The 113,559-nt window shown below is 71.5% G+C and carries 114 protein-coding genes and 1 tRNA gene (2 of these 115 cut by a window edge); 97 read left to right on the forward strand and 18 right to left on the reverse strand.

The features are described 5' to 3' along the window. Together J2X46_RS14180 and J2X46_RS14185 are read right to left on the reverse strand one after the other, a co-directional pair. A protein-coding gene (locus J2X46_RS14180; protein ID WP_310251600.1) for a DUF58 domain-containing protein crosses the window boundary here: on the reverse strand, nt 1–562 show its 5' end (the start). It extends 707 nt beyond the left edge of the window; only the first 562 of its 1,269 coding nucleotides appear in the window; it begins with the start codon at nt 560–562; its stop codon lies beyond the left edge, outside the window. 10 nt (nt 563–572) lie between these two features. Continuing rightward, a complete protein-coding gene (locus J2X46_RS14185; RefSeq protein ID WP_310251601.1) occupies nt 573–1,508 on the reverse strand; it encodes a MoxR family ATPase in 936 nt (311 codons plus the stop codon). A gap of 464 nt (nt 1,509–1,972) precedes the next feature. Between J2X46_RS14185 and mraZ the strand changes: the two genes are divergently transcribed. From mraZ to J2X46_RS14325, 28 genes are all read left to right on the forward strand, one after another. Further along, nucleotides 1,973–2,401 (forward strand): division/cell wall cluster transcriptional repressor MraZ, encoded by a 429-nt coding sequence (mraZ, locus tag J2X46_RS14190; protein ID WP_310251603.1) that lies wholly within the window; start codon nt 1,973–1,975, stop codon nt 2,399–2,401. A gap of 238 nt (nt 2,402–2,639) precedes the next feature. Further along, nucleotides 2,640–2,801 (forward strand): hypothetical protein, encoded by a 162-nt coding sequence (locus J2X46_RS14195; RefSeq protein WP_310251604.1) that lies wholly within the window; start codon nt 2,640–2,642, stop codon nt 2,799–2,801. Between the two features lie 2 nt (nt 2,802–2,803). After that, nucleotides 2,804–3,793: a 16S rRNA (cytosine(1402)-N(4))-methyltransferase RsmH gene (gene rsmH, locus J2X46_RS14200; protein WP_310251606.1), complete on the forward strand. Its 990-nt coding sequence runs from the start codon at nt 2,804–2,806 to the stop codon at nt 3,791–3,793. Further along, a complete protein-coding gene (locus J2X46_RS14205) occupies nt 3,790–4,374 on the forward strand; it encodes a hypothetical protein (protein ID WP_310251607.1) in 585 nt (194 codons plus the stop codon). Before rsmH ends, J2X46_RS14205 begins: the two co-directional genes overlap by 4 nt. A 90-nt stretch (nt 4,375–4,464) precedes the next feature. Beyond that, nucleotides 4,465–6,237: a penicillin-binding protein 2 gene (locus J2X46_RS14210; RefSeq protein WP_310251609.1), complete on the forward strand. Its 1,773-nt coding sequence runs from the start codon at nt 4,465–4,467 to the stop codon at nt 6,235–6,237. A gap of 89 nt (nt 6,238–6,326) precedes the next feature. Further along, nucleotides 6,327–7,784, forward strand: a complete 1,458-nt coding sequence (locus J2X46_RS14215) for a UDP-N-acetylmuramoyl-L-alanyl-D-glutamate--2,6-diaminopimelate ligase (protein ID WP_310252072.1) — start codon at nt 6,327–6,329, stop codon at nt 7,782–7,784. Next, nucleotides 7,781–9,172: a UDP-N-acetylmuramoyl-tripeptide--D-alanyl-D-alanine ligase gene (gene murF, locus J2X46_RS14220; RefSeq protein ID WP_310251610.1), complete on the forward strand. Its 1,392-nt coding sequence runs from the start codon at nt 7,781–7,783 to the stop codon at nt 9,170–9,172. The genes J2X46_RS14215 and murF overlap by 4 nt, the downstream gene beginning before the upstream one ends. Beyond that, nucleotides 9,169–10,281, forward strand: coding sequence for a phospho-N-acetylmuramoyl-pentapeptide-transferase (gene mraY / locus J2X46_RS14225; protein WP_310251612.1), 1,113 nt, complete (start codon nt 9,169–9,171; stop codon nt 10,279–10,281). Before murF ends, mraY begins: the two co-directional genes overlap by 4 nt. Before the next feature lie 90 nt (nt 10,282–10,371). Then, nucleotides 10,372–11,814, forward strand: coding sequence for a UDP-N-acetylmuramoyl-L-alanine--D-glutamate ligase (murD, locus tag J2X46_RS14230; RefSeq protein WP_310251614.1), 1,443 nt, complete (start codon nt 10,372–10,374; stop codon nt 11,812–11,814). A gap of 22 nt (nt 11,815–11,836) precedes the next feature. After that, entirely contained in the window at nt 11,837–13,108 is a 1,272-nt protein-coding gene (gene ftsW, locus J2X46_RS14235) for a putative lipid II flippase FtsW (protein ID WP_310251615.1), read from the forward strand. A gap of 10 nt (nt 13,109–13,118) precedes the next feature. Continuing rightward, on the forward strand, nt 13,119–14,201 hold the full coding sequence (locus tag J2X46_RS14240; RefSeq protein ID WP_310251616.1) for a UDP-N-acetylglucosamine--N-acetylmuramyl-(pentapeptide) pyrophosphoryl-undecaprenol N-acetylglucosamine transferase: 1,083 nt from the start codon (nt 13,119–13,121) through the stop codon (nt 14,199–14,201). Continuing rightward, on the forward strand, nt 14,198–15,610 hold the full coding sequence (gene murC, locus J2X46_RS14245) for a UDP-N-acetylmuramate--L-alanine ligase (protein ID WP_310251617.1): 1,413 nt from the start codon (nt 14,198–14,200) through the stop codon (nt 15,608–15,610). Before J2X46_RS14240 ends, murC begins: the two co-directional genes overlap by 4 nt. Then, on the forward strand, nt 15,611–16,345 hold the full coding sequence (locus J2X46_RS14250) for an FtsQ-type POTRA domain-containing protein (protein ID WP_310251618.1): 735 nt from the start codon (nt 15,611–15,613) through the stop codon (nt 16,343–16,345). A 233-nt stretch (nt 16,346–16,578) separates the two neighbouring features. Next, nucleotides 16,579–17,787 carry a cell division protein FtsZ gene (gene ftsZ, locus J2X46_RS14255; RefSeq protein WP_310251619.1) on the forward strand — a complete coding sequence of 403 codons (1,209 nt, stop codon included), beginning with the start codon at nt 16,579–16,581 and terminating at the stop codon, nt 17,785–17,787. Further along, a complete protein-coding gene (locus tag J2X46_RS14260) occupies nt 17,784–18,536 on the forward strand; it encodes a polyphenol oxidase family protein (protein WP_310251620.1) in 753 nt (250 codons plus the stop codon). The genes ftsZ and J2X46_RS14260 overlap by 4 nt, the downstream gene beginning before the upstream one ends. After that, nucleotides 18,533–19,234 carry a YggS family pyridoxal phosphate-dependent enzyme gene (locus J2X46_RS14265; protein ID WP_310251622.1) on the forward strand — a complete coding sequence of 234 codons (702 nt, stop codon included), beginning with the start codon at nt 18,533–18,535 and terminating at the stop codon, nt 19,232–19,234. Before J2X46_RS14260 ends, J2X46_RS14265 begins: the two co-directional genes overlap by 4 nt. Before the next feature lie 62 nt (nt 19,235–19,296). Continuing rightward, nucleotides 19,297–19,782, forward strand: a complete 486-nt coding sequence (locus J2X46_RS14270; protein ID WP_310251624.1) for a cell division protein SepF — start codon at nt 19,297–19,299, stop codon at nt 19,780–19,782. Between the two features lie 14 nt (nt 19,783–19,796). Next, nucleotides 19,797–20,087: a YggT family protein gene (locus J2X46_RS14275; protein WP_310251625.1), complete on the forward strand. Its 291-nt coding sequence runs from the start codon at nt 19,797–19,799 to the stop codon at nt 20,085–20,087. Between the two features lie 105 nt (nt 20,088–20,192). Then, nucleotides 20,193–20,951: a DivIVA domain-containing protein gene (locus tag J2X46_RS14280; protein WP_310251627.1), complete on the forward strand. Its 759-nt coding sequence runs from the start codon at nt 20,193–20,195 to the stop codon at nt 20,949–20,951. Between the two features lie 160 nt (nt 20,952–21,111). Then, a complete protein-coding gene (locus J2X46_RS14285; RefSeq protein ID WP_310251629.1) occupies nt 21,112–22,104 on the forward strand; it encodes a TraR/DksA C4-type zinc finger protein in 993 nt (330 codons plus the stop codon). Then, complete coding sequence (gene lspA, locus J2X46_RS14290) at nt 22,077–22,664, forward strand: signal peptidase II (RefSeq protein ID WP_310251631.1); 588 nt, start codon at nt 22,077–22,079, stop codon at nt 22,662–22,664. Before J2X46_RS14285 ends, lspA begins: the two co-directional genes overlap by 28 nt. 10 nt (nt 22,665–22,674) lie before the next feature. Then, complete coding sequence (locus J2X46_RS14295; RefSeq protein ID WP_310251632.1) at nt 22,675–23,613, forward strand: RluA family pseudouridine synthase; 939 nt, start codon at nt 22,675–22,677, stop codon at nt 23,611–23,613. 7 nt (nt 23,614–23,620) lie between these two features. Continuing rightward, nucleotides 23,621–24,328, forward strand: a complete 708-nt coding sequence (locus tag J2X46_RS14300; RefSeq protein WP_310251634.1) for a GNAT family N-acetyltransferase — start codon at nt 23,621–23,623, stop codon at nt 24,326–24,328. Between the two features lies 1 nt (nt 24,329). Further along, complete coding sequence (locus J2X46_RS14305; protein WP_397214462.1) at nt 24,330–24,842, forward strand: DUF6886 family protein; 513 nt, start codon at nt 24,330–24,332, stop codon at nt 24,840–24,842. A gap of 121 nt (nt 24,843–24,963) precedes the next feature. Continuing rightward, entirely contained in the window at nt 24,964–25,926 is a 963-nt protein-coding gene (locus tag J2X46_RS14310; RefSeq protein WP_310251638.1) for a DUF2332 domain-containing protein, read from the forward strand. A gap of 138 nt (nt 25,927–26,064) precedes the next feature. Next, nucleotides 26,065–29,613 (forward strand): DNA polymerase III subunit alpha, encoded by a 3,549-nt coding sequence (gene dnaE / locus J2X46_RS14315; RefSeq protein WP_310251639.1) that lies wholly within the window; start codon nt 26,065–26,067, stop codon nt 29,611–29,613. Continuing rightward, nucleotides 29,610–30,173 (forward strand): hypothetical protein, encoded by a 564-nt coding sequence (locus tag J2X46_RS14320; protein WP_310251640.1) that lies wholly within the window; start codon nt 29,610–29,612, stop codon nt 30,171–30,173. The genes dnaE and J2X46_RS14320 overlap by 4 nt, the downstream gene beginning before the upstream one ends. A 69-nt stretch (nt 30,174–30,242) precedes the next feature. Beyond that, entirely contained in the window at nt 30,243–31,859 is a 1,617-nt protein-coding gene (locus J2X46_RS14325; protein WP_310251642.1) for a DUF3352 domain-containing protein, read from the forward strand. Nucleotides 31,860–31,870: 11 nt separating this feature from the next. On the opposite strand, the gene ybaK is transcribed toward J2X46_RS14325, so the two are convergent. Together ybaK and J2X46_RS14335 are read right to left on the reverse strand one after the other, a co-directional pair. Beyond that, entirely contained in the window at nt 31,871–32,362 is a 492-nt protein-coding gene (gene ybaK / locus J2X46_RS14330; RefSeq protein ID WP_310251644.1) for a Cys-tRNA(Pro) deacylase, read from the reverse strand. A gap of 2 nt (nt 32,363–32,364) precedes the next feature. After that, nucleotides 32,365–33,030: an LON peptidase substrate-binding domain-containing protein gene (locus J2X46_RS14335; protein ID WP_310251646.1), complete on the reverse strand. Its 666-nt coding sequence runs from the start codon at nt 33,028–33,030 to the stop codon at nt 32,365–32,367. Between the two features lie 94 nt (nt 33,031–33,124). Between J2X46_RS14335 and hisD the strand changes: the two genes are divergently transcribed. From hisD to J2X46_RS14360, 5 genes are all read left to right on the forward strand, one after another. Next, nucleotides 33,125–34,432 (forward strand): histidinol dehydrogenase, encoded by a 1,308-nt coding sequence (gene hisD / locus J2X46_RS14340; RefSeq protein ID WP_310252074.1) that lies wholly within the window; start codon nt 33,125–33,127, stop codon nt 34,430–34,432. After that, nucleotides 34,429–35,568: a histidinol-phosphate transaminase gene (locus J2X46_RS14345; RefSeq protein ID WP_310251648.1), complete on the forward strand. Its 1,140-nt coding sequence runs from the start codon at nt 34,429–34,431 to the stop codon at nt 35,566–35,568. The genes hisD and J2X46_RS14345 overlap by 4 nt, the downstream gene beginning before the upstream one ends. Then, nucleotides 35,565–36,173: an imidazoleglycerol-phosphate dehydratase HisB gene (gene hisB, locus J2X46_RS14350; RefSeq protein WP_310251649.1), complete on the forward strand. Its 609-nt coding sequence runs from the start codon at nt 35,565–35,567 to the stop codon at nt 36,171–36,173. The genes J2X46_RS14345 and hisB overlap by 4 nt, the downstream gene beginning before the upstream one ends. Continuing rightward, the gene (gene hisH, locus J2X46_RS14355) at nt 36,170–36,808 is read left to right on the forward strand and encodes an imidazole glycerol phosphate synthase subunit HisH (protein ID WP_310251651.1); all 639 of its coding nucleotides are present in this window, start codon (nt 36,170–36,172) and stop codon (nt 36,806–36,808) included. The genes hisB and hisH overlap by 4 nt, the downstream gene beginning before the upstream one ends. 61 nt (nt 36,809–36,869) lie before the next feature. Beyond that, nucleotides 36,870–37,499, forward strand: a complete 630-nt coding sequence (locus J2X46_RS14360; RefSeq protein WP_310251653.1) for a hemerythrin domain-containing protein — start codon at nt 36,870–36,872, stop codon at nt 37,497–37,499. On the opposite strand, the gene J2X46_RS14365 is transcribed toward J2X46_RS14360, so the two are convergent. Further along, nucleotides 37,496–38,002: a hypothetical protein gene (locus J2X46_RS14365; protein WP_310251654.1), complete on the reverse strand. Its 507-nt coding sequence runs from the start codon at nt 38,000–38,002 to the stop codon at nt 37,496–37,498. The genes J2X46_RS14360 and J2X46_RS14365 overlap by 4 nt on opposite strands. Nucleotides 38,003–38,116: 114 nt before the next feature. On the opposite strand from J2X46_RS14365, the gene J2X46_RS14370 reads away from it, so the two are divergent. Then, nucleotides 38,117–39,814: an alkaline phosphatase family protein gene (locus tag J2X46_RS14370; RefSeq protein ID WP_310251656.1), complete on the forward strand. Its 1,698-nt coding sequence runs from the start codon at nt 38,117–38,119 to the stop codon at nt 39,812–39,814. Nucleotides 39,815–39,893: 79 nt separating this feature from the next. Here the strand turns inward: J2X46_RS14370 and J2X46_RS14375 are convergent, their stop codons facing one another. Next, nucleotides 39,894–40,886 carry an NAD-dependent epimerase/dehydratase family protein gene (locus J2X46_RS14375; protein WP_310251658.1) on the reverse strand — a complete coding sequence of 331 codons (993 nt, stop codon included), beginning with the start codon at nt 40,884–40,886 and terminating at the stop codon, nt 39,894–39,896. A gap of 122 nt (nt 40,887–41,008) precedes the next feature. On the opposite strand from J2X46_RS14375, the gene priA reads away from it, so the two are divergent. The 8 genes from priA (at nt 41,009) to J2X46_RS14415 (ending at nt 49,293) form a co-directional block, all read left to right on the forward strand. Continuing rightward, the gene (gene priA / locus J2X46_RS14380) at nt 41,009–41,755 is read left to right on the forward strand and encodes a bifunctional 1-(5-phosphoribosyl)-5-((5-phosphoribosylamino)methylideneamino)imidazole-4-carboxamide isomerase/phosphoribosylanthranilate isomerase PriA (protein ID WP_310251660.1); all 747 of its coding nucleotides are present in this window, start codon (nt 41,009–41,011) and stop codon (nt 41,753–41,755) included. Then, complete coding sequence (locus J2X46_RS14385; protein ID WP_310251662.1) at nt 41,752–42,195, forward strand: NUDIX hydrolase; 444 nt, start codon at nt 41,752–41,754, stop codon at nt 42,193–42,195. Before priA ends, J2X46_RS14385 begins: the two co-directional genes overlap by 4 nt. Next, nucleotides 42,192–42,953, forward strand: a complete 762-nt coding sequence (gene hisF / locus J2X46_RS14390; RefSeq protein WP_310251664.1) for an imidazole glycerol phosphate synthase subunit HisF — start codon at nt 42,192–42,194, stop codon at nt 42,951–42,953. Before J2X46_RS14385 ends, hisF begins: the two co-directional genes overlap by 4 nt. Before the next feature lie 27 nt (nt 42,954–42,980). Continuing rightward, nucleotides 42,981–43,871 (forward strand): ABC transporter substrate-binding protein, encoded by an 891-nt coding sequence (locus J2X46_RS14395; RefSeq protein ID WP_310251667.1) that lies wholly within the window; start codon nt 42,981–42,983, stop codon nt 43,869–43,871. Nucleotides 43,872–43,877: 6 nt separating this feature from the next. Then, the gene (locus tag J2X46_RS14400) at nt 43,878–44,753 is read left to right on the forward strand and encodes an amino acid ABC transporter permease (protein WP_310251669.1); all 876 of its coding nucleotides are present in this window, start codon (nt 43,878–43,880) and stop codon (nt 44,751–44,753) included. A 74-nt stretch (nt 44,754–44,827) separates the two neighbouring features. Beyond that, complete coding sequence (locus J2X46_RS14405) at nt 44,828–45,553, forward strand: amino acid ABC transporter ATP-binding protein (RefSeq protein ID WP_310252076.1); 726 nt, start codon at nt 44,828–44,830, stop codon at nt 45,551–45,553. Between the two features lie 132 nt (nt 45,554–45,685). Beyond that, nucleotides 45,686–47,488 (forward strand): ABC transporter ATP-binding protein, encoded by a 1,803-nt coding sequence (locus J2X46_RS14410; protein WP_310251671.1) that lies wholly within the window; start codon nt 45,686–45,688, stop codon nt 47,486–47,488. After that, the gene (locus J2X46_RS14415) at nt 47,485–49,293 is read left to right on the forward strand and encodes an ABC transporter ATP-binding protein (protein WP_310251672.1); all 1,809 of its coding nucleotides are present in this window, start codon (nt 47,485–47,487) and stop codon (nt 49,291–49,293) included. Before J2X46_RS14410 ends, J2X46_RS14415 begins: the two co-directional genes overlap by 4 nt. Nucleotides 49,294–49,336: 43 nt before the next feature. On the opposite strand, the gene J2X46_RS14420 is transcribed toward J2X46_RS14415, so the two are convergent. Next, nucleotides 49,337–49,771, reverse strand: a complete 435-nt coding sequence (locus J2X46_RS14420; RefSeq protein WP_310251674.1) for an SsgA family sporulation/cell division regulator — start codon at nt 49,769–49,771, stop codon at nt 49,337–49,339. Nucleotides 49,772–49,939: 168 nt separating this feature from the next. Between J2X46_RS14420 and J2X46_RS14425 the strand changes: the two genes are divergently transcribed. The 5 genes from J2X46_RS14425 (at nt 49,940) to J2X46_RS14445 (ending at nt 54,075) form a co-directional block, all read left to right on the forward strand. After that, a complete protein-coding gene (locus J2X46_RS14425) occupies nt 49,940–50,428 on the forward strand; it encodes a PGPGW domain-containing protein (RefSeq protein ID WP_310251676.1) in 489 nt (162 codons plus the stop codon). A 49-nt stretch (nt 50,429–50,477) separates the two neighbouring features. Then, nucleotides 50,478–50,549 (forward strand) — tRNA-Val (locus J2X46_RS14430). Nucleotides 50,550–50,639: 90 nt separating this feature from the next. Beyond that, entirely contained in the window at nt 50,640–51,119 is a 480-nt protein-coding gene (locus J2X46_RS14435) for a hypothetical protein (RefSeq protein WP_310251678.1), read from the forward strand. An 84-nt stretch (nt 51,120–51,203) separates the two neighbouring features. Continuing rightward, nucleotides 51,204–52,226: a hypothetical protein gene (locus J2X46_RS14440; protein ID WP_310251679.1), complete on the forward strand. Its 1,023-nt coding sequence runs from the start codon at nt 51,204–51,206 to the stop codon at nt 52,224–52,226. 52 nt (nt 52,227–52,278) lie between these two features. After that, on the forward strand, nt 52,279–54,075 hold the full coding sequence (locus J2X46_RS14445; protein WP_310251681.1) for an ABC transporter ATP-binding protein: 1,797 nt from the start codon (nt 52,279–52,281) through the stop codon (nt 54,073–54,075). 39 nt (nt 54,076–54,114) lie between these two features. Here J2X46_RS14445 and J2X46_RS14450 read toward each other — a convergent pair whose 3' ends face one another. Further along, nucleotides 54,115–54,708, reverse strand: a complete 594-nt coding sequence (locus tag J2X46_RS14450; protein WP_310251683.1) for a hypothetical protein — start codon at nt 54,706–54,708, stop codon at nt 54,115–54,117. A 149-nt stretch (nt 54,709–54,857) separates the two neighbouring features. Here J2X46_RS14450 and J2X46_RS14455 point away from each other — a divergent pair, with 149 nt between their 5' ends. The 3 genes from J2X46_RS14455 (at nt 54,858) to J2X46_RS14465 (ending at nt 58,908) form a co-directional block, all read left to right on the forward strand. Next, the gene (locus J2X46_RS14455; protein WP_310251685.1) at nt 54,858–55,466 is read left to right on the forward strand and encodes an HAD-IA family hydrolase; all 609 of its coding nucleotides are present in this window, start codon (nt 54,858–54,860) and stop codon (nt 55,464–55,466) included. 92 nt (nt 55,467–55,558) lie between these two features. Beyond that, a complete protein-coding gene (thrS, locus tag J2X46_RS14460) occupies nt 55,559–57,550 on the forward strand; it encodes a threonine--tRNA ligase (RefSeq protein WP_397214483.1) in 1,992 nt (663 codons plus the stop codon). 203 nt (nt 57,551–57,753) lie between these two features. Continuing rightward, nucleotides 57,754–58,908 (forward strand): aminotransferase class I/II-fold pyridoxal phosphate-dependent enzyme, encoded by a 1,155-nt coding sequence (locus J2X46_RS14465; protein ID WP_310251687.1) that lies wholly within the window; start codon nt 57,754–57,756, stop codon nt 58,906–58,908. Between the two features lie 11 nt (nt 58,909–58,919). Here J2X46_RS14465 and J2X46_RS14470 read toward each other — a convergent pair whose 3' ends face one another. Together J2X46_RS14470 and J2X46_RS14475 are read right to left on the reverse strand one after the other, a co-directional pair. Beyond that, a complete protein-coding gene (locus J2X46_RS14470) occupies nt 58,920–59,723 on the reverse strand; it encodes a transglycosylase family protein (RefSeq protein WP_310251689.1) in 804 nt (267 codons plus the stop codon). A 227-nt stretch (nt 59,724–59,950) separates the two neighbouring features. Further along, complete coding sequence (locus tag J2X46_RS14475; protein ID WP_310251691.1) at nt 59,951–60,427, reverse strand: GNAT family N-acetyltransferase; 477 nt, start codon at nt 60,425–60,427, stop codon at nt 59,951–59,953. A 23-nt stretch (nt 60,428–60,450) separates the two neighbouring features. On the opposite strand from J2X46_RS14475, the gene J2X46_RS14480 reads away from it, so the two are divergent. From J2X46_RS14480 to pdxS, 4 genes are read left to right on the forward strand one after another with little or no spacing between them, the layout of a single operon-like run. Beyond that, nucleotides 60,451–60,948: an HIT domain-containing protein gene (locus tag J2X46_RS14480; RefSeq protein WP_310251693.1), complete on the forward strand. Its 498-nt coding sequence runs from the start codon at nt 60,451–60,453 to the stop codon at nt 60,946–60,948. Beyond that, nucleotides 60,941–61,708 (forward strand): inositol monophosphatase, encoded by a 768-nt coding sequence (locus tag J2X46_RS14485; RefSeq protein ID WP_310251695.1) that lies wholly within the window; start codon nt 60,941–60,943, stop codon nt 61,706–61,708. The genes J2X46_RS14480 and J2X46_RS14485 overlap by 8 nt, the downstream gene beginning before the upstream one ends. Nucleotides 61,709–61,717: 9 nt before the next feature. Continuing rightward, complete coding sequence (gene pgsA, locus J2X46_RS14490; RefSeq protein ID WP_310251697.1) at nt 61,718–62,341, forward strand: phosphatidylinositol phosphate synthase; 624 nt, start codon at nt 61,718–61,720, stop codon at nt 62,339–62,341. Nucleotides 62,342–62,395: 54 nt separating this feature from the next. Continuing rightward, nucleotides 62,396–63,328 carry a pyridoxal 5'-phosphate synthase lyase subunit PdxS gene (pdxS, locus tag J2X46_RS14495; protein ID WP_310251699.1) on the forward strand — a complete coding sequence of 311 codons (933 nt, stop codon included), beginning with the start codon at nt 62,396–62,398 and terminating at the stop codon, nt 63,326–63,328. 12 nt (nt 63,329–63,340) lie between these two features. Here the strand turns inward: pdxS and J2X46_RS14500 are convergent, their stop codons facing one another. Beyond that, nucleotides 63,341–64,465, reverse strand: a complete 1,125-nt coding sequence (locus J2X46_RS14500; protein ID WP_310251701.1) for a serine hydrolase domain-containing protein — start codon at nt 64,463–64,465, stop codon at nt 63,341–63,343. Between the two features lie 45 nt (nt 64,466–64,510). Between J2X46_RS14500 and pdxT the strand changes: the two genes are divergently transcribed. Further along, nucleotides 64,511–65,119: a pyridoxal 5'-phosphate synthase glutaminase subunit PdxT gene (gene pdxT, locus J2X46_RS14505; RefSeq protein ID WP_310251703.1), complete on the forward strand. Its 609-nt coding sequence runs from the start codon at nt 64,511–64,513 to the stop codon at nt 65,117–65,119. Nucleotides 65,120–65,141: 22 nt separating this feature from the next. After that, on the forward strand, nt 65,142–65,915 hold the full coding sequence (locus J2X46_RS14510; RefSeq protein WP_310251705.1) for a YebC/PmpR family DNA-binding transcriptional regulator: 774 nt from the start codon (nt 65,142–65,144) through the stop codon (nt 65,913–65,915). 141 nt (nt 65,916–66,056) lie between these two features. On the opposite strand, the gene J2X46_RS14515 is transcribed toward J2X46_RS14510, so the two are convergent. Continuing rightward, the gene (locus tag J2X46_RS14515; RefSeq protein ID WP_310251707.1) at nt 66,057–67,055 is read right to left on the reverse strand and encodes a type IV toxin-antitoxin system AbiEi family antitoxin domain-containing protein; all 999 of its coding nucleotides are present in this window, start codon (nt 67,053–67,055) and stop codon (nt 66,057–66,059) included. Between the two features lie 340 nt (nt 67,056–67,395). Between J2X46_RS14515 and ruvC the strand changes: the two genes are divergently transcribed. The 6 genes from ruvC (at nt 67,396) to J2X46_RS14545 (ending at nt 72,832) form a co-directional block, all read left to right on the forward strand. Then, nucleotides 67,396–67,926, forward strand: a complete 531-nt coding sequence (gene ruvC, locus J2X46_RS14520) for a crossover junction endodeoxyribonuclease RuvC (protein WP_310251709.1) — start codon at nt 67,396–67,398, stop codon at nt 67,924–67,926. After that, nucleotides 67,923–68,522: a Holliday junction branch migration protein RuvA gene (gene ruvA, locus J2X46_RS14525; protein WP_310251711.1), complete on the forward strand. Its 600-nt coding sequence runs from the start codon at nt 67,923–67,925 to the stop codon at nt 68,520–68,522. Before ruvC ends, ruvA begins: the two co-directional genes overlap by 4 nt. A 70-nt stretch (nt 68,523–68,592) precedes the next feature. Continuing rightward, a complete protein-coding gene (gene ruvB, locus J2X46_RS14530; protein ID WP_310252080.1) occupies nt 68,593–69,615 on the forward strand; it encodes a Holliday junction branch migration DNA helicase RuvB in 1,023 nt (340 codons plus the stop codon). Between the two features lie 67 nt (nt 69,616–69,682). Next, nucleotides 69,683–69,976 carry a preprotein translocase subunit YajC gene (gene yajC / locus J2X46_RS14535; RefSeq protein WP_310251712.1) on the forward strand — a complete coding sequence of 98 codons (294 nt, stop codon included), beginning with the start codon at nt 69,683–69,685 and terminating at the stop codon, nt 69,974–69,976. Beyond that, on the forward strand, nt 69,969–70,517 hold the full coding sequence (locus J2X46_RS14540; RefSeq protein ID WP_310251714.1) for an adenine phosphoribosyltransferase: 549 nt from the start codon (nt 69,969–69,971) through the stop codon (nt 70,515–70,517). The genes yajC and J2X46_RS14540 overlap by 8 nt, the downstream gene beginning before the upstream one ends. Nucleotides 70,518–70,546: 29 nt before the next feature. Beyond that, nucleotides 70,547–72,832: a bifunctional (p)ppGpp synthetase/guanosine-3',5'-bis(diphosphate) 3'-pyrophosphohydrolase gene (locus J2X46_RS14545; RefSeq protein ID WP_310251716.1), complete on the forward strand. Its 2,286-nt coding sequence runs from the start codon at nt 70,547–70,549 to the stop codon at nt 72,830–72,832. Nucleotides 72,833–73,206: 374 nt separating this feature from the next. Here J2X46_RS14545 and J2X46_RS14550 read toward each other — a convergent pair whose 3' ends face one another. After that, nucleotides 73,207–74,484: a DUF349 domain-containing protein gene (locus tag J2X46_RS14550; protein ID WP_310251718.1), complete on the reverse strand. Its 1,278-nt coding sequence runs from the start codon at nt 74,482–74,484 to the stop codon at nt 73,207–73,209. Nucleotides 74,485–74,588: 104 nt separating this feature from the next. On the opposite strand from J2X46_RS14550, the gene J2X46_RS14555 reads away from it, so the two are divergent. From J2X46_RS14555 to J2X46_RS14680, 26 genes are all read left to right on the forward strand, one after another. Next, entirely contained in the window at nt 74,589–75,302 is a 714-nt protein-coding gene (locus J2X46_RS14555) for an MBL fold metallo-hydrolase (protein WP_310251720.1), read from the forward strand. A gap of 10 nt (nt 75,303–75,312) precedes the next feature. Beyond that, nucleotides 75,313–76,671 carry a histidine--tRNA ligase gene (gene hisS / locus J2X46_RS14560; protein WP_310251722.1) on the forward strand — a complete coding sequence of 453 codons (1,359 nt, stop codon included), beginning with the start codon at nt 75,313–75,315 and terminating at the stop codon, nt 76,669–76,671. After that, nucleotides 76,668–78,458 (forward strand): aspartate--tRNA ligase, encoded by a 1,791-nt coding sequence (gene aspS / locus J2X46_RS14565; protein WP_310251724.1) that lies wholly within the window; start codon nt 76,668–76,670, stop codon nt 78,456–78,458. The genes hisS and aspS overlap by 4 nt, the downstream gene beginning before the upstream one ends. Nucleotides 78,459–78,626: 168 nt before the next feature. Beyond that, on the forward strand, nt 78,627–79,661 hold the full coding sequence (locus tag J2X46_RS14570) for an ABC transporter permease (RefSeq protein WP_310251726.1): 1,035 nt from the start codon (nt 78,627–78,629) through the stop codon (nt 79,659–79,661). A gap of 80 nt (nt 79,662–79,741) precedes the next feature. Beyond that, nucleotides 79,742–81,514, forward strand: coding sequence for an ABC transporter substrate-binding protein (locus J2X46_RS14575; protein WP_310251728.1), 1,773 nt, complete (start codon nt 79,742–79,744; stop codon nt 81,512–81,514). Between the two features lie 151 nt (nt 81,515–81,665). After that, nucleotides 81,666–82,676, forward strand: a complete 1,011-nt coding sequence (locus J2X46_RS14580) for an ABC transporter permease (protein ID WP_310251730.1) — start codon at nt 81,666–81,668, stop codon at nt 82,674–82,676. An 11-nt stretch (nt 82,677–82,687) separates the two neighbouring features. Continuing rightward, the gene (locus J2X46_RS14585; RefSeq protein WP_310252081.1) at nt 82,688–83,776 is read left to right on the forward strand and encodes an ABC transporter ATP-binding protein; all 1,089 of its coding nucleotides are present in this window, start codon (nt 82,688–82,690) and stop codon (nt 83,774–83,776) included. 152 nt (nt 83,777–83,928) lie between these two features. Continuing rightward, complete coding sequence (locus J2X46_RS14590) at nt 83,929–85,098, forward strand: dipeptide ABC transporter ATP-binding protein (protein ID WP_310252082.1); 1,170 nt, start codon at nt 83,929–83,931, stop codon at nt 85,096–85,098. A 43-nt stretch (nt 85,099–85,141) separates the two neighbouring features. Beyond that, the gene (locus tag J2X46_RS14595) at nt 85,142–86,515 is read left to right on the forward strand and encodes a replication-associated recombination protein A (protein WP_310251732.1); all 1,374 of its coding nucleotides are present in this window, start codon (nt 85,142–85,144) and stop codon (nt 86,513–86,515) included. Further along, nucleotides 86,512–88,290, forward strand: a complete 1,779-nt coding sequence (locus J2X46_RS14600) for an ABC transporter substrate-binding protein (protein ID WP_310251734.1) — start codon at nt 86,512–86,514, stop codon at nt 88,288–88,290. Before J2X46_RS14595 ends, J2X46_RS14600 begins: the two co-directional genes overlap by 4 nt. Nucleotides 88,291–88,315: 25 nt before the next feature. Continuing rightward, nucleotides 88,316–88,810: a hypothetical protein gene (locus J2X46_RS14605; RefSeq protein WP_310251735.1), complete on the forward strand. Its 495-nt coding sequence runs from the start codon at nt 88,316–88,318 to the stop codon at nt 88,808–88,810. Beyond that, complete coding sequence (locus J2X46_RS14610) at nt 88,810–89,076, forward strand: DUF6167 family protein (protein WP_310251737.1); 267 nt, start codon at nt 88,810–88,812, stop codon at nt 89,074–89,076. The genes J2X46_RS14605 and J2X46_RS14610 overlap by 1 nt, the downstream gene beginning before the upstream one ends. After that, entirely contained in the window at nt 89,076–91,796 is a 2,721-nt protein-coding gene (gene alaS / locus J2X46_RS14615) for an alanine--tRNA ligase (RefSeq protein WP_310251739.1), read from the forward strand. The genes J2X46_RS14610 and alaS overlap by 1 nt, the downstream gene beginning before the upstream one ends. Before the next feature lie 11 nt (nt 91,797–91,807). Continuing rightward, a complete protein-coding gene (gene ruvX / locus J2X46_RS14620; RefSeq protein ID WP_310251740.1) occupies nt 91,808–92,269 on the forward strand; it encodes a Holliday junction resolvase RuvX in 462 nt (153 codons plus the stop codon). Next, a complete protein-coding gene (mltG, locus tag J2X46_RS14625) occupies nt 92,262–93,443 on the forward strand; it encodes an endolytic transglycosylase MltG (protein ID WP_310251742.1) in 1,182 nt (393 codons plus the stop codon). The genes ruvX and mltG overlap by 8 nt, the downstream gene beginning before the upstream one ends. A 1-nt stretch (nt 93,444) precedes the next feature. Continuing rightward, nucleotides 93,445–94,293, forward strand: a complete 849-nt coding sequence (locus tag J2X46_RS14630) for a shikimate dehydrogenase (protein ID WP_310251744.1) — start codon at nt 93,445–93,447, stop codon at nt 94,291–94,293. Next, nucleotides 94,290–95,006 carry an A24 family peptidase gene (locus tag J2X46_RS14635; protein ID WP_310251746.1) on the forward strand — a complete coding sequence of 239 codons (717 nt, stop codon included), beginning with the start codon at nt 94,290–94,292 and terminating at the stop codon, nt 95,004–95,006. Before J2X46_RS14630 ends, J2X46_RS14635 begins: the two co-directional genes overlap by 4 nt. Before the next feature lie 12 nt (nt 95,007–95,018). Continuing rightward, the gene (aroC, locus tag J2X46_RS14640) at nt 95,019–96,197 is read left to right on the forward strand and encodes a chorismate synthase (protein WP_310251748.1); all 1,179 of its coding nucleotides are present in this window, start codon (nt 95,019–95,021) and stop codon (nt 96,195–96,197) included. Then, entirely contained in the window at nt 96,194–96,706 is a 513-nt protein-coding gene (locus J2X46_RS14645) for a shikimate kinase (RefSeq protein WP_397214511.1), read from the forward strand. The genes aroC and J2X46_RS14645 overlap by 4 nt, the downstream gene beginning before the upstream one ends. Next, nucleotides 96,703–97,866 (forward strand): 3-dehydroquinate synthase, encoded by a 1,164-nt coding sequence (aroB, locus tag J2X46_RS14650; protein WP_310251750.1) that lies wholly within the window; start codon nt 96,703–96,705, stop codon nt 97,864–97,866. Before J2X46_RS14645 ends, aroB begins: the two co-directional genes overlap by 4 nt. Further along, the gene (locus J2X46_RS14655) at nt 97,863–98,648 is read left to right on the forward strand and encodes a DUF402 domain-containing protein (protein WP_310251752.1); all 786 of its coding nucleotides are present in this window, start codon (nt 97,863–97,865) and stop codon (nt 98,646–98,648) included. Before aroB ends, J2X46_RS14655 begins: the two co-directional genes overlap by 4 nt. Continuing rightward, nucleotides 98,645–99,082 carry a type II 3-dehydroquinate dehydratase gene (locus J2X46_RS14660; protein ID WP_310251754.1) on the forward strand — a complete coding sequence of 146 codons (438 nt, stop codon included), beginning with the start codon at nt 98,645–98,647 and terminating at the stop codon, nt 99,080–99,082. Before J2X46_RS14655 ends, J2X46_RS14660 begins: the two co-directional genes overlap by 4 nt. Before the next feature lie 101 nt (nt 99,083–99,183). Continuing rightward, nucleotides 99,184–99,879: a hypothetical protein gene (locus J2X46_RS14665; RefSeq protein WP_310251755.1), complete on the forward strand. Its 696-nt coding sequence runs from the start codon at nt 99,184–99,186 to the stop codon at nt 99,877–99,879. 43 nt (nt 99,880–99,922) lie between these two features. Next, on the forward strand, nt 99,923–100,204 hold the full coding sequence (locus J2X46_RS14670) for a hypothetical protein (protein WP_310251757.1): 282 nt from the start codon (nt 99,923–99,925) through the stop codon (nt 100,202–100,204). A gap of 20 nt (nt 100,205–100,224) precedes the next feature. Further along, nucleotides 100,225–101,064, forward strand: a complete 840-nt coding sequence (locus tag J2X46_RS14675) for a PhzF family phenazine biosynthesis protein (protein ID WP_310251759.1) — start codon at nt 100,225–100,227, stop codon at nt 101,062–101,064. 123 nt (nt 101,065–101,187) lie between these two features. Then, nucleotides 101,188–101,376: a hypothetical protein gene (locus tag J2X46_RS14680; protein WP_310251762.1), complete on the forward strand. Its 189-nt coding sequence runs from the start codon at nt 101,188–101,190 to the stop codon at nt 101,374–101,376. Between the two features lie 97 nt (nt 101,377–101,473). On the opposite strand, the gene J2X46_RS14685 is transcribed toward J2X46_RS14680, so the two are convergent. Further along, the gene (locus J2X46_RS14685) at nt 101,474–102,124 is read right to left on the reverse strand and encodes an SDR family oxidoreductase (protein ID WP_310251764.1); all 651 of its coding nucleotides are present in this window, start codon (nt 102,122–102,124) and stop codon (nt 101,474–101,476) included. A gap of 33 nt (nt 102,125–102,157) precedes the next feature. Here J2X46_RS14685 and J2X46_RS14690 point away from each other — a divergent pair, with 33 nt between their 5' ends. The 4 genes from J2X46_RS14690 (at nt 102,158) to J2X46_RS14705 (ending at nt 104,887) form a co-directional block, all read left to right on the forward strand. Further along, on the forward strand, nt 102,158–102,973 hold the full coding sequence (locus J2X46_RS14690; protein WP_310251766.1) for an aminoglycoside phosphotransferase family protein: 816 nt from the start codon (nt 102,158–102,160) through the stop codon (nt 102,971–102,973). A gap of 63 nt (nt 102,974–103,036) precedes the next feature. After that, a complete protein-coding gene (efp, locus tag J2X46_RS14695) occupies nt 103,037–103,600 on the forward strand; it encodes an elongation factor P (protein WP_310251768.1) in 564 nt (187 codons plus the stop codon). Between the two features lie 6 nt (nt 103,601–103,606). After that, entirely contained in the window at nt 103,607–104,017 is a 411-nt protein-coding gene (gene nusB, locus J2X46_RS14700; RefSeq protein ID WP_310251769.1) for a transcription antitermination factor NusB, read from the forward strand. Nucleotides 104,018–104,071: 54 nt separating this feature from the next. After that, entirely contained in the window at nt 104,072–104,887 is an 816-nt protein-coding gene (locus J2X46_RS14705) for a DUF1206 domain-containing protein (protein WP_310251771.1), read from the forward strand. 22 nt (nt 104,888–104,909) lie between these two features. Here the strand turns inward: J2X46_RS14705 and J2X46_RS14710 are convergent, their stop codons facing one another. Then, the gene (locus tag J2X46_RS14710) at nt 104,910–105,614 is read right to left on the reverse strand and encodes a TetR/AcrR family transcriptional regulator (protein WP_310251774.1); all 705 of its coding nucleotides are present in this window, start codon (nt 105,612–105,614) and stop codon (nt 104,910–104,912) included. Between the two features lie 55 nt (nt 105,615–105,669). Between J2X46_RS14710 and J2X46_RS14715 the strand changes: the two genes are divergently transcribed. Beyond that, nucleotides 105,670–106,503 (forward strand): serine protease, encoded by an 834-nt coding sequence (locus J2X46_RS14715; protein WP_310251776.1) that lies wholly within the window; start codon nt 105,670–105,672, stop codon nt 106,501–106,503. Between the two features lie 3 nt (nt 106,504–106,506). Here J2X46_RS14715 and J2X46_RS14720 read toward each other — a convergent pair whose 3' ends face one another. Then, the gene (locus J2X46_RS14720; protein ID WP_310251778.1) at nt 106,507–108,033 is read right to left on the reverse strand and encodes an ATP-dependent DNA ligase; all 1,527 of its coding nucleotides are present in this window, start codon (nt 108,031–108,033) and stop codon (nt 106,507–106,509) included. A 70-nt stretch (nt 108,034–108,103) separates the two neighbouring features. Here J2X46_RS14720 and J2X46_RS14725 point away from each other — a divergent pair, with 70 nt between their 5' ends. From J2X46_RS14725 to J2X46_RS14735, 3 genes are all read left to right on the forward strand, one after another. Next, the gene (locus tag J2X46_RS14725) at nt 108,104–108,730 is read left to right on the forward strand and encodes an FMN-binding negative transcriptional regulator (RefSeq protein WP_310251780.1); all 627 of its coding nucleotides are present in this window, start codon (nt 108,104–108,106) and stop codon (nt 108,728–108,730) included. Continuing rightward, entirely contained in the window at nt 108,727–109,338 is a 612-nt protein-coding gene (locus J2X46_RS14730) for a hypothetical protein (RefSeq protein ID WP_310251782.1), read from the forward strand. Before J2X46_RS14725 ends, J2X46_RS14730 begins: the two co-directional genes overlap by 4 nt. Nucleotides 109,339–109,484: 146 nt before the next feature. After that, nucleotides 109,485–111,224, forward strand: a complete 1,740-nt coding sequence (locus J2X46_RS14735; protein ID WP_310251784.1) for a M28 family peptidase — start codon at nt 109,485–109,487, stop codon at nt 111,222–111,224. A 46-nt stretch (nt 111,225–111,270) separates the two neighbouring features. Here J2X46_RS14735 and J2X46_RS14740 read toward each other — a convergent pair whose 3' ends face one another. Next, the gene (locus J2X46_RS14740; protein ID WP_310251786.1) at nt 111,271–112,152 is read right to left on the reverse strand and encodes an RNA polymerase sigma-70 factor; all 882 of its coding nucleotides are present in this window, start codon (nt 112,150–112,152) and stop codon (nt 111,271–111,273) included. Nucleotides 112,153–112,154: 2 nt separating this feature from the next. Further along, nucleotides 112,155–112,739 (reverse strand): carboxymuconolactone decarboxylase family protein, encoded by a 585-nt coding sequence (locus J2X46_RS14745; RefSeq protein ID WP_310251788.1) that lies wholly within the window; start codon nt 112,737–112,739, stop codon nt 112,155–112,157. A 163-nt stretch (nt 112,740–112,902) separates the two neighbouring features. On the opposite strand from J2X46_RS14745, the gene J2X46_RS14750 reads away from it, so the two are divergent. Beyond that, nucleotides 112,903–113,559 carry the start of an elongation factor G-like protein EF-G2 gene (locus tag J2X46_RS14750; RefSeq protein WP_310251790.1) on the forward strand. Its footprint extends 1,431 nt past the window's final position, so 657 of the gene's 2,088 nt are visible here — the first part of the coding sequence; its start codon is at nt 112,903–112,905; the stop codon falls past the right edge of the window.

A 113,559-nucleotide genomic window follows, 5' to 3' on the forward strand; every position in this document is an offset into this window, starting at 1 on the left:
GCCGGTTGTCGCCCGAGCCGGTCCACGCCCCGCCGAGCGGGATGCTCGGCAGCACGGTGGTGCGGGGGGTGACGGTCAGGCGCGTGGTGGCGTGGAAGGTGCGGCCGAGCTCGACCAGGCCGAACGGGTCGGTGACCCGCACCGACATCGGGCCGATCTCGAACTGGCCACGCAGCTCGGAGCGCACCTGGTAGGTCGCGTGCCGGCGCCAGCCGTGGCCGAGGCCCTCGAGCACGAAGCGCGGCCGGGTGCCCAGGACGTAGGGGAGCCGCTCCTCCAGCAGCAGCACGCCCGTGGGGGCGCGCGACTCGTTGGAGACCGTCAGCTCGACCGTGGCCGGCTGGCCGGCGACGACGAGCTGGGGGGACAGGGTGCGCACCAGCGCCAGGCGGTAGCGCGAGCGCCCGACCCACCACGCGGTGAGCAGCGGGAGCGCCGCGATCAGCACCCCGATGCGTACGACGCTGGAGTGGCCGACCACGATCGCGGCGACCACGGTCGTGATGCCGGCGGCGAGGAACGCCCGTCCGCGGACGGTCAGGGCGGCGAGTGCCTCACGCACGGTGGCCGCGTCAGCTCGAGGCCGAGGGGACCGGGACCGACTCCACGATCCCGGACAGGATCGCCGCCGTCGTGCGCCCGCTCATGGTCGCCTCGACATTGGGCAGCAGCCGGTGTGCGAGCACCGGCGAGGTGATGCCGTGGATGTCGTCGGGGAGGACGAAGTCGCGACCCTGGGTCGCGGCGACGGCCTTGGCGGCCCGGACCAGGTGGAGCGTCGCGCGGGGCGAGGCGCCGAGGTGCAGGTCGTTGCTGGTGCGGGTCGCGGTGGTGAGGGCGACGGCGTACCGGTGGACGGCGGAGGAGACGTGCACCCGGCCCACGATCTCGATCACCTTGCGGATCTCGCCGGCGTCGGTGACGGGCTCGAGGTCGTCGAGCGGGTTGTGGGCGGTGTGGCCCTCGAGCATCGCGATCTCCGCGGACTCGACGGGATAGCCGACCGACACGCGCGCCATGAAGCGGTCGCGCTGCGCCTCGGGGAGGGCGTAGGTGCCCTCCATCTCGATGGGGTTCTGGGTGGCGATCACCATGAACGGCTTCTCGAGCTGGTAGGTCGAGTTGTCGACGGTGACCTGGCGCTCCTCCATGCACTCGAGCAGCGCCGACTGCGTCTTGGGGGAGGCGCGGTTGATCTCGTCGCCGACCACGATGTTGGCGAAGACGCCGCCGGGGCGGAACTCGAACTCGCGCGTGTTCTGGTTGAAGATCGAGACGCCGGTGACGTCGGACGGCAGCAGGTCCGGGGTGAACTGGATGCGCCGCACCGAGGAGTCGATGCTCCGGGCGAGCGCCTTGCTGAGCTGGGTCTTGCCGACGCCGGGGACGTCCTCGATGAGGAGGTGACCCTCCGCGAGCAGCACCACGAGCGCAGCGTTGACGACGTCGGGCTTGCCAGCGATCACCCGCTCGATGTTCTGGCGTACGGCGCCGGTCACCCGTCGCACGGTGTCCAGGTCAGGTGCCTGCCCAGATGCCCCAGTGGTCACGTCTTGCCCATCCCCTCGTTCGTGCTCCCCACCACGGTATGTGGTGCGCGCAACATACCTGTCCACAGCATCCGGACGGACACCCCGACACCGGATCGTTGCCGGACCGCGGCACGGGGGAGGGGCCCGGATCCCCACCCGACACCACCCTGCTCCCCGTTCCTCCCCACTTTCCACCACCGATCGCGGCCGTCGTCCCCCACCGGCGCTCCACCCGGGCCCCGCTGAGCGTGGATCGCGGCCATTCCACGCTCAGCCGAGCGTGACGGGCCGGGGGAGGGCGGCGTACGAGCGCGCCCGGAAATTCCCCGAATTCCCGCGTGCAACACGCGGAATCTGATTGACGGTGGAGGGAAGTGGAGTAATGTGGGGCGAAGTGGGGGACAGGGTCGATCTGCCCGCCGAGCAAGGGGAGGTGCCGGATGTTCTTCGGCACCTACACGCCCAAGCTCGACGAGAAGGGCCGCCTCTTCCTCCCGGCGAAGTTCAGGGACCAGCTGACGGAGGGACTCGTGGTGACCAGAGGACAGGAGCGCTGCCTCACTGTCTGGTCGCTGGAGGACTTCGGCCGGCTGACCGACCGGCTCCGAGAGGCGCCGGTCACGCAGAAGAGCACCCGTGACTACGTCCGCATGCTGTTCGCGGCCGCCAGCCAGGAGGTGCCCGACAAGCAGGGCCGGATCAACATCCCCGGACCCCTGCGGGAGTACGCGTCACTCCGCAAGGAGTGCGTGGTCATCGGGTCGATGAACCGGATCGAGATCTGGGACCCGACGGCCTGGGCGACCTACTCCGAGGAGCAGGAACAGAAGTTCTCCGACCTCAGCGACGAGGTCTTCCCGGGCATCTAGCCCACCCCTCCACAACACAAGAACTGACATCGGACCCGCATCACCAGGTCTCGAGCCCGCTCCCTCGCGTGCCATCTGGGGCACTTCCCCGGCACCAGAGGGCATCCCATCGCCAAGGGAGCGGGCAGGGACCTGGTGCGGCGGCTCACCCCGTGCCACTCAGGCGGGGCGTGTCAGTCGCACCGCCAACGCCAGCAGCACGTACGAGCAGCACACAGCAATCAGTGGGGTCGAGACCATGAGCACCACCCAGCCCTGGGCACGCACCGCGGCGGCACCGCCGCTGCGGGTGCGCGACCAGGCGCGCGAGGCGGCCGCCCTGATCGCGTTCTCGGCCGCCGCGGCCTCCTGCCTGGCCTTCGTGCTGCTCCTGCTGACCTACCTGGGACACCAGGGCTGAGCATGACGACTCCCCGCCACGCCCCGGTGCTCCTCGACCGGGTCGTCGCCCTGCTGACGCCTGCACTCGAGGCGGAGGGCTCCGTCTACGTCGACTGCACGCTCGGTCTCGGCGGCCACAGCGAGGCCGTCCTCGAGCGCTGCCCGCAGGCCCGCGTGATCGGCATCGACCGCGACCCGACGGCCCTGGAGATGTCGCGCGAGCGCCTCGCCGGCTTCGGTGACCGCTTCACCGCCGTCCACGCGGTGTACGACGAGCTGCCCGAGGTCGTCGGCAGCCTCGGCCTGCCCCACGTCGACGCAGTCTTCTTCGACCTGGGTGTCTCCTCGATGCAGCTCGACGTGCGCGACCGAGGCTTCGCCTACGCCGAGGACGCGCCGCTCGACATGCGGATGGACCCGACGACCGGCCAGACCGCGGCAGAGCTGCTCAACACCGCCTCCGCCCAGGAGCTCACCCGCATCCTGCGGGAGTACGGCGAGGAGAAGTTCGCCAGCAAGATCGCCCGCGAGGTCGTACGACGCCGCGAGACGACGCCGTTCACCACGAGCGCCAGCCTGGTCGAGCTGCTCTACGCGACCATCCCGGCGCCGGCACGGCGTACGGGCGGCCACCCGGCGAAGCGCACCTTCCAGGCGCTGCGGATGGCGGTCAACGACGAGCTGGCCGTGCTGCGCCGTGCGATCCCGGAGGCGATCGCGGTGATCGGCGTCGGGGGACGCGTGGTCGTGGAGTCCTACCACTCGCTCGAGGACCGGCTGGTGAAGCGGGCCTTCGCCGACGCCACCAAGCTCGACGTGCCGCCGGACCTGCCCTTCCTGCCCGAGGGCGCCGAGCCGGCCCTGCGCCTGGTGACCCGCGGCGCCGAGCAGGCCGACGAGCACGAGATCGCCGAGAACCCCCGTGCCGCCTCCGTCCGCCTCCGCGCCGTCGAGCGCATCCGACCGTCCGCCCCGTCCGCATCCCACCTTCCCCAGGGAGTCGTCAGATGAGCAGTCCCGCAGTGCAGGCCCGCACCCGCGTCACGCGGATCGCCCAGGAGGCGGTCGACAAGGCGCGGCTCACCGTCGTCCCCCGGGTGCGCACGCGCGCGCCCCGGGTGCCGTTCGTGACGCTGGTCAGCATGGTGCTCGTCGGCGGCATCGTGGGGCTGCTGCTCTTCAACACCTCGATGCAGCAGGCGTCGTTCGCGGCCTCCGACCTCGAGGACCAGGCCGACACCCTGGCGGCCCGTGAGCAGACGCTGCGCATGGAGCTCGACGAGCTCCGCAACCCGCAGCGGGTGGCGCTCGAGGCGCAGAAGATGGGCATGGTCATCCCCAGCGCCCCGGTCTTCCTCGACCTGAAGACCGGCAAGACCACCGGTGTGCGCACCCCGGCGACGCCCGAGAACGCGATCCCGCTGTTGCCGCCGGCCCCGATCAAGCCGAAGGTCCTCGCGCCTGACCCGACGGTGGTGGAGGTGCCGGCGACGACCACCGAGGTCCCGCCGACCACGGCCGACGCGAAGAAGAACACGCAGCACACGAACAAGCAGGGCAAGAACAAGCAGGGCAAGAACCGCAACCGGTGACGGCGCGGAGGCGCGGATCCGCGCCGTTCCGGCTGTAGAAATGACGACAGGCCCACGCTGAGCGGTGGGGGCCGGGAACGAGGGAGAGCAGTGCCCAGCACCCGCACGAAGCGTGGCGCCACCCGCGGCGCGCCCATGCTGCGACTGCGCATCGGCTTCGTCCTGATCGCGATGGTGCTGTCGTTCTTCGGCGCCCGGCTGGTCCAGCTCCAGGGCGTCGACCCCCACGCGTACGCCGTGCGCGCCGCGGCCGAGGGCGCTGCGCGGGTGACGCTGCCCGCCGAGCGGGGGGACATCCTCGACCGCAACGGCGTCCCGCTCGCCGACTCGATCAAGGGCAAGATGGTCGTCGCCGACCCCACCCTCACGGCCGACAAGGCACCCGACCTGGCCCGGTTGCTGTCCGACCGCCTCTCCATCGACTACTTCAAGACCCTCACGGCCCTGCGTGGTCGCAAGGAGGGCAGCCAGTTCGAGTACGTCGCGCGCCGGGTGCCGAGCACGTTGGCGAGCGACACCCTCGCTGCGCTCCAGGAGGCGGGCTTCGAGGGCATCTCGCTCCAGGACGACCCGATCCGCGACTACCCCGCGGGAGACGTCGCGGCGAACCTCATCGGGTACATGGGCACCGACGAGCCGCTCGGCGGCTTCGAGCGCACCTTCGACAAGCAGCTCGCCGGCACCGACGGCCAGGCCACCTGGCAGTCGTCGTCCAGCAAGAGCGTCCGCATCCCGCTGCGCGAGAGCACCCTGAAGGAGCCGCAGGACGGTGCCCCGCTGCGCACCACGATCGACCGCGACCTCCAGTGGTTCACGCAGAAGGTCCTCGCCCAGACGGTCCAGCAGTACAAGGCCGCCAGCGGTGCCGCGATCGTGATGGACACCCGCACCGGCGAGATCCTGGCGCTGGCCGACGTGCCGACCTTCGACGCCAACAAGCCGGGGGAGGCGAAGAAGGACGACCTCGGCTCCCGCGCGATGAACGACACCTACGAGCCCGGCTCGGTCGAGAAGGTGCTCACCGTCTCCTCGCTGATCGACGCCGGCAAGGCCTTCCCGCGCCAGAAGTTCAAGGTGCCCGGCAGCCTGGCCCGCCAGGACCGCGTGATCGGCGACTGGTTCGACCACGGCCTGATCCGGCTGACGCTCGCCGGGATCATCGCGAAGTCGTCCAACATCGGCACCGTGCTGGCGGCCGACGCCTTCTCGCCGGCGCAGCTGGTGTCGTACCTCCAGCGCTTCGGCCTGGGGCAGAAGACCAACATCGGCGTGCGCGGCGAGACCCAGGGCATCCTGACGTCCGGCGACGCGATGACGTCGCAGACCAAGGACCGCGTCGCCTTCGGCCAGTCGCTGTCGGTCAACGTGGCCCAGATGGCCGCGGCCGTGAACACGGTCGCCAACGGCGGCGTCCGGGTGTCGCCGAGCCTCATCTCCGGCAGCGCGACCACGGACGACGGCGTCACCGTCGGCACCGACGTGGCCACCCGCACCCGCGTGATCAGCAAGGAAGCCGCCCGCGCGACCGCGAAGATGATGGAGAAGGTCGTCGACCCCGAGGACGGCGTCGCGCCCCGCGCGCAGGTCCCGGGCTACCTCGTCGCCGGCAAGACCGGCACCGCCCAGCGCGTCAACCCCGTCACCGGCCTGTACGACGGCAGCACGTCGTTGTCGTTCGGCGGGTTCGCGCCGGCCGACGATGCACGCTTCACGGTCTACGTCGTGATCCACGCCCCGAAGATCGACGGTGGCGGTGGCTCGGTCGCCGGCCCGGTCTTCTCGCGGATCATGGGCTACGTCCTGGGCCGCTACGGCGTCGAGCCGACCAACGGCACGCCGTCGCGTCTCCCCGTGGAGTGGTGACTCGATACGCTCGCTCGGTGGATGCGTCCGTGAGCCCGACCCGCCCCCGGTCGGCGCCCTCGACCCCCGCGAGCGAGCTCGCCGAGTGGCTGCGCGGTGCCGCTGACGTCTCCGTCCGCGGCGACCTCGACGTCGCGGTCTCCGGCATGTCGCTGAGCACCGCGCGCATCCAGCCCGGTGACCTGTACGCCGCCGTCCCGGGCACGCGCGCGCACGGCGCGGACTTCGCCGACCAGGCGCTCTCCGCCGGGGCGGTGGTCGTGCTCACCGACCCCGCCGGGCTCGAGCGGCTGCCCGCGGGCACGGCCGCCATCGTGGTCCCCGAGCCGCGCCGGGTGCTCGGCGTGCTCGCCGCCCACCTCTACGGCGACCCCGCCACCGATCTCAAGGTCATCGGGGTCACCGGCACCCAGGGCAAGACGACCACCACCCGCATCCTCGAGCAGGGGCTGACCGCCTCGGGCGTCGCGTCGGCCGTGATCGGCACCGTCGGCACCCGCATCGCCGGCGAGGCGGTCAAGACCCAGCTCACCACGCCGGAGGCGCCCGACCTGCACGGGCTCTTCGCGGTGATGCGCGAGCGCGGCGTCGACACCTGCGCGATGGAGGTGTCCAGCCACGCGCTGGTGCTCGGCCGGGTCGACGGCGTGGTCTTCGACGTCGCGACCTTCCTCAACCTCGGGCGCGACCACCTCGACTTCCACGCCGACGTGGACGAGTACTTCGCCGCCAAAGCCAGCCTGTTCACTCCCCAGCGGGCGCGCCAGGGCCTGACCAACGTCGACGACGAGTTCGGCTGCCGGCTGCTCGAGGTCGCGGGCATCCCCATGTCGACGTACTCCTCGCGCGGGCAGGACGCCGACTGGCGCGCCGTCGACGTGACCCTCGCTGCCACGGGGTCGACCTTCACGGTCGTGGGCCCCGGCGTCGAGGTGCCGGCCGCGGTCAACCTGCCCGGCGAGTTCAACGTCTCCAACGCCCTGGCCGCGATCGCCTCGGCGGCGCTGGCGGGACTCGACCCGGCCGTCGTCGCCGACGGCATTGCACGCGTCGGCGGCGTGCCGGGGCGCCTCGAGCAGGTCGTCGAGGGACAGGACTACTCCGTCGTCGTCGACTACGCCCACAAGCCCGACGCCCTCGAGGCCGTCCTCGCCACGCTCCGCCCGATCACCGAGGGCCGGATCATCGTCGTGGTGGGCGCCGGCGGCGACCGCGACACCCTCAAGCGGCCGGTGATGGGCGAGATCGCCGCGCGCCTCGCCGACGTGGTCGTCGTGACCGACGACAACCCGCGCACCGAGGACCCCGCTTCGATCAGGGCCGCGGTGCTCGATGGCACCCGCGGCGGGTCCGCCGAGGTCGTCGAGATCGGGGACCGCAGGCTCGCGATCCGCGAGGCCGTGCTCCGGGCCGAGCCCGGCGACGTCGTGCTCGTCGCAGGCAAGGGCCACGAGACCGGCCAGGAGGTCCACGGCGAGGTCCACCCGTTCGACGACCGCGTCGTCGCCGCCGAGGAGATCCGGGGCCGGGGGGACGTCGCGCGATGATCGAGATGACCCTGGCGGAGATCGCAGAGGTGGTCGGGGGAGTCGCCCACGGCGACGCGACGGTCACCGGTGGCGCCTTCCTCGACACCCGCACGCCCGAGCCCGGCGGGCTCTTCGTCGCGATCGCGGGGGAGCGGGTCGACGGCCACGACTTCGCCGCCGCCGCGGGCGAGGCCGGGGCGGTCGCCGCGATCGGCAGCCGCCCGACCGACCTGCCGACGGTCGTCGTCGACGACGTCACCGCCGCCCTCGGCCGGCTGGCCCGCCACGTCGTCGACCGGCTGCCCGACGTCGTGGTGCTGGCGATGACCGGCTCCCAGGGCAAGACGGGCACCAAGGACTACCTCGCCCACGTGCTGTCCGAGTCCGGCCCGACCGTGGCGACGCGCGGCAACTTCAACAACGAGCTCGGCGTCCCGCTGACGGTCCTGCGGGCCACCGAGGAGACGCAGTACCTCGTCGTCGAGATGGGCGCCCGTGGCATCGGCCACATCGCGGAGCTGTGCGCGATCGCGCCGCCTCACGTGGCCGCCGTCCTCAACGTCGGCACCGCCCACATCGGCGAGTTCGGCAGCCGCGAGGCGATCGCGCAGGCCAAGGGCGAGATCGTCGAGGCGCTCGACGCCGAGGGCACGGCGGTGCTCAACGCCGACGACGACCTCGTCGCCGCGATGGCGTCGCGCACCGGCGGCACCGTGGTGACCTTCGGTGGCGCCGGGGCTGACGTCGCGGTGGGCGAGATCACCAGCGACGACCTCGGCCGGCTGTCCTTCGAGCTGCGCCACCGCGGCTCCGGCGCCACCGTGCACCTGGCCCAGATCGGCGCCTACCAGTGGCGCAACGCCGCCGCGGCCGCCGCGATGGCGCTGTCCGCCGGCGTCGACCTCGACACCGTCGCCGACGCGCTGAGCGACGCCGTGCCGGCCAGCCGGTGGCGGATGGAGCTCCACGAGCGCCCCGACGGGCTGGTCGTCGTCAACGACGCCTACAACGCCAACCCCGAGTCCATGAAGGCCGCGCTGGAGACCCTCGCGGGCATCGGCGCGCGCAGCGGTCGTCGTACGGTCGCGGTGCTGGGGGAGATGCTCGAGCTCGGCGAGGGTGCGGCGGCTGCACACGGCAGCGTCGGCGAGTACGCCGCCTCGGCCGGCGTCGACGTGGTGCTCACCGTCGGCCCTGCCGCGGGCGCCATCGCGACCGGGTTCGAGGCGGCAGGAACCGCCGGTGTGGCGATCACCACGGCGGGGCGTGACGCGGCCTCGGAGTGGCTGCGGCACAATGTCTCGGCTGCAGATGTCGTCCTGGTGAAGGCATCACGGGGGGCTGCGCTGGAAGTGATCGCCGACGAGCTCCTCGTCAGTAGTGAGGAAGGGAGAAGCACGAGATGAGAGCCATCCTGTTCGGAGGAGGACTCTCCCTGCTGATCTCGCTCCTCGGCACGCGCTACGCGATCCGGTTCTTCACGCGGCAGGGATTCGGCCAGCCGATCCGCGACGACGGCCCCACGACCCACCACACCAAGCGCGGCACGCCGACCATGGGTGGCGCGGTGATCGTGCTCGCCACCGTCGTCGGCTACTTCGCCGCCAAGCTCATCACCGGCTCGGCGCCCACGGCCTCTGCGCTGCTCCTGCTGTTCCTCTTCGTGGGCCTGGGCACGGTCGGCTTCCTCGACGACTTCCTCAAGGTGAGCCGCCAGCACAACCTCGGCCTGCGCAGCCGCGCCAAGATGATCGGCCAGACGGTGGTCGCGGTGATCTTCGGCTTCCTCGCGCTGTCGCCGGCGCTCGAGGACGAGCGTGGCTGGCGACCGGCGTCCGACCACATCTCCTTCATCCGCGACCACGAGGGCTTCGCGCTGCCGACGATCGTGGCGATGCTGCTCGTCTGGTTCTTCGTCACCGGCTTCAGCAACGCGGTCAACCTCACCGACGGGCTCGACGGCCTCGCTGCCGGCTCGTCGATCCTGGTCTTCGTCGCCTACACGCTGGTCAACATCTGGCAGAACAGCCAGTCGTGCGCCCTCGAGGCCGGTGCGAAGTGCTACGAGGTGCGCGACCCGCTCGACCTCGCCGTCGTCGCCGCGGCGATCACCGGCGCCTGCTTCGGCTTCCTCTGGTGGAACGCCTCGCCGGCGCAGATCATCATGGGCGACACCGGCTCGCTGGCCCTCGGCGGCGCGATGGCCGGCTTCGCGATCATGACCCGCACCGAGCTGCTCCTCGCGATCATCGGCGGGCTCTTCGTCGCCGTGACGCTCTCGGTGATGATCCAGGTCTCGGTCTTCAAGGTCAGTCGCGCGAGCGGGCTCTTCCGGAGCATCTTCAAGGTGCAGCCCGGCCACCGCGTCTTCCGGATGACGCCGCTGCACCACCACTTCGAGATGCTCGGGTGGGAGCAGGTCACGATCGTGATCCGCTTCTGGATCATCACCGGCCTCGCCGTCGCCATCGGGCTCGGCATCTTCTACGCCGAGTGGGTCGCCGGAATCGGATGATTTCTCCCCACGACGTTCTTCGTCTCCTCCGCTTCGCTCCTCCGTCGAACAACGCCGCGGGGGCCCCGATTGTCCAGTGACGTTCTCTCCTTGACTCGCACCAGCGACTGGTCCGGGGTCCGCGTGGTCGTCGCCGGCTTCGGCGTCTCCGGGTTCGCGGCTGCCGACAACCTGCTCTTCCTCGGCGCGCAGGTCACCGCGCTCGACGACGCCACCAGCCCGGAGAAGGCCGAGAAGGCCCAGCTGCTGGAGACCCTCGGCGCGACCGTGCGCCTCGAGCCCGGCGCCACCGCCGTCCTGCCCGACGACGTCGACCTCGTCATCACCTCGCCCGGCTGGCGGCCCGATGCGCCCCTGCTGGCGCAGGCGGTCGGCCGGGGAGTCCCGGTGTGGGGCGAGGTCGAGCTGGCGTGGCGGCTGCGCGACCCCGACAGCCCGGCCCCGTGGCTGGCGGTGACCGGCACCAACGGCAAGACCACGACCGTGCAGATGCTCCAGTCCATCCTCCTTGCCGCCGGCCTCCGCGCGGTCGCCGTCGGCAACGTCGGCCTGCCGATCGTCGAGGCCGTGATGGACCCCGAGCCCTACGACGTCCTCGCCGTCGAGCTCTCCAGCTTCCAGCTGCACTACACGTACTCGATGTCGGCGGAGTCGGCCGCGGTGCTCAACATCGCAGAGGACCACCTCGACTGGTACGACGGTCCCGACGGGATGCGTGACTACGCCGCCGACAAGGCCCGGATCTTCGAGCGCGTCCAGCGTGCGTGCGTCTACAACCTCGCCGACGCGGCCACCGAGGAGATGGTCCGCGAGGCCGACGTCGTCGAGGGCGCCCGCGCCGTCGGCTTCACCCTCGGCACGCCCGCCGCCGGCAACCTCGGGGTGGTCGACGACCTCCTCGTCGACCGGGCCTTCATCGAGGAGCGCGCCACCAGCGCCGCCGAGCTCTGCACGCTCGGCGACCTCGCCTCGCCCGCGCCGCACTTCGTCGCCAACGCCCTTGCCGCGGCCGCGCTGGCCCGCGCCCACGGCGTCAGCCAGCAGGCCGTCCGTGACGGGCTGCGCGCCTTCGCACCCGACGGCCACCGGATCGCCCGCGTGGCCGAGGCCGACGGCATCACGTGGGTCGACGACTCCAAGGCGACCAACCCGCACGCCGCGCAGTCCTCGCTGTCCGCCTACGACCCGGTCGTGTGGGTCGCCGGGGGACTGGCCAAGGGCGCCCGCTTCGACGACCTGGTGGTCGCGGTGCGCGAGCGGCTGCGAGGCGTCGTACTGCTGGGCAAGGACCGCCAGGTCATCGCCGACGCACTTTCGCGACACGCGCCCGATGTGCCGGTCATCGATGTGGGCGCCGACGAGACTGGTGACCCGATGGAGCGTGTGGTCGACGCGGCCGCCGGGCTCGCCAGGACTGGCGACACCGTGCTGCTCGCGCCGGGATGCGCCTCCATGGACATGTTCACCAACTACGGCGCCCGCGGCGACGCGTTCGCGGCCGCCGTGCACGCCCACCTGGACCGCACCGACTGACCACCTGAGGGGAGCGCGAGCGATGACGACCGCGAACCCCGAGGACGTCGCAGCCGCGCCCGCCAAGACCCGTGCGCCGCTCGGGTCGGGCGTCGTCGCCGCGTGGCGCTCGGTGCGCGAGGCTCTCGACAAGCCGCTGGCGTCCTACTACCTGCTGCTCGGCGCGTCGGCGCTGCTGTTGACCATCGGCCTCATCATGGTGCTCAGCGCCTCCAGCGTCAGGTCGTTCATCACCTACGACGACTCCTACGCCGTGGTGAAGCGCCAGCTGATGTGGGTCGCGATCGGCCTGCCCTGCGCGTGGGTGGCCTCGCGGATGCCGGTCAAGCACGTCCGCCGGCTGGCCTACCCCGGCTTCCTGTTCGCGCTCGTCCTGCTCGCCCTGGTCGCCCGCTTCGGCGTGCTGATCAACGGCAACAAGAACTGGCTCGCGATCGGCCCCTTCACGATGCAGCCGGCCGAGGTCGCCAAGCTCGCGATCGTGCTGTGGGCGGCCAACATCTACGCCCACAAGGAGCGACGCCTGCGCGAGCTGCACCACCTGCTCGTGCCCGTGGTGCCCGGACTGTTCGCCGTCATCGGGCTGGTGCTCGTCGGTCGCGACCTCGGCACCGCGATGGTGCTCGCCGCGATCCTGCTCGGCATGCTGTGGGTCGTCGGTGCCCCGATGCGGCTCTTCGGGCTCAGCCTCTCGGTCCTCGGCGTCGCGGCGGTCGGGCTGGCCGCCACCGACCCGGAGCGGCTCCAGCGCATCACCCACTTCACCGACCCGTTCAAGGACTACACCGACACCGGCTGGCAGCCCGCCCACGGCCTCTACGCACTGTCCAGCGGAGGCTGGTTCGGCCAGGGCATCGGCGCCTCCACCCAGAAGTGGGGCGACCTCCCCGAGGCCCACACCGACTACATCTTCGCGGTGCTGGGCGAGGAGCTCGGCCTCGTCGGCACGCTCCTCGTCGTCGGCCTCTTCTTCACGATCGCCTACGCCGCGATCCGGGTCGCGCTGAGCACCGAGGACCCGTTCGTCCGCTACGCCACCTTCGGCATCGTCGTGTGGATCCTCGGCCAGATGATGATCAACGTCGGCATGGTGCTCGCCGTCCTGCCCGTCATCGGCATCCCGCTGCCGATCGTGTCCTACGGCGGATCCGCGCTGCTGCCGTCGCTGGTCGCGCTCGGGCTGGTCATCGGGTTCGCGCGCCGCGAGCCCGAGGCGGCGGCCGCACTGGCGGCCCGCAGGCGCAACCGCTCCGCCGGCCTCGCCGCCGCGTCCCCGCCCGACCTCCGCCGCTAGATTTGGCCTGATGCGCGTTCTCCTCGCCGGCGGCGGTTCCGCCGGCCACACCTCACCCCTGCTCGCCACGGCCGACGCCCTGCGTCGCCTCGACCCGGCGGCCGACATCGTCTGCCTCGGCACCCGCGAGGGCCTCGAGGCGCGGCTGGTGCCCGAGGCCGGGCTGCCCCTCGAGGTCGTGCCGCGGGTCCCGCTGCCGCGGCGTCCCAGCGCCGACCTGTTGCGTACGCCGACCCGGTTGCGCGCCGCGCGCGCCGCCGCCCTCGAGGTGGTCGACCGGGTGCGCCCCGACGTCGTCGTCGGCTTCGGCGGCTACGTCTCCGTGCCGGCCTACCTCGCCGCCCGCAAGCGCGGCCTGCCGATCGTGGTGCACGAGGGCAACACCCTTCCCGGCATCGCCAACCGGCTCGGTGCCCGGATGACCACCCACGTCGCCACGAGCTTCCCCGACACCGTCATCCCGCACGGTGTCTTCACCGGCCTGCCGATCCGCCGGATGATCTCCACGATGGACCGTGGCGCGCTGCGCGAGCAGGCGCTCACCACCTTCGGCCTCCGGTCCGACCTGCCGACCCTCCTGGTCACCGGCGGCTCCCAGGGCGCCGCCCGGATCAACGCCGCCGTCTCCGGTGCCGCATCCGACCTCGCAGCCGCCGGTGTGCAGGTGCTGCACGTCGTGGGCCCCAAGCACGACCTGTCGGTGCCGTCCGGCGAGGTCCCCTACGTCGTCCTCAACTACGTCGACCGGATGGACCTCGCCTACGCCGCAGCCGACGCGGTGCTGTGCCGGGCAGGCAGCAACACCGTCACCGAGGTCTCCGGCGTCGGGCTCCCGGCCGTCTACGTCCCGCTCCCGATCGGCAACGGCGAGCAGGCCCTCAACGCCAAGCCCGTCATCGACGCGGGTGGCGGCCTCCTCGTCGCCGACGGCGCCCTCACGCCCGAGTGGGTCTCGGCCAGCCTGCCGGGCCTGCTGAACGACGCCGGCCGGCTGGCTGCGATGGGCGCGGCCGCACGCGGCGTCATCCCGCTCGACGCCGACGAGAAGCTGGCCCGGATGATCCTCGACGCCGGCCGGGGGAAGACGTCGTGAGGATCCCGGTCCCCGACGAGATGCTGCCGGCGGCCGACCTCGGCCGGGTCCACTGCGTCGGCATCGGCGGTGCCGGCATCTCCGCGATCGCCCGCATCATGGCCGCGCGCGGCATCGCCGTGACCGGCAGCGACGACCACGACACCCCGTTCCTGCCCGCGCTGCGCGAGCTCGGCGTCACCTGCCACCTCGGCTACGACGCCGCCCACCTCGGCGACGCCGACACAGTGGTCGTGACCACCGCGGCCCGCGACGACAACCCCGAGGTGATCGAGGCCCGGCGCCGCGGCCTGCGGATCCTGCCGCGGTCCGCCGGCCTCGCCGCGGTGATGGCGGGCTCGCGGGTCCTGGCCGTGGCCGGCACGCACGGCAAGACGACGACCACCGGGCTGCTCACCTCTGCCCTCCTCGCGGCCGGTGCCGATCCGTCGTACGCCGTCGGAGGTGTGCTGACCGCCACCGGACGCAACGCCGACGCGGGCGATGACGACCTCTTCGTCGCCGAGGCCGACGAGAGCGACGGCGCCTTCCTCGTCTACCGCCCCCACGCCGCCATCGTCACCAACGTCGAGGCCGACCACCTCGACAACTGGGGCACCGAGGAGGCCTACCACCGGGCCTTCGACGACTTCGCCGACACCGTCGACCGCGACGGTTTCCTGGTGTGTGTCCTCGACGACCCGGGCGCCGCGACGCTCGCCGGCCACGCGCGCGGCCAGGGACTCGACGTCGTCACGGTGGGGCAGTCCGCCGACGCCGACGTACGCATCCACGACCTCGTGCTCGACGGGTCGACGTCCTCGTGCCGGGTCACCCGCGACGGGACCGAGCTGGGCGAGCTGCGGCTGCGGATCCCGGGCCGCCACTACGTCCTCGACGCCGTCGCGGCCCTGGCCCTGGGCCTGCAGCTCGGCTTCGCCTTCGACGCCCTCGTCGACGGGTTGGGCTCGTTCACCGGCACCGGTCGCCGGATGGAGCTCAAGGGCGAGGTCGACGGCATCCGGGTCTACGACTCCTACGCCCACCACCCCGTCGAGATCCGCGGCGACCTCGAGGCCGCGCGCGCCCTGGCCGGCGAGGGCCGCGTCGTCGCGGCCTTCCAGCCGCACCTCGTCTCGCGCACCCGCATCTTCGGCGAGGCCATGGGCCAGGCGCTCGGTGCGGCCGACGAGGTCGTCGTGCTCGACGTGTACGTCGCCCGCGAGGACCCCGACCCCGCCGTCACCGGCCGCCTCGTCGCGGACGCCGTACCCCTGCCGGCGGAGCAGGTCGCCTACGTCGACGGCCTCGACGCCGCGGCCCGCGCCCTCGCCGACCGGGCCCGACCGGGCGACCTCGTCATCACCCTGGGCGCGGGCGACATCACCAGCGTCGGGCCACAGCTGCTCGCGCTCCTCGGGGGTGCCTGAGTGGAGCAGGAGGAGCGTGCCGCGAGGCGCACCCGGCGCCGCTTCGCGCGCCGCCAGTGGGCCCGCCGCTGGCTGTCCCTGCGCTACGTCCTGGCGTTCGTCGCGATCGTCGCCCTGCTCGCGACGTCGATCTGGCTGGTGTTCTTCTCCACCACCCTCCAGGTGAAGCGGGTCGAGGTCGTCGGCAACGAGCTGCTCAGCGACGGCCGGATCCGCGAGGTCGCCGACATCCCGCTGGGCGACCAGCTGGCGCTCGTCGACCTCGGCCGCGCCGACCGGCGCATCGCCTCGATGGCGGAGGTGCAGTCCGTCGACGTGACGCGCACCTGGCCCGACGCCGTACGCATCGAGGTGGTCGAGCGCACCGCCGTCGCCGTCGTCGAGCTGGGCGGCACGCTGCGCGGCCTGGACAAGGACGGCGTGGTGTTCCGGGAGTACAAGAGCGCGCCCAAGGGCATGCCCCGCGTCCGGCCGGGCGCCGGCGCCGGCACCGACGCGCTCAAGGAGGCGGCCACGGTCGTCTCCGCGCTGCCCGAGGACCTGGCGGCGCGCGTCGACCACGTCGAGGTCGCGACCGTCGACCAGATCACCCTGGTGCTGCGCGACCGGCGCCAGGTGCTGTGGGGGAGCGCGGAGGAGTCCGAGCTCAAGGCCGAGGTCATCGACAGCCTGCTCGCGGCCCAGGAGGCGAGCGTCTACGACGTCAGCGTCCCCGGGAACCCGACCGTCCGCTGACTCCCGCCACTTTTCTTTGCCGTCCCGCGTGTTGCGGGCGTGTCTACCGGGTTTGGGCGAGCGCGCTGCCTATGGTCGTGCGAACGGCGAGGTTGACATAACTATAACCCTCAGGTGCACGGTTAGGGTTCCGCGGATCCCGAGGGTGGTGGATGTCAGAGCCTCGTCACTTCCCCAGCAACCGCACATCCGTCGTTCACACACAGACCCACTCGAAGGAAGGCCCTGGAGCCGTGGCAGCAGCGCAGAACTACCTGGCGATCATCAAGGTCGTGGGCATTGGTGGAGGTGGCGTCAACGCCGTCAACCGGATGATCGAGGTCGGCCTCAAGGGCGTCGAGTTCATCGCGATCAACACCGACGCCCAGGCCCTGCTCATGAGCGACGCCGACGTCAAGCTCGACATCGGCCGTGAGCTCACCCGTGGACTCGGTGCCGGCGCCAACCCCGAGGTGGGTGCCAAGGCGGCCGAGGACCACGCCGACGAGATCGAAGAGGTCATCAAGGGCGCCGACATGGTGTTCGTGACTGCCGGCGAGGGCGGCGGCACCGGCACCGGCGGCGCGCCCGTCGTGGCCCGCATCGCCCGCTCGCTTGGCGCCCTGACCATCGGTGTCGTGACGCGGCCGTTCGCCTTCGAGGGCCGCCGTCGCGCCAACTCCGCGGAGGAGGGCATCAGCCAGCTCCGCGAGGAGGTCGACACCCTCATCGTGATCCCCAACGACCGGCTGCTGTCGATCTCCGACCGCAACGTCTCGGTCCTCGACGCCTTCAAGCAGGCCGACCAGGTGCTGCTCCAGGGTGTCTCCGGCATCACCGACCTGATCACCACGCCGGGCCTGATCAACCTCGACTTCGCCGACGTGAAGTCCGTGATGGCCAACGCCGGCTCCGCCCTGATGGGCATCGGCTCGGCGCGCGGCGAGGACCGCGCGGTCGCCGCCGCGGAGATGGCGGTCTCCAGCCCGCTCCTCGAGGCCAGCATCGAGGGCGCGCACGGCGTGCTGCTCTCCATCGCCGGTGGCTCCGACCTCGGTCTCTTCGAGATCAACGAGGCCGCCGCCCTGGTGTCGCAGGCCGCCCACGCCGAGGCCAACATCATCTTCGGTGCGACCATCGACGACGCCCTCGGCGACGAGGTCCGGGTGACCGTGATCGCGGCCGGATTCGACGGCGGCATGCCCAAGCGCCGTTCCGACGGCAACGTGCTGCGCCAGAACCAGCCGGCGCAGACCCAGGAGCAGACCCGCGCGGCCGCGCAGCAGATCGCCTCCCAGGCGCCCGCGGCGCCTGCGACGAGCACGGCACCGTCGGTGCCCGCTCCGGCGACGTTCAACCCCTCGCCCCCGGAGGGCCAGCCCGCGGCGCCCGCCCAGCCGCGTCAGACCAAGCAGGTCCAGTTCGACGACGACGACCTGGACGTCCCCGACTTCCTGAAGTGAGCGTCTCTGACGCGACGGGCCTGCTGCGCCACCGCGACCGGATCGAAGGCGACCTCGTGATCGAGGTCGCCTTCACCGACGTCTCCCTCAGCCTCGGCGACGCTGCTCCTGCCGAGGACCGCGATCACGCCCTCGCCACGTTCGCCGGGGTGGCGGGCGCGCTGCCGGTGACGATGGTCCAGGTCCACGGCGCAGAGGTCGCGCACGTGGACCTTCCTCGCACGTGGGACGAGCGGCCCACGTGCGACGCCCTCATCACGTCGCGGCCGGGGCTGGCCCTGCTCGCCCGCGCCGCCGACTGCGTGCCGGTCCTCCTCGCCGATCCCGCGACGGGATGGGTCGCAGCCGCGCACGCGGGTCGCCCCGGACTTGCGGCGGGGGTGGTCCCGGCGACCATCGCCGCCCTGCGCGAGCAGGGTGCCGACCCGAGCATCGCGTGGATCGGGCCGCACGTCTGCGGGGCGTGCTACGAGGTGCCGGCCGACCTCCAGGAGGAGGTGGCTGCCCTCGTGCCCGAGTCGCGATCGACCACCTCGTGGGGCACGCCCGCGCTCGACCTCGGCGCAGGTGTGCGGGCGCAGCTCGCCGCAGCGGGGATCGCCGACGTCCGCGCGGTCGGCACCTGCACCCGTGAGGACGCCAGCTGGCCGTCGTACCGCCGCGACGGTGCTGCGGCCACGCGCTTCGCCGGCGCGATCTGGGTCGAGCACACGCCTGCGTGGCTTGAGCGGAAGCAGTCGTCCAGGTGACCGCGCGCCGCGACGAGCTCGCCGCCAACCTCGATGCCGTACGACGTCGCATCGCGGCCGCCTGCGAAGAGGCCGGCCGCGCCGCCGACGACGTCTCCCTCGTCGTGGTGACCAAGTTCTTCCCGGCCTCCGACGTGCGCCTGCTCGCCGACCTCGGCGTCACCGACGTGGGGGAGAACCGCCACCAGGAGGCCGAGGCCAAGGCCGCGGAGTGCGCCGACCTCGGGCTGCGCTGGCACTTCATCGGCGGGCTCCAGTCCAACAAGGCAGCGGCCGTCGCGTCCTACGCCGACGTCGTCGAGTCCCTCGACCGCGCCAAGCTGGTCGGCCCGCTGTCCCGCGGCGCGCACGCGCGCTCGCACGAGGTCGACGTGCTGCTCCAGGTCAGCCTCGACCCGCCCGGTGCCGAGCACCGCTCGGGCGCGTCGCCCGACGACCTCGCCGATCTGGCGGGTCGGGTGGCGGAGGCCGGCATGCTCCGGCTGCGCGGCCTGATGGCGGTCGCGCCGCTCGGCGAGGATCCCGACGCGGCCTTCTCGCGGCTGGCGGCGATCCGCGACGAGTTCGTGCGCGCCCACCCCGACGCCACCGTGCTCTCGGCCGGGATGAGCGGCGACCTGGAGGCCGCGATCACCCGCGGTGCGACACACGTGCGTGTCGGCTCCGCGGTCCTCGGTGAGAGGCCTTCTGTCCAGTAATGTCGACAACGACCCACCTGGTGTCCGGGACCGGCCACCCTGTCTAGCGGAGGATCTGTCTCATGAGCGGCGCGATGCGCAAGATCGGCGAGTACCTCGGCCTGCTCGAGGACACCGGCCACTACGACGAGTACGACGGCGACACCGAGGCCACGACCCAGGACGCCGTCGACCAGCGTCCGGTCGCCCGCGAGCGTCGCCCTGCCCCTGTGTCCGACCTCGCCGAGCGCCGTCGTCCGGCCTCGGTCCAGACAGGAGTCGTGGCCGAGTTGAGCCGCATCACCACCCTGCACCCCCGCAACTACAACGAGGCGCGTCTCGTCGGTGAGAACTACCGCGACGGCACCCCCGTGATCATGAACCTCAGCGAGATGGACGACAACGACGCCAAGCGCCTCGTCGACTTCGCCGCCGGCCTCATCTTCGCCACCCGTGGCTCGATCGAGCGGGTGACCAACAAGGTCTTCCTGCTCTCGCCGCCCAACGTGGCGATCTCCGCGGAGGACAAGGAGCGGATGGCCGAGGACGGCTTCTTCAACCAGAGCTGATCAATACTTCAGTCGTGGTGATCTTCGGTTCCATCCTCTGGTACGTCCTCTTCATCTTCATCGGCCTGCTCTGGGTCCGGTTCATCGTGGACTGGGTCCAGGTGTTCGCGCGCCAGTGGGAGCCGCGTGGCCCGCTGCTCGTCGCACTGGAGGGCGTCTACTCCGCGACCGACCCGCCGATCATGGCGCTGCGCCGCGTGATTCCGCCGCTGCGGATCGGCTCGGTCGCCCTCGACCTGAGCTTCCTGCTGGTGATGGTGGCAGCATGGCTCCTGCTCAGGGTGGTGGAGACCATCTTCCTGTAAGAACCATCCGTCACACGGGTCACTGTGCCCCGTAGGACTCCGGGCGCTATTGTCTCCTGACAGCAGAGCCACCGTGTCAACGATCGTGAAAGTTTGGGTGAGGTCATGCCGCTGACGCCTGAGGACGTGAGCAACAAGCGCTTTACACCTGTCCGACTCCGTGAGGGGTACGACATGGGCGAGGTGGACCAGTTCCTCGACGAGGTCGAGGCCGAGCTCGCACGGCTCACCAAGGAGAACGACGACCTGAGGTCGAAGCTGTCCGCTGCTCAGTCCGGTGGCGGGTCCGCACCGGCTACTACGTCGTTTGCCGCACCCGCCGCTCCCGAGCCGGAGCCCGAGCCGGAGCCCGAGCCCGAGCCGGAGCCCGAGCCCATCGCGGCCGCTCCCGTGGCTGCTCCCGTGCAGACGATGCGCGTCGAGACCGTGGCCGACGCCTCCAACGCCGCCGCGCGCCTCCTGGAGATCGCGACCCGCAACGCCGACGAGCTCGTCGAGGACGCCAAGAACGAGGCCGACCGCATCGTCGGCGCCGCCCGCACCAAGGCCGAGCGCCTCGAGGGCGAGTCGAAGACGAAGGCCGACCGCATGGAGGCCGACGCCCGCCAGCGTTCGCAGATGCTCGACTCCGAGACCGCCGAGCGCCGCCAGCAGATGTTCGGTGACCTGGAGAAGGAGCGCGACAAGCTCAACAGCGACGTCGAGACCCTCCGCCAGTTCGAGCGCGAGTACCGCTCGCGCCTGAAGACCTACTTCACCCAGCAGCTCGAGGCGCTGGCCAACGGGTCGGAGAGCCAGGCTCCCGTCGACAGCGCCAACGCGCCCAAGCGCCTGCGCTCCGTGCTCGGCGACGACGAGGGCTGAGCTTCGAACAGGCCTGTGAAAAGCGAGAACGACCGCCCCTGAGGGTGGTCGTTCTCGCATTTCGGCGAGCCGATGTTGGGTTCGGTCGGTGGCAGCGGCTAACCTCCGTGCCACCGTGTGGTTTCCACCACACCCGATGCACGGCTGGAGGCCCTCGGAGATGGCTGGCACGACGCGCAAGTCCCTGGCTGGCACCGCTGCCGCAGCCGCGAAGCGGGTGATCGGTCGCCGCGGTGCAGCGGGCGGGTCCACGGCGAAGAAGGCCGCGACCAAGGCGCCTGCCGCCAAGGCCGCTCCGGCGAAGAAGGCCGCAGCGACGAAGGCGGCTCCGGCCAAGAAGACCGCACCCGCCAAGAAGGCTGCCGCCAAGGCGCCCGCGAAGAAGGCGGCGCCCGCGAAGAAGGCGGCTCCCGCGAAGAAGGCGGCTCCCGCCAAGAAGGCAGCCGCCAAGGCGCCCGCGAAGAAGGCGGCTCCGGCCAAGAAGGCGGCTCCCGCCAAGAAGGCCGCCGCCAAGAAGGCCGCCGCCAAGAAGGCCGCTCCGGCCAAGAAGGCCGCTGCCAAGGCTCCGGCCACCAAGACCGCCCCCGCCACCAAGGCGACCACGGCGAAGAAGGCTCCCGCGAAGAAGGCACCTGTGACCAAGGCTCCCGCCAAGAAGGCGGCCGCGGCGACCGCGACCGCTCCCGCCACCCGCACTGCGACGGTGGCGAAGGCCCCAGCGAAGAAGGCAGCCACGAAGGCGCCTCGCAAGGCCACCCCTGCCACCCTCGTCGTGCTCGACGGGGAGGATCCCTGGACCCGCGCCGAGCTCAACGAGGTCGTCAAGGAGCTCAAGGAGCACCAGGAGCGGCTCGCCACCTCGGTCGGGCAGGCCGAGGCCGAGCTCGCCGGCCTGATGCGCGACGCGGGCGACGGTGCCGGGCAGGACCAGGCCGACGTCGGCGCCACGAGCTTCGAGCGCGACCACGAGCTCACCGTCCTGGCCAAGGAGCGGGAGACCCTCCTGCAGATCGAGCGGGCGCTGGCCCACATCGATGACGGCTCCTACGGCGTCTGTGACTCCTGCGGCAACCCCATCGGCAAGAATCGGTTGATGGCGGTGCCGCATGCCACACTGTGCATGTCATGCAAGCAGCGCGAGGAGCGTCGCTGAACCCCAGCGACCCGGTCGATCACGACCCAGCCAGCCGACGGCTCGACGCGCGGCTGGTCTTCGCCGCGGTGGGAGTGCTGGCCTATGCCCTGGACCTCGGGTCCAAGGAGTGGGCGATGCGGGCCCTCGCCGACGGCGACGTACCCCTGCTCGGTGACTGGTTCACCCTGCACCTGACCTTCAACCCGGGTGCGGCCTTCAGCACCGGCACCGACTTCACCATCGTGTTCACCTGCCTGGCCATGCTGGCGGTCGTGGTGGTGCTGTGGCTGAGCCGGCGGGTCCGCTCGACCGGCTGGGCCGTCGCGCTGGGCCTGCTGCTCGGCGGTGTGGGGGGCAACCTCACCGACCGCATCGTGCGCGAGCCGGAGCCGTTCCACGGCCACGTGGTCGACTTCCTGATGCTGCCCAACTGGCCGGTCTTCAACGTCGCCGACATGTGCATCAACGTCGCGGCCGGGCTGATCATCCTCCAGACGTTCCGCGGGGTCGCCCTGGACGGCACGCGCGACCGTGACCGCGACACCGACTCCGCTCCGGCCGCGGATCCCGAGCAGTGAGCGGGGCGGCATGAGCACCCGCACCGAGCAGCGCACCGTGTTCGTCCCCGACGGCCTCGCCGGCGAGCGGGTCGACGCCGCGATGGCACGGATGTTCGGCTTCTCGCGCACCAAGGCCGCCGACCTGATCACCGAGGGCCTGGTGCAGGTCGACGGCGCGACTGTCGGCAAGAGCGACCGGGTCCACGCCGGGTCGATGCTCGACGTGACGATCCCCGCCGAGACCGACCCCCTCGAGGTCGTCCCGGAGATCGTCGAGGGCATCCGGATCATCCACGACGACGACGCCATCGTGGTGATCGACAAGCCCGTGGGCGTGGCCGTGCACCCCTCGCCCGGGTGGAAGGGACCCACCGTCGTCGGCCACCTCGCCGGTGCCGGTTTCCGGATCTCCACCTCCGGCGCCAAGGAGCGCGAGGGCATCGTCCAGCGGCTCGACGTCGGCACGTCCGGCGTGATGGTCATCGCCAAGTCCGAGCACGCCTACTCGGTGCTGAAGAACGCCTTCCGCCACCGCACGGTCGACAAGACCTACCACGCGCTCGTGCAGGGCCACCCCGACCCGCTGGCCGGCACGGTGGACGCCCCGATCGGCCGCCACCCCGCCCACGACTACAAGTTCGCGGTGATGGCCGACGGTCGGCACAGCGTCACCCACTACGAGACCCTCGAGGCGCACCGCTTCGCCAGTCTGCTCGAGATCCACCTCGAGACCGGTCGCACCCACCAGATCCGGGTGCACATGAGCGCGCTCAAGCACCCGTGCGTGGGCGACCTGACCTACGGTGCCGACCCCTCGCTCGCGAAGCGCGTCGGCCTCCAGCGGCAGTGGCTGCACGCGATGCGCCTGGGCTTCGACCACCCCGAGACCGGCGACTACGTCACCTACGAGTCCACCTACCCCGACGACCTCGCCCACGCGCTCGAGGTCATCCGCGACGAGCACTGACCCGACCGTGACCGGCCTCGCGCTCCGCCCCGCCCTCGCGGGCGACCTCGACCAGGTGGCGGAGGTGCACCTCGCTGCTCGGGAGGCCGCCGAGCCGGCCATGCCCCGCGGCGTGCACACCCCTGACCAGGTGCGCGCCTGGGTCGCCGGCTGGGACCTGACGTCGTACGACGTGTGGCTGGCCGAGGACGGTGGCGAGGTCGTCGGCTACGCCCGCTCCACGCCCACCTGGCTCGACGACCTCTACGTCCTCCCGCAGGCACAGGGTCGCGGCGTCGGCTCGGCGCTCTTCGACCTCGTCGCGGCACAGCGCCCGGACGGCTTCTGCCTGTGGGTCTTCGAGTCCAACCAGCCTGCCCGCGACTTCTACCGCCACCGTGGGTGCCTCGAGCTCGAGCGCACCGACGGCTCGGGCAACGAGGAGCACGCTCCCGACATCCGCGTCGCGTGGCCGGGCTCGGACCCGCTGGCCTTCCTGCGGGGGCTGATCGACGACACCGACCTCGTGCTCGGCGACGTCCTCGCCCGCCGTACGGCGCTGACCCGCGCCGTGCAGGCCGTCAAGCCGTCGGCCGATCGCGACCCCGCCCGCGAGGCCGAGATCGTGCGCCGCGTCGCGGCGGTCGTCCCCGAGCTCGGCGAGGAGCGGGTCGCCCGCATCGTCGACGTGATCATCGCCGAGTCCCTCGACGCCGCCAGCCACGACCGGTCCTGACGTGCTGCCGGCGCCGGGGGAGCTCCTCCACTTCAGCGAGGACCCCACAATCCGGCACTTCGTGCCGCACGTCGCGGCGACGGCCCAGCAACCCGAGGCCTACGTCTGGACCGTCGACGCGCTCAACAGCCCGTGCTACTGGTTCCCGCGCCAGTGCCCGCGGGTGTGCGCGTGGGGCGACGGCGTGCCGCGGGTGCACGCGGTGGAGGAGGCCTGGCTCTCCACGATGCAGGCGACCACGCTCTACGCCTACCGGTTCGCCGCCGCGGACTTCGAGCCGTTCGGCGAGCGACCGCACGCGCACGTCGCGACCCACCCGGTCACGCCGCTCGGCCCGCCGGTCGAGGTCCGCGACCTCGTCGGGCTGCACGAGGCGCACGGCATCGAGCTCCGGGTGCTGGCCGCGCTCGAGGACCACTTCGCCGGCATCCGCGACGCCGGGCTGGAGTTCTCCGGCATCCGGATGGGCAACGCCAGCATCGGCCCCGACGGGCCGTTCCCGACCCGCCGATGACGCTGGCGGCCGACTTGTCAGGCTCTCGCTGAACATGTCGGCCCTTGCACGGCCTGACATGTTCAGCGATCCCCGGTCAGCCGGGGATCGCTGACGAGGGCGCAGCGGGCAGTATGGCCCCGTGCTGCTGTACGACGACGTGATCGAGGAGTACCGCGACTTCGCCACCTACGCCGCCGGCGACTCGCCGTGCTTCGAGGCGTGGGCGCTCGGCGTCACCGAGGACGAGGAGGTCCTGGCGTGGCTGGGCACGCTGCCGCCGGTCAAGCGCCAGCCCAACCTCGTCTTCGCGGCCGCCCGCTGGCACGGCGCTCCCGCGCCCGGAGGGTACGACGGCCTGCGACAGGTCCTGCTCGACCACGAGCCGGAGGTCCGGGAGACCGTCATGGCGCGGGCCACCCAGACCAACGAGGCGGGCCGCCTCGCCACGCTGGCGCCGGTGCTCGCCCTGGTCGAGGGACCGCTCGCGCTCATCGAGGTCGGGGCGAGCGCCGGGCTGTGCCTGTTCCCGGACCGCTACGACTACGCCTGGCCGCCGGTCGGCGAGCTGCGGGGGAGCGGCGGACCGCTCCTGACCGCGCAGGTCACCGGGCCGCTGCCGGTGCCGAGCGCCCACCCCGAGGTCGCCTGGCGCGGCGGGGTCGACCTCAACCCCCTCGACGTCACCGACCCCGACGCGATGGCCTGGCTGGAGAACCTGGTCTGGCCCGAGCAGGACGAGCGGCGCGAGCGGCTGCGCGCCGCCGTCGACGTGGCCCGTCAGGACCCGCCCGCCCTGGTGCGCGGCGACCTGTTCGACCACCTCCCCGGCCTGCTCGAGACGGCCGCGCCCCACGGCACGCCGGTCGTCCTCCACTCCGCCGTCATCGCCTACCTCGAGCAGCCCGCCCGCGAGCGCTTCCACGACCTGATGACGGGCCTCGTGGCAGAGGGGCGCTGCCACTGGATCAGCAACGAGGGGCGACGGGTGCTGCCCCGCGTCACGGGCGACCGGGAGGTCCCCTCGGGGCGCTTCGTGACCGCGCTCGACGGCGTACCCCTGGCGTGGAGCCACGGCCACGGGCACGCGATCGACTGGCAGTGAGCGCGGCTCGGAGGAGCGCGAGTGTCTTGTCGGTGGGGCCGTGCACACTGACGTAGGCTGACTGCTCTTCCCCCTCTCCGCTGCGCAGTCAGCATCCCCTGTCCCAGCGACCCCATGAAAGGTGCGGAAGTCTCCTCCATGTCGGCCGGCGCCACAGACAACTTCGTGCATCTGCACGTGCACACCGAGTACTCCATGCTCGACGGGGCGTCCCTGCTCGACGGCCTGTTCGCCCGCACCAGCGAGCTCGGCATGCCGGCCATCGCGATGACCGACCACGGCAACCTGCACGGCGCCTACGACTTCTACAGCAAGGCCAGGCGCCACGGCGTCAAGCCGATCATCGGCATCGAGGCCTACCTCACCCCCGGCACCGCGCGCGGGGAGCGGCGCCGCATCCGGTGGGGCAAGGGAGACCTGGCCGAGGAGGGCGGCAAGGACGTCGCCGGTGGCGGCGCCTACACCCACATGACGATGTGGGCCGAGACGACGGAGGGCATGCACAACCTCTTCCGCCTCGCCAGCCTGGCCAGCATCGAGGGCTACTACTACAAGCCCCGCATGGACCGTGAGCTGCTCCAGCAGTACTCCAAGGGCATCATCGCCAGCACCGGCTGCCTCTCCGGCGAGATCCAGACCCGCCTGACCCTGGGCCAGTACGACGAGGCCCTCCGCGCGGCCGGCGAGTTCCAGGACATCTTCGGCAAGGACAACTTCTTCCTCGAGCTGATGGACCACGGCATCGCCGCCGAGCGGGCCACCCGCGACGACCTGGTCAGGATCGCGAAGACGCTCGACCTGCCGACCATCGTCACCAACGACACCCACTACACCAACCCCGAGGACGCCGACGGCCAGGACGCCCTCATCTGCGTCGCGTCCGGCAAGCGGCTCTCCGACACCAACCGCCTCAAGTTCGACGGCGGTGGCTACTACATCAAGTCGGCCGCCGAGATGCGCGAGCTGTGGTCGGAGTTCCCCGACGGCTGCGACAACACCCTCGCCATCGCCGAGCGGTGCAACGTCGAGTTCACCGAGTCGACCGGCGGCTACATGGCGCGCGCCGACGTGCCTGAGAGCGAGACCGAGGAGAGCTGGTTCCGCAAGGAGGTGTGGCGCGGCATCGAGCAGCGCTACCCCGGCGAGCGGCTGAACCAGGAGGTCCGGGACCGCGTCGAGATGGAGCTCGGCGTCATCTCGCAGAAGGGCTACTGCGGCTACTACCTCGTGGTCGCCGACTTCATCCAGTGGTCCAAGCGCAACGGGATCCGCGTGGGTCCGGGCCGCGGCTCGGGCGCGGGCTCGATCGCGGCCTACGCACTGAGCATCACCGACCTGTGCCCGCTGGAGCACGGCCTGTTCTTCGAGCGGTTCCTCAACCCCGAGCGCCCCTCGATGCCCGACTTCGACATCGACTTCGACGACGCCCGTCGCGGCGAGGTCATCAAGTACGTCACCGAGAAGTACGGCACCGAGCGCGTCGCCCAGATCGCGACGTTCGGCCGGCTGAAGTCCAAGGCGGCCATCAAGGACGCCGCGCGCGTGCTCGACCACGGCTTCGCGATCTCCGACCGCATCACCAAGGCGCTGCCGCCCGACGTGATGGGCAAGGGCGTCGCTCTCAAGGACATCTTCGACTCCACCCACAAGCGCTACGGCGAGGGTGGCGAGTTCCGCGCGCTGCACGACTCCGAGGCCGACGTCCGCACGATCTTCCACACCGCCCTCGGCCTCGAGGGCCAGATCCGCAACTGGGGCGTCCACGCGGCCGGCGTGATCATGTCGAGCGCGCCCATCATCGACGTCGTACCCATCATGGCGCGGCCGCAGGACGGCGCGATCATCACCCAGTTCGACTACCCGATGTGCGAGTCGCTCGGGCTGGTCAAGATGGACTTCCTCGGCCTGTCCAACCTCCGGATCCTCGAGGACGCGCTCGCCAACATCAAGGCCAACCGCGACCTCGACGTGGTCCTGGAGGAGCTGCCGTTCGACGACCGGCCGACCTACGAGCTGATGGGGCGCGGCGACACGCTCGGCGTCTTCCAGCTCGATGGTTCGGGCATGCGCTCGCTGCTGCGCTCGATGCAGCCCGACGTCTTCGCCGACATCACGGCCGTCTCCGCGCTCTACCGCCCCGGCCCGATGGGTGCCGACTCCCACAACAAGTACGCCCGCCGCAAGAACGGCCGCGAGCCGATCGAGCCGATCCACCCGGCCCTCGCCGAGGCGCTCGAGCCGGTGTTGGGGGAGACCTACGGCCTGATCGTCTACCAGGAGCAGGTGATGGCGATCGCCCAGGTGCTGGCCGGCTTCACCCTGGGCGCCGCCGACAACCTCCGTCGCGCGATGGGCAAGAAGAAGAAGGAGGAGCTCGACAAGCAGTACGCCGGCTTCCAGGCCGGCATGCTCGAGCGGGGCTTCCCGCAGGTCGCCATCGACAAGCTGTGGGAGATCCTGCTCCCGTTCTCCGACTACGCCTTCAACAAGTCGCACTCGGCCGCCTACGGCGTCATCACCTACTGGACCGCCTACCTCAAGGCCAACTACCCGACCGAATACATGGCCGCCCTCCTGACGTCCGTCAAGGACGACAAGGACAAGATGGCGATCTACCTCAACGAGTGCCGCCGGATGAAGATCCAGGTGCTCCCGCCCGACGTCAACGAGTCCCACGCCAACTTCACGCCCGTCGGCCACGACATCCGCTTCGGCCTGACGGCCGTGCGCAACGTCGGCCACAACGTCGTCGTCGGCATCGCCGCCGCCCGCGAGGAGAAGGGCCGCTACGTCGACTTCAACGACTTCATGGAGAAGGTCCCGGCGCTGGTGTGCAACAAGCGCGTCGTGGAGTCGCTGATCAAGGCCGGCGCCTTCGACGACATGAAGCACAAGCGGCGGGCGCTGGTCGCGGTCCACGAGACGGCCGTCGACCAGTTCGTCGACCTCAAGAAGAACGAGGCGATCGGCCAGGACTCCCTCTTCGGCGGCCTCAGCGACGACGACGGCGGCTTCGGGGTCAGCGTGACGATCCCCGACATCGACGACTGGGACAAGATGACGCTGCTGAGCCACGAGCGGGAGATGCTCGGCCTCTACGTCTCCGACCACCCGCTCCTCGGCCTCGAGCACGTCCTCTCCCAGGGCACCGACTGCACCATCGGCCAGCTGATGCTCGACGAGGAGCGCGCGCACGGCTCGACCCTCACGGTCAGCGGCCTGATCACCTCGGTCCAGCGCAAGATCACCAAGCGTGGCGACCCGTGGGCCACGATCACGCTCGAGGACCTCGACGGCGCCATCGACGTGCTGCTGTTCCCCAGCTCGTACTCCCTCGCCTCGACGCTGCTGGTCGAGGACAACATCGTGCGGATCAAGGGCCAGCTCTCCCGCGACAAGGACCAGCCCGAGCTGCGCGCGCAGGAGGTCACCGCGCCGGACCTCTCCCAGGGCCCGACCGGCCCGGTGGTCATCAGCCTGCCGTCCACGCGCTGCACCCCGCCGGTCGTGGCGCAGCTGCGCGACGTGCTCGGCACCCACCCCGGCATGACCGAGGTGCAGCTCAAGCTGCTCACCCGCAGCTCGACCAAGGTGCTCAAGCTCGACGACAACCTGCGGGTCAGCCCGAGCCCGGCGCTGTTCGCCGACCTCAAGCAGCTGCTGGGGCCCGGGTGCCTGGCGGGGTGAGCGAGCAGCCGGTGCACGAGGTGGAGCCGCGCGTCTCGCGGTCCCTGCTCGTGCGGCTGGTCGTGGTCGTCGTCGCGTTCCTCGCCGCGGGAGCCGGAGCCGGTGTGCTCTGGGAGCGGCTGTGGCACGCGCCCGCGGGGGTGACCTACAAGGGCCACTGGTACATCGAGCCAGCCGGCCCCGACGTGTCGTTCCAGGGCATCGCGCTCTTCGTCCTGATCGCGTTCCCCCTCGGCATCCTGCTCGGGGTGCTGGTCGGCCTGTGGCGCGGCCACGAGACGGCGGTGGCCCTCACCGTGCTCGTGGCGGCCAGCGTGGCCGGGTTCGTGATGTACGCCGTCGGCAGCAGCCTCGGCCCGGCCGATCCGCAGGCCCTGGCCGCCGGCGCGGCCGACTACACCACCGACATCACCGGGGGCCTCGGGCTGACCGCTCCCGACCACGACCGGGTGCCGTGGCACTCGACGGCTCTGCTCGTCCTGCCGACCGGCGCGATGGCCGGTCTGGTCGTCACCTACCTGTTGTCCGGGAAGGGATTGGCCAGGCGTCCGCGCGGGTAGGCTACGCGCGACAAGACTGGGGATGTCCCGACGAGGGTCGGGACCCGTGCAACGGGGGATCTGAACGAGATGAGCACGACACCGGGTGGTCCGGAGTTCCTGGACACCACGGGGCCGGCCGACGCCGCGCCCACCAACGACAACCGCAAGCGCCTGACCGTCCTCGGCGCGCTCGGCGCGACCGCGGTCGTGGTGGCCGGAGGCGCCTGGGCCGCCACCAGCTTCTTCTCGACCGGCTCCCAGCCGGCCGAGGCGCTGCCCGACTCGACCGTGGCCTACTTCAGCATCGACCTCGACCCGAGCGGCGGCCAGAAGATCGAGGCCATCAAGACGCTGCGCAAGTTCCCGGGGTTCACCGACAAGATCAACCTCCAGACCGACGACGACCTGCGCGAGCGGCTCTTCGAGGAGATCACCAAGTCCGGTGCCTGCGAGGGCCTCGACTACGCCAAGGACGTCAAGCCGTGGCTCGGCTCGCGCGCCGCGATGGCCGCCGTCGACCTCGGTGAGGACCAGCCCGCCGCGGTGGGCGTCGTCCAGGTCACCGACAGCGCCAAGGCCGAGGACGGCATGGGCAAGCTCATCGACACGTGCGGCGGCGAGGGTGCCGACGGCGAGGTCGGCGGCTGGGTCGTCGACGGCGACTGGATGGTGATCTCCGAGACCAAGGAGATCGCGACCAAGGTCGTTGACGCGGCTGACAAGGGCTCGCTGGCCGACGACTCCGGCTTCGGCACCTGGACCGGCGAGGCCGGCGACGACGGCTTCATGTCCTTCTACGTCGCCAAGGGCGTCACCAAGTACGCCGAGGACCTCGGCGGCATGGGCGCGCTGATGGGCGACATGAGCGGCATGGGCACCGACCCGATGGCCGACGAGCAGGTGCCCGAGGAGCTCCAGCAGATGCTCGACGAGTTCGACGGTGCGGCCGCGACGGTCCGCTTCGACGACGGTGCGGTCGAGGTCGAGTACGCCATGTCCAACTACCAGAAGGACCTGACCAAGTACATGGAGAGCGACGAGGGCGTCTCCATGATCGGCGGGCTCCCCGACGACACCGTCGCGGCGTTCGGCCTGTCGCTGACCGACGGCTGGGGCGACGCGATGCTCGACTACGTCAAGAGCCTGGCGCCCGAGGACGCCGACTCGATCGACGAGCAGCTCGCGCAGTTCGAGGACGAGACCGGGCTGGCGTTCCCCGAGGACATCGAGACGCTGCTCGGCGACGGCATGACCGTCTCGCTCGGCAGCGGCATCGACCCCGACGCGATCGCCAACGGCGGTCCCGGCGAGGTCCCGGTCGGCATCACGATCAAGGGTGACGCCGGCGAGATCCAGGCCGTGCTCGACAAGATCGCCGCGCAGGTCCCGCCGGAGGCTGCGGAGTACATGAAGGTCTCCGAGGGTGACGGCTACGCCGTCGTCGCGCTGCAGGACGACTACCGCGGCAAGCTCGAGTCCGGCGGCGACCTGGGCGACACCGACGACTACAAGAAGGTCGTCGAGTCCGGCGACGCCCAGTCGGTGCTCTACGTCAACTTCGACGCCGACGACAACTGGCTGGTCCGGGTCACCGAGGACATGCCCGAGGTCAGCGAGAACCTCGAGCCGCTCTCGGCCTTCGGCATCAGCAGCTGGGTCGACGGCGACGTCATGCACGGCCAGCTCAAGCTGACCACCGACTGAGGTCGGTCAGCTCAACGCCCGATGGTGGCGGTCACCGCTCCGGTGGCCGCCATCAGGTCGTTCGGGGCCAGCTCGAGGTCGAAGCCGCGCCGGCCACCGGAGACCAGGATCGTGTCGTGGTCGAGCGCCGAGGCGTCGAGCACCGTCGGGTGCGCCCGCTTCTGGCCGATCGGCGAGATCCCGCCGGCGACGTACCCGGTGGCGCGCTCGGCGGCAGCCACCTCGGCCATCACCGCCTTGCTGCCGCCCAGCGCCCGGGCGAGCGCCTTGAGGTCGAGGTGCCCGGAGACCGGGACGATGCCGACCACCAGCTTGCCGTCGAGCGAGGCGAGCAGCGTCTTGAAGACCCGAGCCGGGTCCACGCCGAGTGCCTCGGCCGCCTCGAGTCCGTACGACGTCGTGCGCGGGTCGTGGTCGTAGGCCCGCACCTCGAACGCGATGCCGGCGGCAGTGAGCGCGACCGTGGCCGGGGTGCCGCCCGCGGCACGGGACTTCTTTGCCATCGTCAGTTCGGGGACCACGCGGTGCGCGCCACCTGGGTCGCGGGCAGCGACGGGATCACGTTGATGGCGCGCAGCTCGGCGGTCAGCAGCCGGGTGACCAGCTCGAGGCGCTCGGTGGCGTCGGTGGCCTCCAGCAGCGACTGCCGCTCGGCCATCGGCAGCGGGGCGAGCGCGGACAGGGTCCAGGCGAGGTAGTCGGGGTCGCGGGGGAGCGTCCCGCTGAACGGGTCACCCTGGAGCTCGGTCATCGCCACCCGGAACGCGGTGAAGGTCGCGCGCGCCCGGTCGAGCAGGTCCTGCGGGACGTCGACCTCGGGCTCGGCGATCACCTCGGCGACGCCCTGCGGGAACTCCTCGCCGCGCTGCATCTCCTCGAGCATCAGGCGCTCGCGCCCCACCGCGACGATGTCGAACGTGCCGTCGTCGCGACGGTCGACCTCGGTGAGCTGGAGGACGCACCCGACCCGGTAGACCGACTGCGCACCGTGGTCGCCGACCTCGTAGCCCTCGCGGATCGCGACGGTGCCGAAGACGCGCTGGGCGGGGTCCTCCACCTCGAGCAGGTGGCGCACGAGCATCCGGTAGCGGTCCTCGAAGACGTGCAGCGGCACGCTCATCCCGGGGAACACCACGGTGTTCAGCGGGAACATCGGCAGCTGGTCGCTCACACGACCAACCTAGCGACCAACCCGGCACCCGTGTCCACGCCTCGCGGTCGCCGTCGGGGCGCGCTGAGGCGGAACCTAGAATCGGGGCATGTCCTTGATCCGCCGCATCGACCTGAGGGGCGCCGACCCGGCGTCCGTCGACTACCGCGCGAGCGTGCCTCGCGCCGAGTTCGACGTCGAGGCCGCCACGCATCAGGTGCAGCCGATCATCGACGCCGTCCGGGCCCGGGGCGTCGAGGCGATCACGGAGTTCTCCGCCCGATTCGACGGCGTCGAGCGCGACGACATCGCGGTCCCGCGGGAGGCCCTCGAGACGGCGCTGGCCGAGCTCGACCCGGCGGTCCGCGCGGGCCTGGAGGAGTCGATCCGGCGCCTCCGCGCGACCTGTGCGGCCGAGCTCGAGCACGACGTGGTGAGCGAGGTCGCGCCCGGCGCCACGGTGACCCACCGCAAGGTGCCGATCGACCGGGTCGGCCTCTACGTCCCCGGCGGCCTGGCTCCGCTGGTCAGCAGCGTCGTGATGAACGTCGTACCTGCCCAGGTGGCGGGGGTGCGCTCGATCGCGCTGGCGAGCCCGCCGCAGAAGAACCGCGACGGCCTGCCCGAGCCCACGATCATGGCGGCGTGCGCGCTGCTCGGCGTGGACGAGGTGTACGCCGTCGGCGGTGCGCAGGCGATCGCGATGTTCGCCCACGGGGCAGGCCCCTGCGAGCGGGTCGACCTGGTCACCGGTCCGGGCAACATCTACGTCGCGGCCGCCAAGCGGCTGCTGCGCGGCGTCGTCGGCATCGACTCCGAGGCGGGTCCCACCGAGATCGCGATCCTCGCCGACGACAGCGCCGAGGCGTCCTACGTCGCGGCCGACCTGATCAGCCAGGCCGAGCACGACCCGATGGCCGCCTCGGTCCTGGTGACCGACTCGCTCGACCTCGCCGACGCGGTCGAGGCCGAGCTCGACAAGCAGGTCTACGCGACCCGCCACACCGAGCGGATCAGCACCGCGCTCGGGGGCCAGCAGTCGGGCATCGTGCTCGTCGACGACATGGACCAGGGCGTCGACGTCGTCAACGCCTACGCCGCCGAGCACCTCGAGATCCACACCCGCGACGCCGCGGCGCACGCCGGGCGGATCCGCAACGCCGGCGCGATCTTCGTCGGCCCGTGGGCGCCGGTGTCCCTGGGCGACTACTGCGCCGGGTCCAACCACGTCCTGCCGACCGCCGGGTGCGCCTGCCACTCCAGCGGCCTGTCGGTCCGCGCGTTCACCAAGTCGGTGCACGTCGTCGACTACTCCCAGTCCGCGCTGGCCGAGGTCGCCGACCACGTCGTCACCCTCGCCGAGGCCGAGGACCTGCCGGGCCACGGCCAGGCCGTGTCGGTGCGATTCGAGTCCGGGCGGTGACCGCGGCGTTCCCACCCCTGCGCGACGAGCTGCGGGGGATCGAGCCCTATGGCGCGCCGCAGCTGGACCTGCCCGTCCAGCTCAACGTCAACGAGAACCCCTACGGCCCGTCGCCGGAGGCCGCGGCCGACATCGCGCAGGCGGTGGGGGAGGCCGCGACGACGCTCAACCGCTACCCCGACCGCGAGTTCACCGAGCTGCGTGAGGGCCTGGCGGCCTACCTCAACACCTCCGGCGGCTCCGGGATCACCGCCGACATGGTGTGGGCGGCCAACGGGTCCAACGAGGTGATGCTCCAGCTCCTGCAGGCCTTCGGCGGGCCGGGCCGGTGCGCACTCTCGTTCGCGCCGACGTACTCGATGTATCCCGAGTACGCCCGCGACGCGGTCACCGAGTGGGTGACCGGCCACCGTGCCGAGGACTTCTCGCTCGACCTCGACGCCGCGCGCGAGCTGGTGCTCGAGCGGCGGCCGTCGGTGGTGCTGCTGCCGAGCCCGAACAACCCCACCGGCACGGCCCTGCCGCCGGAGGCGGTGGCGATGCTCTGCGAGGCCGCGGCGTCGTACGACCCGGGTGGGATCGTGGTGGTGGACGAGGCCTACGGCGAGTTCCGCAGGGCCGGCACACCGAGCGCGCTCGAGCTGCTGCCCGTGCACCGCAACCTCGTGGTCAGCCGCACGATGAGCAAGGCGTTCGCGCTGGCCGGGGCGCGGCTGGGCTACCTCGCCGCTGATCCCGCGATCTGCGACGCGATCCGCGTGGTGCGCCTGCCCTACCACCTCTCCGCCGTCACCCAGGCGACGGCGCTGGCCGCGCTGCGGCACGCGCCGGAGCTGCTCGGCAAGGTCGACGACCTGCGCGTCGAGCGCGACGCGACGGTGGCCTGGCTGCGCGAGCAGGGGCTCGAGGTCGCCGACTCCGACGCCAACTTCGCGCTGTTCGGCCGCCTCGCCGACCGGCACGCCGTGTGGCAGGGGCTGGTCGACCGGGGCGTGCTGATCCGCGAGACCGGACCCGACGGCTGGCTGCGCGTCTCGATCGGCACGGCCGACGAGATGGCAGCATTCAGGCAGGCACTGCTCGAGACAATGGAGACCGAGCAGGTCATCGGACGAGCAACGGAGGAGCGGGCATGAGCCGCACCGCGAAGATCGAGCGCACCACCAAGGAGTCCCAGGTCGAGGTCCAGGTCGACCTCGACGGCACGGGCCGCTCCGAGGTGTCCACCGGCGTGGGGTTCTACGACCACATGCTCGACGCCTTCGCCCGCCACTCGCTCGTCGACCTCGTCGTGCACACCAGCGGCGACACCCACATCGACGCCCACCACTCCGTCGAGGACACCGCGATCGTCCTCGGCCAGGCGCTGCGCGAGGCGCTCGGCGACAAGACCGGCATCCGCCGCTTCGGCGACGCCACGGTCCCGCTCGACGAGGCGATCGTGCAGGCCGTCGTCGACGTGTCCGGTCGCCCGTTCTGCGTGCACAGCGGTGAGCCCGAGGGCCAGCAGTACGTCGCGATCGGTGGCACCGGTGCCCCCTACATGGGCTCGCTGACGCGTCACGTCTTCGAGTCGATCTCCTTCCACGCCCACCTCGCCCTGCACGTGCGCGTGCTCGGCGGTCGCGACCCGCACCACATCGTCGAGGCGCAGTTCAAGGCCTTCGCGCGCGCCTTCCGCGACGCGGTCGCGATCGACCCGCGCGAGACCGGCGTACCGTCCACGAAGGGCGCTCTGTGACCGCTGAGGTCGTCGTCCTCGACTACGGCTCGGGCAACCTCCGCTCGGCCGTGCGGGCCGTCGAGCGGGCAGGCGCCTCGGTCACCCTGACCGGCGACTTCGACACCGCGCTGGCGGCCGACGGCCTCGTCGTGCCCGGCGTCGGGGCGTACGCCGCCTGCATGGCGGGCCTGCGCGCGATCAAGGGCGAGCGGATCATCGGTCGCCGGCTCGCCGGAGGACGCCCGGTCCTCGGCATCTGCGTCGGCATGCAGATCCTGTTCGCCGGTGGTGTCGAGCACGGCGTGGAGACCGACGGGTGCGACGAGTGGCCGGGTCTCGTCACCCGGCTCGAGGCCGACGTGGTCCCGCACATGGGCTGGAACACCGTCGAGGTGCCCGAAGGATCCTCGCTGTTCGCCGGCGTGGAGCAGGAGCGGTTCTACTTCGTCCACTCCTACGCCGCCCGCACCTGGGACCTCGTCACGAACGACCGCACCGCCGCGCCGCTGGTCACGTGGGCCGAGCACGGCGGCGACAAGTTCGTGGCGGCCGTGGAGAACGGTCCGCTGTCGGCCACGCAGTTCCACCCGGAGAAGTCCGGCGACGCCGGCGCCGCGCTGCTGCGCAACTGGGTCGACTCGCTGCGGCGCTGAAGGCCGAGTTTCCCCAGAAACTGGGTCGATCGATGTCGCACCCTGCGGTTAGCGTCCCGGGATGGCCGAGCTGAGCATGAACCAGATCATCCACGCCGCGGTGCGCCGCGACGTGGCCCGCACCGAGCAGGCGCTGCGCCGGTTGGGCGACGGTGACGCCGCCCGGGCCCGGCAGGTGCAGGCTGCCTGGCGCAACCTCGTGCGGGAGCTGACCCACCACCACGAGGCGGAGGACGAGATCCTCTGGCCGTTCCTCCTGAAGCGCGGCGTCGACGCCGACCTGCTCCACGAGATGGAGTCGGAGCACGGGGCGATGAAGGAGGCCCTCGCGTCCGCGTCGGCCGCGATCGACACCGCCGCCGCCGACGCCACGAAGGCCAGCGCGACGGCCGCTGCCGACGTGGTGGCCCGCGCGAGCGAGGTCATCAACCAGCACCTCGCGCACGAGGAGCGTGACGTCGAGGCGCCGCTGGGCGACCTCGAGTCCGACCCGGAGTTCAAGGAGCTGAGCAAGAAGCTGCGCCCCGCGACCATGGTCGACGCCGCGAACTCCCTGGCCTGGATGCAGGACGGCGCGGGGCAGCGCGAGCTGACCGCGTTGCGGTCCACCATCCCGGGACCGGTCGTCACGATCCTGACGAAGGTCGTCGCCCGCCGCTACCAGCGCGAGGTCGCGCCGGCCTGGCGTTAGTCGCTGGGGCGCTGGTCGTCCTCCGCCAACCGCTTCAGCGTGAGCAGCTGCTTGCGCGCCATCACCAGGTCGCCGACCGACAGCAACGAGGCCAACCCCCTGCGGGGCCGGGCGGCGACCTTGAGCACCAGCCGGGAGCCCTCGGCGTGCGGGAGCACGGCGTACGACAGGTGGGCGCCCATGATCGTCGCGGTGAGCTCGCGACCGGGCTCGACGGCCAGGATGCGCCCCTGGTCGCTGCCGAGGGCGCGGGTGAAGGGGCCACCGACGACCGGGTCGGGCACGTCGAGCAGCTCGCGCGGTGACCGGCGGCCGAGGTTGTCGACCAGGTCGTAGGAGTACGGCGCGAGCCGCACCTGCCGCAGCCGCCGCCACACCGCATCCGGCTCGGCGCGGACGGTGACCGCGCGCCAGGCCTCGAGCGTCGGCGCGGGCACGAAGGCGTCGCAGCCGTAGCGGCGCCGGGTCTCGGCCTCCGTCACGCCCCACCGGTCACCGATCATGGCTGCCACGGTAGCGAGGCGACGTACCCCTGCTGGGGGATTGTCGGTCCGTGGGGGCGGGCCTACGTTCGGCTCACGGTTCGTGGCGACGCAGCCGCGCCGGGAGGGATCGCCATGACACAGCGCCGCACCCGCACGTTCGCCCTCGCCACCGCCGCCGCGGTCGCGCTCTGCCTGGCCGGCACCCAGACGGGCGCCGAGGCCGGCGGCCGGGGAGGACATCACGGGCCGAAGCACGTCGACCGCCCGACCAAGGTCGTGGTCATCGTCGTCGACTCGCTCAGCAAGGAGATCGTCGAGAAGTACGACATGCAGAACATCGAGGCGTTGATGGACGACGGCGTCGACACGCCGCGGTCCTACCTCGGCCACACCGGCTCGGTCACCGTCGTGACGCACAACGTGATCACCTCGGGACAGCTGCCCAAGCACATGGGTTGGACCGACGAGGGCTACCGCGACCTCGACGGCGTGCTCGGCGACCCGGAGCCGACCAACCCCGACCAGCTCTACATCACCAGCAACATGACCTCCGACCTGCTGAAGCTCCAGCAGCACGCGGGCTACCCGAAGCTCGCCGACTACCTCGGTGCTGCCGACCCGACCGCGAAGACCTTCACGATCAGCCCCAAGGGGTACGCCGGCTACGCCTTCGGCGGTGCAGGGTCGGACTCGATCATCACCTTCGGCAGCGGCCCGGAGTGCACGACCGGCGGGTCGTGGCGCAAGCCGACCGGCATCAACGTGCCGTCGTACATCCTCGGGGCTCCGTGCAGCCGGTTCTGGGTGCACAGCGGCTACCCGACCTACGCGTACGACACCGCGAAGCTGCCGGCGATCCTGTACCCGCTCGACAGCGACCGCTACGTCACCGGCAAGGACCCGGCCCACCAGGGCGGCGACGTGTGGGCGGCCGACGCGGCCGTCGAGGTGATGCGCAACGAGGCGAACTGGAACGGCATCTTCGTGACGTTGCCCGGCGTGGACAAGGCGGCCCACATGTGGGGCGGCACGACCGACCCCGGCCCGACCGGCACCGACGGCGACCCGATGACGCACATGGTGGCCGCGACCGCGGAGGCCGACCGCCAGGTCGGCAAGATCATGGCCGAGCTCGAGGCGCAGGACGTCCTCGACGACACCCTCGTGGTGCTCACCGCCGACCACGGGTCGGTGGCGGGGAAGACCTTCCTCGGAAAGGAGGTCGCCGAGCGCGACTACGGCTACAACAACTGGTACTACGGCGACCCCGAGAACGACGCGGTCTACGACAAGCCGCAGGACGCGCTGCTGCCGCTGGTCAACACCGGCAACGTCGGCCTCTCCTACAGCGACTCGATGCTGCGGGTCTGGCTCAAGGACCAGTCGCCGGCCAAGGTCGACGAGGCGGCCGCCGCGATGCGCACGATGGCGAGCGTCACCGCGGTCTGGAAGCGCCACGGCGACCACTACGACCGGGTGTCACCGGTCCGCTGGGACCGGATGCTCACCTGGGGCGAGCGGGCGTGGTTCGCCGACAAGGCGCAGGAGCTCGTCGACACGCAGGCCGCGGACTACGGTCCCGACCTCATCGCGACCCTGCCCGACGACACGACGTACTCCGTCAAGGGCGACCACGGCGGCATCCAGCGCGCCGCCCAGCAGATCCCGATCGTCTTCGCCGGCGCCGGGCTGTCCAGCCGCGACCTCCGCGCCGAGGTCCGCTCGGTCGACATCATGCCGACCATCCTGCGGGCGATGGGCATCCGCCCGACCTATCCGATGGACGGCATCGCCTACGAGCTCCCGGTGCGGAAGGGGCGTCACCACTGAGGGCTGCACCTCAGGATGGACGAGCGGAAAGCGCGGTGCTCGTGACGTATCTGCCGCGTCAGGAGGACCACACTCACCGTCACTCCGTCGCGGCTGCGATCAGCTCACGCTCCTCCTCGTCGGTGAGCCCCGAGCCGTGGGGCTGGTCCCGGTCGGCCTCCCACGCGAGCACGTCGGCCAGCGTCTCGGCGAGCGGGCGGGGCGCGAGCCCGGCGGCGAGGGCACGGGCCGTCGAGCGGGACGCGAGACCGGGGTTCTCCTCGGGGCCGACCCAGAGCGGCATCGAGCGCGGGCCGTACCACTCGCCGACCTCGTGCTCCTCGAGCCACTCGGGGCCGACCTCGACGAGCGGCCCCGTGTGTCCGGCCACCTCGCGAGCGGTGGCGAGGTGCTCGGCCAGCGGAGCGGCGTTGGCCACCGCGTTGAAGGCGCCCGTCGTGCCCGACCCGGCGCTGTGCACCAGCCAGGCAGCCAGGTCGCGTACGTCGATGAGCGCGGCGCCGGCGCCCGGCACCGAGGGGACGAGGACACTGCCGTCGTCGGTGGCGGGGTGGGCGAACCGCCACGGCCAGTAGCCGGTGCGACCGGTCAGGTCGCCGGGGCCGCCGATCAGCCCGGCGCGGGCGAGGAGGGACCGGTCGCCGAAGGCCGCGGTGACGGCCTGCTCGCACGCGACCTTGGCGTGGCCGTAGTCCTCCATCGACTCCATCACGTCCGCCGCCAGCGGCTCGAGCAGCTCGGCGTCCTCGTCGGCACCCGGGACCGAGTGGTCGGCGTACACGCTGATCGTGGAGACGTAGAGCCAGTGGTCCGTGCTGCCCGCGAGCGCGGCGACCGCGCTGCGGACCTGACCCGGCTGGGTCGCCACGTCGATGACCGCGTCCCAGCGCTCGCCGGCCACGTCGTCGTACGCCCCGGCGGCGGTGCGGTCCGCGACCACGTGCCGCGCGCCGTCCGGTGGATCTCCCTTCGTCCCACGGGCGAGGCACGTCACCTCGTGGCCACGGGCGAGAGCGTCCACCGCGGTCGCCCGCCCGACGAAGTTGGTCCCACCGAGGATCAGGAGTCGCATGCCGCAGTGAACCACTCGACGCCAGCCTCGGTCGCCCCGTTCTGCGTTGGGCGGAGTGACCACCGTCTCGCGCCACCACCGCGGGGTCCGGGTGAGCGGCGCACGCTCCTAGGATCGGGGGCATGCCCAGCACCCCGGACGACCGCTACCTCGAGCTCCTGCCCGCCGTCGACATCAAGGGCGGCCAGGCCGTGCAGCTGGTGCAGGGCGTGGACGGTTCGGAGAAGCGCTTCGGCGACCCGATCGAGGCGGCGCTGCGCTGGCAGGAGGCGGGTGCGGAGTGGATCCACCTGGTCGACCTCGACGCGGCGTTCGGCCACGGGCACAACCGCGAGCTGCAGGCGCGGATCGTCGGCACGCTCGACATCCAGGTCGAGATGAGCGGCGGCATCCGCGACGACGAGTCGCTCGAGGCGGCGATGGCGGCCGGGTGCCGGCGGGTCAACATCGGCACCGCCGCCCTCGAGCAGCCCGAGTGGTGTGCCAAGGCCATCGCGACGTACGGCGACCGCGTGGCCGTCGGCCTCGACGTGAGGGGCACGACGCTGGCCGCGCGCGGCTGGACCCGCGACGGCGGCGACCTCTACGAGACGCTCGCCCGCCTCGACTCCGAGGGCTGCGCGCGCTACGTCGTCACCGACGTCAACAAGGACGGCATGCTCCAGGGGCCCAACCTCCAGCTGCTCCGCGACGTGTGTGCCGCCACCGACAAGCCGGTCGTCGCCAGCGGCGGCGTCACGACGCTCGCCGACATCGAGGCGCTGATGGGCCTGGTCGACGAGGGCGTCGAGGGTGCCATCGCCGGCACCGCGCTCTACGAGGGCCGGTTCACCCTCGAGGACGCGCTCGCGCTGACGAAGGGCTCATGAGCATGGAGTTCCACGAGTACCACACCCGCTTGGCGGCGTACGTCCTGATGGTGGACGAGCAGGACCGCGTGCTGCTCGCGTGGTGGAACGGCGAGGGGCACAGCGACCCGGAGTGGTCGCTGCCCGGCGGCGGCATCGACTTCGACGAGTCGATCATGGACGGCGTCGTGCGGGAGGTCTTCGAGGAGACCGGCTACCACGTGGAGACGGGCGCACTGCTCGCCGAGCACCACTTCACCGCGCGGGGCCGGTCCTTCGACGGCTGGCTCCGCTCGCAGCGCTTCGTCTTCGAGGCGACGATCACCGGCGGCGAGCTCGGCACCACCGAGGTCGACGGCTCGACCGACTTCGCCCAGTGGGTGCCGCTGGCCGAGCTGGAGGGCCAGCCCCGCGCGGACATCGTCGACGTGGCGCTCGCGGCCCGGGCGGCGAAGCGATGAGCCTCGCGATCCGCGTCATCCCGTGCCTCGACGTCGACGGCGGCCGGGTGGTCAAGGGCGTGAACTTCCAGGAGCTCCGTGACGCCGGCGACCCCGTCGAGCTCGCCCGGTTGTACGACGCCGAGGGTGCCGACGAGCTGACCTTCCTCGACATCTCCGCCTCCCACCAGGGCCGGGCGACGACGATGGAGGTCGTCAGCCGGTGCGCCGAGGAGGTCTTCATCCCGCTCACCGTCGGTGGTGGCGTCAGCAGCGTCGAGGACGTCGACCGGCTGCTGCGCGCCGGGGCCGACAAGGTCGCCGTCAACACCGCCGCCATCCACCGCCCCGAGCTGGTCGCCGAGATCGCCGACCGCTTCGGCAACCAGGTGCTCGTGCTGAGCGTCGACGCCCGACGGGCCGAGGGCACCGACAGCGGCTTCGAGGTCACCACCCACGGCGGCCGCAAGAGCGCCGGCCTCGACGCGATCGGGTGGGCAGTGCGCGCCGCCGAGCTCGGTGCCGGCGAGATCCTGCTCAACGCGATGGACGCCGACGGCACGACCGACGGGTTCGACCTCGAGCTCATCCGTGCCGTACGACGCGAGGTGAGCATCCCGGTCATCGCGAGCGGGGGAGCGGGTGCCGTCGAGCACTTCCCGCCGGCCGTCGACGCCGGCGCGGACGCCGTACTGGCAGCGACGGTGTTCCACTTCGGGACCCTCAGCATCCGCGACGTGAAGACCGGTCTGTCCACGGCGGGTCACGCGGTCCGCTGAAGTCGAGTGGAGTCGTAGGATTCGGCCATGCTGAAGACCTCCCGGCCCCTCGCCCTCGCCGCCATCGCCGCGACGCTCGCCCTCACCGCCTGCGCCCCCACCGACGAGGCCGACAGCGGCACCGACGCCGCGAGCGAGACGTCGGGGTCCGCCGCGCCCGACGGCGAGAAGTGCACGCCGGACACGATGGAGACCGTCGCCGACGGCACCCTGACCATCGCCACCGACGACCCGGCCTACGAGCCCTGGTTCGTCGACAACGACCCGACCAACGGCCAGGGCTACGAGTCCGCCGTCGCCTACGCGATCGCCGAGCAGCTCGGCTACACCCAGGACCAGGTCGCCTGGGTGAAGGTGCCCTTCAACAAGGTCGTCCAGCCGGGCCCGAAGGACTTCGACTTCGACGTCAACCAGGTCTCGATCACCGAGGCCCGCCGCAAGGCCGTGGACTTCTCCTCCGGCTACTACGACGTCGTGCAGACCGTGATCACCAACAAGGGCAGCGCGATCGACGGGGCCACCAGCATCGCCGACCTCGCCGACGCCAAGCTCGGCGCCCAGGTCGGCACCACGAGCTACACCGCGATCACCGACCAGATCCAGCCGTCGCAGGACCCGGCCGTCTTCGACACCAACGACCAGGCGGTCCAGGCCCTCAAGAACGGCCAGATCGACGGCATCGTCGTCGACCTGCCCACGGCCTACTACATGACCGCGGTCCAGCTCGACGACGGCCTCATCGTCGGCCAGCTGCCGCTGCCCGAGGGCGAGCCGGAGCAGTTCGGCGCGGTCCTGGCCAAGGACAGCTCGCTCACCGACTGCCTCTCGACCGCGGTCGACGCGCTGCGGGAGGACGGCATCCTCGACCAGATCAACCAGGAGTGGCTCGCCCAGCAGGGCGCTCCCGAGCTCTCCTGATCACCTGTGACCGAGCACGTGGCCGCCGAGGCTCCTGAGGACTGGCAGCCCTCCGAGGTCCAGCGCCAGCGCAACGAGTGGCGACGTCGCCGCACCACGCGCAGCGCCGTGATCGCGGCGGGCAGCACCCTGCTCCTGCTGGGCGCCGTCGGCGGCCTCGTCGTCAGCTCGCCCGGGTGGGAGCGGGTCCAGGAGACCTACTTCGACTGGGACAAGGCCGTCGACTCCTTCCCGGCGGTGCTGGAGGGACTCTGGCTCAACATCCGGGTGATGGTGCTCTGCGCAGTGCTGATCGTGGTGCTCAGCCTGACGATCGCGGTGATGCGCACCATCCGCGGGCCCGTCGCCTTTCCTCTGCGCCTGGTGGGGACGGCGTACGTCGACATCTTCCGTGGCCTGCCGCTGCTGCTCGTGATCTTCCTGCTCGGCTTCGGCGGTCCGGCGCTGAGCCTGCAGGGGCTGCCGACCTCGGCGCTGTTCTGGGGCTGCGCGGCGCTGGTCCTGTCGTACTCGGCGTACGTCGCCGAGGTGTTCCGCGCCGGCATCGAGTCGGTCCATCCCAGCCAACGGCTGGCCGGCCGCTCGCTGGGGCTGACCTACGGACAGACCCTCCGCCACGTCGTCCTCCCGCAGGCCTGGCGCCGGGTGATCCCGCCGCTGATGAACGACCTGGTCTCGCTCCAGAAGGACTCGGGCCTGATCGCCGTGCTCGGCGTCGTCGACGCCATCCGGGCGGCGCAGATCGAGACGGCCATCGACTTCAACTACACGCCGTACGTCGTCGCGGGCTTCCTGTTCTGCTGCCTGACCATCCCGATGGCACGGCTCACCGACTGGTACGCCCGCAAGAAGGGCTACCACGCCGCGGGAGGACACCTGTGAAAAACACCCCACGACGTTCTTCTCCTCCGCTGCGCTCCTCCGAACAAAGCCGCGGGGACCCCGAGAACAACGAGCTGCTGCGGCTGGACCACGTCCGCAAGTCCTTCGGCGCCAACGTCGTCCTGCGCGAGGTCGACCTCACCATCGACCCCGGCCAGTGCGTCGTGCTGATCGGCGCCTCCGGGTCGGGCAAGTCCACCCTCCTGCGCTGCGTGAACCTCCTCGAGGTCGTCGACGACGGGGTGATCACCTTCGAGGGTCGTGACATCACCGACCCGCGCGTGGACGGCGACGAGGTGCGCTCGCAGATGGGGATGGTCTTCCAGGCCTACAACCTCTTCCCGCACCTCGACGTGATCGGCAACGTCACGCTGGCCCTGCGGCTGGTGCACGGCGTCGACGCCGAGGAGGCGCGCACCCGCGGTCTGGCGATGCTCGACCGGGTCGGTCTGGCCGCCAAGGCGGACGCCCGCCCCGACGACCTGTCCGGCGGCCAGCAGCAGCGCGTCGCGATCGCCCGCGCGCTGGTCGCGAACCCGCGGCTGATGCTGCTCGACGAGGTCACCTCCGCCCTCGACCCCGAGCTGGTGGGGGAGGTGCTCGACCTGCTCACCGAGCTCAAGGGCGAGGGCGTCACGATGCTCCTCAACACCCACGAGATGGGCTTCGCCCGCGAGGTCGCCGACCAGGTCTGCTTCCTCCACGACGGCCGGATCCACGAGCAGGGCAGCCCCGAGCAGGTGCTCGGCGACCCGCAGCAGGAGCGCACCCGCGCGTTCCTGTCGCGGATCCGCGCCTGACGTACGCCGTCAGCGAACCGATTCGCCCGCTGTCGGTGTCGAGGAATAGCCTGACCCGGCTGGTTGGTTGCGCTCGGCAACCGACAGGCTGAGACGGGCTGACGACGGACGACGAGGGGGCGGGCGACACCGGTGGGCGAGGACGCGGAGCTGCGGGGCACCACCACTCTCGACGGCTTCCGGGTCCTGTGGGTCGGCATCAAGCGCGAGCCCACGGTCTTCACCGTCGCCACGCTGGGCGCCGTGCTCTTCGGGGTGCTCACGGTCGCCGACGCATGGGTGCTCGGCTGGTCGACCCAGCACGTGCTGATCCCGGCCTTCGAGGACGGCGAGATCCGCACCAGCCTGCTCGTGTGGGTCGTCGCACTGTTCATGGCGGTCGCGATCCTGCGCGCGATCGGCATCGTGGCGCGGCGGCTGGGCGGCGGCATCATGTACTACCGGATGCAGTCGCACACGCGCCGCGGCGTCACCAGGCAATACCTCGCCCTCCCGATGGAGTGGCACCAGCGCCACCCGACCGGCCAGCTGCTCTCCAACGCCTACTCCGACGTCGAGGCCGCCTGGTCGCCGATCATGCCGCTGCCGATGGCCCTCGGCACCGTGGTGATGATGGTCATCGCGGTCGTCCAGATGTTCCTGGCCGACGTCGTGATGGCGCTGGTCGGCCTGCTGGTCTTCCCGGCCGTCGTGGTGGCCAACCTGCTCTACCAGCACTACTCCTCGCCGCTGATGACGCGGGCGCAGGGACTGCGCGCCGAGGTCAGCGAGATCGCCCACGAGTCCTTCGACGGCGCGATGGTCGTCAAGACGCTCGGCCGCGAGGTCGAGGAGACCGACCGGTTCCGCGCGAAGGCCCACGAGCTGCGTGACGTCAACATCCGCGCCGGCCGGATCCGCGCGGTCTTCGACCCCGCGCTCGCCAGCCTGCCGAGCCTCGGCGTGCTGGTCGTCCTCGCGGTCGGCGTCTCCCGGGTCTCCAGCGGCGCGACCGACGCCGGCGACGTCGTCACCATCGCCTACCTCCTGACCATCGTGTCCTTCCCGATCCGCGCCATCGGCTGGCTGCTCGGTGAGTTCCCGCGCTCGGTCGTCGGCTACCGCCGCGCCAAGGCCGTGCTCGACGCGCAGGGCTCGATGACCTACGGCGACGACCGGCTGCCGCTGAGCGGCGCGGGCGCCCTGCTCGAGGTCGACGGCCTCCACTACGCGTACGACGCCGACGCGCCCCTGCTGCGCGGCGTCGACTTCGACGTCCAGCCCGGCCGGACCGTCGCGCTCGTGGGTGCCACCGCCTCGGGCAAGAGCACGCTCACCAACCTGATGACCCGGCTGGTCGACCCCGACCGGGGCGCGATCCGGCTCGACGGCCACGACCTCAAGGGCCTGCGCAAGGGCGAGCTGCCCCGCGACGTGGCTCTGGTGCCGCAGACCGCGTTCATGTTCGACGACACCGTCCGCGGCAACGTCACCCTGGGGGCTGAGGTCCCCGACGACCTCGTCTGGGCGGCCCTGCGCACCGCGCAGGCCGACGGTTTCGTCGCCGCGCTGCCCGAGGGCCTCGACACCCGGCTGGGGGAGCGCGGCACCTCGCTGTCGGGCGGCCAGCGCCAGCGGCTCTCCCTGGCTCGCGCCCTCGTGCGGCGGCCACGCCTGCTGATCCTCGACGACGCCACCTCCGCGGTCGACCCCGAGGTCGAGGCCCGGATCCTCGCCTCGCTGCGAGACGACCGCCGCGACGGCTCCTCCGCCTCGCTCGTCGTGGTGGCCTACCGCAAGGCCACGATCTCGCTCGCCGACGAGGTCGTCCACCTCGACGACGGCCGCATCGTCGGCCGTGGCACCCACGCGGAGCTGCTCGCCTCGAGCCCGGCCTACGCCCAGCTGGTCAACGCCTACGAGTCCGAGACCGAGCCGACGGGAGTCAGCGAATGAGCACCACGGCCCCCACCGCCGGCACCCGGATGGACACCGGCGAGGACATCGGCGCGATCGCCACCATCAAGCTCGGCATGAAGTACTCCTCCGAGCTGCGTGAGGGCCTCGGCGTCACGCTCCTGCTCGCGATCATCTCCTCGTGCGGCCAGGTCGTGGTGCCGATCGCGGTCCAGCAGACCCTCGACAAGGGCCTCAACGGACCCGACGGCCCGCGCCTCGACTACGTCGCCTGGATGGGCGTGCTGGCCGCGGCCGCGATCCTGGTCACCAGCGTCGCGTCCTACGGCATGACGAGCCGCCTCTTCTCCACCTCCGAGCGCGGCCTCGCCACGCTCCGCACCAAGGCGTTCCGCCACGTCCACGACCTCCCGCTCCTGACGCAGAACACCGAGCGCCGCGGTGCGCTGGTCTCCCGCGTGACCACCGACGTCGACCAGGTCAGCCAGTTCCTCGTCTTCGGCGGCCTGATCTTCGTGGTGAGCATCGGGCAGATGCTCGTCGCGACCGTGCTGATGCTGGTCTACAGCTGGGAGCTGGCGGCCGTGGTGTGGATCTGCTTCGCGCCGCTGTTCCTCTCGATCCGGTGGTTCCAGAAGAAGCTGTCGGCCGCCTACACCGTCGTACGCCACCAGGTGGGCGTGCTGCTCGGCGCGATCTCTGAGCCCGTCGTCGGCGCCGCGGTGGTCCGCTCCTACGGCGTCGAGGACCGCACCCAGGACCGCATCGACACCGCGATCCAGGACTGGCAGGACGCCTACACCCACGCCCAGACCTACACGGTCACGTCGTTCTCCCTCGGCGGCCTCTCGGCCGGCCTGGCCAACGCGGGCGTGATCGTGATCGGCATCCTGCTCGGCTTCACCTCCGACATGACGCCCGGGCGGGTGCTGGCCTTCGCCTTCCTGGTCTCGCTGTTCGTCGGGCCGGTCCAGATGGGCACCCAGATCCTCACCGACGCCCAGAACGCCATCGCCAGCTGGCGCCGGGTCCTCGGCATCCTGGAGACCCCGGCCGACCTGATCGACCCCGGTCCCGACGGTGTGGAGCTGCCGCGCGGCCCGATCGACGTACGGTTCAGCGACGTCACGTTCTCCTACCCCGACGGCCCGCCGGTGCTGCGCGAGGTCGACCTGGCCATCGAGGCCGGAACCCGCATCGCGATCGTGGGGGAGACCGGCTCTGGCAAGTCCACCTTCGCCAAGCTGCTCACCCGCCTGATGGACCCGGTCGAGGGTGCGGTGCTGCTCGACGGCGTCGACGTGCGGCAGATCGACGCGCGGTCGTTGCGGCGCAGCGTGGTGCTGGTGCCGCAGGAGGGGTTCCTCTTCGACGACACCATCGCGGCCAACGTGCGCTACGGGAAGCTCGATGCCACGGCTGACGAGGTCCGCGCCTCGGCCGCCGAGCTCGGCATCGACGACTGGCTGGCCGGCCTGCCGCGCGGTCTCGACACCTTGGTGGGTCAGCGCGGCGAGTCGCTCTCCGCCGGTGAGCGCCAGCTGGTCGCGCTGCTGCGCGCACACCTGGCAGACCCCGACCTGCTGGTCCTCGACGAGGCGACCAGCGCCGTCGACCCGGCGCTCGAGATGCAGATCGGCCGCGCCCTCGAGCGGCTCATGCAGTCGCGCACGTCCGTCACGATCGCCCACCGCCTCTCCACCGCGGAGAGCGCCGACGAGGTGATCGTCGTCGACAAGGGGCGGGTCGTGCAGCGCGGGCCGCACACCGTGCTCGTCACGCAGGCAGGCAGCGTCTACTCCGGCCTGCACGCCAGCTGGGTGGCCCAGCACTCGCGCGCGTAGACGCGCTCAGGCGTTGAGCGGACGCGGTTCAGCGGGGGGAGGCTCAGGAGGCCAGGACCTGGCTGATCAGCATGTCGACGTCGAAGTGCTCGGACTCGGAGCCCGGCGTGACGACCGCGGCGGCGCGGGTCAGGAAGTCGTTGATGTCCGAGGAGCGGGCCAGCAGGACCAGGTGGCCGTCGGGCGAGCTGAGCTCGATGCTGACCATCGCGCGGCCGGTGAAGCTGATGGCCGGGGAGACGTGCACGTCGCCGTCGCCGGTGGGGGACTCGACGCCCCGCATCAGCAGGTCGCGGCCGAAGGTCCAGACGAGGTTGCCCTCGCCGGTGACGAAGGTCATCGACACGGCGAACGGGTCGTTGCGCCGGTAGCCGAGCACGGTGTCGATCTCGTGGCGGATGCCACGGTCGTCCATGCACTCGACGGTGATGTCCAACGCGACATCTGCCAGTGTGTGGCCGCCACCGGACGTGTTCATCAAGGCTCCTTCGGGGGGTTCCCTGCTTGGATGCTCATGAGACGACACTGCGAGGTCTTCGTGATGCGAAACGACGAAAAATGATCCGTGGCGGTCCAGACCGGCCGGTCCTCCACACCCATGACAACGATCCCGGGGGCCGTTGGTGACGCCCGTTAGGGTCATCCCATGACGGGGGCAGCCAAGCGCATCGTTCTCGAGACCCTGGGCTGGGTGCTCCTGCTCCTCGGCATCGCCGCGATCTTCCTGCCCGGCCCCGGACTCCTCGGCATCTTCGCTGGCCTCGCGCTGCTCTCCCAGCAGTACGACTGGGCCGAGCGCCGCGTCGAGCCGGTCCGACTCCGCGCGCTCAAGGGTGCGGCGGAGGGCGTCGAGACCTGGCCCCGGATCATCGCCTCCTGCCTCGGCGTGGTCGCGCTGACCGCCTGCGGTGTGCTCTGGATCATGAAGCCCGACGCGCCGGGCTGGTGGCCGCTCTCCGACGCCTGGTGGCTGCCGGGCGGGATCTGGACGGGCGTGACCCAGATCGGCTCGGCGGTCATCGCCCTGGCGCTGATCATCTACAGCTATCGCCGCTTCCACGGCGACCCCGACGCGGTCGAGGCCCTCGGGCGCGACATCGAGAAGAACGACGAGGAGCGATCCGAGCGCAGGTGACCCCTGATTGCCGGTCGCGGCGTCCCATGGGATATCGTTCCGGCGTCTCGGGCGATTGGCGCAGTGGTAGCGCGCTTCGTTCACACCGAAGAGGTCACTGGTTCGAACCCAGTATCGCCCACCGAGAGCTCGACCCCCGGCCTGTGGCCGGGGGTCGCTCGCGTTGTCGGGCCGGGCAACCATCCGCGAGGTCCAGGCGGTCTCCTCCTCCATGACGCTGACTGCCGCCAAGGGCGCTCTGCTGGGCCTCGTCGTCGCCGTGCTCGCGCGCCTCTGGATGCGCCTGATCTCCGACGACCCCGAGTTCACCTGGGGCGGCACGATCGCGATCCTGGTGGTGTTCACGATCTTCGGCGCCTGCACCGGCCTCGTCGGCGCTGCGCTCTCCCGCGGGCGCTCCGGGTGGTGGCGGGTCGCCGCGATCCCCGGGCTGGGCGCGTTCCTCGCGCAGGGCATCGTCGTACTGCCGCTGGCGCTGCTGTCGGCGGCGCTCTTCGCCCCGCGCGGTCCGGCCTGGCTGCGATGGGGCCTCGCCGTTGCAGGCGTCGCGCTGACCGTCGCCATCGCCGATGACCAGGGGACGGGCGACCTCGTGCTGACGATGGCCGGGATGCTCGCGCTCGGTCTCCTCGGCGGGGTGGGTTGGGGCCGGGTCCTGCGCCGCCGCGACCTCGCGGAGTGGGTTGGGTAGCCGCCGTCCGGTTTGTCGTCGCTGAGCCGGGGGCATGGTCCCTCTCGACCCCAGACGACGAGCCGAACCCGGAGACACCCACCGATGAGCCCCCGAGCCGTGCGCTCAGTCCTGCCGATCCTGATGCTGGCGGCGAGTGCCATGGCGGTTCCCGCGGCCATCGCGGCCGAGCCCGCGGAGCACGTGAGGCGGGGTGGCGTCGACTGGGTCACCAACGCGTGGATCGCCGGCGAGGGCGGGTACGTCGTGGAGGGGAGGCTCGCCGGACCGCCGCGCAAGGTCGTCCTGCAGCTCCGGGCCGGGCGCGGCTGGCGCACGCTCGACCGCGCGACCACCGCGAGGCGGCGCTACGCGTTCGAGGGCACGTACGACGTCTACGGCCGCACCGCGGTGCGTGTCCGTGCGCTCGCCGGTTCCGGGCGCCCGGCCCAGGTCCTGGGCGAGGGAGCCTTCGAGGTCTCGACCGGCTTCGCCCCGCGTGGCCTGGCGGGGGAGTGGGCGCCGACCACGACCGAGGGACGGGTGCAGCGCTTTGACCCGTGCCGCCCGGTCCGGTGGCGCTTCAACTCCGGCGGCGGTGCCGGCGACCAGTTCCAGCCGCAAGTCCAGCAGGCGCTGACCGAGGTCGCGCGCGGCAGCGGCCTCAGGTTCCGCTATGTCGGCACCAGTGCCACGGTCCCGGCCAACGCGCGCTCGCTCGAGGACGACACCGACCTCGTCGTGGCCTTCGCCCACGACAGCGAGATCCCGGTCCTGGGTGGCGCCGCCGCGCACGGCGCCCCGCTGCGGACGGTCGAGGGCCGCGCCGGCAAGCGCGACGTCGAGCGGATCACCCAGGCCGGCGTCACGGTCAGCATCGAGCAGCTCACGTCAGGCGCCTGGTCGACCGACGAGGTGAGCATGCAGCCGACCACGGTCCTGCTGCTGATGCACGAGCTCGGCCACGCGTTCGGGCTCGCCGACGTCACGACGCCCGGGTCGGAGGCCCAAGTGATGTACGCCGGTGGCACCACGCCGTGGAACGACGGCCAGAACTGGCCGCGCTGGGGCGCCGGCGACCTCGAGGGCCTCTCTGCCGTCGGGCTGCGGGCAGGCTGCGTGCGCTGACGTCAGCGGACCGGATGCGGCGATCCAACTAAGGGTCACCTAACCTTGGCGCGTGCCTGCCCCCGTCGCCGCCCCGGTCCAGCCCCTGCGCGCCCTGTGGCGGAGGTACGGCGCCTACCGCTCGCGCTTCGTCCTCGCCGTGATCGCCTCGACGATCAACAAGGTCGCCGACATCGTGCCGGAGCTCCTGATCGGCGCGGCCGTCGACGTCGTCGTACGCGGTGACGCGTCGTTCGTCGGCGAGGTCCTCGGGGTCGAGTCGCGCTACGCCCAGCTCGGCTGGCTGGCCGCGTTCAACGTGGTGGTCTGGATCGTGGAATCCCTGTCGGAGTACGTCGCCAGCGTGCTGTGGCGCGGCCTGGCCCAGGGCGTCGAGCACGACCTGCGCGTCGAGGCCTACGACCACGTGCAGCACCTCGACCTCGGCTGGCACGAGACCCGGCCGGCGGGCTCGACGCTCGCCACGCTCAACGACGACGTCAACCAGCTCGAGCGGTTCCTCGACATCGGGGCGCCGGCGATCCTCCAGACCGCCCTCAACGTGCTGCTGGTCGGTGCGGTGTTCGCGGCGGCCTCGACCCAGCTGCTCGTGCTCGCCTTCCTCCCGATCCCGGTCATCGTGGTCGGCTCGCTGGTCTTCCAGCGCCGGCTCGAGCCGCTCTACGACCGCGTCCGCGTGGCCGTCGCCGACCTGTCCAGCACGCTCAGCACCAACCTCGCCGGCATCGCCACGATCAAGGCCTTCACCGCCGAGGACCGCGAGCGCGACCGCGTCGCCGCCGTCTCGCAGGCCTACCGCATCGCCAACACCGACGCCATCCGCTCCTCGGCGGCGTTCGTCCCGCTGGTGCGGATGGCGATCCTGGCCGGCTTCACCTGCACGCTGCTCCTCGGTGGGTGGGCGACGTTGCGCGGCGACCTCGCCGTCGGCCTCTACTCCGTGCTCGTCTTCATGACCCAGCGGCTGCTGTGGCCGCTCACCGAGGTCGCCGAGGTGCTCGACCTCTACCAGCGCGGCCGCGCGTCGGCGGCCCGCATCCTCGGCCTGCTCGACGTACCCGTCACGGTGCCGGCCGGTGCCCGCGCGTTGGAGCGCCCGGTGCGCGGCCGCGTCGAGCTGCGCGGCGTACGAGCCGGGTACGCCGACGGGCCGGACGTGCTGCACGACATCGACCTCGTCGTGCCGGCGGGGGAGACCCACGCGGTCGTCGGCACCACCGGCTCGGGCAAGTCGTCGCTGCTGCGGCTGGTGCTGCGCTTCGACGACCCGCGATCGGGCCAGGTGCTGCTCGACGGCCAGGACGTCCGCGACCTCGACTGGGACTCGCTGCGCGGGTCCACGGGCTACGTCGCGCAGGACGTGTTCCTCTTCGCCGGCTCGATCGCCGACAACATCGCCTACGGCCGCCCGGGCGCCACCCGCGAGCAGGTCCGGGAGGCGGCCGTGGCCGCAGCCGCGTGGGACTTCATCGAGGCCCTGCCCGACGGCCTCGACGCGTGGGTCGGCGAGCGCGGGGTCACCCTCTCCGGTGGACAGCGCCAGCGCCTGGCCCTCGCCCGCGCCCTCCTGCGTGACCCGGCCGTCCTCGTGCTCGACGAGGCCACCAGTGCCGTCGACAACGAGACCGAGGCGGCCATCCAGCGCTCGCTTCGACAGGCCACGGCCTCGTGCACGGCGATCGTCGTCGCCCACCGGCTCTCGACGGTCCGCCACGCGCACTGCATCTGGGTGCTCGACGCGGGCCGGGTCATCGAGTCCGGCAGCCACGACGAGCTGCTCGCCCGCAACGGGGCGTACGCCGCACTCTGGCGCGTGCAGACGGGCGAGCAGAACCCGGTCGGTGCGTGACCGACCGGGTTCAGGGCTGGTGCGTCAGGGGCTGGTGCGTCAGGCGGTCGCCAGCTCCGGCTGGGCCACCGTGCCCTCGGCCTTGACCGTGCGGCGTGCGTGCCGCATGCCGAGCTGGGCCAGGGCCAGGAGCACGAGGGCTCCGGCGAAGGCGGCCAGGGCGGCGTACCCGGCGATGGTGCCGATGGTCGCGAAGGCGTAGCCGTAGAGGAGTAGGCCGCGCAGCGTGTTGCCCATGAAGAGGGTCTGCCGCAGGCCGCCGAGGGCCTGGCCCTCCTCGCTCGCCTTCGCCGCGTCGTCGAGCGCGAGGTACTCGCCACTGACCTCCTGGTAGGTGCGTCCGTCGCTGGCGGCGTTCATGTGCGCGAGGATGTAGTGGTCGGCGTACGCCTTGGCCTCGGGGCCGGTGTCGAGGGCGCTGCCAGCGAACTCCTCGAGCGCGGCGGCGTCCGACTTCGGCAGGCTGGCCAGCGCCTCGCCCTCCGGCATCGTGATGCCCTGCTGGGTCAGCTGCTGGTCGACCTGGTCACCGATGAAGGTGTTGGCCCAGGTGAGGAGACCTCCGGCGATCAGGAGCACGGCGGCCAGCACCAGCCCGGTCCAGGAGATCAGCTTGTCGAGTACCGCGCGCATGACGTGCCTTCCGTTCGGGGAGTCGTGGGTCGTCTCCTGCCTCGCTTCCGAGGCTAGGAAGATCCGCGCGCCGCCAGATGGGGCCAACGCCACCAACTCCGCGGGACCTTGGTCCCGGCAGGTCCCGGGCCGCTCCGTAGGGTGCGGGGATGGCGATCCGTGCAGTGGTGCTCGACATCGGTGGCGTGCTCGAGGTCATCGACGACGACGTGTTCCCGGGCCCGGCCGAGGCTCGGCTGGGGCTCCAGCCGGGCACCATCGCAGGCGGGCTGGCCCGTCTCCCGGGCGACGCGATGATCGGTGAGGTGACCGAGGCCGAGATCCGCGCGGAGTGGCAGCGCACGCTGGGCCTCGACGACGAGCAGGTCGACGAGCTGGTCGAGGACTACTGGCGGTGGTACGTCGGCACGATCGACCGCCCGCTGCTCGACTGGTTCGCCGGCCAGCGACCGGCCCGGCTCGCCGGGATCCTCTCCAACTCGGGCCCCGGCGCCCGGGAGCGCGAGCGGGTGCACGGCTTCGAGGACCTCACCGACGACATCGTCTACAGCCACGAGGTGGGGCTCGCGAAGCCCGACCCGGCGGCGTACGACGTCACGGTGCGGCGGCTCGGCGTCGAGCCGCACGAGGTGCTGTTCCTCGACAACGCCGAGGTCAACGTCGAGGGCGCCCGCGCCGTCGGCTGGCACGCGGTGCTGCACCTCGACACGGCGACCTCGATCGCCGAGATGGAGCGGATCATCGCCGCCGAGGCGTGAGCGCGAAACCGGGGTGAGCCGGCCCGGCGGCGGCCGATAGCATCGAGGCGGGCCGTCCGGCCCGATTCCTGCCATCCTCCAGAGGAGCTCTCGTGTCCGACATCTTGGTCGTCCGCATCCACGCCGATCAGCGTGCGGAGACCGCGGTCACGACGGGCACCAAGGCCTGGGAGCTCTTCCGCGACGACGCCGACGTGATCGCCGCGCGGGTGGCGGGCGCGTTGAAGGACCTGTCCTACGAGCTCGCCGACGGCGACGAGGTCGAGGCCGTGGCGATCGACAGCGCCGACGGCCGCGACATCCTGCGCCACTCCACCGCCCACGTGATGGCGCAGGCCGTGCAGCAGCTGTGGCCCGAGGCCAAGCTCGGCATCGGCCCGCCGATCGAGAACGGCTTCTACTACGACTTCGACGTCGAGACCCCGTTCGTGCCCGAGGACCTGGTCAAGATCGAGTCCGCGATGCGCAAGATCATCAAGGAGAACCAGCGCTTCGAGCGCCGGGTCACCACCGACGCCGACGCACTCAGCGAGCTGGCGGACGAGCCCTACAAGATCGAGCTGATCGGCCTCAAGGGAGGCGCCGGCACCGAGGGCACCGAGGGTGCGAGCGTCGAGGTGGGCGCCGGCGAGCTCACCATCTACGACAACATCGGCCGCAACGGCGAGACCAAGTGGTCCGACCTGTGCCGCGGCCCGCACCTGCCGACCACCAAGCGGATCCCCGCGTTCAAGCTGATGCGGAGCGCGGCGGCTTACTGGCGCGGCGACGAGAAGAACAAGCAGCTCCAGCGCATCTACGGCACCGCGTGGGAGTCGAAGGAGGCGCTCGAGGAGCACCTCCACCGGATCGAGGAGGCCGAGCGCCGCGACCACCGCAAGCTCGGCCGCGACCTCGACCTCTACTCCTTCCCCGACGAGATCGGCTCCGGCCTGCCCGTCTTCCACCCCAAGGGTGGCGTGATCAAGCGGGAGATGGAGGACTACGTCCGCCAGCGGCACATCGAGGAGGGGTTCGAGTACGTCGGCACCCCCCACATCGCCAAGGAGGGGCTGTTCTACACCTCCGGGCACCTGCCCTACTACGGCGAGGGCATGTTCCCGGCGCTCGACGTCGATGGCATGGACTACCGCCTCAAGGCGATGAACTGCCCGATGCACAACCTCATCTACCGCTCGCGCCAGCGCTCCTACCGCGAGCTGCCGCTGCGGCTCTTCGAGTTCGGCTCGGTCTACCGCCACGAGAAGTCCGGCGTGGTCCACGGCCTGACCCGCGTCCGCGGCTTCGCCCAGGACGACTCGCACTCCTACGTCACCCCGGAGCAGGCGCCGGGCGAGATCCAGCACCTGCTGGACTTCTGCCTCGGCCTCTTCCGCGACTTCGGCCTCGACGACTTCTACCTCGAGCTGTCGACCCGCGACGACTCCAAGCCCGACAAGTTCATCGGGTCCGACGAGGACTGGGAGCTCGCCACCGAGGTGCTGCGCAAGGTCTGTGAGGACTCGGGCCTCGAGCTCGTGCCCGACCCGGGCGGTGCCGCCTACTACGGCCCCAAGGTCTCGGTGCAGGCGCGCGACGCCATCGGCCGCACCTGGCAGATGTCGACCATCCAGTACGACTTCAACCAGCCCTCGGCCGACCGCTTCGACCTGGAGTACGTCGCCGCCGACGGCACCCGCCAGCAGCCGGTGATGATCCACTCCGCGAAGTTCGGCTCGATCGAGCGGTTCATCGGCGTCCTGGTCGAGCACTACGCCGGCGCCTTCCCGCCCTGGCTCGCGCCCGTCCAGGTCCAGGGCATCCCGATCGCGGAGCGCCACAACGACTACCTGTTCGACATCGCCAAGCAGATGAAGGCCCGGGGGCTGCGCGTCGAGGTCGACGACTCCGACGACCGGATGCAGAAGAAGATCCGCAACGCGCAGCTCCAGAAGGTGCCGTTCATGCTGATCGCCGGTGACGACGACGTCGAGAAGGGCGCGGTCAGCTTCCGCTACCGCGACGGGCGCCAGGACAACGGCGTACCCCTGGCGGAGGCGATCGAGCGGGTGACCCGTGCGGTTTCGTCGCGCGAGCAGGTCTGAGCCGGCGCCCGAACCCGGAGCCGAGGTCACGCGACGAGCGGCACCTTCGACGTCCTCGACGGCCAGGGCGGCAAGCGCGGTCCCGACGGGCGCTGGATCAGCCACCGCCATGACACGTACGCCGCGGCGCTCGCCGAGGCGCGGACCATGTCCGACCGCCGCGTCCTCGTGGTGCGGCTGATCGAGGAGCTGAACTGGCACTGATGGAGACGTCCGACCGCCGCCCGATCGTGGACCTCACCGACGCGGAGGCGCGCCGCGCCGTCCCGCTGAAGTGGGGCGTGCCCGAGGACGTGATCCCGGCGTGGGTCGCGGAGATGGACTACGCCGTCGACCCGGTCGTGCTCGGTGCCGTGCAGCAGGCGCTGGCCGACGGCATCACCGGCTACCCGGTCGTCCCGGACGTGGCCCTCGCTACGTCGTACGCCGCCTGGGCCGGGCGACACTTCGGCTGGGCGCCCGACCCGGAGGCCGTGCATCCCGTCGTCGACGTGACGGCCGGTGTGCGGCTCGCGATCGACGTGCTGAGCGGTCCGGGCGGGGTGGTGTTCCCGACGCCGGGCTACAACGCCCAGCACGGGCTGGCCCACGTCACCGGCCGCGCCGAGCACCTGCTCGAGGTGCCGACCTCGGCCGACCGCTGCGAGATCGACCTCGACGCGCTCGACCGGTTACTCGGGGACGGCGCACAGACGCTCCTGCTCACCCAGCCGCACAACCCCTGGGGTCGGGTCTTCACCCGTGCCGAGCTGGAGGGCGTCCGCGACGTCGTGGTCCGGCACGGCGCCCGCGTGGTGAGCGACGAGATCCATGCGCCGCTGGTGCTGCCCGGCGCCGAGCACGTGTCGTACCTCTCGATCGAGGGCACCCACGACCACGCGGTCGCGGTGGTGGCCGCGTCGAAGGCGTTCAACACGGCTGGGCTGCGCTGCGCGCAGCTGGTCGTGCCGTCGGCCGCCGACCGCGAGCTCCTGGCCGCGCAGCCCATGTCGCGCAACGACTCCTGGTCCCCGCTCGGGGCGGTCGCGGCACGCGCGGCGTACGACCACGGCGACCCGTGGCTGGCCTCGCTCGTCGAGCGCCTCGACCAGCAGCGCACCCTCCTCGGCGAGCTGCTGGCCGAGCACCTGCCGGAGGTGCGGATGCGCCCGCTCGAGGCGACCTACCTCGCCTGGCTCGACGCCTCCGCCTACGGCCACGACGACGCGGCCGCGGTCGCCCTCGAGCGCGGCCGGGTGAGGGTGAGCCCCGGCGCCTCATACGCGCCGGGGACCACGGGCCAGGTCCGCCTCAACATCGCCACCTCGCCCGACCGGCTCACCGAGATCGTCGAGCGGCTGGCCAAGGCCTGGCGCTGAGGGTCACGCCCTCAGAGCAGGCGACCGCAGTTCGGCCAGGGGGAGCGGCCGCGCTGCTGGTAGAGCAGCTTGGCGCGGTAGGTCTGCTCCGCGGCCGAGGCGGAGGTGGGCAGGCCGGAGCCGCCGACGCTGTGCCAGGTGCCGGTGTCGAACTGGTAGAGCCCGTAGTAGCCGGCGGGGTTCACGGCGTTCGGGTTGCCGCCGGACTCGCAGTTGGCGAGCGCGCCCCAGTTGAGGCCGTCGGCGCCGGGCACGGAGTAGGGCTTGCGGCCGACGAGCACCCGACGGGGGCGGGGCTCGCGGACGAGCGTCCGCTTCACGACGCGCGAGCGCACCTGCTCGCCGTTGTGCAGCGTCTTCAGCTTGACGACCTTGCGCACGCCCGGCCGTCCCTCGCGGACGACCTTGCGCTTGCCGGGCTTCAGCTTCGTGGTCGCGACCTCGACCGTGCCGCGCCGGACGCGCTCGCGCTTGGTCTTGCGCACCTTCTCGACCTCGGTCAGCTTGACGACGTCGCCCTCGCGGACGCGCTTCTTGGCGCCCGAGACATGACGACCGTCGCGGACGACGGCGACCAGGTCGTTGCCGTCGACGGCGACCCCGTGGCTCTCGAGCAGCTCGCCGGGCCACGCGTGCGGCACGGCAGCGACCGCGACGGGCGGCTGGTCGGCCACCTTGAGGCGTACGTCGACGCGCTCGGAGGTCGGCTGGGCGACGGCGCTGCCGGGCACCAGGCCGATCGCGAGAGCGGCGACGGCGGTGCTGGCGCCGATGCGGCGACGGGCGGACTGGGCGGGTGTGGTGGTGGCACGCACGTGCTTCTGACCTCACGGGGGTGTTGTGCGCCTCCGGGGCGCTCGGACGCGACACCGCAGGTACGGGCGTCGAGGCCGCGGCTGCGATCAACCTCGCGACGGGAGGCGCCCCGTCCACGACGGGGCCACTGCCAGCGGCCCCACCACGACAACACGCACGGGGAGCGATGTCGAATCGGGAGGGCGGCGTGAGCGAGCGGGCGTGACCGGTCTCACGCCGAGCGCGGTCAGACGCTCTTGACGTACCTCCGGCACGGCGATGTCCATTTCTGACCCGCCGCGGTGACCTCGTAGGGCAGGTCGCCGGAGTCGGTCCAGCCCTGCTTCTCGTAGAACGCGCGGGCCCGGGCGTTGCCCGTGACGACGGCGAGCCAGGCCGAGACGTGGCCGCCGGCGGCGACCCGGCGCTCCGCCTCCGCGAGCAGGAGGGGCGCGAGTCCGGTGCCACGGGCCGCGCGGCCGACGAAGACCTGCTCGACCTCGTCTCCGACGACCATGACGAAGCCCAGCAGCTCGCCGTCCTCGGCCACCGCGACGGCCGTGTCGGCCACGCGACGTGGCGTTCGCTCGTGGAAGGCCGCCAGGGTCCGCGCGGCGGTGAGGCCGTCGGGCACGTGGCCCGCGTGGGCGTCGTGCCAGCCCTCGTGCCACAGGTCGGCCACGGCAGCCATGTCGGCGTCACCGGCCGGTCGGATCGACGTCATGCACCCACCCTAGGATCGCTGGCATGAGTGACGACGCGCTCGAGCGGATCTGGACGCCCCACCGGATGGCCTACGTCCGCACGGCCGTCGACGACGAGGGCTGCCCGTTCTGCGCGATCCCGCACCACCCCGACGAGGAGTCGCTCGTCGTGGCGCGGGGCGAGTCGACCTACGCCGTGCTCAACCTGCACCCCTACAACCCGGGCCACCTGATGGTGCTGCCCTACCGCCACGTCGCCGACCTGGCCGACCTCGACGAGGCAGAGTCGGTCGAGCTGATGGCGATGACGCAGCAGGCGCTCCGCGCGATCCGGGCGGTCAGCAGCCCGCACTCCTTCAACATCGGGCTCAACCTCGGCCGGTCGGCCGGCGGCTCGCTCTCGGAGCACCTGCACCAGCACGTGGTGCCGCGCTGGACCGGTGACGCGAACTTCATCACCGTCATCGGCGGCACGAAGATGCTGCCGCAGCTGCTCGAGGACACCCGCACCCTGATCGCAGGGGCGTGGGCCGATGCCTGACCTCCACGCCGACGCCGCCCTGGCCGCCGACCTGGTCCGCGAGGCCGCGCTGCTCGCCGCCCGGATCCGCGCGGAGGGCCTCGACATCGAGCGCAAGACCAGCGGCTCCGACATCGTCACCCAGGCCGACACCGCGGCCGAGCGGCTGATCGTCCAGCAGCTCACCGCCGAGCGCCCGGACGACGCGATCGTGGGGGAGGAGGGCACCTCACGGCCCGGCACCTCGGGCCGCACGTGGGTCATCGACCCGGTCGACGGCACCTTCAACTTCTCCCGCGGCAGCGACTGGTGGTGCAGCGCGATCGCGCTCCACGACGAGGACGACGTGCTGCTGGGCGCGGTCCACCACGCCGCCTCGCTGCGTACCTGGGTCGGCGGTCCCGACCTGCCCAGCACCTGCGACGGCGCGCCCCTGGAGCCGCTGCCCGACACGCCCCGCGAGGCCCGGTGCGCAACGACCTACCTCCACCCGCCGTTCTACGGCAGCGAGGTGGGGGAGGCCTTCGCCCGCGCCCTCGGCCAGGTCGGCACGCTGCGGATGCTCGGCTCCGGCACGATGGACTGCATGGCCATCGCGGTCGGCCAGTGGGACGTGCTCTTCCAGCACTCGGTCGCCGACTGGGACCGGCTCCCGGGGGCGGCGATCCTCCGCGGTGCGGGCGGCGAGTCGGTCGTCGTACGGGCTGCGGGGGTGGAGTGGACGATCACCGGCTCGCCCGCCGCGGTGGCGGACGTCCGGGCCGCGCTTCTCGACGGGTAGCCTGCGCCCGTGCTCGATCGGTTCAAGCAGTTCTGGCAGGGCGTCATGCTCGCGCCCTTCGTCAACCTCTTCGTCCGCCTCGGCATCAGCCCAGACGTGGTGACGCTGGTCGGCACCCTGGGGGTGAGCTTCGGCGCGCTGTTCTTCTTCGCGCAGGGCTGGGTGTGGCAGGGCGTCCTGTTCATCACCGCGTTCGTCTTCAGCGACCTGATCGACGGCGCGATGGCACGCAAGGTCGGTCGCAAGGACGACTTCGGCGCGTTCCTCGACTCGACGCTCGACCGGATCGCCGACGGCGCCCTGTTCGGCGGGCTCGCGCTCTTCTTCGCCTGGCACCGCGAGAGCCACCTCTACCTCGTGCTGTGCCTCGTCGTCCTCGTCATGGGGGCCGTGACGTCGTACGCCCGGGCGAAGGCCGACCACCTCGGCTACGACGCCAAGGTCGGCATCGCCGAGCGCCCCGACCGCCTCGTCGGCATGCTCGTGCCGGCCTTCTTCGCCGACGTCCTCGACCTGTGGATCCTGCTCGAGGTCGCGCTGTGGGCGCTCGCCATCGCCGCCACGGTGACGGTCGCGCAGCGCATCTGGGTCGTACGCCGCCAGGCGCTCGCCCGCGCCGCCTCCAGCGCCTGACCATCGGGCGGCACCGATGCATCCTTTGGGATGAGGCCGCACTACGATCGAGGCATGGCTGAGCAGACCCCCCAGACGTCTCCCCAGACGTCTTCCGAGACCCCCATCGAGCACGGCACCAGCCGCGTCAAGCGCGGCATGGCCGAGATGCTCAAGGGCGGCGTCATCATGGACGTCGTCACCGCCGAGCAGGCGAAGATCGCCGAGGACGCCGGCGCCGTCGCCGTGATGGCGCTCGAGCGCGTCCCGGCCGACATCCGCGCCCAGGGCGGCGTGTCCCGGATGAGCGACCCCGACATGATCGACGGCATCATCGAGGCCGTCTCCATCCCGGTGATGGCCAAGGCCCGCATCGGCCACTTCGCCGAGGCGCAGGTCCTCCAGTCGCTCGGTGTCGACTACATCGACGAGTCCGAGGTGCTCACCCCGGCCGACTACGCCAACCACATCGACAAGTGGCAGTTCACCGTGCCGTTCGTGTGCGGTGCGACCAACCTGGGCGAGGCGCTGCGCCGCATCACCGAGGGCGCGGCGATGATCCGCTCCAAGGGCGAGGCCGGCACCGGTGACGTGTCCAACGCGGTGACCCACATGCGCACCATCCGCGCCGAGCTGCGCCGCCTCCACGGCCTGTCCGAGGACGAGCTCTACGTCGCGGCCAAGGAGCTGCAGGCCCCCTACGAGCTGGTCAAGGAGGTCGCGGCCGCGGGCAAGCTCCCGGTCGTCCTCTTCACCGCCGGCGGTATCGCCACCCCGGCCGACGCGGCGATGATGATGCAGCTCGGCGCCGAGGGCGTCTTCGTGGGCTCCGGCATCTTCAAGTCCGGCAACCCGGCCCAGCGCGCCGAGGCGATCGTGAAGGCCACCACCTTCTTCGACGACCCCGACGTGGTCGCCAAGGTCTCCCGCGGCCTCGGCGAGGCCATGGTCGGCATCAACGTAGACGAGATCCCGCAGCCGCACCGCCTGTCCGAGCGCGGCTGGTGACCTGCGCGGGCGCTACTTCAGCGCCCGCGTGAGCACGGTCGCGGCCGTGCCGAACCCGTAGGCCTCCTCGCCCGCCTGGGCGGGGAGGCCGAGCCGGATCACCATGGTCCGGGTGCTCGGGTCGACGAGCAGCACCTGCCCGCCGAAGCCCAGCGCGGCGAACACGTTCTTCGGTGCGTACGGCGCCAGCTGGCCGGTGACCGGCTTGAGCGGCTGCCCCTGGGCGTCCACGGCGTCGGTCGCGCCGCGGATGCGACCCGGCCGGTTGAGCCAGAACAGGTAGCCGTAGGCGGCGTTGTGCACCGTCGACGACCGGCCGACGGCCCGCTTCACGTAGCTGGTGTCGAGCAGGCGGGTGCCGTCGACCTTGCCCCTGTCGAGGTAGAGCGTGCCGAACCTGGCGAGGTCGAGGCAGGTCGTGCGCAGGCCGTAGAACACCATCGCGGCGTTGTCGGAGCGGTCGGTGATGAGCTCGGAGTGCGTCATCCCGAGAGGCTTGAAGAGTCGCGTACGGGCGAACTTCGCGACCCGCATCCCCGTCGCCTTCTCCAGCACCGGCTCGAGCACCTGGATCGCGGCGTTGTTGTAGGCCCACGCGCTGCCGGGGGCGTACTGCTGGGTCAGCCCGATGGCGTACATCGTGCGGCTCTTCGCGGCGAGCAGGTCGGCGTAGTCGCTCTTCATCGACCAGAAGCGGCCGCTGTCGTTGGAGAGCAGGTTGCGCACCGTCACCGTCTCCGACGGCGTGCCGCGCCACTGCGGGACGTAGGTCGAGACGCGGTCGTCGAGGCGCAGGTCGCCGTCGCGGATCGCGATGCCCACCAGCGTGCTGGTGATCGACTTGGTGATGGAGAAGACCTCCCGCGGCACGTCGCGCTCGAGCCGCCAGTTCTTCTCGTAGGCCAGCTTGCCGTTGCGCAGCACGGCGAAGCAGGTGGAGTCGAGCCGCTTGGCCTCCTTCGCCCCGGCCTCCAGCACGCTGCCGCGCAGGCCCAGGCTGGACGGCGTACGCACCGGCCAGCCGTCGACGGCGCGGCTCGCGCCGGGCTTCGCGGGCGCCGCGGTCGAGACCCCGGACGCGGTGAGTGCCAGGGCCAGCAGGGCAGCGCCGAGCGCGGCCGGACGGGGAAGCCTCATGGGCCCTGACCCTACGGCGAGGAGGCGGTCCTAGGATCGGCGTTCGTGAATCCGACCATCGGCGTGCTCGCCCTCCAGGGCGACGTCCGCGAGCACCTGGCAGCCCTGGGCTCGCTGGGCGCCACCCCGATCTCCGTACGACGACCAGCCGAGCTCGCCGCGTGCGACGGACTGGTCATCCCGGGCGGGGAGTCCACGACGATGGTCAAGCTGGCCCGGATCTTCGACCTGCTCGAGCCGCTGCGCGAGGCCGTGCGGGGCGGGCTGCCCGCCTTCGGGACCTGCGCGGGCATGATCATGCTGGCCGACGGGATCGAGGACGGCGCCGCCGGGCAGGAGACCATCGGCGGCCTCCACATCACCGTGCGCCGCAACGCCTTCGGGCGCCAGGTCGACTCCTTCGAGGAGGACCTGCACCTCGACGGCCTCGCCGACCCGGTGCGCGCGGTCTTCATCCGCGCACCGTGGGTCGAATCGGTCGAGGCCGACGTCGAGGTGCTGGCTCGGGTCGAGGACGGACCGGCCGCGGGTAGGATCGTCGCGGTGCGCCAGGGCCCCCTGATGGCGACCTCGTTCCATCCCGAGGTCGGCAGCGACGACCGGGTCCACGGCATGTTCGTGGACCTGGTGCGCTCGGCCCGCGCTCCGCACTGATCGTCGATAGATAGAGGGACTCATGTCAGGCCACTCCAAGTGGGCAACGACCAAGCACAAGAAGGCCGCGATCGATGCCAAGCGCGGCAAGCTCTTCGCCAAGCTGATCAAGAACATCGAGGTCGCGGCGAAGCAGGGCGGTGGCGACCCCGCCGGCAACCCGACCCTCTACGACGCCATCCAGAAGGCCAAGAAGAGCTCGGTCCCCAACAAGAACATCGACTCCGCGGTCAAGCGCGGCTCGGGCGCCGAGTCCGGTGGCGTCGACTACCAGGGCATCTCCTACGAGGTCTACGGCCCGCAGGGCGTCGCCTTCCTCGTCGAGTGCCTGACCGACAACAAGAACCGCGCCGCGATGGAGGTCCGCACCGCGGTCACCCGCAACGGCGGCACCATGGCCGACCCCGGCTCGGTCTCGCGCCTGTTCACGCGCAAGGGCATCGTCGTGGTGCCGAAGGCGCAGGAGACCCGTGAGGTGAGCGAGGACGACGTCCTCGAGGCCACCCTCGACGCCGGTGCCGAGGAGGTCAACGACCTCGACGACGCCTTCCAGGTCCAGAGCGAGGCGACCGACGTCGTCGACGTGCGCACCGCGCTCCAGGACGCCGGCATCGACTACGACTCCGCCGACGTGGAGTGGATCGCCAGCATGGAGATCCCCGTCGACGCCGACGGCGCCGGCAAGGTGATGCGCCTCGTCGACGCCCTCGAGGACCTCGACGACGTGCAGGACGTCTTCACCAACGTCGACATCCCCGCCGACGTGATGGCCGAGCTCGAGGCCGCCGACGCCTGACCCGCTGGTCGCCCGCCCGCTTGTAACGCCGGGTTGGTGCTTGTACTACCCATCTCCGGAGGGGGTGCCTACAAGCGCCAACCCGGCGTTACAGCGCTCGCGCTGCGCCCGGAGCAGGGCAGCCCACACCGGCGTACGGCGTCAGGCCAGGCGTCGGCGCTCGGGCGCGAGGATGAACGGGGCGAGGTCGTCGATCGCCGTGCCGAACAGGCGACAGGTCTCGTCGTGCTCGCGCCGGAGTCGGGCCAGCGCTGCTGCTCGGCCCGGACCACAGTCGTACGCCGTGATCCTGGCGACGCCCACCTTGAAGCCGCTGATGAAGTCCTGGCGATCCTTCTCCCGGCGAAGCGCGGCTCGAGCCTGCACGGGATCGTCGGGGTACTTTCCGAGCCCGTCCACCTCGAACATCTGTCGCCCCACGTGGAAGTCGATCCACACCTCGCGCCGGCCGTCGCCGAGCCCGAGCTGGGTGCGAGGCCGGCCGATGCCGAGCTCGAGCACGAGCTCGCGGCCTTGAGACTCCAGGTAGCTCTCGGCGCCGGGGTCGGCGTGCTCGATGCACCACCGCATGATCGTGGAGCCCGGCCAGCACGACATCTCGTCCAGCACCCTCGTCATCTGCTCGCGGGTCACCCCACCCCGCAGGGCGGCGTCGCAGGCAGCCAGTCCGGGGGCGCGTCCGTGCTCACGAGCCATGTCCAGCGCTGTGCGAGCGGGCCCGAGCATGCGCAGACCCTCGACATCGCTCGCGTCCTGCTCCCGGAAGGGTGCCCGGTGGTGCTTGATCCCCGCGCGCTCGGCGTCGCCGTGCACCTTGTGGCGCGAGATGTGGACCAGTGCCGTCGTCGGAGACGGGGCGCCCATCCCCAGCGCGATGCTCGAGGAGTCGTGGCTGAAGACGTACGACGGCGCCCGCAGGCTGATCGCCGCCGCCCGCACGCGCAGCAGCGGGCGTGCACGGTAGGGCTCGGCCGCCTCCCACGCCTCGCCGTCCGCGTACACACCGCGTCGGACCCGGACCAGTCGTCCCGAGCGGACCAGCCGCTCGATCTCGCCGCGCACGAGTCCGAGGGCAGCCAGCTGCCGGTGGCTGATGAGGCCATGCTGACGGTGCATGAGGGCGAAGGCGGGCAGGTACATCGGACGACGATGACCGGCAGCGCCGGCCACGTGCCGGCATCCTCCTCGGCAGCTGTGGAGAACTCACCCATCGGTGCACCTGTGCATGATTCTGGCGCATCTGATGGGGTCGCTCCGGGCCGCTCGCGCTGTAACGCCGGGTTGGTGCCTGTTCTACCCATCTCCGGAGGGGGTGCCTACAAGCGCTAACCCGGCGTTACAGCGGGGCCGGTCGATGGGGGAGGGTGACCACACCACACAGCGCCCGCCGCGTGTCGTCCGACGTCCCGCACCCGACCCGGGTTAGCGTGGCGCGAACGAACATGTGTTCGGACGAGCCGACCGGGAGAGGGGTGGAGCAGTGCGCGTGCTCGGCATCGACCCCGGCCTGACCCGCTGCGGCGTGGGCGTGGTCGACGGCAGCGTCGGCCGGCCCCTGTCCATGGTCGACGTCGGCGTGATCCGCACAAGCTCCACGCTGCCCATCGCCGAGCGGCTGGTCACCATCGAGAAGGGCCTCGACGCCTGGATCGAGGAGCACCGGCCCGACGCGGTGGCGGTCGAGCGGGTCTTCGCCCGCTCCGACTCCAGCACCATCATGGGCACCGCGCAGGCCAGCGGCATCGCCCTCGTGGTGGCCGCCCGGCGGGGCCTGCCGATCGCGATGCACACCCCGAGCGAGGTCAAGGCCGCCGTGTCCGGCAACGGCCGTGCCGACAAGGCGCAGGTGGGCGCGATGGTCGTCCGGATCCTGCGGCTGAGCGAGCTGCCCAAGCCCGCCGACGCCGCCGACGCCCTCGCCCTGGCCATCACCCACGTCTGGCGCGGGTCGGCGAGCAACCGGATCGAGGCCGCGGTGGCCCAGCACAAGCAGAAGATGAGGACCCGATGATCGCCTTCGTCCGCGGCGAGGTCGCCGCCGTCACCCTCTCCAGCGCCGTCCTCGAGGTCGGCGGGGTCGGCCTCGAGCTGATGTGCACCCCGGGCACCCTCGCCACGCTCCGCGTCGGGCGTCCCGCCACGCTGCCCACCAGCATGGTGGTGCGGGAGGACAGCCTGACCATCTTCGGCTTCCTCGACGAGGACGAGAAGTCGATCTTCGAGATCGCCCAGACCGCGTCGGGCGTCGGCCCCAAGGTCGCCCAGGCGATCGTCGCGGTGATGAGCCCGGACGACGTACGACGCGCGATCACGACCGAGGACGTCAAGGCGCTCACCCGGGTCCCGGGCATCGGCCAGAAGGGCGCCCAGCGCATCATCCTCGAGCTCAAGGACCGCATCGGCCCGCCCGTCGGTGCGCACCACCCGGCCGCGACCCCGGCCGCGAGCGCGCCGTGGCGCGACCAGGTGCAGCAGGGCCTGGTCGGCCTGGGCTGGTCGGCCAAGGAGTCCGAGAAGGCAGTCGAGGCGGTGGCCCCGGAGGCCGGCGACTCACCCGACGTCGGCGCGCTGCTGCGCGCGGCGCTGCGCACGCTGAGCAAGGCCTGAGGCAGTCACGGTGAACTGGGACGACGTCGACGACGACCTGACGGAGGCCGAGGAGGTCCACCTCCAGCGGCTGACCGACGCCGAGGCCGACGGCGACGAGCGCGCGGTCGAGGCCGCGCTGCGCCCCAAGACCCTCGACGAGGTGGTGGGGCAGGTCCGCGTACGCGACCAGCTGGGGCTGGTGCTCGAGGCCGCCCGCCGCCGTGGCCGAGCGCCCGACCACGTCCTGCTGTCCGGTCCGCCCGGGCTCGGCAAGACCACGCTCGCGATGATCATCGCGGCCGAGATGAGCACGCCGCTGCGGCTCACGAGCGGCCCGGCCATCACGCACGCCGGCGACCTCGCCGCGATCCTGTCGGGCCTCAACGAGGGCGACGTCCTCTTCGTCGACGAGATCCACCGGATGTCGCGGCCGGCCGAGGAGATGCTCTACATGGCGATGGAGGACTTCCGGGTCGACGTCGTCATCGGCAAGGGCCCGGGCGCCACCGCGATCCCGCTGGAGATCCCGCCGTTCACGCTGGTCGGCGCGACCACCCGGGCCGGGCTGCTGCCGGGCCCGCTGCGCGACCGCTTCGGCTTCACCGCGCACCTGGAGTTCTACGAGCCCGACGAGCTCGACCAGATCGTGCACCGCTCCGCCGGCCTGCTCGGCGTGCACCTCACCGCCGAGGGCTCCAGCGAGATCGCGTCGCGCTCGCGCGGCACGCCCCGCATCGCCAACCGGCTGCTGCGCAGGGTCCGCGACTACGCCCAGGTCCGCGCCGACGGCGTCCTCACGCTGCCGGTCGCGCAGTCGGCGCTGGAGCTGTTCGAGGTCGACGAGTCGGGCCTCGACCGGCTCGACCGGGCCGTGCTCGACGTGCTGTGTCGCCGCTTCGGCGGGGGACCGGTCGGCATCTCGACGCTCGCCGTCGCCGTGGGGGAGGAGCGCGAGACCGTCGAGGAGGTCGCCGAGCCGTTCCTGGTCCGCACCGGGATGCTCGCCCGCACCCCGCGGGGTCGGGTCGCCACGCCCGCCGCCTGGCACCACCTCGGCCTCACGCCGCCGCCGATGCCCACCGTCGACTCCACCCTCTTCGACGAGGTGTGAGCGGCGCGGGGCGCCCGCGTAGACTCCCCCGCTCAACCCCCGCCACGATCCGAGGAGATCCCCGACCGTGAACGACCTCGCCGCACTCCTGCCCCTGGTGGCCATCCTGGCCCTGTTCTGGTTCATGGTGATCCGTCCCCAGCAGCGCCGGGCGCGGGAGGTCAGCGCCCTCCAGAACAGCATCGACGTCGGGCAGCGCGTGATGATGTCGTCGGGCATCTTCGGCACCGTCATGTCCATCGCCGACGACAAGGTCCGACTCCAGATCGCCCCGGGCACGGAGATCGAGATCGCCCGCGCGGCCATCGCCAAGGTCGAGTCCCCGAGCCACGAGCTCGGCGAGGAGCGCGGCGATGCCTGATCGTCGTACGGCCCAGGAGGCGCTGACGCGGCTCACGGTCGACGTCGCCGACTGGCCCGAGAAGGGCGTCACCTTCAAGGACATCACGCCGGTCCTCGCCGACCACCACGCCTTCTCCGCGATCATCACCGCCCTCGCGGCCGCCGGTCGCGACGACCACGGCAACGTCGTGGTCGACAAGGTCGTCGGCATGGAGGCCCGCGGCTTCATCCTCGCCGCACCCGTCGCGCTGTCCCTCGGCATCGGCTTCGTGCCGGTCCGCAAGGCCGGCAAGCTGCCGCGCGACACGCACGCCGTCTCCTACAGCCTGGAGTACGGCGAGGCGACCCTCGAGGTGCACCAGGACGGCATCGCACCGGGCGAGCGGGTGCTGATGGTCGACGACGTGCTGGCCACCGGCGGCACCGTCGACGCGACCCGCCAGCTCATCGAGTCGTGCGGCGGCACCGCCACGGCGGCCTCGGTGCTGATGGAGCTGAGCTTCCTCGACCCGCGCTCGATCACCGGCGACCTCCCGATCAGCACGCTGCTGACGATCTGACCCACCCGACCGCTCACTAGACTGACGACATGGCTGAGGAGCAGGTGCCCGCGCAGGAGGCGAAGGCGCCTCTCACCGCGCGCGGCATGCGTGCCCGCCTCGCCCGGGTCGGCACCAGGCCGCCCGCCCAGAACCCGGTCCTCGAGCCGCTCTTCCGTGCCGTCCGGGCCAACCACCCCAAGGCCGACCTGGCCCTTCTCGAGCGCGCCTACGCCGTCGCCGACAAGTGGCACACCGGCCAGATGCGCAAGAGCGGCGACCCCTACATCACCCACCCGCTCGCGGTCACCACGATCCTCGCCGACATCGGCATGACGGAGCCGACGCTGGTCGCGGCCCTCCTGCACGACACGGTCGAGGACACGCCGTACACCCTCGACGAGCTGCGCTCCGACTTCGGCGAGGAGGTCGCGGTCCTCGTCGACGGTGTCACCAAGCTCGACAAGGTGCAGTACGGCGACTCGGCGCAGGCCGAGACGATCCGCAAGATGATCGTGGCGATGTCGCGCGACATCCGGGTGCTGGTCATCAAGCTCGCCGACCGGCTCCACAACATGCGCACCCTGCGCTACGTCCCGGCCGCGTCGCAGGAGCGGTCCTCGCGCGAGACGCTCGACATCTACGCGCCGCTGGCCCACCGCCTCGGCATGAACACCCTCAAGTGGGAGCTCGAGGACCTCGCCTTCGCGACGCTCCACCCGAAGATCTACGACGAGATCGTGCGGATGGTTGCCGAGCGCGCGCCCTCGCGCGACCAGTTCCTGGCCGAGGTGGTCGCCGAGATCGAGGCCGACCTCAAGTCCGCGCGCATCCACGCGAAGGTCACCGGGCGACCGAAGCACTACTACTCGATCTACCAGAAGATGATCGTCGGCGGCCGCGACTTCTCCGACATCTACGACCTCGTCGGCATCCGGATCCTCGTCGACGAGGACCGCGACTGCTACAGCGCGCTGGGCGTCATCCACTCCCGGTGGAACCCGGTCCTGGGGCGGTTCAAGGACTACGTCGCGATGCCGAAGTTCAACATGTACCAGTCGCTCCACACGACGGTCATCGGCCCGCAGGGCAAGCCGGTGGAGGTGCAGATCCGCACCTTCGCCCAGCACCGTCGCGCCGAGTACGGCGTCGCCGCGCACTGGAAGTACAAGGAGAACTCCAAGGCCGGGGTCGACACCGACAAGCTCGGTGACAAGGACGACATGACCTGGCTGCGGCAGCTGCTCGACTGGCAGAGCGAGGTCGAGGACCCGGGCGAGTTCCTGGAGTCGCTGCGCTTCGAGATGAACCAGCAGCAGGTCTACGTCTTCACCCCGCGCGGCGACGTGATCCCGCTGCCGATGGGCTCCACGCCCGTCGACTTCGCGTACGCCGTCCACACCGAGGTCGGCCACCACACCATCGGCTCGCGGGTCAACGGCCGGCTGGTGCCGCTGGAGTCCACCCTCGACAACGGCGACGTGGTCGAGGTCTTCACCTCCAAGTCGCCGACGTCCGGGCCCTCGCGCGACTGGCTCAACTTCGTCCAGTCCCCGCGCGCCCGCTCCAAGATCCGCCAGTGGTTCACCAAGGAGCGGCGCGAGGAGGCGATCGAGCACGGCAAGGACCAGATCGCCAAGCTCATGCGCAAGGAGGGCCTGCCCCTCAACCGCCTGATGACCCACGACGTGCTCACGCTCGTGGCCGAGCACTTCCACCACGCCGACGTCTCCGCGCTCTACGCCGCCGTCGGCGAGGGCAATCTCAGCGCCCAGGCCGTCGTACGCCGCGTCATCGACCTCCACGGTGGGGACGACGGTGCGCAGGAGGACCTGTCCGAGGGCGTCACCATCACCGGCCGCTCGCGCGCGGCCAAGCGCGGTCCGACCGACTCCGGCGTCATCGTGCGCGGCGTCGACGACCTGTGGGTCAAGCTCGCGAAGTGCTGCACCCCGGTGCCGCCCGACCCGATCCTCGGCTTCGTCACCAAGGGCGGGGGAGTCTCGGTGCACCGCAAGGACTGCACCAACGCCGCCAGCCTGCTCGGCCAGCCCGAGCGCGTCATCGAGGTCGAGTGGGCGCCCACGTCGCAGTCGACGTTCCTCGTCAACATCCAGGTCGAGGCCCTCGACCGGGCCCGCCTGCTCTCCGACATCACCATGGCGCTCTCCGACGCCCACGTGAACATCCTCAGCGCGACGCTCTCCACGACCCGCGACCGCGTGGCCAAGAGCCGGTTCTCCTTCGAGATGGCCGACGCCGCCCACCTCGACGGCGTCCTCCGCGCCGTCCGCGCGGTCCCCGGCGTCTTCGACGCCTACCGCGTCACGGCGTAGTTGGCGCTCGCTCCGCTCGCGCGTGCTCGGCGCCCTGCAAGACGTCGTCTTCCCTCGTCGCTCCCGAGCTGTCTCGCTGCGCTCGTCGCGCTCGCTCGCTCCTCAGTCCAGACGACGTCGGGCGCCGAGCGCGTGGGCTGGGGAGGCTGGGGCGATCCGGGAATGCCGACCGGGCACTTCGTCCGCATCAGACGGGGTGAGCGGGCACTTCGTCCGCTTCAGGTCGCGGACGAAGCACCCGGTCGCTCACAAGGGCGCGGACGAAGCGCCCGGTCGGTGACCAGGACGCGGACGAAGTGCCCGGTCGGTGATCAGGACGCGGACGAAGTGCCCGGTCGGTGATCAGGACGCGGACGAAGTGCCCGGTCGGCGGGTCAGCCGAAGTCGGCGGCGGCCTTCTTGGCCATGTCGAGGAAGGCCTGCTTGTTGGCGAGCTCGGACTCGAGGTCCTTGACCTTCTTCGCGTCGCCGGCCGACGAGGCCTTGTCGAGCTTGGCCTGGGTCTCGGCGATGCCGGCCTCGAGCTTGGTGATCATGTCGTCCGCGCGCGCCGACTTCTCGGGGTCGCTGCGGCTCCACTGCTCGTCCTCGACGGCGCGGATGGCCTGCTCGACCTTCCGCATCCGGCCCTCGAGCTCCTTCATCCGGTCGCGGGGGACCTTGCCGGCGGCGTCCCAGCGGTCGGCGAGGTCGCGGAAGGCCTTCTTCGCGGCCTCGAGGTCGGCCCCCCCTGCTTGGATCTGCGGGACGAGGGCCTCGGCCTCGACGAGGATCTGGTCCTTGACCTCGGCGTTGGCCGCGAACTCCTGGTCGAGCGCGGCGTTGGCGGCGTCACGAGCGCCGAAGAAGGTGTCCTGCGCGCCGCGGAAGCGCTGCCACAGCTGGTCGTCGACCTCGCGCGGCGCGGGGCCGGCGGCCTTCCACTCGCGCATCAGGTCGCGGTAGCGACCGGCGGTCGGGCCCCACTCGGTGGAGGTGGACAGCGACTCGGCCTCGGTCGCGAGGCGCTCCTTGATCACGCGGGCGCCGTCGCGACGCTCGTGCTCCTCGGCGAAGTGCGACTTGCGGTGCCGGGTGTACGTCGTACGGGCGGTGGAGAAGCGCCGCCACAGCGCGTCGTCGGTGGCGCGGTCGAGGCGGGGGAGCTCCTTCCAGGTGGCGAGCAGCTCGCGCAGTCGGTTCGCCCCGTTGCGCCAGTCGGTGCCCTCCGCGAGGCGCTCGGCCTCGGCGACGAGCTTCTCCTTCTCCGCCTTGGACTCCGCGCTCTTGGCGGCGCGCTCCTCCTTGCGGGCCGAGCGCTGGACCGCGATCACCGGGGCCAGGGCGTCGAGGCGCCCGGCGAGGGAGACGAGGTCGCCGACCGCGTGCGCGTCGACCACCTGCTCACGCAACGCCTTGGTCGAGGAGGTCGCCTCCTCGGGTGCCAGCCGGCCAGACGCCACGCGCTGCTCGAGCAGGTGGACCTTGCCCTCCAGCTCCTCGTAGCGCTTGGTGAAGAACTCCAGGGCCTCGGCCGGGGTGCCGGCCTCGTAGGACCCGACGGATCGCTCCCCATCGGCGGTGCGGACGTAGACGGTGCCGTCCTCGGCCACCCGACCCCAGGGCATCTCACCCTGGGCCGAGTCGTCTCGGGACTGCTTGTCGGCGCTCATGGTCGCCCATCGTAGTCATGGCGCGGAGTGCCCTCGGTAGGCTTCCCACCGAAGCAAACGCCCGACCACGTACGACACGCAACGACAAGCAAGGACTGACGCCCGTGTTCATCGCCGGCTTCCCCGCCGGACCCTGGGGGACCAACTGCTACGTCGTGGCAACGGGTCCCGGGGCCGAGTGCGTGGTCATCGACCCGGGCAAGGACTCCGCATCGGGTGTCGACCAGGTGGTGCGCGAGCACAACCTCAAGCCCGTCAGCGTGCTCGTCACGCACGGCCACGTCGACCACATGTGGTGCGTCGCCCCGGTGGCCGGCACCTACGACGCGACGGCCTGGATCCACCCCAGCGACCGGCACCTGCTCACCGACCCGATGGCCGGGATGAGCCGGGAGACCACCCAGATGCTGCTCGGCGGCGCCTACGAGTGGGCCGAGCCCGACGACGTGCGCGAGCTGTCCGACCTCGCCGAGCTCGAGCTCGCCGGGCTGCGCTTCGTCGTCGACCACACCCCCGGCCACACCCAGGGCTCGGTGACGTTCCGCACGCCGTACGCCGAGCAGGAGGTGTCGGAGGTGATGTTCTCCGGCGACCTGCTCTTCGCGGGGTCGATCGGCCGCACCGACCTGCCCGGCGGCGACCACGCCACGATGCTGCGCAGCCTGACCGACAAGGTGCTGCCGCTGGCCGACGACATCGTCGTCCTGCCCGGCCACGGCGAGCAGACCTCCATCGGCCGCGAGCGCGCCACCAACCCGTACCTGCTCGACCTCCAGGGCGAGCAAGGACCCGCAGGCCGGGTCACGCGAGGACTCTGAGGAAGACGAGATGAGCAAGATCAGCCCGTTGAGCGGGTTCCCCGAGCTGCTGCCTGCGCAGCGCGCCGTCGAGCGCGAGGTCATCGCGTCACTGTCGCGCACCTTCGAGCTGCACGGCTTCGCCAACATCGAGACCCGCATCGTCGAGCCGATCGACCGCCTGGCCAAGGGCGGCGAGGTCGACAAGGAGATCTACGTCCTCCAGAGGATGGCGGCCGAGCAGGACGCCAAGGCCGAGCTCGGCCTCCACTTCGACCTGACGGTGCCGTTCGCGCGCTACGTCCTCGAGCACGCCGGGCACCTCGAGTTCCCGTTCCGGCGCTTCCAGATCCAGCCGGCGTGGCGCGGCGAGAGGCCGCAGGAGGGCCGCTACCGCCAGTTCACCCAGGCCGACGTCGACATCGTCGGGCGCGACGAGCTGCCGTTCCACCACGACGTCGAGGTGATGTCGGTGATGGTCGACGCGCTCTCGCGCCTGCCGATCCCGCGGCTGTCGTTCCAGTTCAACAACCGCAAGCTGATCCAGGGCTTCTACCGCGGCCTCGGCATCGACGACGTCACCGACGCGATCCGCGTCATCGACAAGCTCGACAAGCTGCCGGCCGACGAAGTCGTTACGATGCTCGTCGACCGCGTCGGTACGACGCCGGAGCAGGCGCAGCGATGCCTCGAGCTGGCGACCATCCGGGTCGAGGACACCTCGTTCGTCGAGAAGGTCCGGGCGCTGGGCGTCGAGGACGAGCTGCTCGACCAGGGCCTCGACGAGCTCGCCGCCGTGGTCGAGGGCTGCCGTGCCGTGGCCGGCGACACGGTCGGCGTGGAGGCCAACCTCCGCATCGCGCGCGGCCTGGACTACTACACCGGCACCGTCGTCGAGGTCTTCATGGCGGGCTACGAGCGACTCAAGTCGGTCGGCGGGGGAGGGCGCTACGACGCCCTCGCCAGCGACGGCCGGACGACCTACCCGGGCGTCGGCGTCTCCTTTGGCGTCTCCCGCACCCTGATCCCGCTCATCGCCGACGGTGTGCTCGACGGCGACCGGCCCGTGCCCAGCGTCGTGCTGGTCGCCCTCAACGCCGAGGAGGACCGCGCCTCCAGCACCGCCGTGGCGAGCGCTCTCCGAGCCCGCGACATCGCCTGCGAGGTCGCGCCGACCCCGGCGAAGTTCGGCAAGCAGATCCGCTTCGCCGAGCGCCGGGGCATCCCCTACGTCTGGTTCGTTCAGGCCGATGGCAGCAGTCAGGTCAAGGACATCCGCACCGGCGACCAGGTCGACGCCGACCCGGCCACCTGGGCGCCACCCGAGGCCGACCTGCGGCCCCGCATCATCAGCACCGCCACCCCCAGCTCTTCAGAGGAGATCCAGTGATCCGCACCCATGACGCCGGCACCCTGCGCGCCGAGAACGTCGGCCAGACCGTCACCCTCGCCGGGTGGGTGGCCCGCCGCCGCGACCACGGCGGTGTCGCGTTCCTGGACCTCCGCGAGGCGAGCGGCGTGGTGCAGGTCGTCGTACGTGACGAGGAGGTCGCGCACAGCCTCCGCAGCGAGTACTGCCTGAAGGTGACCGGCGAGGTCGTGGCTCGCAAGGCCGGCAACGAGAACCCCAACCTCGCCACCGGCGAGATCGAGGTCGTCGCACTCCCCGGGAAGGCAGGCGTCGAGGTGCTCTCGGCGGCCGCGCCGCTGCCGTTCCCGATCGACGACCACATCGAGGTGGGGGAGGAGGCGCGCCTCAAGCACCGCTACCTCGACCTGCGTCGCTCCGGCCCCAACGCCGCGCTCCGCCTGCGCAGCAAGATCAACAAGGCCGCGCGCGACGTGCTCGACGCGCGCGACTTCGTCGAGGTCGAGACCCCGACGCTGACCCGCTCGACCCCCGAGGGTGCCCGCGACTTCCTCGTGCCGGCCCGCCTCGCGCCCGGCAGCTGGTACGCCCTGCCGCAGAGCCCGCAGCTGTTCAAGCAGCTGCTGATGGTCGGCGGCATGGAGCGCTACTTCCAGATCGCGCGCTGCTACCGCGACGAGGACTTCCGCGCCGACCGCCAGCCCGAGTTCACCCAGCTCGACATCGAGATGAGCTTCGTGGACCAGGAGGACGTCATCACGCTGATGGAGGACGTCCTCGAGGCGATGTGGGCGCAGGCCGGCCACACCATCGAGCGCCCCCTGCCCCGGATGACGTACGCCGACGCGATGGCGAAGTACGGCTCGGACAAGCCGGACCTCCGCATGGGCCTCGAGCTCGTCGAGTGCACGGAGTACTTCAAGCACACCACCTTCCGCGTCCTCCAGGCCGACTACGTCGGCGCCGTCGTCATGCCGGGCGGCGGCAGCCAGCCGCGTCGGCAGTTCGACGCGTGGCAGGACTGGGCCAAGCAGCGTGGCGCCAAGGGCCTGGCCTACGTGACGATCGCCGAGGACGGCGAGCTCGGGGGACCGGTCGCCAAGAACCTCACCGACGCCGAGCGCGAGGGCCTGGCCGCCCACGTCGGCGCCAACCCGGGCGACTGCATCTTCTTCGCCGCCGGCCCGGTCAAGAGCAGCCGTGCGCTGCTCGGCGCCGCGCGCCTGGAGATCGGTCGTCGCGGCGGTCTGCTCGACGACTCCGTCTTCGCCTTCACCTGGGTGGTCGACGCGCCCCTGTTCGAGCCGAGCTCCGACGCGGTCGCCAGCGGCGACGTCGCGGTGGGCGCAGGCGCCTGGACGGCCGTCCACCACGCCTTCACCAGCCCCAAGCCGGAGTTCCTCGACACCTTCGACACCGACCCCGGCAGCGCGCTGGCCTACGCCTACGACATCGTCTGCAACGGCAACGAGCTCGGTGGCGGGTCCATCCGTATCCACCGCGGCGACGTGCAGACGCGCGTGTTCAAGGTGATGGGCCTCGACGAGGACGAGGCGCAGGAGAAGTTCGGCTTCCTGCTCGACGCCTTCAAGTACGGCGCGCCCCCGCACGGCGGCATCGCGGTGGGCATGGACCGCATCGTGGCGATGCTCGCGGGCACCGACTCGATCCGCGACGTGATCGCCTTCCCGAAGTCCGGAGGGGGCTACGACCCCCTCACGGCGGCCCCTGCCCCCATCACGGCGGAGCAGCGCAAGGAAGCCGGTGTCGACGCCGTACCCGCGAAGGACCTCCCGCCCGAGGAGTGATCCCCGGGAGGTTTGCCGCCACGGGGTGGTTAACCGGTCGTAACTGGATCGTTACGCGTCAGTGATCGTGCGTGCGTCGCGGGTCACATAGAGTCCCGTTTCGGCGCAGGCCCCGGGGGACCCCCGGGAGTGCGCCGGGACAGTTCCCGAGAACCAGATGGGGAGAGCATGTCGGCAGAGACCGCAGGGCCGGAGACACTGGGCCACCTCAGCGATGAGGGCCAGCAGCAGGATCCCAACAGCCAGCAGGCCAAGGAGATCGCCGGCAAGTCGCCGATGCGGATCGCGATGGGCCGTCTGGCCCGCGACAAGATCGCCGTCGTCTGTGCGGTCATCGTGCTGTTCTTCATCATCTGCGCCGTCTTCGCCGGTCCGATCAGCCACCTGTTCGGTGTGAGCCTCGAGACCCCGCTCGCCAGCGAGCGCGTCGACGGCCTCAACAACGGCCTGCCCAAGCCCGAGATGGGCCCGCCCAACGGCTCGTTCACGTGGGAGCACCCGATGGGTGTCGCTCCCCGCACGGGTGAGGACAACCTGGCCTACTGGCTCTACGGCTGCCGCGTCTCGCTGATGATCGCCACCACGGCCACCATCTTCGCGAGCCTCGTCGGCATCGTGATCGGCCTGCTCGCCGGCTTCCTCGGTGGCGCGGTCGACAAGGTCCTGTCGTTCTTCATCGACATGTTCCTGACGATCCCCTACCTGCTGGCCGCGCTGACCCTGGCCCCGATCATCAACGAGCGGTTCTCCCTCTCGGACAACTACGGGACCATCCAGAAGTTCAGCCTGATCATCGTGCTGGCGACGCTCGGCTGGATGGGCACCGCCCGCCTGATCCGTGGTGAGGTCCTCGCGCTGCGTGAGCGCGAGTTCGTGCAGGCCGCCCGCGTCATGGGCATGCCGACCTCCCGCATCCTGTTCAAGGAGCTCCTGCCCAACCTGGCCGCCCCGATCATCATCAGCGTCTCGTTGATGCTGCCGGCCTTCGTGGCCGCGGAGGCCGGGCTGGCCTACCTCGGCATCGGTGTCACCGACGGCGTCTCGTGGGGCCAGACGATCCTCAAGGGCACCAACCTCACCTTCTTCCGCGAGTACCCGCAGTACCTGTGGCAGCCGCTGCTCGGCGTCGTCGCACTGGTCCTCGCGCTCAACCTCCTCGGCGATGCGCTCCGCGACGCCCTGGACCCCAAGACCCGACGCTGAGCCTGCGCTCGGCCTCAGGTCCCACGTTCGTCGCCGGAGACGCCGTCCTCGGTGAGAAACACAAAGAAAGGCTGGACAGCATGAAGCGGAACAAGCCGCTTGCACTCGTTGCTGGTGCCGCTCTTCTGACGCTCGCTGCCTGTGGCGGTGGGTCGTCGGACGACGGTGGCAGCGGCAGTGGCACGGACAGGAAGTTCGGCGGCCAGGAGGGGGGCACCAAGGACGCTGAGCGTCAGGGCCCCGCTGCTGACGTCGAGGGCGCGACCGCAGGTGGCACCATCACGGTGTACCTCCCCGGTGACCCCGGTCCCGACACGCTCGACCCGACCGGCGGCTGGTCCGTCACGGGCAACTCCATCCAGCAGGCGCTCACGAGCCGCTCGCTGACCCAGTACGCCCGCGACGAGAACGGCCAGCCGGTGCTGGTTCCGGACCTCGCGACCGACCTGGGCACGCCCAACGACGACTACACGGAGTGGACCTTCACCATCCGTGACGACGCCACGTGGGAGGACGGCAAGCCCGTCACCGCCGACGAGGTCGCGTTCGGCATCTGCCGCTCGCTCGACTCCGAGGCGTTCCCGTCCGGCCCGGGCACCGAGTACTCGAAGTCCTACTTCGACGGTGCCGAGGACTACGACGGCCCGTACACCGGCAAGGACCCGAAGTGCGCCAAGTGGGGCGGCATCTCGGTCGACGGCCAGGACATCACCATCAAGATGTCGAAGCCGTTCCCGGACATGGACTACTGGGGCGCCTTCATGGCGATGGGCCCGGCTCCGCTCGGCAACGCCTCCAAGCCGCCGAACTACGGCCAGAAGCCCCTCTCCAACGGCCCCTACAAGGTCGAGAGCTACAAGCCCAACGAGGAGCTCGTCCTCGTGAAGAACGACCAGTGGGCTGCTGAGTCGGACCCGGCGCGTCACCAGTACGCCGACGAGTTCGTCTTCAAGTTCAACCAGGACCAGTCCAAGGTCGACGAGATCATGCTCTCGGACAACTCCGACAGCCAGACCGCCGTCTCCACCGCCCTGGGCTCGGACAAGTACAACGACGCCAACGGCCAGCTCGGCGAGCGTCTCGTCCAGCAGACCTCGCAGTGCGTCTCCACGCTGACGCCGGACTACACCAAGATCACCGACATCAACGTCCGCAAGGCCCTGGCCTACGCGTACCCGTACGAGGACGTCTGGATCGCGAGCGGTGAGGTTCCGGGCGTGACCCGTATCCCCGCCAACTCGGTGATGCCTCCCGGCATGGCCGGCAAGAAGGAGTTCCAGGTCGACGGTGAGCAGATCACCTACGACCCGGAGAAGTCGAAGGAGCTCCTCGCCGAGGCCGGCTACGGCGACAAGCCGTACCCGATCACCATGGTGTTCTACGAGGTCGACCCGCTGGCCAAGGCCGCTCAGGACCAGATCACCAAGGGCTTCGAGGCCGGTGGCTTCAAGGTCAAGGCCATCCCGGTCCAGGAGTCGCCGTACAACGTGTGGCTCGACCCCGACAACAAGGTCAACAAGACGCTGAACCTGCGTGGCGTCAACTGGTGCTCCGACTGGCCGTCGGGCTCGACGATGATCCCGTCCCTCCTGCGCACCGGTGCTGTCTACAACACCGCGCAGTTCTCGGAGACGTCGGTCGACGACGAGATGTCGGCCATCGCCACCATGCCGATGGACGACCAGGCCGACGCCTGGGGTGCGCTGGACGAGAAGATCATGACGGAGTACTTCCCGATCATCCCGACCGCGTTCCGCAACGACCTGTTCGTGTTCGGCAGCAAGATCGGCAACCCGACGGGCGATGGCTCGATCGGTGCCCCGAACTACAAGGACCTGTACGTCATGCAGTGACCTGGTGCTCATCACTGAGCACCACGTAGTTCCCCAGTAGTAACTGACGGGTGGGGGCTCCCTGACCGGGAGCCCCCACTCGGCAGCCCGGACCAAGTAGGCTGTCGTGCCTCGGTCCGACTCATCCACCATCCCCGGAGAGTGACCTGCGATGTTCGCGTATGTCGTCAAGCGGCTGATCTCGGGAGTCCTCGTCGTGACGTTGATCTCGATGGCGATCTTCCTGCTGTTCTGGTACGGCCCCTCGAGCCCGGCCCAGCCGATCTGTGACCGCGAGAGCGGCAACCGATGCACGCCCGCGAGGCTTGCGACGTACGAGAAGACGCTGGGTTACGACAACCCGGTCTACGAGGAGTACGGCAAGTTCGTGAAGGGCGTCTTCGTCGGACGCACCCTCACCATCGCCTCCAACGAGTACGAGTGCGCCGCGCCGTGCCTGGGCATCAGCTTCCGCACCAAGGCCCCGGTCAAGGAGGAGCTCGTCTCGCGCATGCCGGCGACCTTCTCGATCGCCATCGGCGGTGCCTTCCTCTACGTCCTCTTCGGAGTCCCCATCGGTGTAGCAGCCGCGCGAAGGCGCGGCAGCGTGGCCGACAAGGCCCTGGTCTCGAGCTTCCTGTTCATCAGCTCGATCCCGTACTACCTCTTCGCGTTGCTGACCTGGCTCTACCTCACGATCACGTTCGAGGTGCCGTTGTTCAGCGACACGGGCTACTTCTCACCCCTGGGCGAAGGACCATGGAAGTGGTTCTCCGGCATGTTCCTGGCCTGGGTGGCGCTCGGCATCTTCGGCTGCACCCAGTACACGCGATACACGCGCGGTGCGATGGTCGAGTCGCTGAGCGAGGACTACATCCGTACGGCGAAGGCCAAGGGCCTGCCGGCGCGGACCATCATCTACAAGCACGGGCTGCGTGCTGCCCTGGTGCCGGTCGTGACGATCTTCGGCATCGACTTCGGCACCCTGCTGGCCGGCACGATCTTCACCGAGCGGATCTTCGAGATCAAGGGCATCGGCTGGTGGGCGCTCGAGGCCGTGACCGGCAAGGACCTGCCCGTCGTCCAGGCGACTGCGCTCTTCGGTGCCGTCGCCCTGATCATCTCCAACCTGCTCGTGGACGTGGTGTACAGCGTCCTCGACCCGAGGGTGAGGCTTTCGTGACCAGCGTTCCCATGACCCAGTCGTCCGCCGCCGAGCGCGATGCGGCCGAGGGGCCCTTCCTCCAGGTCGAGGACCTGAAGGTCACCTTCCCGACCCAGGACGGTCCCGTCACCGCGGTGCAGGGACTGTCGTACTCGGTCGAGAAGGGCAAGACCCTCGGCATCGTCGGCGAGTCCGGTTCCGGCAAGTCGGTCTCGAGCATGGCCGTGATGGGCCTGCACGACACCAAGTCGGCGAAGATCTCCGGTTCCATCCGCGTGGGTGGCACCGAGGTCGTCGGCCTCAGCGAGTCGCGCATGCGCGACCTGCGCGGCAACGCGATGGCGATGATCTTCCAGGACGCCCTCGCCGCGCTGCACCCCTTCTACAAGATCGGCGCGCAGCTCGAGGAGGCCTACCTGGTCCACCACTCGAGCGCCTCCAAGCGCGACGCGCGCCGCAAGGCGATCGAGATGCTCGACCGCGTCGGCATCCCGCAGCCCGACCGGCGCGTGGACGACTTCCCGCACCAGTTCTCCGGCGGCATGCGCCAGCGCGCGATGATCGCGATGGGCCTGATCAACGACCCGTCGCTGCTCATCGCCGACGAGCCGACCACCGCGCTCGACGTGACGGTGCAGGCGCAGATCCTCGACCTGCTCCAGGACCTGCAGCGCGAGTTCAACTCGGCCGTCATCATCATCACCCACGACCTCGGCGTGATCGCCGAGATGGCTGACGACGTCCTCGTGATGTACGCCGGTCGCTGCGTGGAGTTCGGCACGGCCAAGCAGATCCTGACCACGCCGGAGATGCCCTACACGTGGGGCCTGCTGTCCAGCATCCCCGACGTGAACGCGTCCACCGACGCGCGCCTGATCCCGATCCCCGGCAACCCGCCCAGCCTGCTGCGGCCGCCGTCGGGCTGTTCCTTCCACCCGCGGTGCGTGCACTCCGACAAGGTCGCCGGTGACCTGTGCTCCACCGAGCTTCCCGAGCTGCTTCCGGCCAGCTCCGGCACGGCACATCTCAAGCGCTGCCACCTCGCCGACCCCGTGTCGGTCTACGCGACCGAGGTGCTGCCCGAGATCGCCCCCGAGCTCGTCGAGGAGACCCGATGACCCAGGACCCGAACTCCCGCTCCGAGATCGAGCCGACCGAGATCGGCGCCAACGCGGCCGAGACCGGCGACCGTGTGCTCGAGGACCAGCACGACGCCACCGCGGACCACGAGGTGGCGATCGAGGACCTCGACTTCGCCACCGTCGCGGAGATGGGTCACGTGGCCTCCGAGCTCGACCCGGACGCACCGGCCGTGCTGACGGTCGACAACCTGAAGATGTACTTCCCCGTGAAGTCCTCGGGTGTCGTACGCCGCACCATCGGCCACGTGCAGGCGGTCGACGGCATCTCGTTCGAGGTGCCCAAGGGCGGGTCGCTCGGCCTCGTCGGTGAGTCCGGCTGTGGCAAGTCGACGACCGGTCGCCTGATCACCCGGCTCTACAAGCCGACCGGCGGCTCGATGACGTTCGAGGGCAAGGACCTCGCGAAGCTGTCCAACCGCGAGATGAAGCCGCTGCGCCGTGACGTGCAGATGATCTTCCAGGACCCCTACACCTCGCTCAACCCGCGCCACACGGTCGGCACGATCGTCGGTGCCCCGCTCGAGGTGCACAACATCGTCCCGAAGAAGGACGTCCTCAAGCGGGTGCAGGAGCTGCTCGAGGTCGTGGGCCTCAACCCCGAGCACTACAACCGCTACCCGAACGAGTTCTCCGGCGGCCAGCGCCAGCGCATCGGCATCGCCCGGGCGCTGACGCTCAACCCGAAGGTCCTCGTCGCCGACGAGCCGGTCTCGGCCCTCGACGTGTCGATCCAGGCGCAGGTGGTCAACCTGCTCCAGGACATCCAGTCGGAGTTCGACGTGGCGTTCCTCTTCATCGCCCACGACCTGGCGATCGTGCGTCACTTCTGCCCCGAGATCGCCGTGATGTACCTCGGCAAGATCGTGGAGATCGGTGACCGCGACACGATCTACTCCCACCCGCACCACCCCTACACGCAGGCCTTGCTCTCCGCGGTGCCGGACGTGAAGCAGGCCGCGGTCGGTGGTCGTCGCGAGCGCATCCGCCTCGAGGGCGACGTGCCCAGCCCGATCAACCCGCCCTCGGGTTGCCGGTTCCGCACGCGCTGCCAGTTCGCGCAGGAGATCTGCGCCAAGGTCGAGCCGCCGCTGCTGCAGATCGGGTCGCGCCACAAGGTCGCCTGCCACTTCGCGGGCGAGCTGGGCTCGCACCCGGCCACCCCCGTCACGACCGAGCTCCTCGGCGTCGACGACCAGGGCAGCCCGGTGCCGGGCGCGACCGCGACGCACCAGCTGTCCGGCCCCGGCTACGACAAGACCTGGTACGACCTGAAGACCAAGCAGACCGCCGGAGCCTGACCTCCCTTCCCGACCGTCGGGTCGGGAAGGAGATACTCACGACGTGGACGGCTTGTTCGAGATTCCGGGCGCGGGGCAACCCGCGCCCGGTGTCGTACCCGGGGGCGGGTCGCTGGGCGCCAACACGCACGCCTCGGCGCCCCTCGCGGTCCGGATGCGCCCGCGGACCATCGACGAGCTCGTCGGCCAGCAGCAGTTGCGGGCCGCGGGGTCGCCGCTGCGGCGGCTGATCGAGGGCGACCAGTCGATGTCCCTGCTGCTGTGGGGACCGCCCGGCACCGGCAAGACCACGATCGCCGCGATCGTCAGCCAGCAGACCAGGCGGCGCTTCGTCGAGGTGTCGGCCGTCGCCGCCGGCGTCAAGGAGGTGCGCGCCGCGATCGACGGCGCCCGCGCCGAGCTCGCCCGAGGCGGCCAGGAGACGGTGCTCTTCGTCGACGAGGTGCACCGCTTCACCAAGGCCCAGCAGGACGCCCTCCTGCCCGGCGTCGAGAACCGCTGGGTCACCCTGATCGCCGCGACGACCGAGAACCCGTTCTTCTCGGTGATCAGCCCGCTGCTCTCGCGCAGCCTCCTGCTGCGCCTCCAGTCGCTCACCGACGACGACGTCGCGGAGGTGATCGACCTCGCGCTCGCCGACGACCGTGGGCTGGCGGGGGAGACCGGGCTCGACGACGACGCCCGCGCCCACCTCGTACGCCTGGCCGGTGGTGACGCGCGGCGCGCGCTGACCTACCTCGAGGCCGCGGCCGGTGCCGCGGCGAGCAACGGTCTCGACGCCATCGACCTGGAGACCGCCGAGACGGCCGTCGACCAGGCGGCGGTGCGCTACGACCGCCAGGGCGACCAGCACTACGACGTCATCAGCGCCTTCATCAAGTCGATCCGCGGCTCCGACGCCGACGCGGCGCTGCACTACCTCGCCCGCATGATCGAGGCGGGGGAGGACCCGCGGTTCATCGCGCGGCGCCTCGTCGTCCACGCGAGCGAGGACATCGGCCTGGCCGACCCGACCGCCCTCCAGGCGGCCGTCGCGGCCGCCCAGGCGGTGCAGCTGATCGGCATGCCCGAGGCGCGGATCAACCTGGCCCAGGCCACCATCCACCTCGCGGTGGCGCCCAAGTCCAACGCGGTGATCACCGCGATCGACGCGGCGATCGCCGACGTGCGCGCGGGCAAGATCGGCCAGGTGCCGCCCCACCTGCGCGACGCCCATTACGGCGGTGCGAAGGACCTCGGCCACGGCAAGGGCTACGCCTACCCCCACGACGAGCCCTACGGCGTCGCCGAGCAGCAGTACGCCCCCGACCAGCTCCGGGACACGGAGTACTACCGCCCGACCGCGCTCGGCGCCGAGGCGTCGGTGAAGGAACGTTGGGAGCGGATCCGCCGCATCGTGCGCGGGTCCGGCGGATGAGGCGGCGCGAGGCCGCCGCCGCCCTGGCCGGTGTCGTGGTCCTCGCGCTGGCCGCGTGCGACGGCCGCGTGACGGACCGCCACGGTCGTGGCGCCTTCGACGGTGGGCGGGCGTACGACGTGCCGGTGGCGGCGACGCAGGACCCGGGACGGCAGGGCCCTGCACCCGACGTCCCCGGGGCGGTCCGAGGCGGGACCCTCACGGTCTACCTCCCCGGCGCGCCCGGGCTGAACACCCTCGACCCGACCGAAGGCTGGTCGGCGCCGGGGAACGCGATCCAGCAGGCGCTCGTGAGCCGGTCGCTGACGCAGTACGCCCGTGGCGACGACGGGCAGCCGGTGCTGGTGCCGGACCTCGCGACCGACCTCGGGTCGCACAACGAGGACTTCACGCGGTGGACCTTCACCATCCGCGACGACGCGACCTGGGAGGACGGCAGCCCGGTCACGCCCGAGGAGGTCGCGTTCGGCATCTGCCGTTCGCTCGACGCCGAGGTCTTCCCGGCGGGTCCCGGGGCCGAGTACGCCACGACGTACTTCGCCGGAGCGGACGAGTACGACGGCCCCTACACGGGCGACGACCCGCTCTGCCGCGACTACCCGGGCATCGCCGTGTCCGGTCAGGACGTCACCATCGAGATGTCGAGGCCCTTCCCCGACATGGCCTACCTCGGCTCGGTCATGGCGATGGGCCCGGCGCCGCTCGGTGACGCCTCCGACCCGGCGACCTACAGCCGTCGGCCCCTGTCCAACGGCCCCTACAAGGTGGCCAGCTGGGAGCCGGGGGAGCGGCTGGTGCTCGTGCGCAACGACGCATGGGATGCGGGCTCCGACCCGGCTCGTCACCAGTACGTCGACCGGTTCGTGTTCGAGCTCGACCAGGACCAGGCCAAGGTCGACGAGATCATGCTCTCCGGGAGCTCGAACAGCGAGGCGGCCGTGTCGACCTCGCTGGCCGCGGACCGCTACGTCGAGGCCGAGGAGTCGCTGGGCGACCGCCTGGTCCAACAATCCACGCAGTGCCTGACCACGCTGACCCCGGACTACACCAAGATCACCGACCTCAGGGTGCGCAAGGCGCTCGCCTACGCCTACCCCTACGAGGACGCCTGGATCGCCGGCGGCGAGGTCCCGGGCGTCACCCGGGTCCCGGCCGGACCGGTGATGCCGCCCGGCATGACGGGCCGACAGGAGTTCCAGGTCGACGGCCGGCAGATCACCTACGACCCGGCGAAGGCTCGCGCGCTCCTCGCCGAGGCCGGCTACGACGCCGACCGGCCGTACCCGATCACGATGGTCTACAACGCGCTCGACCCGCTGGCGAGGGATGCCCAGTCGCAGGTCACGGCCGGGTTCGAGGCCTCCGGCTTCGAGGTCAGGGCGATCCCCCTGCAGTCGTCGCCCTACAGCGTGTGGCTCGACCCCGACGACAAGGTGAACCGGGCGCTCAACCTCCGTGGCGTCAACTGGTGCCCGCTCTGGCCCACCGGGTCGGCGATGCTGCCGCCGCTGCTGAGGAGCGGTGCCGCCTTCAACACCGCCCACTTCGACGAGCCCGCGGTCGACGCCGCGATGGACGCCATCGCCTCGCTCCCGATCGAGGACCAGGCTGCCGCGTGGGGTGCGCTCGACGAGTCGGTCATGACCGAGCAGTTCCCGGTGATCCCGACCGGCTACGTCAACCGCCTGTTCGCCTTCGGCTCCCGCGTCGGCAACCCCACGGGTGACGGCTCGCTGGGCACGCCCAACTACCGGGACCTCTACGTCGTCCCGTGATTCCTCCGGCTTATAGGGTGGCCGCGTGACTTCGGAGCAGATGTGGCTGGGTGCTGCGGGTGCGCTCGCGCTCGTGGCGCTGCTCGTCGCGTTCCGGGCCCACCGGCGGGCGACCCGGGTCGAACGCCTCGCGGAGTCGCTCGCCCAGCGCATCGACGTGCTCGAGTCGCCGGTGTCCGAGGCGCCGCGGCCAGTCCGCGACGACGAGGTGAGCACCTTCGTGATCACCCACCTGGGCTCCGACCAGCCGCGCGAGGCCGTGCCCGTCGCGCAGGACATCGACGGCCGGCTCTTCGCCGACATCGTCGCCCGCGAGACCGTGGTCAAGGCCGCGTCGTGGACCGCGGGTCTGCGCCGTGCGCTCTCGCCGGAGAGCCGCAACCGGATCCGCTTCGAAGTCCGCCAGGAGACCCGCCGCGCCGGCCGCGAGCGCCGGGCCGAGATGAAGCAGGCCCTGCGCGAGTTCCGTGAGCGCGAGCGGGCCGACGTGGCCCGTGACCTGGGGGAGGACGTCGCCTGATGGGTCGCCCACTCTGGTTCGTGGCCGGGGCGGGGGTCGGTGTGTACGCCGCTGCCCGCGCCCGCCGTGCCGCGGAGGCGTTGACCGCCGACGGCCTGCGTGACCGCCTGCGCGGCTGGCAGGTCGGTGCCCGCCTCTTCGCCGAGGAGGTGCACCAGGGGCGCACCGAGCGCGAAACCGAGTTGCGCGAGCAGCTCGGCCTGAGGCCCCATGGACTACCTGAACTGACCACGAGCACCAGCACCGAGATGAAGGACCTGCACTGATGGACACCGCCGAGATCCGCCGCCGCTTCCTCGCGCACTTCGAGGCCGCCGGACACGCCGTGGTGCCCTCCGCCTCCACCCTCGCCGACGACCCGAACCTGCTGTTCGTCAACGCCGGCATGGTGCCGTTCAAGCCCTACTTCCTCGGCCAGGAGACGCCGCCCTTCGACCGCGCGACGAGCGTGCAGAAGTGCATCCGCACGCCCGACATCGAGGACGTCGGCAAGACCACGCGCCACGCCACCTTCTTCGAGATGTGCGGCAACTTCTCCTTCGGCGACTACTTCAAGCAGGGCGCCATCGAGCTGGCCTGGGCGCTGATCACGAACCCCGTCGAGGAGGGTGGCTACGGCCTCGACAAGGACCGCCTGTACCCGTCGGTGCTGGTGGGAGACGAGGAGGCCATCGGCCTCTGGATGGAGGTCACCGGGCTGCCGCGCGAGCGGATCGTCCAGCTCGGCCCCAAGGAGAACTACTGGTCGATGGGCGTGCCCGGCCCCGGCGGTCCGTGCTCGGAGATCCTGTTCGACCGCGGACCGGAGTTCGGTCCGGACTTCGACGCCGCGACGCTCGGCCCGGACATGCCGTTCGAGCTCGAGGACCGGCTGCTCGAGATCTGGAACCTCGTCTTCATGCAGGACGACCTGAGCGCCGTGCGCTCCAAGTCGGACTTCGACATCGCGGGCTCGCTGCCGAAGAAGAACATCGACACCGGCATGGGCCTGGACCGCGTCGCCCTGCTGCTGCAGGGCAAGAAGAACATGTACGAGATCGACCTGGTCTACCCGGTCATCGCCAAGGCCGAGCAGCTCACCGGCAGGACGTACGGCGTCGACCGCGAGGACGACATCAGGTTCTGCGTGGTCGCCGACCACGTGCGCTCCTCGATGATGCTCATCGGTGACGGCGTCACGCCCGGCAACGACGGTCGCGGCTACGTCCTGCGCCGCCTCCTGCGCCGCGCGGTCCGCTCGATGCGCCTGCTGGGCTGCGAGGACCGCGTGCTGCCCGAGCTGATGCCCGTCTCCCGCGACGCGATGAGCCCGACCTACGGCAACCTCGTCACCGACTGGGAGCGGATCTGCCAGGTCGCCTTCGCCGAGGAGGACGCGTTCCGCAAGACGCTCCAGTCCGGCACGCAGATCTTCGACACCGCCGCCGCCGACGTGAAGCGCACCGGCGGCACGACGCTCTCCGGCGAGCGGGCCTTCGCGCTCCACGACACCTACGGCTTCCCGATCGACCTCACCCTCGAGATGGCGGCCGAGCAGGGCCTCCAGGTCGACGAGCAGGGCTTCCGCGGCCTGATGGCCGAGCAGCGCGAGCGCGCCAAGGCCGACGCCCGCGCCAAGAAGGGCACGCACGGCGACACCGCGGCCTACCGCGGGATCCTCGACGAGTTCGGCCCGACCGAGTGGCTCGCCTACGAGACGCTCGAGACCGAGTCGAGGCCGCTGGCGCTGCTCAGCGGCGGTGCGTCGGTGCCGCGGCTGGCGCAGGGCGAGATCGGCGAGCTCGTGCTCGACCGCACGCCGTTCTACGCCGAGTCCGGCGGCCAGGTGGCTGACGCGGGCGAGATCCTCTTCGACGGAGGCCGGCTCGAGGTCATCGACGTCCAGCGCCCGATCAAGGGACTGGTCGTCCACCAGGTGCGCGTGGTCGACGGCGAGCTGGTCTCGACAGGCTCGAACGGCGGGAAGGGCGCCGTGCACGCCCGCGTCGACCCCGAGTGGCGCATCGGCGCTCGCCAGGCCCACTCCGGCACCCACGTCGTGCACGCCGCGCTGCGTGAGGTGCTCGGCCCGACCGCGTTGCAGTCCGGCTCCTACAACCGGCCCGGCTACCTCCGCCTCGACTTCGGGTGGACCCAGGCGCTGAGCTCCGAGCAGGTGCGCGACATCGAGCTGGTCTCCCAGCAGGCGCTGCGCGCCGACCTCGCGGTCTCGTGGGACTACATGACCCTCGAGCAGGCCAAGGAGTGGGGCGCGATCGCGCTCTTCGGCGAGACCTACGACAACACCAAGGTGCGCGTCGTCGAGATCGGCGGGCCCTGGTCGCGCGAGCTCTGCGGTGGCACGCACGTGGACCACTCCTCGCAGATCGGCACCGTCGTGGTGACCGGCGAGACGAGCGTGGGCTCGGGCAACCGCCGCATCGAGGCGCTCACGGGCGTCGAGGGCTTCGGCTACCTCGCCCGCGAGCGCGACGTCGTCGCCCAGCTCACCGGCCTGCTCAAGACCCAGCCCGACGACCTGGTCGGTCGCGTGCAGGGCCTCACCGAGCGCCTCAGGGCCGCCGAGAAGGAGCTGGAGAAGGCCCGGCTGGCCCAGCTGCTGGGCGCCAGCGCCGAGCTGGCCGCCGGCGCGTCGCAGGTCGGCCCGGTCAAGGTCGTGGCCCACCGTGCCGACGGCGCCGCGGGCGGCGACGTACGGAACCTGGCGATGGACGTCCGCGGACGCCTGCCGCAGGGCGAGCCCGGCGTCGTGGTGATCATCGGCAACGTGGACGGCAAGGTGTCCGTCGTGGCCGCGACCAACGACGAGGCGCGTGCCCGCGGCGTGTCCGCCGGCGAGCTCGTGCGCGCCGTCGGCCCGCTGCTCGGCGGCAAGGGTGGCGGCAAGGACGACGTCGCCCAGGGCGGCGGCACCGACGCCTCGCGCATCGACGAGGCGCTCGCGCTGGTCGCCCACGAGGTGGCCAAGCACGCGGTGCAGGGCTGAGCGGCACCGGCGTGAGGTTCGGGGTCCGGCTGGGCGTCGACCCGGGTGATGCCCGGATCGGCGTCGCCAGCAGCGACCCCTCCGGCTTCCTCGCGACCCCGGTCGAGACCGTGCGGCGCGGCAAGGGCGACGTACGACGTCTGGGGCAGCTCGTCGTCGAGCTCGAGGCGGTCGAGGTCGTGGTCGGCCTGCCGCGCTCGCTCAGCGGAGCGGAGGGTCCTGCGGCGGAGAAGGTGCGCGAGTTCGCCGCCCGGTTGGCGCGCCGAGTTGCACCCGTGCCCGTCAGACTGTGTGATGAACGACTGACCACGGTCTCCGCCGAGTCGATCCTGCGCGAGCAGGGCCGGCGTGGCGCGAAGAGACGCGCCGTGGTCGACCAGGCAGCCGCCGTGCTGATCCTGCAGACTGCCCTCGACACGGAGCGGTCGAGCGGACAGGCACCCGGAGAGATCGTCGAGGTAGCAGATGAGTGAGCACGAGGCCGCACCCGAGGTCGGTCCCGAGGAGGACCGTCCGGCGGAGGCCTACGAGTACGTCCCCGGCGGCAAGCGGCGCAAGGGCCGTGGCTTCAAGGGCTGCCTGGCCGTGCTCGTCGCGCTCGTCGTGCTGGTGGGCGGCTTCTACGTCGGGCTGACCAAGGGCGTGAGCTGGGTCTCCGACCAGTTCCAGGGCCCCGACGACTACCCCGGTCCCGGCACGGGCAAGGTCGAGTTCACCGTCAACGAGGGCGACACCACCGCCGAGATCGGCCGCAACCTCAAGGCCGAGGGTGTCACCAAGTCCGTGCAGGCGTTCATCGACGCGGCCGCCGGCGACTCCGACGCAGCCGGCATCCAGGTCGGCGACTACGAGCTCCAGAAGGAGATGAAGGCCTCCGACGCGCTCGAGGTCCTCATCGACCCCGACAACCTGATCGGCTTCCCGACCGTCACGATCCCCGAGGGCCTGCGCCTGACCGAGATCGTCTCGACGCTCGCGCAGAACACCGACTTCCCCGAAGAGGCCTGGAACAAGGCCCTCGACCAGCCCGACAAGATCGGGCTGCCCGACTACGCCGAGGGCAACGCGGAGGGCTACCTGTTCCCGGCGACCTACGAGATCAAGCCCGGCATGAAGCCCGTGGCGATCCTCAAGACCATGGTCGCGCGCTGGCAGCAGGCCGCCGACGCGGCCGGCCTGGAGGAGAAGGCCGCCGAGCTCGGCCACACGCCCGCCGAGCTGATGATCATCGCCTCGCTGGTCCAGGCCGAGGGCCGCGGCAGCGACATGCCGAAGATCTCCCGCGTCATCTACAACCGGCTCGACGGTCCCGGCGACAAGGGCGGCACCAACGGCACGCTCGGCATCGACGCGTCGATCGCCTACGGCCTCGGCCTCTCGCCCGGCTCGACGGAGCTCACGCCCGACCAGCTGGCCGAGGACACGCCCTACAACACGCGCATCAACGCGGGTCTGCCCCCGACGCCGATCGAGGCCCCGGGCGACGACGCCATCGCGGCGGCGGCCAACCCGGAGGAGGGCGACTGGTACTACTACGTCACCGTCGACCTCTCCACCGGCGAGACGAAGTTCTACGAGGACTACGACGGCTTCCTCGAGGGACGCGACGAGTACAAGGCCTACTGCGAGACCTCGGACCGTTGCTGAGGTGACGACCGGGTCTGCGGGGGCGGCGCGACGGTGCGGCGTGCTGGGCGATCCGATCGCCCACTCGCTGTCGCCGGTGCTGCACCGTGCCGGCTACGCCGAGCTCGGCCTGGACTGGGAGTACGACGCCCACCGGGTGCCCTCGGGCGGCCTCGCGGACTTCCTGGCCGGGGTGGATGCGTTGTGGCGCGGGCTGTCGCTGACGATGCCGCTCAAGCGGGAGGCGCTCGACCTCGTCGACCGGCTGACCGACCGCGCCCGGCTGGCGGGCGCCGTGAACACGCTGCTGCTCGAGCCTGACGGCACACGCGTCGGTGACAACACCGACCTGCCGGGTGCTGCCGCCGCCCTCCGCGAGCGTACGACGATGCCGCTGGCGTCGGCCGCGATCCTGGGCGGCGGTGCGACCGCGACGTCCGTGGGGCTGGCGCTCGTCGACCTCGGAGTGACCACGGTCGAGCTGCTGGTCCGCGACGAGGCACGGGCAGGGGAGACGGTCGCCGCGCTGCGCGCACACCCGGCCGGGGTGGACGTCCGCGTGACGTCACTGGGCGGCGGGGCGCCGGTCGTCGCCGACGTGGTGGTGTCGACGATCCCTGCCGACGCCCAGACCGGCGACCTGGTCGCCCGGTGCGCGCAGGTGCCCGTGGTCTTCGAGGCGCTCTACGACCCGTGGCCCACCCCGCTCGCCGCCTCAGCCCTCTCGACGGACCGGGTGCTCGTCGGCGGTCTCGACCTGCTGGTCCACCAGGCGGTGCTGCAGTTCGAGCTCTTCACCGGCCTGCCGGCGCCTCTGGGGGCGATGCGGGCGGCGGGCGCGGACGCCCTCGCCGGACGGAGCCACGCGTGAACGGCACGCTCCTCGCGCTCCTGCTGGGTGCGCTCGTCGCGGGGCTCGGCGGCCTGCTCGTGCCGCGGCTGATCGCATCGGTTCCGGAGCCCCAGCCCAAGCAGGCGACCGACGAGCCGCCCAAGATGCTCTACGCCGACATCGCGGCGCGTCCCGGGCTCGCTCTGCGGAGCGCTCTGGTCTCGGCGGCTGCGGGTGGCGTGCTCGGCGCGGCGACCGGGCTGGACTGGCCGCTGCTGTGGCTGGTGCCGCTGACCCCGGTCGCGGTGGCGCTGTCGGTGGTCGACTGGCACACCCGCCTGCTGCCGCGCGTCGTCGTCGTACCCGCCACGCTGGCGACGCTCGCGGCCGTCGTCGTGGTGGGGTTGGCGACGGGGGAGCGCTCGGCGCTGCTGTGGGCCCTCGGCGGCATGGTCGGCCTGCGGTCGTTCTTCTGGTTGCTGTGGTTCATCCGCTCCGCAGGCATGGGCTTCGGCGACGTGCGCCTCGCCGCGCTGGTCGGGCTGGTGCTGGGGTGGGCAGGAGCCGACGTGCTGCTGTTCGGCGCCTGGATCGGCTTCGTGTCGTTCGCCCTGCCGGGCCTCGCCCTGGCCATCGTCCGGCGCGACAAATCCCTGCTGAAGAAGCCGTTCCCCTACGGCCCGTTCATGGTGGGCGGCGCGCTGGTGGGTCTCGTCTGGGGGACTGCGATCGCCGGCGGTTTGTGGGGCTGAGAGACTTCCCCCATGCTCCGATGGCTCACTGCAGGCGAGTCCCACGGTCCCTCGCTGGTGGCGATCCTCGAGGGGCTGCCCGCCCACGTCCGCGTCACGACCGACGACCTGGCCGACTCGCTGGCCCGGCGCCGCCTCGGCTACGGCCGCGGCGCGCGGATGAAGTTCGAGCAGGACCAGGTCCGCGTCCTCGGCGGCGTGCGCCACGGCGAGACGCAGGGCGGTCCGGTGGCCATCGAGGTCGGCAACACCGAGTGGCCCAAGTGGGAGAAGGTCATGTCGGCCGACCCGGTCGACCCGGTCGAGCTCGACGCGCTGGCCCGCAACGCCGCACTGACGCGTCCCCGCCCCGGCCACGCCGACCTGGTCGGCATGCAGAAGTACGCCTTCGACGAGGCGCGCCCGATCCTCGAGCGCGCGTCCGCCCGTGAGACCGCCGCCCGCGTGGCGCTCGGCCGGGTGGCCTCCAACTTCCTCGAGCAGGCCGTCGGCGCCCGCATCGTGTCCCACGTGGTCTCGCTCGGCGGCGTGAAGGCGCCGGCCGGCCTCGTGCCCGGGCCCGACGACGTGGCGCGGCTCGACGCCGACGAGGTCCGCTGCCTCGACCCCGAGGCGAGCGCCGCGATGGTCGCCCGCATCGACCAGGCCCACAAGGACGGCGACACGCTCGGCGGCGTCGTCGAGGTGGTCGTCCACGGCCTCCCGCCGGGCCTGGGCTCCCATGTCCACTGGGACCGCCGGCTCGACGCGAAGCTCGCGGGAGCGCTGATGGGCATCCAGGCGATCAAGGGCGTGGAGGTCGGTGACGGCTTCGAGCTCGCCGACACCCCCGGCTCCCAGGCGCACGACGAGATCGTGGCGACCGACGAGGGCCTGCGGCGCACGTCGGGTCGCTCCGGCGGCACCGAGGGCGGCATGTCCACGGGCGAGGTGCTGCGCGTGCGCGCCGCCATGAAGCCCATCGCGACCGTCCCCAAGGCGCTGCGCACCGTCGACGTCGCCACCGGCGAGGCCGCGGTCGCCCACCACCAGCGCTCCGACGTCTGCGCCGTGCCGGCTGCCGGCATCGTCGCCGAGGCGATGGTCGCGCTGGTGCTGGCCGACGCCGTGGTGGAGAAGTTCGGTGGCGACTCGGTGACCGAGACCCGGCGCAACGCCGAGTCATACCTCGACACCCTCCGCTTCCGGTGACCGCCGAGATGACCCCTCGCGTGGTGCTGGTCGGCCCGATGGGGGCCGGCAAGACGACGGTCGCCGGGCTGCTCGGCGACGCCTGGGGCCTGCCGGTCCGCGACACCGACGCCGACATCGAGGCCGCCAGCGGGCGCGAGATCTCCGACATCTTCGTGGAGTCCGGCGAGGAGCACTTCCGCGACCTGGAGGCCGCAGCGGTCGCGACGGCGATCGCCGAGCACGACGGCGTGCTCGCGCTCGGAGGCGGTGCGGTGCTGCGGCCCGAGACCCGCGACCTGCTGGCCGGTGTGCCCGTGGTCTTCCTGCGGGTGGGCCTGTCCGACGCCGTGAAGCGGGTCGGCCTCGGCGTGGGTCGCCCGCTGCTGCTCGGCAACGTCCGGGCGCGCATCAAGGCGCTCCTCGACGAGCGCACGCCGGTCTACGAGTCCGTGGCCGCCCACGTCGTCGACACCGACGGCCGCACGCCCGACGAGGTCGCGGCCGAGATCCAGGAGCTGCTCCGATGACCAAGCGGCAGACCAGGAAGCAGCGACAGCAGCGCCCGCAGCCGCAGCGGCGACCCTCGACGCCCGCCGACACGGTGCTGCACGTCGGTGGCGCGTCGCCGTACGACGTCGTGGTCGGGCGCGACCTCGCCGGCCGCCTCCCGCAGATCCTGGGCGAGAGCGTCGAGCGCGTCGCCGTGCTCTACACCGGGACGCTCGGTGCGCTCGCGGACCCGGTCGTCGACTCGCTGGTCGAGCACTACGACGTGCTGGCCCTCGGGCTGCCCGACGGGGAGCGGGCCAAGACCGCTCCCGTGGCCGCCGACTGCTGGGAGGCTCTGGGCGAGGCGGGCTTCACCCGCTCCGACGCCGTCGTCACGCTCGGCGGAGGCTCCGCCACCGACCTCGGCGGCTTCGTCGCCGCGTCGTGGCTGCGCGGCGTCCGCGTCGTGCACGTGCCCACCACCCTGCTCGCCATGGTCGATGCGGCAGTCGGGGGCAAGACCGGCATCAACACCGGCGCCGGCAAGAACCTGGTCGGCGCCTTCCACGAGCCCGCCGGCGTGCTGTGCGACCTCGCGCTCCTCGAGTCGCTGCCGCGCGAGGAGCTCGTCGCCGGGCTCGGCGAGGTCGTCAAGTGCGGCTTCATCGCCGACCCGCGCATCCTCGAGCTCGTCGAGTCCACCGAGCCCGAGGCGCTGACCGCGGACTCCGCCGAGCTGCGCGAGCTGGTCGAGCGGGCGATCCGCGTGAAGATCGACGTCGTGGTCGACGACCTCAAGGAGACCGGCGGCGCCGACGGCCACCCCGGCCGCGAGGTGCTCAACTACGGCCACACCCTCGCCCACGCGATCGAGCGCACCAGCGACTACTCGGTCCGCCACGGCGAGGCGGTCGCCATCGGCTGCGTGTACGTCGCCGAGCTGGCCGCCCGCGCCGGCTCGCTCGACCCTTCGCTCGTCGAGCGGCACCGTGCGGCGTTCGCCCGCGTCGGGCTGCCGACGTCGTACGACAAGGCCACCTTCGACGACCTGCACGCCGCGATGAAGGTCGACAAGAAGGCCCGTGGCTCGCAGCTGCGCTTCGTCGTCCTCGACGACCTCGCGGTCCCGAGGATCCTGGCCGGCCCCGGCGAGGACGACCTCCGCGCGGCCTACGCCGCGATAGCCTCCGCCGGGTGACCGACCCCGACGTCCAGATCTCCGACTCCGGCGGCACGATGCAGCGCCTGACCGGTGCCGCGGTGCACCGCGCCGTGGACCTCGAGGTCCTCGAGACGGAGCGATGGGTCGGCGCCGGACCCGACTGGCACGACGCGGGCGCGGCCCCCTTCCTCGAGCCCGGCTCGGTGGTGCACTGGCGCTACGGCCACCGGATCGACCCGATGCGGGTGGTGCGCGACGACGCACGCGGTCTGGTGGCCTGGCTGGCGGAGGAGACCGAGGTGCTGTCGTCGGCGCGGGCCGGCGGCGTGGGTGTGCGCGACGTGCCGCTCGAGGAGCGGTTCACCGGTGAGCGCGTGCCGGTGCTGGGCAGGTGGCGCGGCACCGGCACGCTGCGGATCGCCCCGACCGGCCGGCCGTGGTCGGCCTGGCTCTTCTGGGACGACGACGGCGGCTTCGCCGGGCACTACGTCAACCTCGAGCTCACGCACCGGCGCCGCGGCTGCGACACCGCCACCCGCGACCTGACGCTCGACCTGTGGCTCGAGCCGTCGGGTGCGCTGTGGCTCAAGGACGCCGACGAGCTGGAGGCGGCCACGCAGGCGGCGCGCTACTCGCCGGCGCAGGCCGACGAGGTCCACGCCATCGCCGACTGGGCACGTTCCGAGCTGGTCGAGGGACGCGACTGGCCGCTCGACGAGGAGTGGACGACCTGGCGCCCGCCCGCGTCGTGGACGGTCCCGCCGCTGCCGGACACCGACGACGTACGAGCTGCCCGCGCGACTATCCTGCGGTCATGACGAAGGTGCTCGTGCTGAACGGCCCCAACCTCGGCCGGCTCGGCCGTCGGCAGCCGGAGATCTACGGCACCACCACGCACGCCGAGCTCGCGCACCGGTGCGTGGAGTGGGGGAGCGAGCTGGGCCTCGACGTCGAGGTGCGCCAGACCAACCACGAGGGCGAGCTGCTCGACTGGCTCAACACAGCGGCCGACGACGGCACGCCGGTGGTGCTCAACGCCGGGGCGTGGACGCACTACTCCCTCGCGTTGTACGACGCCTGCGCGCAGCTCACCGCGCCCCTGATCGAGGTGCACATCTCCGACCCCAAGCAGCGGCCGGAGGAGTTCCGGCACACCTCGGTCGTCGAGCCGCACGCCGAGGTGACGATCGCCGGCGAGGGCATCGACGGCTACCGCCAGGCGCTGGGCGTGGTCCTCTCCCACCTGGGGTAACCACCCCAAAGGGTGTATCAGCCGCTGCGCAGCCACCACCTCTACCCACAGGTCTTTGCCTACAGGGCAGCCGTGGGGGGTGCCCGGCTCGGAGGTGCCACATGTCCACTCGTACCCAGCCCCGGCGACGTACCGTCCCGGCCCTGCTCATCGCGCTCGCCGCCTCGATGCTCGTCGCAGGAGAGGCCGCGGCGGCACCACCGGTCGCCGAGTCAGGCCCTGACGTCACGGTCGTGGCGGGGACCGACGCCCAGCTGTCGGGCAGCGTGAGCGACCCCGACGGCGATGCGCTCGAGATCCACTGGCTGATGACGGTGGTCAACGGCGGTGACGTCTCGTCGTGCACCTTCACGGGCCCCTGGTCCTGGGCGCCGGTGAGCCCGCAGGGGCTGTCGCCGACGCTCAACTGCACCCAGCCGGGGTCGTACCTCCTCCAGCTCATGGCGGGCGACGGCACCCTCTTCGACGACGACACAGGCGCCCTCGTCACGTTCACCGACCCGGACACGACGCCGGCGACGTGCTCCTTCCGACCGTGGATCAAGCGGCTGACCAGCCTGCGGATCGGTGACGCGGAGTCCGGCGTCGAGTCCTACACGGTCGTGCACACGTTCAACATCTCGATGAAGCCGACAACCGGCATGTGGTCGCCGCCGACGCCGTCGACGTCGCTGCAGTGGTCGCGGCCCGGCCGCGGTGCCGGGGTGGCGCTGATCAGCCACACCAACGGCGCGGGGGTCAGCGGCGAGTGCGTGCTGTTCGTCCGCCGCGACGGCACCGCCAAGGTCGTCAACTGACGTCCTGCCACACCGTCGTGGGTGGGGTGGCAGGATCTCGGACGTGGACGAACCGACGGTCGAGGTCAGCGCGCTCGCGATCAACGTGACCGTCCCGGAGGAGCTCCGCTGGCGCGACTCGCGTCGCGGCGAGGAGTTCGAGCTCCAGACGCTCAACGTGCGGCTGCTGCCGGACGGGTCGCTGGCGGCCAAGGCCTACGGCAAGCCCGTCGCCGGTGGTCGGGGCGGCTACACGTCCTTCGCGGTGCCCGACCGTCCCGAGCTCGCGGCGCTCGTCGCGGCGGCGGCCGACGAGGCTGGACGGCGGTGGGCCTCGCACCGGTGAGGCTGTGCTTGGATCGGGCGGTGCTGCCCTTCCGCCAGGTCGACGTCTTCAGCGCCACCCCGTGGCTCGGCAACCCGCTCGCGGTCGTCCACGACGCCGACGGCGTCAGCGACGAGGAGATGGCGCTGTTCGCCCGCTGGACCAACCTCTCCGAGACCACCTTCCTCTGCGCGCCCACCGACGAGCGTGCCGACTACCGGGTCCGGATCTGGACGACCGGCGGCGAGCTCCCCTTCGCCGGCCACCCGACGATCGGCAGTGCGCACGCCTGGCTCGAGGCCGGTGGCGTGCCGCGCGGCGACGCGGTCGTGCAGGAGTGCGGCGCCGGCCTCGTGACCGTACGACGTTCGCCCGGGCTGGGCTTCGCGTCGCCGCCGTTGCGGCGCTCCGGGCCCGTCGACGCAGACCTCCGGGTCCGGATCCTCACCGCGCTCGGTGTGGACGACTCCGCCGTGCGCGACATGGCATGGATCGACAACGGCCCCGGCTGGGTCGGCGTGGACCTCGGGACTGCGGAGGCCGTCGTCGACGTGGTGCCCGACATCGCCGCCTTCACCGACCTGAAGGTCACCGTGCTCGGCCGCTGGAGCCCGGAGCGGGCCGCCGAGCTCGGTGCCGACGTCGAGGTCCGGGCGTTCTACGCCGACGGCCGCGACTTCGGCGAGGACCCGGTGACCGGGTCGGCCAACGCCGGCCTGGCCCAGTGGCTGATCGGCACGGGCGCGCTGCCGTCGTCGTACACCTCTCGGCAGGGGAGCGTGATCGGGCGCGAGGGCCGGGTGCGGATCGCCGCCGAGGGCGACGCGGTGTGGGTGCACGGCGACGCGGTCACGCGGATCGTCGGAGAGGTCGATCTCTAGAGCACGCGCTCGCGACGGTCTGCACGAACATCCGTAGAACTGCGGATGTGGCCCCGGGCCGGTAACGCCAGACTCGGACCTGACGCTGACACCTGTGTCAGGTCACGGGGATGGGGGAGAGCCATGAAGAGCGTGTTGAGCAGGAGCGCCAACGCCGACCAGCTGGAGGCCGAGGTGCGCGACGCCACGTGCTGCACGGCGTGCGACCGGTGCCACGACTGCCGGGTCAAGCTGGAGGAGGTCCGGGCCGTGCGCCGCGACGCCCTCATGCACACGATCAGCCAGGTCAGGCCGCGCCGGCCGGTGTGGTGATGCTGGTCCGGGAAGGCGCCATCGGCGCGGCGACAGGCGAGCGGCTGCCGGTCTCCGTCCTCGCTGCGTACGACGCAGGCGAGGACGCCGAGGAGGCTCAGACCTGGTCGAGCCAGGCGTCGACGGCCACGTCTCCGTCGCCGAAGACGAGGGTCTTGCCGTAGGACCTCTCGTCCGCGAGCACGGCGAGGGCGACCTCGGCGACGAGCGCGCGGGAGGTGACGTCACCGTCGTTGAAGCGGGCGTCCGGGTTGACCGTGCCACCGCTCGGCTCGAGCGTCAGCGCGCCCGGGCCGAGGACGGTCCAGTCGAGGCCGGAGGCGCGCAGGTGGTCGTCGGCAGCGATCTTGGCGTCCTGGTAGTGGCGGAACGGGTTGTCCTCGGGCACCAGCGCGTCGGGCGTGGAGCCGGAGAAGGAGACCATCACGTAGCGGTTGGCTCCCGCGGCAGCAGCGGCGTCCATCGAGCGGATCGCAGCGTCGCGGTCGACGGCGAAGGTCCGCGCCGGGTCGCCGCCACCTGCGCCGGCGGACCACACGACGGCGTCCTGGCCGGTGAGCTGCGCGACCAGGCCGGCCTCGTCGGCGTCCTCCACCGAGGAGACGAGCGCGGTGGCGCCGGTGGCCTCGACGTCGGCGACGTGGTCGGGGTTGCGCACCACCGAGGTGACCTCGTGGCCCGCGTCGACCAGCAACGGGGCCAGGAGGAGCGCGATCTTGCCGTGTCCGCCGAAGAGGGTGACTCGCATGGACGCGACGCTACACAGGGCTAGGTTGGCGCGGTGCAGACGTCCACCCACGGCCTGACCATCGGCGAGCGCGAGGTGCGCAAGGAGTTCGTCGCCGACCACGACGACCGGGCGGAGCGGGAGTGGGCGTGCCTCACCCTCCTCGCCGAGCACGCGCCGGGGCTGGCCCCTCGGCCGATCCGGCGCGAGGACGGCGAGACACCCGTGATCGTGATGGAGCGGGTGCCCGGCTCGCACCTCGAGCCGCGGCCGCTGACTCCCGGGCAGACGCAGGCCCTCGGCGTCGCGCTGCGGAGGATGTACGACGTACCGGTCGAGGCGGTGCGTGCGGCGGGGATCGGCGAGCGGAGGTACGGCGCCGACACCTTCGTGCGGGAACTGGTGGACTGGCTCGCGGAGGACGTCGACCTGGGGGAGTGCCGCGACCCGGCGCTGGTGGGCGAGGCGCTCGACGCCGCCCGGGCCTACGTCGCCGACCCGCGGCTGCCCGAGCCTCGCGAGACCGCCCTCGGCATCGCCGACCTCAACCCCGCCAACGTGATGTGGGACGGGCGCGTCGTCCGGCTGGTCGACTTCGAGGACGGCGGCCTCAGCGAGCCGGCGTACGAGCTCGCGGACCACGTCGAGCACCTCGGCAGCCGCCTCCCGGGGGTGTACGACGCCGACGCCCTCGCGCACGCCGTCGGGCTCGACGCCGGGGACCGCGAACGGATGGCCGCCTACCGGCCGCTCTACGGCGCGTTCTGGCTGGCGATGCTGCTGCCGGGCAACACGGCGTGGCGGCGCAACCCGCCGGGGACCACGGAGGCGCACGCCGAGCATTTCATGGCTCTGGTGGGCGCCCACTAGACTTGCCCGTCGGCGCGAGCGCCGCAGATCTTTGACAACTCGACGAAGGTGGACGGAAGAGACATGGCAAGCACCAACGACCTCAAGAACGGCATGGTCCTGCGCATCGAGGGTCAGCTCTGGGCCGTCGTCGAGTTCCAGCACGTCAAGCCCGGCAAGGGCCCGGCGTTCGTGCGCACCAAGCTCCGCAACGTCGAGTCGGGCAAGAACGTCGACAAGACTTTCAATGCCGGCACCAAGGTCGAGACCGCCAACGTCGACAAGCGCACCATGCAGTACCTCTACAACGACGGCTCCTCCTACGTCTTCATGGACACCAGCACCTACGAGCAGCTCGAGGTCGCGCCGGAGATCGTCGGCGACGCCAAGAACTTCATGCTGGAGAACCAGGAGGCGATCGTCGCGACCAACGACGGCCGCGTGCTCTTCATCGAGCTCCCCGCCTCCGTCGAGCTCCTCATCGCCGAGACCGAGCCGGGCCTGCAGGGCGACCGCTCCACCGGCGGCACGAAGCCCGCGACGCTCGAGACCGGTCACCAGATCCAGGTCCCGCTGTTCCTCACCACCGGCGAGAAGGTCAAGGTCGACACCCGCGACTCGTCCTACCTCGGCCGCGTCAAGGCCTGACACCACGTGGCTGCCCGTTCCAAGGCCCGCAAGCGCGCCCTCGACATCCTGTTCGCCTCCGAGCTCCGCTCCGAGGACCCCGTGGTGGCGCTCGACCGTGCCATCGAGGCCGGCGAGGGCCCGACCAACGACTACACCGGCGTGCTGGTGCGGGGCGTGGTCGAGCACCTCGAGCGCATCGACGAGGTGCTGACGACCTACAGCAAGGGCTGGACGCTCAGCCGGATGCCGGCGGTCGACCGCAACGTGCTCCGCATCGGCGTCTACGAGCTGCTGTGGGGTGACGACGACGTCCCGGAGAACGTCGCGGTGAGCGAGGCGCTGCACCTGGTGCAGGACCTCTCGACCGACGACTCGCCGGCGTTCGTCAACGGTCTGCTGGGCGCCGTCCAGAAGGACCGGGCCAGCCTCGTCTGAGGACCACCCCCAGGGGGTGTCGCCGCGGGGGCCGCTGCGCCCTAGGTTGGCCCCATGAACGCTGCAGCAGACACCGCCGAGCAGGTCCACCAGAGCACGTGGATGGACTGGGCCATCCGGATCGGCCTGGTGGCCTACGGCGTCGTGCACCTGCTCGTCGCCTGGCTCGCCGTCCAGCTCGCCCTGGGCGACAAGGAGGGCCAGGCCTCCAACTCCGGCGCCATGCAGTACCTCGCCCAGCAGCCGCTCGGCGGCGTGCTCGTGTGGATGATCGCGATCGGGATGTTCCTGCTGGTCGTGTGGCGCCTGCTCGAGGCGGCCTTCGGCTACCAGGACGAGCAGGAGGACTCCAAGCGCTGGCGCAAGCGGGCCACGTCGCTCGGCAAGGCGATTCTCTACGGCGCGCTCGGCGTCAGCGCGCTGAGGGTGGCCCTCGGCTCTGGCTCCTCGGGCAAGGGCGGCACCGACTCGACCACCGCCAAGCTGATGGACCTGCCGGCCGGGCAGGTGCTCGTCGGGGTGGTCGGCCTCGCGATCATCGGCTACGGCGGCTTCCTGGTCTACCGCGGGTGGAGCGAGAAGTTCCGCGAGCACCTCGACGCGCAGGGTCAGGCGGGCAAGGACGGCTCGGCCTACGTCCTGTTCGGCAAGGTCGGCTACATCGCCAAGGGCATCGCCATCGCCCTGGTGGGTGTGCTGTTCGGCTACGCCGCGATCACCCACGAGGCGAAGAAGTCGGGCGGCCTCGACCAGGCGCTCCAGAAGGTGCTCGAGGTCCCCTTCGGGCAGGTGCTGCTCATCGCGATCGGCCTGGGCATCGCGGGCTACGGCCTGTTCTGCTTCGCCCGCGCGAAGCACCTCTCGCGCTGAGTGCTGCGCCAGGTCAAGGCGGCTAGCGCCGGGTCGGTACGCCGGCAGCGACCGCCAGCGCGGAGGCGACCATGTGGTCGCGCACCTGCTCGGCCGTGATCCGGCTGATCCGGGGCACGCCCGGCGCCTCCTCGGACACCAACATCGCCACACGGCCGAGCTGGAGCGTGCCCAGCCCGCTGGCGTACAGCATGTTGGCGAGCAGCCCCGGGTCCTCGACGTGGAACTCGCCCTTCTCCACGCCGGCCTCGATCGTGTGCGTGAGCACCGAGAGGCAGCCGCTGATCGACTGGCCGAGGCGGTACATCGCGCTCTCGCTGACCTCCTCGAGGAGGTCGCCACCCGGGCGCCGCATGATCGCCTGCGCGCAGTCGACGAAGGCCGGGTGCGCGAGTCCGTAGTCCACGAACGCCTCGACGAGGCTCTCCAGCTGGCGCTGCGGGTCGTCGGTCGTCTCGGCTGCCGTCTGGAGCGCCACGCGCAGCTCGTCGAGGTACTGCACCAGCGTGAGGCTGAACAGCTCCTCCTTGCCGGTGAAGTGGCGGTAGATGATCGCCCGGTTGATCCCGACGGCCTTCGCGATGTCCTCGATCTGGGCGTCGCGCACGCCGCGCTCGTCGAAGAGGCGGCGGGTCGCGGAGATGATCTCGGCCTCGCGCAGGCGCCGGCGGGCGGCCGCGGTGCCGCCGCGCCCGGCGACCGACGGGGTCGACGACTCGGAGCTCATGGACACCAGTCTAGGGAGACGCGGGCCCCGGTCCCGGTGTGGTTCCATGCTCGGCATGCCGCTCCCCGGACTCCGTCGCCTGCTCGCCGCCCTCGCCGTGCTGCTCGTGGGGACTTCAGCGCTGTCGCTTGCGGCGCCGGCATCGGCCGCCGACGACCGGTTCGCCGGCACCGCCCGCCTGCCCGGGTGCTCCGGTGCGGTCGTGCGGTGGGCGTCCGCGCTCGACACCGACCCCGCCGTGGTGATCACCAACGGGCACTGCGTCCGCTCGCCGTTCCTCGGCGCGCGCGAGGTGCTCGTCGACCAGCGGCAGTGGAAGCGGATCGAGCTGCTCGACGGCGCCGGAGACGTCGCGATGACGGTCCGCGGCGTGCACCTGCGCTACGCCTCGATGTACCGCACCGACCTCGCGGTCTACGAGCTCCGGGAGTCGTACGCCGACCTGTCGGCAGGCGGTGTCACCCCGCTGGCCCTGGCGGACGAGGGGCCGTCGCGCGGCGACCGGATCCGGATCCCGTCCGGCTACTGGACCGAGCAGCGCACCTGCACCACCACCGGCACGGTCCACCGCCTCCACGAGCGGGAGTGGGACTGGTGGGGCTCGATCCGGCTGCCCGCGCGCGACGGCTGCGCGATCCGCGGCGGCTACTCCGGCTCGCCGATCGTCTCCCGCACCACCGGCGAGGTGGTCGGCATCGCCAACACCGGATACGTCGGCGGCCGCCGCTGCATCGACTCGGCGTGCGAGGAGAACGACCGCGGCAGGGTCGTGATGCGCAGGAACATGAACTACGGCCAGCAGACCGCGCTGCTCAACGGCTGCATCGGGGCCGACCGGCGCTTCGACCTCGCTGCCCCGGGCTGCCGGTTGGCGACGCCGCGCGGCTGAGCATCACCCGGTGAGGTGCGAGCGCACCGCCTCGATCGTGTCGGCCTCCTCGGCGGTCTTGTCGTCGCGGTAGCGGACCACCCGCGCGAAGCGGAGGGCGACGCCGCCGGGGTAGCGCGTGGAGCGCTGGAGGCCGTCGAAGGCGATCTCCACCACCTGCTCGGGCCGCAGCTCGACGGCGTAGTGGTCGCGGATCGCGTCGGGGGAGACGGCGAGCTCGGTGAACCGCTCGGTCTGCCAGGCGAGCATCTCGTCGGTCATGCCCTTGAACGTCTTGCCGAGCATCACGAAGCCGGTCTCCGAGGTGGCGTCGCGGGCAGCGAGGTGGATGTTGGAGAGCCAGCCCTCGCGGCGGCCCGAGCCCCACTCGACGCCGAGCACGACGAGGTCGAGCGTGTGGACCGGCTTCACCTTGACCCAGGCCGACCCACGCCGACCGGCGGCGTAGGGAGCCGAGAGGTCCTTGAGCACGACGCCCTCGTGGCCGGCGGCGACGGTCTCGCGCGCGAACGCGTCGGCGTCCTCGACCGACGACGTCACGACACGCCGGACGCGGTGCTGCTCAGGGACGAGTGCGTCGAGCGCGGCGAGCCGCTCGTGACCGGGGGAGTCGAGCAGGTCGCGACCGTCGACGTGGAGCAGGTCGAAGAAGTGGGGCGTCACCGCGACCCCAGTGTCCTGGGCGGTGCGGCTCGCGGTGTCCTGGAACGCCATCGGCCGTCCGTCGTCGGTCAGCGCGAGCGCCTCGCCGTCGAGCACGAACCGCGATGCCGGGAGCGAGCGGGCGACCTCGACCACTTCGGGCAGCCGCCCGGTGATGTCGTCGAGGCTGCGCGTCACCACCAGCACCTCGTCGCCGTCGCGGTGCACCTGGATCCGGATGCCGTCGAGCTTGGCGTCGATCGCGACCTCCGTGCCGTCGGCGGACAGGCCGGCCATCGCCGCCGCCACGTCGGGCGCGCTGGACGCGAGCATCGGCATGATCGGGCGGCCGACCTCGAGCCCGATCTCTGCGAGCGCCTCCTCGCCCTCGAACGCGGCCCCGGCGGCCGCGACCGTCGAGCCGGCGAGCATCGCTGCGCGTCGTACGGCAGCAAGGGGGACGTCGGCGACCTGCGCGACCGCCTCCTGCGTGACGGCGTCGAGCGCGCCCTGGCGGACGTTGCCGGTGACGATCGCGCGCAGCCACGCCTGCTCGTCGGCGGTCGCCCGTCCGAAGAGTGCCTCGACCGCGTCGCGCCTGGCCTTCTGCGAGCCGGCACCCGCGATCGACGACATCGCCTCGAAGGCCTCGTGGACCTCCAGCACCGTCAGCGACGGCTCGTCGGCCGGGGGAGGGAGGTCGGCGACGCCACGCCACCCGAGTCCCGTACGACGTTGCCGCAGCGCCCCGCCGAGGTAGGACACCACGATCTCGAGCTCCGCCGGCTCGACCCGGCCGAGCGTGTCCGCGAGCGCGACGACCTTGGCCTTGCGGGAACGGGTCGCCGCCACGGCGGCGGAGGTCGCGACGAGCTCGGCGAGCAGCATGGCTCCATCCTGCCGCCCGCCACCGACACCGGCGCCACCCCGACGGGCACCGAACAGGCAGGATGGGGCTGTGCCTGACCAGCAGCCCGACCCGCAGCTCTACGTCCCGCGCTTCAACGTGATGGAGGCCGACGACGTACGCCCCTTCGTCGAGGCGGTCGCCACCGCGCAGCTGGTCACCGTGGGCGAGGACGGGCTGCCCGACGCGACGTTCCTGCCGGTGCTGTGGGAGGGCGACCGACTGGTCGGCCACGTCGCCCGCGCCAACGCCCACTGGCGGCGCATCGTCGACGGCTCGTCCGCGCTGGCGATCGTGACCGGGCCGGACAGCTACATCACGCCGACCTGGTACGCCACGAAGGCCGAGCACGGCAAGGTCGTGCCGACCTGGAACTACTCGGTCGTCCACCTGCGCGGTCGCGTCGTGGTCCACGACGACCCGGAGTGGGTGCACGCGCTCGTCACCCGGCTGACCGATCGCCATGAGGCCGACCGCGAGGAGCGGTGGCACGTCACCGATGCGCCGGACGACTACATCGCCAAGAACCTCCGCCCGATCGTCGGCGTGGAGGTCGTCGTCGAGTCGGTCGAGGCCAAGGCCAAGCTGAGCCAGAACCGCTCCGACGAGGACCGTGCCGGCGTCGCAGCCGGGCTGGCCGCGGACGGTCGCGACCCGTCGGACCTCGTCGTCCCGTGAGGGCAGGTCGGGTCCGCGAGCGCTTCACCGGCCGGATCGCCGGCGTCGGCAGCACGAGCGGCGTCCGCGTCGTCGTCGGGCGCTGGGACGACTCGCCGTGGGGCCCCTTCGCCGACGTGATGCTCGAGGACGCCTCGGGACACCGGGTGCTGCTGGCGCCCGACGAGACGGTCCGCGACTTCGTCGCAGCGACGTACTCCTTCGACGAGCACGTCCTCGAGCCGGTGTCGGTGACCGACACCGACGACGGCTGGCAGGTGACGACGCCGTCCCTCTCCCTCGGCATCGTGGTCGGAGGGCGTACGCCGCTGGGTGCGGCCCTCGGCCTCGTGCCCGCCCGCGTCGCCACTGCGCCGGCGTGGTGCGCCGTCGCCGACCCCGTCGCGCGCGTCATCCTCCGCGGCGTGCGCACCCGCGGGACCGCCGGCAACGACCGCAGGGAGTGGTACGGCGCGACCTCGGTCGCGGCCGTCACTGCCGTGTCCGGCGAGTGGCGCGGCACCGACCTGGGTGCGCTGGCACCCGTCGACCCGCCCTGCCGGTTCGGCTTCTCCTCGACCCCAAAGCGGCCCTCGGTGACGAGCGTGGTGACGACGATCGAGCGCTAGTCCTAGGCGCTGTGCCCGACAGGACGAACTTGACCCGTCGAGGGGATATCCCGCACCCGCGGCCGAAAGTAGATTCGTAGGTTGGCCGCCGACCCGCTTCGGCATCGGGTCGAACGCGTTCGTCGGCAGCCCCGAGAGGGAGTGCGATGAACACTGCGTCCAAGCTGCTGACTGCGAGCGCGGCCTCGGTCCTGCTCGCCGGGGCGGCCGCCTCGTCCGGATCAGGCGCCGTCCAGACCGTCACCAAGGCACACGGGGGACACGGATCCCACAGTGTCACCCCCCACGACCCCCAGGCGAAGAAGTTCGTGAAGGGCGTCTCCGTCCGCGACATCACCGAGCACCAGACCGAGCTGCAGCGGATCGCCTCGCTCAACGACGACACGCGCGAGGTCTTCTCCAACGGCTACCAGGAGTCGCTCGACTACGTCGTGGACACCCTGCGCGACGCCGGCTACCGACCGGAGCTCACGCAGTTCAACTTCCCGTTCTGGGCCGAGACGCAGCCGCCGGTCCTCAACCGGGTCGCGCCGACGCCGAAGACGTACGTCCCGGGTGACGCCGCGGACAGCGACCAGCCGACGGCCGACTTCATCACCATGGCCAACTCGCCGACCGTCGAGCTCACCAACGCGCCGGTGTTCCCCGTCGGCGGCATCGTCGACCCGCCCACCGGCGGCTCCGCGAGCGGGTGCGCGGAGGCCGACTACGCCGGCGTCTCCGGCAAGGTGGCGCTCGTCCAGCGCGGCACGTGCGCGTTCGTCACCAAGTGGTCGCTGGCGCAGGCGGCCGGCGCGACCGGCGTGATCATCTACAACGAGGGCAACACCCCGGCGCGGCAGAACCCGATCTTCGTCGACAACCAGCCCGACCCGCCGGCGACGATCGCCGCGGTGATCACCAGCTACACGCTGGGCAACGAGCTGCTGCAGGCCTACAAGTCGGGCCAGAACCCGACGGTCGACTTCAAGGTCTACGGCGACTTCACCGACCGCTTCATCCCGCAGGTGATCGCCGAGACGCGCGGGGGAGATCCCAACCACGTGGTCGTGGTCGGCGCGCACCTCGACTCCGTGACCGCAGGCCCCGGCATCAACGACGACGGCTCGGGCACCGCGACGCTGCTCGCCCAGGCCGAGGAGCTGGCCAGCGGCCACTACAAGCTGCGCAACAAGGTCCGCTTCGCCTGGTGGGGCGCCGAGGAGAACGGGCTCGTCGGGTCGACGTACTACGCCCACGACCTCAGCCAGGCCGAGGTCGACAAGATCGACGTGATGCTCGACTACGACATGCTCGCCTCGCCCAACTACGTCCGCTTCGTCTACGACGGAGACGGCAACGCCGAGCCGGACAACCCGGCCGGGCCCGAGGGCTCGGGCAAGGTGGAGCAGGTCTTCGACGACTGGTTCACCGCGCAGGGCCTCGAGAGCGCACGCGTGCCGTTCGACGGCCGCTCCGACTACGTCGGGTTCACCGACCGCGGCATCCCCGCCGGTGGCGTCTTCGCCGGTGCCGAGGGCGTGAAGACCGCCGAGGAGGCAGCGACGTACGGCGGCGCCGCAGGCTCGTGGTACGACCCGTGCTACCACCAGATCTGCGACAACCTGATCACGGTGCTGACCGGGGTGCCGCCGCTCGACGCCGAGGGCCTGGCCCCCGAGGGTGACGACGCCGCCAAGCACGCCGCCCAGCGGGCGATGGCCGGAGGCGCCCTGAAGGGACTCAAGGAGCTCGCGGGTGCCGCCAGCTACGCCGTGTACTACTTCGGCGCGAGCAAGGACCCGTTCAGCGCCAAGGTGCACAAGGCCCGCAAGGAGGCCAGGAAGGTCGGCAAGGCCGGACCTGACTTCGCGTGGCACGGCCACGGGAACCGGGTCCGCCGCTGACCCCACCGCGTCCCGTACGTCGCACCCCCCGGCGGCGTGCGGGACCCTAGCGGCTGATCGTCGCCTCGACGTCGATCCCGCCGAGCTTCACCGGGTTGCGCACGGCGTAGATCCGGCTGATCCGGCCGTCCTCGACCAGGAAGGTGATCGCGGTGTCGTGGCCGTCCTCGAGGCCGACGATGCGGGCGGCCGGACTGCCATTGAGCAGCACGGGAAGGACGGTCGCGCCGCCGCCGAACTTCGGGAAGGTCCGCAGCAGGTTGGCGACCTTCTTCGCCCCGACCACGGGGTTGGTGATCGCCTGCGCGATGCCGCCGCCGTCGGCCACCATCACCACGTCGGGGGCGAGGGCGTCCAGCAGCCCCTGGAGGTCGCCGCCGGCCACCGCGGCGAGGAAGCGCTCGACGACCTCCTGCTGCTCGCTGCGGCTCACCTCCATCCGCGGACGGCGCGCCGCGACGTGCTCGCGCGCGCGGTGCCCGATCTGGCGCACGGCCGCCGCGGACTTCTCGACCGCCTCGGCGATCTCGCCGTAGGGCACGTCGAAGACCTCGCGCAGCACGAAGACCGCGCGCTCGGTCGGGGTGAGCGTCTCGAGGATGGTGAGCATCGCGTAGGACACGCTCTCGGCGAGCTCGACGTCCTCGGCGACGTCGGGTGAGGTCAGCAGCGGCTCGGGCAGCCACTCACCGACGTACTCCTCCCGGCGGCGCGCGTTGGCCCGGAGCCGGTCCAGCGCCTTGCGGGTGACCATCCGCACCAGGAAGGCCCGGGGGTCCCTGACCTCCGACCGGGCGTCCGGGCCGATGTCGTCCCAGCGGATCCAGGTCTCCTGGACGACGTCCTCGGCCTCGGAGGCCGCGCCGAGCATCTCGTAGGCGACGGTGAAGAGCAGCCCGCGGTGGGTCACGAAGGGGTCCTCGGTCACGGTCACGACCCTACGGTCGCGCGCTCGGCCAGCGGCTTGAGGCCGCACGCCGCGGCGAAACCGTCGGACTCGATGCCGAGGGCGACGTTGGGCCGGGTGGTGAAGTTGGCGAAGCCGATGACGGCGGTCAGCTCGAGGAGCGCGGCGTCGCCGAGCTGGCTGCGCAGCGAGGCCACCATCTCGTCGGTGACGGTGGGCTCGGTCTCGGTCATCGCCTCGGCGTAGGCCAGCACCTCGCGCTCCAGCGTGGTGAAGACGTCGGCGTCGCGCCACCGCGGGACCTCGCGGGCCTTGGTCATGTCGAGGTCCAAGTTGTGTGCCTCGAAGTAGTTGAAGTCCAGGCACCAGGTGCAGCCGACGCGCGACGCGACGGCCATGTGCGCGAAGGACTTGAGCTGCTCGTCGCAGCGGTCCCACTTCTTGAGCTTGCCGCCGAAGCCGGCCATGTCCATCAGCACCTTCTGGTGGTGCCAGTAGACGCCGATCGAGGTGGGCACCGTGCCGAGGGCCTTCCGGGCGAAGCGCTTGATCATCGCGCCCTTCAAGCCGGTGATCTCGGCGGCGGGGATGCGGGTCGTGCCGGTCATGTCGTCCTCCTGTGGATGTGATCCCGTGGTGGGTCGGACATGAAGACGCCGGCCGGCGGCGAGTTGTGACACCCCCGCCTCACGCCGTACCCCTTGCCTCACCGAATCGGTCGGGTGAACAGTGGGCTCACACGTCTCGGACCAGAGATCAGGAGCCGTCACCGTGAGCAGAGAGACTGGCACCCCCGGTCAGGCCGGTCCCGCGGCCGCGGTCGGGCCCCAGTCGATCCGCAACGTCCTGGTCGTCGGCGCGGCAGGGTCCGGGAAGACCACGCTGGTCGAGCGGCTGCTGGTCGCGGCCGGGGTGCTGAACCGGGCCGGCAGCGTTGAGGACGGCACGACGGTGTGCGACTTCGAGGAGGTCGAGCACCGGCAGCGCCGTTCCGTCGGGCTCGCCCTCGCGCCGCTGGTGCACGACGGCGTGAAGATCAACCTGCTCGACGCCCCCGGGTACGTCGACTTCGTCGGCGAGGTGCGCGCCGGCCTCCGGGCCGCCGACTGCGCGTTGTTCGTGGTGGCCGCCAACGAGGGGGTCGACGAGCCGACCCTCGCCCTGTGGCGCGAGTGCGCCGACGTCGGCATGCCCCGGGTCGTGGTCGTCTCCAAGCTCGACCACGCCCGTGCCGACGTCGACGGCGTGGTCGCGCAGGCCCGGAGCGCCTTCGGTGAGCGGGTGCTGCCGGTCTACCTCCACGAGGGCGGGCGGCTCGTCGGCCTGATCACCGGTGACCACGAGCACGACGCCCAGCGCGGCGCGCTCATCGAGGGGATCATCGAGGAGTCCGAGGACGAGACGCTGATGGACCGCTACGTCGGCGGC

It is taken from the genome of Nocardioides sp. BE266, assembly GCF_031457855.1.
Classification (GTDB): domain Bacteria; phylum Actinomycetota; class Actinomycetes; order Propionibacteriales; family Nocardioidaceae; genus Nocardioides.

Bases quoted from the DNA above. Each gene is read 5' to 3' on its own strand.
- mraZ (WP_310251603.1), top strand. From the start codon at position 1,973: ATGTTCTTCGGCACCTACACGCCCAAGCTCGACGAGAAGGGCCGCCTC.
- J2X46_RS14195 (WP_310251604.1), top strand. From the start codon at position 2,640: ATGAGCACCACCCAGCCCTGGGCACGCACCGCGGCGGCACCGCCGCTG.
- rsmH (WP_310251606.1), top strand. From the start codon at position 2,804: ATGACGACTCCCCGCCACGCCCCGGTGCTCCTCGACCGGGTCGTCGCC.
- J2X46_RS14205 (WP_310251607.1), top strand. From the start codon at position 3,790: ATGAGCAGTCCCGCAGTGCAGGCCCGCACCCGCGTCACGCGGATCGCC.
- murF (WP_310251610.1), top strand. From the start codon at position 7,781: ATGATCGAGATGACCCTGGCGGAGATCGCAGAGGTGGTCGGGGGAGTC.
- mraY (WP_310251612.1), top strand. From the start codon at position 9,169: ATGAGAGCCATCCTGTTCGGAGGAGGACTCTCCCTGCTGATCTCGCTC.
- ftsW (WP_310251615.1), top strand. From the start codon at position 11,837: ATGACGACCGCGAACCCCGAGGACGTCGCAGCCGCGCCCGCCAAGACC.
- J2X46_RS14240 (WP_310251616.1), top strand. From the start codon at position 13,119: ATGCGCGTTCTCCTCGCCGGCGGCGGTTCCGCCGGCCACACCTCACCC.
- J2X46_RS14270 (WP_310251624.1), top strand. From the start codon at position 19,297: ATGAGCGGCGCGATGCGCAAGATCGGCGAGTACCTCGGCCTGCTCGAG.
- J2X46_RS14280 (WP_310251627.1), top strand. From the start codon at position 20,193: ATGCCGCTGACGCCTGAGGACGTGAGCAACAAGCGCTTTACACCTGTC.
- J2X46_RS14285 (WP_310251629.1), top strand. From the start codon at position 21,112: ATGGCTGGCACGACGCGCAAGTCCCTGGCTGGCACCGCTGCCGCAGCC.
- lspA (WP_310251631.1), top strand. From the start codon at position 22,077: ATGCAAGCAGCGCGAGGAGCGTCGCTGAACCCCAGCGACCCGGTCGAT.
- J2X46_RS14295 (WP_310251632.1), top strand. From the start codon at position 22,675: ATGAGCACCCGCACCGAGCAGCGCACCGTGTTCGTCCCCGACGGCCTC.
- dnaE (WP_310251639.1), top strand. From the start codon at position 26,065: ATGTCGGCCGGCGCCACAGACAACTTCGTGCATCTGCACGTGCACACC.
- J2X46_RS14325 (WP_310251642.1), top strand. From the start codon at position 30,243: ATGAGCACGACACCGGGTGGTCCGGAGTTCCTGGACACCACGGGGCCG.
- ybaK (WP_310251644.1), bottom strand. From the start codon at position 32,362: ATGGCAAAGAAGTCCCGTGCCGCGGGCGGCACCCCGGCCACGGTCGCG.
- hisB (WP_310251649.1), top strand. From the start codon at position 35,565: ATGAGCCGCACCGCGAAGATCGAGCGCACCACCAAGGAGTCCCAGGTC.
- J2X46_RS14360 (WP_310251653.1), top strand. From the start codon at position 36,870: ATGGCCGAGCTGAGCATGAACCAGATCATCCACGCCGCGGTGCGCCGC.
- J2X46_RS14365 (WP_310251654.1), bottom strand. From the start codon at position 38,002: ATGATCGGTGACCGGTGGGGCGTGACGGAGGCCGAGACCCGGCGCCGC.
- J2X46_RS14370 (WP_310251656.1), top strand. From the start codon at position 38,117: ATGACACAGCGCCGCACCCGCACGTTCGCCCTCGCCACCGCCGCCGCG.
- J2X46_RS14375 (WP_310251658.1), bottom strand. From the start codon at position 40,886: ATGCGACTCCTGATCCTCGGTGGGACCAACTTCGTCGGGCGGGCGACC.
- priA (WP_310251660.1), top strand. From the start codon at position 41,009: ATGCCCAGCACCCCGGACGACCGCTACCTCGAGCTCCTGCCCGCCGTC.
- J2X46_RS14385 (WP_310251662.1), top strand. From the start codon at position 41,752: ATGAGCATGGAGTTCCACGAGTACCACACCCGCTTGGCGGCGTACGTC.
- hisF (WP_310251664.1), top strand. From the start codon at position 42,192: ATGAGCCTCGCGATCCGCGTCATCCCGTGCCTCGACGTCGACGGCGGC.
- J2X46_RS14395 (WP_310251667.1), top strand. From the start codon at position 42,981: ATGCTGAAGACCTCCCGGCCCCTCGCCCTCGCCGCCATCGCCGCGACG.
- J2X46_RS14415 (WP_310251672.1), top strand. From the start codon at position 47,485: ATGAGCACCACGGCCCCCACCGCCGGCACCCGGATGGACACCGGCGAG.
- J2X46_RS14420 (WP_310251674.1), bottom strand. From the start codon at position 49,771: ATGAACACGTCCGGTGGCGGCCACACACTGGCAGATGTCGCGTTGGAC.
- J2X46_RS14425 (WP_310251676.1), top strand. From the start codon at position 49,940: ATGACGGGGGCAGCCAAGCGCATCGTTCTCGAGACCCTGGGCTGGGTG.
- J2X46_RS14435 (WP_310251678.1), top strand. From the start codon at position 50,640: ATGACGCTGACTGCCGCCAAGGGCGCTCTGCTGGGCCTCGTCGTCGCC.
- J2X46_RS14440 (WP_310251679.1), top strand. From the start codon at position 51,204: ATGAGCCCCCGAGCCGTGCGCTCAGTCCTGCCGATCCTGATGCTGGCG.
- J2X46_RS14450 (WP_310251683.1), bottom strand. From the start codon at position 54,708: ATGCGCGCGGTACTCGACAAGCTGATCTCCTGGACCGGGCTGGTGCTG.
- J2X46_RS14455 (WP_310251685.1), top strand. From the start codon at position 54,858: ATGGCGATCCGTGCAGTGGTGCTCGACATCGGTGGCGTGCTCGAGGTC.
- J2X46_RS14465 (WP_310251687.1), top strand. From the start codon at position 57,754: ATGGAGACGTCCGACCGCCGCCCGATCGTGGACCTCACCGACGCGGAG.
- J2X46_RS14475 (WP_310251691.1), bottom strand. From the start codon at position 60,427: ATGACGTCGATCCGACCGGCCGGTGACGCCGACATGGCTGCCGTGGCC.
- J2X46_RS14480 (WP_310251693.1), top strand. From the start codon at position 60,451: ATGAGTGACGACGCGCTCGAGCGGATCTGGACGCCCCACCGGATGGCC.
- J2X46_RS14485 (WP_310251695.1), top strand. From the start codon at position 60,941: ATGCCTGACCTCCACGCCGACGCCGCCCTGGCCGCCGACCTGGTCCGC.
- pdxS (WP_310251699.1), top strand. From the start codon at position 62,396: ATGGCTGAGCAGACCCCCCAGACGTCTCCCCAGACGTCTTCCGAGACC.
- J2X46_RS14500 (WP_310251701.1), bottom strand. From the start codon at position 64,465: ATGAGGCTTCCCCGTCCGGCCGCGCTCGGCGCTGCCCTGCTGGCCCTG.
- J2X46_RS14510 (WP_310251705.1), top strand. From the start codon at position 65,142: ATGTCAGGCCACTCCAAGTGGGCAACGACCAAGCACAAGAAGGCCGCG.
- J2X46_RS14515 (WP_310251707.1), bottom strand. From the start codon at position 67,055: ATGTACCTGCCCGCCTTCGCCCTCATGCACCGTCAGCATGGCCTCATC.
- ruvA (WP_310251711.1), top strand. From the start codon at position 67,923: ATGATCGCCTTCGTCCGCGGCGAGGTCGCCGCCGTCACCCTCTCCAGC.
- J2X46_RS14540 (WP_310251714.1), top strand. From the start codon at position 69,969: ATGCCTGATCGTCGTACGGCCCAGGAGGCGCTGACGCGGCTCACGGTC.
- J2X46_RS14545 (WP_310251716.1), top strand. From the start codon at position 70,547: ATGGCTGAGGAGCAGGTGCCCGCGCAGGAGGCGAAGGCGCCTCTCACC.
- J2X46_RS14550 (WP_310251718.1), bottom strand. From the start codon at position 74,484: ATGAGCGCCGACAAGCAGTCCCGAGACGACTCGGCCCAGGGTGAGATG.
- hisS (WP_310251722.1), top strand. From the start codon at position 75,313: ATGAGCAAGATCAGCCCGTTGAGCGGGTTCCCCGAGCTGCTGCCTGCG.
- J2X46_RS14570 (WP_310251726.1), top strand. From the start codon at position 78,627: ATGTCGGCAGAGACCGCAGGGCCGGAGACACTGGGCCACCTCAGCGAT.
- J2X46_RS14575 (WP_310251728.1), top strand. From the start codon at position 79,742: ATGAAGCGGAACAAGCCGCTTGCACTCGTTGCTGGTGCCGCTCTTCTG.
- J2X46_RS14580 (WP_310251730.1), top strand. From the start codon at position 81,666: ATGTTCGCGTATGTCGTCAAGCGGCTGATCTCGGGAGTCCTCGTCGTG.
- J2X46_RS14585 (WP_310252081.1), top strand. From the start codon at position 82,688: ATGACCCAGTCGTCCGCCGCCGAGCGCGATGCGGCCGAGGGGCCCTTC.
- J2X46_RS14590 (WP_310252082.1), top strand. From the start codon at position 83,929: ATGGGTCACGTGGCCTCCGAGCTCGACCCGGACGCACCGGCCGTGCTG.
- J2X46_RS14600 (WP_310251734.1), top strand. From the start codon at position 86,512: ATGAGGCGGCGCGAGGCCGCCGCCGCCCTGGCCGGTGTCGTGGTCCTC.
- J2X46_RS14610 (WP_310251737.1), top strand. From the start codon at position 88,810: ATGGGTCGCCCACTCTGGTTCGTGGCCGGGGCGGGGGTCGGTGTGTAC.
- alaS (WP_310251739.1), top strand. From the start codon at position 89,076: ATGGACACCGCCGAGATCCGCCGCCGCTTCCTCGCGCACTTCGAGGCC.
- mltG (WP_310251742.1), top strand. From the start codon at position 92,262: ATGAGTGAGCACGAGGCCGCACCCGAGGTCGGTCCCGAGGAGGACCGT.
- aroC (WP_310251748.1), top strand. From the start codon at position 95,019: ATGCTCCGATGGCTCACTGCAGGCGAGTCCCACGGTCCCTCGCTGGTG.
- aroB (WP_310251750.1), top strand. From the start codon at position 96,703: ATGACCAAGCGGCAGACCAGGAAGCAGCGACAGCAGCGCCCGCAGCCG.
- J2X46_RS14660 (WP_310251754.1), top strand. From the start codon at position 98,645: ATGACGAAGGTGCTCGTGCTGAACGGCCCCAACCTCGGCCGGCTCGGC.
- J2X46_RS14665 (WP_310251755.1), top strand. From the start codon at position 99,184: ATGTCCACTCGTACCCAGCCCCGGCGACGTACCGTCCCGGCCCTGCTC.
- J2X46_RS14680 (WP_310251762.1), top strand. From the start codon at position 101,188: ATGAAGAGCGTGTTGAGCAGGAGCGCCAACGCCGACCAGCTGGAGGCC.
- J2X46_RS14685 (WP_310251764.1), bottom strand. From the start codon at position 102,124: ATGCGAGTCACCCTCTTCGGCGGACACGGCAAGATCGCGCTCCTCCTG.
- efp (WP_310251768.1), top strand. From the start codon at position 103,037: ATGGCAAGCACCAACGACCTCAAGAACGGCATGGTCCTGCGCATCGAG.
- J2X46_RS14705 (WP_310251771.1), top strand. From the start codon at position 104,072: ATGAACGCTGCAGCAGACACCGCCGAGCAGGTCCACCAGAGCACGTGG.
- J2X46_RS14710 (WP_310251774.1), bottom strand. From the start codon at position 105,614: ATGAGCTCCGAGTCGTCGACCCCGTCGGTCGCCGGGCGCGGCGGCACC.
- J2X46_RS14715 (WP_310251776.1), top strand. From the start codon at position 105,670: ATGCCGCTCCCCGGACTCCGTCGCCTGCTCGCCGCCCTCGCCGTGCTG.
- J2X46_RS14720 (WP_310251778.1), bottom strand. From the start codon at position 108,033: ATGCTGCTCGCCGAGCTCGTCGCGACCTCCGCCGCCGTGGCGGCGACC.
- J2X46_RS14735 (WP_310251784.1), top strand. From the start codon at position 109,485: ATGAACACTGCGTCCAAGCTGCTGACTGCGAGCGCGGCCTCGGTCCTG.
- J2X46_RS14745 (WP_310251788.1), bottom strand. From the start codon at position 112,739: ATGACCGGCACGACCCGCATCCCCGCCGCCGAGATCACCGGCTTGAAG.